90 protein-coding genes and 1 other annotated feature are annotated in these 92,927 nt (G+C 47.1%); of the genes, 11 read left to right on the forward strand and 79 right to left on the reverse strand.

Annotated features, from left to right (window positions below; translation table 11 throughout):
• Positions 1 to 732 precede the first annotated feature (732 nt).
• Entirely contained in the window at positions 733 to 2,022 is a 1,290-nt protein-coding gene (locus C7R92_RS14645) for a Glu/Leu/Phe/Val family dehydrogenase (RefSeq protein WP_017248085.1), read from the reverse strand.
• Positions 2,023 to 2,332: 310 nt separating this feature from the next.
• Between C7R92_RS14645 and C7R92_RS14650 the strand changes: the two genes are divergently transcribed.
• Positions 2,333 to 3,076 (forward strand): PIG-L deacetylase family protein, encoded by a 744-nt coding sequence (locus C7R92_RS14650; protein ID WP_106834770.1) that lies wholly within the window; start codon positions 2,333 to 2,335, stop codon positions 3,074 to 3,076.
• A gap of 73 nt (positions 3,077 to 3,149) precedes the next feature.
• Here C7R92_RS14650 and C7R92_RS14655 read toward each other — a convergent pair whose 3' ends face one another.
• The 6 genes from C7R92_RS14655 to C7R92_RS14680 all read right to left on the reverse strand — a co-directional run bounded on the left by C7R92_RS14655 (position 3,150) and on the right by C7R92_RS14680 (position 8,984).
• On the reverse strand, positions 3,150 to 3,749 hold the full coding sequence (locus C7R92_RS14655) for a genetic competence negative regulator (RefSeq protein ID WP_017248082.1): 600 nt from the start codon (positions 3,747 to 3,749) through the stop codon (positions 3,150 to 3,152).
• 377 nt (positions 3,750 to 4,126) lie between these two features.
• Positions 4,127 to 5,041, reverse strand: a complete 915-nt coding sequence (locus C7R92_RS14660) for an NAD(P)/FAD-dependent oxidoreductase (protein ID WP_106834771.1) — start codon at positions 5,039 to 5,041, stop codon at positions 4,127 to 4,129.
• A gap of 50 nt (positions 5,042 to 5,091) precedes the next feature.
• A complete protein-coding gene (locus tag C7R92_RS14665; RefSeq protein WP_106834772.1) occupies positions 5,092 to 5,769 on the reverse strand; it encodes a LysM peptidoglycan-binding domain-containing protein in 678 nt (225 codons plus the stop codon).
• Positions 5,766 to 6,344 carry a CPBP family intramembrane glutamic endopeptidase gene (locus tag C7R92_RS14670; protein ID WP_106834773.1) on the reverse strand — a complete coding sequence of 193 codons (579 nt, stop codon included), beginning with the start codon at positions 6,342 to 6,344 and terminating at the stop codon, positions 5,766 to 5,768. The genes C7R92_RS14665 and C7R92_RS14670 overlap by 4 nt, the downstream gene beginning before the upstream one ends.
• 16 nt (positions 6,345 to 6,360) lie before the next feature.
• Positions 6,361 to 7,872: a RecQ family ATP-dependent DNA helicase gene (locus tag C7R92_RS14675; RefSeq protein WP_106834774.1), complete on the reverse strand. Its 1,512-nt coding sequence runs from the start codon at positions 7,870 to 7,872 to the stop codon at positions 6,361 to 6,363.
• Positions 7,869 to 8,984: a YpbB family protein gene (locus tag C7R92_RS14680; protein WP_106834775.1), complete on the reverse strand. Its 1,116-nt coding sequence runs from the start codon at positions 8,982 to 8,984 to the stop codon at positions 7,869 to 7,871. The genes C7R92_RS14675 and C7R92_RS14680 overlap by 4 nt, the downstream gene beginning before the upstream one ends.
• 80 nt (positions 8,985 to 9,064) lie before the next feature.
• Between C7R92_RS14680 and C7R92_RS14685 the strand changes: the two genes are divergently transcribed.
• From C7R92_RS14685 to C7R92_RS14710, 6 genes are all read left to right on the forward strand, one after another.
• Complete coding sequence (locus C7R92_RS14685; RefSeq protein WP_069845442.1) at positions 9,065 to 9,976, forward strand: hypothetical protein; 912 nt, start codon at positions 9,065 to 9,067, stop codon at positions 9,974 to 9,976.
• A gap of 103 nt (positions 9,977 to 10,079) precedes the next feature.
• Positions 10,080 to 10,286, forward strand: a complete 207-nt coding sequence (locus tag C7R92_RS14690) for a ferredoxin (RefSeq protein ID WP_007724004.1) — start codon at positions 10,080 to 10,082, stop codon at positions 10,284 to 10,286.
• A 369-nt stretch (positions 10,287 to 10,655) separates the two neighbouring features.
• Positions 10,656 to 10,904, forward strand: a binding site (T-box leader).
• A 70-nt stretch (positions 10,905 to 10,974) separates the two neighbouring features.
• A complete protein-coding gene (locus C7R92_RS14695; protein ID WP_069845443.1) occupies positions 10,975 to 12,129 on the forward strand; it encodes a pyridoxal-phosphate-dependent aminotransferase family protein in 1,155 nt (384 codons plus the stop codon).
• On the forward strand, positions 12,122 to 13,705 hold the full coding sequence (gene serA, locus C7R92_RS14700; RefSeq protein WP_106834776.1) for a phosphoglycerate dehydrogenase: 1,584 nt from the start codon (positions 12,122 to 12,124) through the stop codon (positions 13,703 to 13,705). The genes C7R92_RS14695 and serA overlap by 8 nt, the downstream gene beginning before the upstream one ends.
• A 117-nt stretch (positions 13,706 to 13,822) precedes the next feature.
• Complete coding sequence (locus C7R92_RS14705) at positions 13,823 to 15,106, forward strand: ArsB/NhaD family transporter (RefSeq protein WP_106834777.1); 1,284 nt, start codon at positions 13,823 to 13,825, stop codon at positions 15,104 to 15,106.
• A gap of 12 nt (positions 15,107 to 15,118) precedes the next feature.
• Positions 15,119 to 15,394, forward strand: a complete 276-nt coding sequence (locus C7R92_RS14710) for a hypothetical protein (protein ID WP_069844673.1) — start codon at positions 15,119 to 15,121, stop codon at positions 15,392 to 15,394.
• Between the two features lie 39 nt (positions 15,395 to 15,433).
• Here the strand turns inward: C7R92_RS14710 and C7R92_RS14715 are convergent, their stop codons facing one another.
• From C7R92_RS14715 to C7R92_RS14980, 53 genes are all read right to left on the reverse strand, one after another.
• On the reverse strand, positions 15,434 to 16,564 hold the full coding sequence (locus C7R92_RS14715) for an HAD family hydrolase (protein WP_106834778.1): 1,131 nt from the start codon (positions 16,562 to 16,564) through the stop codon (positions 15,434 to 15,436).
• A gap of 14 nt (positions 16,565 to 16,578) precedes the next feature.
• On the reverse strand, positions 16,579 to 18,363 hold the full coding sequence (locus C7R92_RS14720) for an ATP-binding protein (RefSeq protein ID WP_069844671.1): 1,785 nt from the start codon (positions 18,361 to 18,363) through the stop codon (positions 16,579 to 16,581).
• A 1-nt stretch (position 18,364) separates the two neighbouring features.
• Entirely contained in the window at positions 18,365 to 19,081 is a 717-nt protein-coding gene (locus tag C7R92_RS14725; RefSeq protein ID WP_012686105.1) for a response regulator transcription factor, read from the reverse strand.
• Positions 19,082 to 19,169: 88 nt separating this feature from the next.
• Entirely contained in the window at positions 19,170 to 20,399 is a 1,230-nt protein-coding gene (gene ccsB, locus C7R92_RS14730) for a c-type cytochrome biogenesis protein CcsB (RefSeq protein ID WP_106834779.1), read from the reverse strand.
• 24 nt (positions 20,400 to 20,423) lie between these two features.
• Positions 20,424 to 22,058 (reverse strand): cytochrome c biogenesis protein ResB, encoded by a 1,635-nt coding sequence (gene resB, locus C7R92_RS14735; RefSeq protein WP_106834780.1) that lies wholly within the window; start codon positions 22,056 to 22,058, stop codon positions 20,424 to 20,426.
• A gap of 13 nt (positions 22,059 to 22,071) precedes the next feature.
• Positions 22,072 to 22,596 (reverse strand): thiol-disulfide oxidoreductase ResA, encoded by a 525-nt coding sequence (gene resA / locus C7R92_RS14740; protein WP_069844668.1) that lies wholly within the window; start codon positions 22,594 to 22,596, stop codon positions 22,072 to 22,074.
• A gap of 108 nt (positions 22,597 to 22,704) precedes the next feature.
• Complete coding sequence (locus tag C7R92_RS14745; protein ID WP_106834781.1) at positions 22,705 to 23,454, reverse strand: pseudouridine synthase; 750 nt, start codon at positions 23,452 to 23,454, stop codon at positions 22,705 to 22,707.
• 115 nt (positions 23,455 to 23,569) lie between these two features.
• The gene (locus C7R92_RS14750) at positions 23,570 to 24,103 is read right to left on the reverse strand and encodes a spore maturation protein (RefSeq protein WP_007724050.1); all 534 of its coding nucleotides are present in this window, start codon (positions 24,101 to 24,103) and stop codon (positions 23,570 to 23,572) included.
• A gap of 11 nt (positions 24,104 to 24,114) precedes the next feature.
• Positions 24,115 to 24,705, reverse strand: coding sequence for a nucleoside recognition domain-containing protein (locus tag C7R92_RS14755; protein WP_017248068.1), 591 nt, complete (start codon positions 24,703 to 24,705; stop codon positions 24,115 to 24,117).
• A complete protein-coding gene (locus C7R92_RS14760; RefSeq protein WP_106834782.1) occupies positions 24,698 to 25,864 on the reverse strand; it encodes a D-alanyl-D-alanine carboxypeptidase family protein in 1,167 nt (388 codons plus the stop codon). Before C7R92_RS14760 ends, C7R92_RS14755 begins: the two co-directional genes overlap by 8 nt.
• Positions 25,865 to 26,008: 144 nt before the next feature.
• Entirely contained in the window at positions 26,009 to 26,593 is a 585-nt protein-coding gene (scpB, locus tag C7R92_RS14765; RefSeq protein WP_017248066.1) for an SMC-Scp complex subunit ScpB, read from the reverse strand.
• Positions 26,583 to 27,347, reverse strand: coding sequence for a segregation/condensation protein A (locus C7R92_RS14770; RefSeq protein ID WP_069844664.1), 765 nt, complete (start codon positions 27,345 to 27,347; stop codon positions 26,583 to 26,585). Before C7R92_RS14770 ends, scpB begins: the two co-directional genes overlap by 11 nt.
• 19 nt (positions 27,348 to 27,366) lie before the next feature.
• On the reverse strand, positions 27,367 to 28,035 hold the full coding sequence (locus C7R92_RS14775) for a site-2 protease family protein (RefSeq protein WP_017248064.1): 669 nt from the start codon (positions 28,033 to 28,035) through the stop codon (positions 27,367 to 27,369).
• A 180-nt stretch (positions 28,036 to 28,215) separates the two neighbouring features.
• Positions 28,216 to 28,647: a peptidylprolyl isomerase gene (locus tag C7R92_RS14780; RefSeq protein WP_106834783.1), complete on the reverse strand. Its 432-nt coding sequence runs from the start codon at positions 28,645 to 28,647 to the stop codon at positions 28,216 to 28,218.
• Between the two features lie 67 nt (positions 28,648 to 28,714).
• A complete protein-coding gene (locus C7R92_RS14785) occupies positions 28,715 to 30,988 on the reverse strand; it encodes a GGDEF domain-containing protein (protein WP_106834784.1) in 2,274 nt (757 codons plus the stop codon).
• Between the two features lie 124 nt (positions 30,989 to 31,112).
• Positions 31,113 to 32,435, reverse strand: coding sequence for a diaminopimelate decarboxylase (gene lysA, locus C7R92_RS14790; protein ID WP_069844661.1), 1,323 nt, complete (start codon positions 32,433 to 32,435; stop codon positions 31,113 to 31,115).
• 179 nt (positions 32,436 to 32,614) lie between these two features.
• Positions 32,615 to 34,084, reverse strand: coding sequence for a spore germination protein (locus tag C7R92_RS14795; protein ID WP_106834785.1), 1,470 nt, complete (start codon positions 34,082 to 34,084; stop codon positions 32,615 to 32,617).
• Positions 34,038 to 34,652, reverse strand: a complete 615-nt coding sequence (gene spoVAEA / locus C7R92_RS14800) for a stage V sporulation protein SpoVABEA (RefSeq protein WP_106834786.1) — start codon at positions 34,650 to 34,652, stop codon at positions 34,038 to 34,040. The genes C7R92_RS14795 and spoVAEA overlap by 47 nt, the downstream gene beginning before the upstream one ends.
• A 29-nt stretch (positions 34,653 to 34,681) precedes the next feature.
• Positions 34,682 to 35,032, reverse strand: a complete 351-nt coding sequence (gene spoVAE, locus C7R92_RS14805) for a stage V sporulation protein AE (RefSeq protein WP_007724093.1) — start codon at positions 35,030 to 35,032, stop codon at positions 34,682 to 34,684.
• Complete coding sequence (spoVAD, locus tag C7R92_RS14810; RefSeq protein WP_106834787.1) at positions 35,032 to 36,057, reverse strand: stage V sporulation protein AD; 1,026 nt, start codon at positions 36,055 to 36,057, stop codon at positions 35,032 to 35,034. The genes spoVAE and spoVAD overlap by 1 nt, the downstream gene beginning before the upstream one ends.
• A gap of 13 nt (positions 36,058 to 36,070) precedes the next feature.
• Positions 36,071 to 36,556 (reverse strand): stage V sporulation protein AC, encoded by a 486-nt coding sequence (gene spoVAC / locus C7R92_RS14815; protein WP_106834788.1) that lies wholly within the window; start codon positions 36,554 to 36,556, stop codon positions 36,071 to 36,073.
• Between the two features lie 81 nt (positions 36,557 to 36,637).
• On the reverse strand, positions 36,638 to 37,057 hold the full coding sequence (locus C7R92_RS14820) for a stage V sporulation protein AB (RefSeq protein WP_106834789.1): 420 nt from the start codon (positions 37,055 to 37,057) through the stop codon (positions 36,638 to 36,640).
• Positions 37,054 to 37,668 (reverse strand): stage V sporulation protein AA, encoded by a 615-nt coding sequence (locus C7R92_RS14825; protein WP_106834790.1) that lies wholly within the window; start codon positions 37,666 to 37,668, stop codon positions 37,054 to 37,056. The genes C7R92_RS14820 and C7R92_RS14825 overlap by 4 nt, the downstream gene beginning before the upstream one ends.
• A 166-nt stretch (positions 37,669 to 37,834) precedes the next feature.
• The gene (gene sigF / locus C7R92_RS14830; RefSeq protein WP_007724105.1) at positions 37,835 to 38,590 is read right to left on the reverse strand and encodes an RNA polymerase sporulation sigma factor SigF; all 756 of its coding nucleotides are present in this window, start codon (positions 38,588 to 38,590) and stop codon (positions 37,835 to 37,837) included.
• Positions 38,591 to 38,601: 11 nt separating this feature from the next.
• Complete coding sequence (gene spoIIAB / locus C7R92_RS14835; RefSeq protein ID WP_007724107.1) at positions 38,602 to 39,051, reverse strand: anti-sigma F factor; 450 nt, start codon at positions 39,049 to 39,051, stop codon at positions 38,602 to 38,604.
• A complete protein-coding gene (spoIIAA, locus tag C7R92_RS14840) occupies positions 39,051 to 39,401 on the reverse strand; it encodes an anti-sigma F factor antagonist (protein ID WP_007724108.1) in 351 nt (116 codons plus the stop codon). The genes spoIIAB and spoIIAA overlap by 1 nt, the downstream gene beginning before the upstream one ends.
• Positions 39,402 to 39,548: 147 nt before the next feature.
• Complete coding sequence (locus C7R92_RS14845) at positions 39,549 to 40,733, reverse strand: D-alanyl-D-alanine carboxypeptidase family protein (RefSeq protein WP_017248053.1); 1,185 nt, start codon at positions 40,731 to 40,733, stop codon at positions 39,549 to 39,551.
• A 143-nt stretch (positions 40,734 to 40,876) separates the two neighbouring features.
• A complete protein-coding gene (locus tag C7R92_RS14850; protein WP_106834791.1) occupies positions 40,877 to 42,949 on the reverse strand; it encodes a methyl-accepting chemotaxis protein in 2,073 nt (690 codons plus the stop codon).
• A gap of 179 nt (positions 42,950 to 43,128) precedes the next feature.
• Positions 43,129 to 44,088: an ABC transporter ATP-binding protein gene (locus C7R92_RS14855; RefSeq protein WP_026043036.1), complete on the reverse strand. Its 960-nt coding sequence runs from the start codon at positions 44,086 to 44,088 to the stop codon at positions 43,129 to 43,131.
• 20 nt (positions 44,089 to 44,108) lie between these two features.
• Positions 44,109 to 45,098, reverse strand: coding sequence for an ABC transporter ATP-binding protein (locus tag C7R92_RS14860; protein WP_069844656.1), 990 nt, complete (start codon positions 45,096 to 45,098; stop codon positions 44,109 to 44,111).
• Between the two features lie 14 nt (positions 45,099 to 45,112).
• Positions 45,113 to 46,030, reverse strand: a complete 918-nt coding sequence (locus C7R92_RS14865) for an ABC transporter permease (protein WP_106834792.1) — start codon at positions 46,028 to 46,030, stop codon at positions 45,113 to 45,115.
• Positions 46,031 to 46,036: 6 nt separating this feature from the next.
• A complete protein-coding gene (locus C7R92_RS14870; protein WP_017248050.1) occupies positions 46,037 to 46,969 on the reverse strand; it encodes an ABC transporter permease in 933 nt (310 codons plus the stop codon).
• 248 nt (positions 46,970 to 47,217) lie between these two features.
• Positions 47,218 to 48,876 carry a peptide ABC transporter substrate-binding protein gene (locus C7R92_RS14875; protein ID WP_106834793.1) on the reverse strand — a complete coding sequence of 553 codons (1,659 nt, stop codon included), beginning with the start codon at positions 48,874 to 48,876 and terminating at the stop codon, positions 47,218 to 47,220.
• Positions 48,877 to 48,991: 115 nt separating this feature from the next.
• Positions 48,992 to 49,462, reverse strand: a complete 471-nt coding sequence (locus tag C7R92_RS14880; RefSeq protein WP_012686077.1) for an Lrp/AsnC family transcriptional regulator — start codon at positions 49,460 to 49,462, stop codon at positions 48,992 to 48,994.
• Between the two features lie 330 nt (positions 49,463 to 49,792).
• The gene (locus tag C7R92_RS14885; RefSeq protein WP_106834794.1) at positions 49,793 to 51,100 is read right to left on the reverse strand and encodes a pyrimidine-nucleoside phosphorylase; all 1,308 of its coding nucleotides are present in this window, start codon (positions 51,098 to 51,100) and stop codon (positions 49,793 to 49,795) included.
• Positions 51,101 to 51,124: 24 nt separating this feature from the next.
• On the reverse strand, positions 51,125 to 51,934 hold the full coding sequence (locus tag C7R92_RS14890; RefSeq protein WP_007720725.1) for a purine-nucleoside phosphorylase: 810 nt from the start codon (positions 51,932 to 51,934) through the stop codon (positions 51,125 to 51,127).
• A gap of 60 nt (positions 51,935 to 51,994) precedes the next feature.
• Positions 51,995 to 53,167, reverse strand: coding sequence for a phosphopentomutase (gene deoB / locus C7R92_RS14895; protein ID WP_069844653.1), 1,173 nt, complete (start codon positions 53,165 to 53,167; stop codon positions 51,995 to 51,997).
• Between the two features lie 119 nt (positions 53,168 to 53,286).
• Positions 53,287 to 54,174, reverse strand: coding sequence for a site-specific tyrosine recombinase XerD (gene xerD / locus C7R92_RS14900; RefSeq protein ID WP_017248046.1), 888 nt, complete (start codon positions 54,172 to 54,174; stop codon positions 53,287 to 53,289).
• A gap of 93 nt (positions 54,175 to 54,267) precedes the next feature.
• Positions 54,268 to 54,507 carry a YqzK family protein gene (locus tag C7R92_RS14905; protein ID WP_007720735.1) on the reverse strand — a complete coding sequence of 80 codons (240 nt, stop codon included), beginning with the start codon at positions 54,505 to 54,507 and terminating at the stop codon, positions 54,268 to 54,270.
• A gap of 156 nt (positions 54,508 to 54,663) precedes the next feature.
• On the reverse strand, positions 54,664 to 55,128 hold the full coding sequence (fur, locus tag C7R92_RS14910; RefSeq protein ID WP_007720739.1) for a ferric iron uptake transcriptional regulator: 465 nt from the start codon (positions 55,126 to 55,128) through the stop codon (positions 54,664 to 54,666).
• A gap of 94 nt (positions 55,129 to 55,222) precedes the next feature.
• Positions 55,223 to 55,849, reverse strand: coding sequence for a stage II sporulation protein M (gene spoIIM, locus C7R92_RS14915; RefSeq protein ID WP_106834795.1), 627 nt, complete (start codon positions 55,847 to 55,849; stop codon positions 55,223 to 55,225).
• Positions 55,850 to 55,916: 67 nt separating this feature from the next.
• Entirely contained in the window at positions 55,917 to 57,089 is a 1,173-nt protein-coding gene (locus tag C7R92_RS14920; RefSeq protein ID WP_106834796.1) for an endonuclease Q family protein, read from the reverse strand.
• Between the two features lie 4 nt (positions 57,090 to 57,093).
• On the reverse strand, positions 57,094 to 57,651 hold the full coding sequence (locus C7R92_RS14925; protein ID WP_106834813.1) for an NUDIX domain-containing protein: 558 nt from the start codon (positions 57,649 to 57,651) through the stop codon (positions 57,094 to 57,096).
• 160 nt (positions 57,652 to 57,811) lie between these two features.
• A complete protein-coding gene (locus tag C7R92_RS14935) occupies positions 57,812 to 59,011 on the reverse strand; it encodes a DUF3866 family protein (protein WP_106834797.1) in 1,200 nt (399 codons plus the stop codon).
• 143 nt (positions 59,012 to 59,154) lie between these two features.
• The gene (locus C7R92_RS14940) at positions 59,155 to 60,276 is read right to left on the reverse strand and encodes a M20/M25/M40 family metallo-hydrolase (protein WP_106834798.1); all 1,122 of its coding nucleotides are present in this window, start codon (positions 60,274 to 60,276) and stop codon (positions 59,155 to 59,157) included.
• A gap of 91 nt (positions 60,277 to 60,367) precedes the next feature.
• Positions 60,368 to 60,784, reverse strand: a complete 417-nt coding sequence (mce, locus tag C7R92_RS14945; RefSeq protein ID WP_106834799.1) for a methylmalonyl-CoA epimerase — start codon at positions 60,782 to 60,784, stop codon at positions 60,368 to 60,370.
• 330 nt (positions 60,785 to 61,114) lie between these two features.
• Entirely contained in the window at positions 61,115 to 63,253 is a 2,139-nt protein-coding gene (locus tag C7R92_RS14950; RefSeq protein ID WP_106834800.1) for a copper amine oxidase N-terminal domain-containing protein, read from the reverse strand.
• 241 nt (positions 63,254 to 63,494) lie between these two features.
• Positions 63,495 to 64,832 (reverse strand): dihydrolipoamide acetyltransferase family protein, encoded by a 1,338-nt coding sequence (locus C7R92_RS14955; protein ID WP_106834801.1) that lies wholly within the window; start codon positions 64,830 to 64,832, stop codon positions 63,495 to 63,497.
• Between the two features lie 20 nt (positions 64,833 to 64,852).
• On the reverse strand, positions 64,853 to 65,836 hold the full coding sequence (locus C7R92_RS14960; protein ID WP_017248037.1) for an alpha-ketoacid dehydrogenase subunit beta: 984 nt from the start codon (positions 65,834 to 65,836) through the stop codon (positions 64,853 to 64,855).
• Positions 65,837 to 65,849: 13 nt separating this feature from the next.
• Positions 65,850 to 66,842, reverse strand: coding sequence for a thiamine pyrophosphate-dependent dehydrogenase E1 component subunit alpha (locus C7R92_RS14965; RefSeq protein ID WP_017248036.1), 993 nt, complete (start codon positions 66,840 to 66,842; stop codon positions 65,850 to 65,852).
• A gap of 18 nt (positions 66,843 to 66,860) precedes the next feature.
• Positions 66,861 to 68,282 (reverse strand): dihydrolipoyl dehydrogenase, encoded by a 1,422-nt coding sequence (gene lpdA, locus C7R92_RS14970; RefSeq protein WP_106834802.1) that lies wholly within the window; start codon positions 68,280 to 68,282, stop codon positions 66,861 to 66,863.
• 138 nt (positions 68,283 to 68,420) lie between these two features.
• Positions 68,421 to 69,512, reverse strand: coding sequence for a Glu/Leu/Phe/Val dehydrogenase dimerization domain-containing protein (locus tag C7R92_RS14975; protein ID WP_017248034.1), 1,092 nt, complete (start codon positions 69,510 to 69,512; stop codon positions 68,421 to 68,423).
• Positions 69,513 to 69,745: 233 nt separating this feature from the next.
• Complete coding sequence (locus C7R92_RS14980) at positions 69,746 to 71,815, reverse strand: sigma 54-interacting transcriptional regulator (protein ID WP_069844644.1); 2,070 nt, start codon at positions 71,813 to 71,815, stop codon at positions 69,746 to 69,748.
• A 216-nt stretch (positions 71,816 to 72,031) separates the two neighbouring features.
• Between C7R92_RS14980 and C7R92_RS14985 the strand changes: the two genes are divergently transcribed.
• Positions 72,032 to 72,292 (forward strand): DUF2627 domain-containing protein, encoded by a 261-nt coding sequence (locus C7R92_RS14985; RefSeq protein WP_007720834.1) that lies wholly within the window; start codon positions 72,032 to 72,034, stop codon positions 72,290 to 72,292.
• Here the strand turns inward: C7R92_RS14985 and C7R92_RS14990 are convergent.
• The 8 genes from C7R92_RS14990 to C7R92_RS15025 all read right to left on the reverse strand — a co-directional run bounded on the left by C7R92_RS14990 (position 72,289) and on the right by C7R92_RS15025 (position 77,995).
• On the reverse strand, positions 72,289 to 73,212 hold the full coding sequence (locus C7R92_RS14990) for an MraY family glycosyltransferase (RefSeq protein ID WP_244195752.1): 924 nt from the start codon (positions 73,210 to 73,212) through the stop codon (positions 72,289 to 72,291). The two genes, C7R92_RS14985 and C7R92_RS14990, sit on opposite strands and share 4 nt — an antisense overlap.
• Positions 73,194 to 73,886: a glycosyltransferase family 2 protein gene (locus C7R92_RS14995; RefSeq protein WP_069844643.1), complete on the reverse strand. Its 693-nt coding sequence runs from the start codon at positions 73,884 to 73,886 to the stop codon at positions 73,194 to 73,196. The genes C7R92_RS14990 and C7R92_RS14995 overlap by 19 nt, the downstream gene beginning before the upstream one ends.
• Entirely contained in the window at positions 73,873 to 74,427 is a 555-nt protein-coding gene (locus C7R92_RS15000) for a copper transporter (protein ID WP_069844642.1), read from the reverse strand. The genes C7R92_RS14995 and C7R92_RS15000 overlap by 14 nt, the downstream gene beginning before the upstream one ends.
• A 25-nt stretch (positions 74,428 to 74,452) precedes the next feature.
• A complete protein-coding gene (steA, locus tag C7R92_RS15005; protein ID WP_106834803.1) occupies positions 74,453 to 75,619 on the reverse strand; it encodes a putative cytokinetic ring protein SteA in 1,167 nt (388 codons plus the stop codon).
• A 109-nt stretch (positions 75,620 to 75,728) separates the two neighbouring features.
• Positions 75,729 to 75,905, reverse strand: a complete 177-nt coding sequence (locus C7R92_RS15010) for a DUF2759 family protein (protein WP_017248028.1) — start codon at positions 75,903 to 75,905, stop codon at positions 75,729 to 75,731.
• 116 nt (positions 75,906 to 76,021) lie between these two features.
• Positions 76,022 to 76,825 (reverse strand): class I SAM-dependent methyltransferase, encoded by an 804-nt coding sequence (locus C7R92_RS15015; protein WP_106834804.1) that lies wholly within the window; start codon positions 76,823 to 76,825, stop codon positions 76,022 to 76,024.
• Positions 76,826 to 76,827: 2 nt separating this feature from the next.
• Complete coding sequence (locus C7R92_RS15020) at positions 76,828 to 77,202, reverse strand: VOC family protein (protein WP_069844639.1); 375 nt, start codon at positions 77,200 to 77,202, stop codon at positions 76,828 to 76,830.
• A complete protein-coding gene (locus C7R92_RS15025; protein WP_106834805.1) occupies positions 77,186 to 77,995 on the reverse strand; it encodes a class I SAM-dependent methyltransferase in 810 nt (269 codons plus the stop codon). Before C7R92_RS15025 ends, C7R92_RS15020 begins: the two co-directional genes overlap by 17 nt.
• Before the next feature lie 100 nt (positions 77,996 to 78,095).
• On the opposite strand from C7R92_RS15025, the gene C7R92_RS15030 reads away from it, so the two are divergent.
• Positions 78,096 to 78,962 (forward strand): LysR family transcriptional regulator, encoded by an 867-nt coding sequence (locus C7R92_RS15030; protein ID WP_106834806.1) that lies wholly within the window; start codon positions 78,096 to 78,098, stop codon positions 78,960 to 78,962.
• A 6-nt stretch (positions 78,963 to 78,968) separates the two neighbouring features.
• Here the strand turns inward: C7R92_RS15030 and C7R92_RS15035 are convergent, their stop codons facing one another.
• The 3 genes from C7R92_RS15035 to C7R92_RS15045 all read right to left on the reverse strand — a co-directional run bounded on the left by C7R92_RS15035 (position 78,969) and on the right by C7R92_RS15045 (position 80,983).
• A complete protein-coding gene (locus tag C7R92_RS15035; RefSeq protein ID WP_106834807.1) occupies positions 78,969 to 79,826 on the reverse strand; it encodes a metallophosphoesterase in 858 nt (285 codons plus the stop codon).
• Positions 79,823 to 80,398, reverse strand: coding sequence for a beta-class carbonic anhydrase (locus tag C7R92_RS15040; RefSeq protein ID WP_069845451.1), 576 nt, complete (start codon positions 80,396 to 80,398; stop codon positions 79,823 to 79,825). The genes C7R92_RS15035 and C7R92_RS15040 overlap by 4 nt, the downstream gene beginning before the upstream one ends.
• A gap of 114 nt (positions 80,399 to 80,512) precedes the next feature.
• On the reverse strand, positions 80,513 to 80,983 hold the full coding sequence (locus tag C7R92_RS15045) for a hypothetical protein (protein WP_106834808.1): 471 nt from the start codon (positions 80,981 to 80,983) through the stop codon (positions 80,513 to 80,515).
• A gap of 96 nt (positions 80,984 to 81,079) precedes the next feature.
• Between C7R92_RS15045 and C7R92_RS15050 the strand changes: the two genes are divergently transcribed.
• Entirely contained in the window at positions 81,080 to 81,517 is a 438-nt protein-coding gene (locus C7R92_RS15050) for a hypothetical protein (RefSeq protein ID WP_106834809.1), read from the forward strand.
• Between the two features lie 511 nt (positions 81,518 to 82,028).
• On the opposite strand, the gene C7R92_RS15060 is transcribed toward C7R92_RS15050, so the two are convergent.
• The 8 genes from C7R92_RS15060 to dxs form a co-directional block, all read right to left on the reverse strand.
• Positions 82,029 to 82,223 carry a transcription initiation factor TFIIIB gene (locus C7R92_RS15060; RefSeq protein ID WP_106834810.1) on the reverse strand — a complete coding sequence of 65 codons (195 nt, stop codon included), beginning with the start codon at positions 82,221 to 82,223 and terminating at the stop codon, positions 82,029 to 82,031.
• 223 nt (positions 82,224 to 82,446) lie between these two features.
• Positions 82,447 to 83,235 carry a sporulation transcription factor Spo0A gene (spo0A, locus tag C7R92_RS15065; protein ID WP_007720793.1) on the reverse strand — a complete coding sequence of 263 codons (789 nt, stop codon included), beginning with the start codon at positions 83,233 to 83,235 and terminating at the stop codon, positions 82,447 to 82,449.
• 259 nt (positions 83,236 to 83,494) lie between these two features.
• On the reverse strand, positions 83,495 to 84,829 hold the full coding sequence (gene spoIVB, locus C7R92_RS15070; protein ID WP_069844632.1) for a SpoIVB peptidase: 1,335 nt from the start codon (positions 84,827 to 84,829) through the stop codon (positions 83,495 to 83,497).
• A gap of 241 nt (positions 84,830 to 85,070) precedes the next feature.
• Positions 85,071 to 86,795: a DNA repair protein RecN gene (recN, locus tag C7R92_RS15075; protein WP_106834811.1), complete on the reverse strand. Its 1,725-nt coding sequence runs from the start codon at positions 86,793 to 86,795 to the stop codon at positions 85,071 to 85,073.
• Between the two features lie 16 nt (positions 86,796 to 86,811).
• A complete protein-coding gene (ahrC, locus tag C7R92_RS15080; RefSeq protein WP_017248017.1) occupies positions 86,812 to 87,261 on the reverse strand; it encodes a transcriptional regulator AhrC/ArgR in 450 nt (149 codons plus the stop codon).
• Positions 87,262 to 87,266: 5 nt separating this feature from the next.
• Positions 87,267 to 88,124 carry an NAD(+)/NADH kinase gene (locus C7R92_RS15085; RefSeq protein WP_069844630.1) on the reverse strand — a complete coding sequence of 286 codons (858 nt, stop codon included), beginning with the start codon at positions 88,122 to 88,124 and terminating at the stop codon, positions 87,267 to 87,269.
• A gap of 128 nt (positions 88,125 to 88,252) precedes the next feature.
• Positions 88,253 to 89,071 carry a TlyA family RNA methyltransferase gene (locus C7R92_RS15090; protein ID WP_017248015.1) on the reverse strand — a complete coding sequence of 273 codons (819 nt, stop codon included), beginning with the start codon at positions 89,069 to 89,071 and terminating at the stop codon, positions 88,253 to 88,255.
• Entirely contained in the window at positions 89,068 to 90,954 is a 1,887-nt protein-coding gene (dxs, locus tag C7R92_RS15095) for a 1-deoxy-D-xylulose-5-phosphate synthase (RefSeq protein WP_017248014.1), read from the reverse strand. The genes C7R92_RS15090 and dxs overlap by 4 nt, the downstream gene beginning before the upstream one ends.
• A gap of 248 nt (positions 90,955 to 91,202) precedes the next feature.
• On the opposite strand from dxs, the gene C7R92_RS15100 reads away from it, so the two are divergent.
• Entirely contained in the window at positions 91,203 to 92,897 is a 1,695-nt protein-coding gene (locus C7R92_RS15100) for a M3 family oligoendopeptidase (RefSeq protein WP_106834812.1), read from the forward strand.
• Positions 92,898 to 92,927 lie beyond the last annotated feature (30 nt).

Consider the following 92,927-nt stretch of genomic DNA (forward strand, 5'->3'; position numbering starts at 1 on the left):
CAGTTCTGGATAATGTTTAAATTTCTGTCCTTTCACTGCCATGACGAAAAGCACCCCCTAGAATTACATCGGATTTCCCTAGGGGTTTTTCCAATGTCTATTCTAAGGGGTGCACTTCAGCTCTTCAGGAGGTTTTTTTTTTGTTTAATGAACTGTACGTTGCTATTGTGGTGGGGAGGAAACAGGAGAAAACGCTCAGCTTCTAGGGCCACCCCCTGTGGGATTGACTGCCCGCCTCCATGCAAAAAGCGAAACCGCGGCCAAAGTGGTCCTCTCAGGATGTGTCTCAGAGGTGGCCGCTTAAGGGCGTGTTTCGCTTTTTGCATTCCGCCTCGGTCGGTGTCCCTAAGATCTTCGCTTATTTCTCCTGTTTCCTCTACGAGCTTTCCGTGTTAATCGAGTTTTGAAAGCCTTAAAAGAATGAAGAAAGGTAATCAGTCACGACAGAGAAGAATATTTCCAGACGTAGCGACTTGTGGAGTCCTGCCTAGCGGAGAAGGGATTTGCGGGCAAAAGAAACGCAACGTGCCCGGGCTACGAAGCGGTTACCACTTTTGCGTTTCCCCGCGAATCCCTTCGGAGCGGACAATCAAAGCCCTCAGCAGGACGGAGCCTGGAGCCTAGTCTGGAAATATGCTTCTCTTCACCGTTGCCACATTCCATCAATAAAAAAAGGCCCCGCCAAAACGGCGAAGCCATGTTTTCTCAATATATGGAGGGTTGTTTGAAAAATTATACCCAACCGCGGAAGCGAGAAGCTTCTGCCATTTTGCGGGCACCAACCATGTAAGCAGACAGACGCATATCAATACGACGTGTTTGCGACATGTTGTATACATTTTCAAACGAACGAACCATTACTTTTTCCAACTTCTCTTCTACTTCTTCTTCAGACCAGTAGTAGCCTTGGTTGTTTTGTACCCACTCGAAGTAGGAAACAGTCACACCACCGGCACTTGCCAGTACGTCTGGAACCAGAAGAATTCCACGCTCAGTCAAAATCTTGGTCGCTTCCAAAGTAGTTGGGCCATTTGCCGCTTCTACTACGATTGACGCCTTGATGTTGTGAGCATTTGCAGCTGTGATTTGGTTTTCGATCGCTGCCGGAACCAAAATGTCGCATTCCAGTTCCAAAAGCTCTTTGTTGGAAATCGTGTTGTTGAACAGTTTTGTAACTGTACCAAAGGAATCACGACGATCCAGCAAGTAGTCAATATCCAAACCGTTCGGATCATGCAGGGCACCGTAAGCATCAGAGATACCTACAACTTTAGCACCTGCGTCATGCATGAATTTTGCCAAGTAGCTACCAGCATTACCAAAGCCTTGTACAACTACGCGAGCACCTTTTACGTCGATGTTGCGACGTTTCGCTGCTTCACGGATGCAAATCGTTACACCTTTTGCAGTAGCTGTTTCGCGGCCATGGGATCCACCCAGCGCAATTGGTTTACCCGTAATGAAACCAGGCGAGTCAAATTCACGGATACGGCTATATTCGTCCATCATCCACGCCATGATCTGTGAGTTCGTAAAGACGTCCGGAGCTGGAATATCTTTAGTAGGGCCCACAAGCTGGCTGATTGCCCGAACGTAACCGCGGCTCAGTCTTTCCAGTTCGCGGAAGGACATTTCACGCGGGTCGCAAATGATACCGCCTTTACCACCGCCGTATGGCAGGTCGACGATACCTGCTTTGAGGCTCATCCAGATAGAAAGTGCTTTAACTTCATCCTCAGTAACTTCCGGGTGGAAACGAATGCCCCCCTTGGTCGGACCTACTGCATCGTTGTGCTGTGCACGATAGCCCGTAAATACCTTTACTTCGCCATTATCCATGCGAACCGGAATACGTACAGTCAAAACGCGTAGCGGTTCCTTCAAGAGTTCAAACATCGATTCTTGGTAACCTAGTTTCTCCAGTGCTTCCTTGATCACCGTTTGAGTTGAATGGAGCAAGTTCAATGATTCTTGCTTTTCTTTCCCTTCGGTGCTTTCGGTTACCACGTCTTGATTACCCATTACTTACCACCTCAAAAATGTTTTCGGTCAATGCCGCCTTTAGTATACACGCTTGTATCATTTATGAGAAGCTTAAAAATGTTTTTTTCCATTTCGAAAACGTTTTCGTGCCTTGTTTTGCATAATCATTCAATTATTTACCATCCATTTTGAAATCGCTTTTACAGACTGCATTTTTCACAAACAGCTTCAAATGCACGTCCAGTCATGCTTGTATTGTCCCCAAACTTGTTTCTTTCATTACAGGAATAGTGAATTTATGCCATAATGGAAAAAGTAATGGTGGAAGTTTATTCATGGAGGTGTTTTTATGAAAAAAAAGTCTATTTTGTTTGTTTTTGCCCATCCCGATGACGAAACGTTTGCTTGTGGGATTTCCATTTCCAAATATAGTGAATCCAAAATGGCCAGCACTCATCTTTTGTGTGCAACAAAAGGGCAAGCAGGAAAAGCTGGTGAACCACCGTTATGCACACCCGAAGAGCTCCCCCGCTTTCGCGAGCAAGAGCTTCGCGACGCTTGTGCCATACTCGGGTTCGATCAAGTAGACGTCTGGGAATATCAGGATAAGTTCCTAAACTCAGTGCCTGTAGATGAGCTCGTTACTCGTATCCATCAGGCCATTCACCAGATCCAACCGGAAATCGTTGTCACGTTTGCACCGCATGGCATCTCCGGACATCCTGACCACTTAGCGATTAGTCATGCTACCACCCAGGCTGTCCTTTCTCTAGGCCCAGATACGAGTGTGCGAAAGCTTTATTACGCAACTCGCTCGTCCGACGAAGGATTTGGTAGGATAAAGCCTCCCTTTACAGACCCAATCGAGAGCATTACGACGATCATTCACGCCCCCGAATACATGCAAAAAGTAGCAGATGCCTTGCGGGCGCACAGAACACAGCACCTATCAGTAGAGCGCGTTTTCCCAGGTGTAACAGAAGGCGAGCACCATTCTGTTCCACCAAACAATCATTACATCTTGGCTTGGCACAGCCTTCCGAACTATACCATTCAAGGTAAAGAGGCTGACTTTTTTGACGGCCTAGCATAATCTGTACAGACAGCAACAGCACCTAGTTGGTTGACTAGGTGCTGTTTTATATTCCCAGACATTTCGTTTCCGATTACGTGAAATGCCTGCATATTTCTTTTACAGCATCGTCGGCAACGATCACTTTCCCGTATTCTTCCAACACATAAATCGTTATCGGCGTCGCTTCTCCGTACTCAGAGAGGATCGCAATTAACTTGTGATAACGCTCCTGATCCAAGTCGACTTCCTCCAGCACCAGATGATATTTCCCCTGGTAGAAGTAGGCAGCTCCGCCATTGGTCAAAAGGGCGTTAATGCGATGGGCGGCTTCAACCATATGCTCAAAGTCCCGGAAGGCATACATGATCAGATCGCTTTCTTCCAACGTGACCTCTAGCTCGTATACATCCTCGTCTTCGAATTCTTCTTCTTTTCCGTCCTTTGAGCCCGTCTTGCCACGCGTTACGATTACGACCATTCCCTGAGCTGGCAAGGCGAACACTTCAACTGCAACAGGCCCTGATACCTCAAATCCTAATTCGTGATAAGCCTGTTCCATCATGTCGTTGAACAGTTCATGAACTTTAGGAATGTCACGCCACATGTCTTCTTTTTCTATCCCGCGCTCTGTGAGGTCGTCAAAAGTTAAAAAGATTCGTATTTTATCTTGACCAAGGCGTTCAACACGCATGACTGTCCCTCCTCGCCATCCAGTCGTACTACAAAATATGATGGTAAGCCTGTAAGAGTTCTCCACATTCTCCGGCGAATACCTGTTGGCATTCATCCATTTTTTGATGGACTGGAAAATAAGGGGTAGTCCTATCATATCACATTTAGTTACTGGAACAAAAGCTACCATGACACCTACGCAGCATTCGCCTATCGATGTCGAATCCACTCACAAAAAAAAGAAACTTTGTTGTTGCCTGTCATTTCCTGCGCTTTCCCAGGAAAAGTTCCCCCTCATTGTTCTTCTTCTGTATTTATATTTGGCTCTGCTAGTTCGGGTTCCTTCTCATTCATAAAGGTTTGTACATGAAAAAACGCCCAGAATCAGGCGTTTTTCTACTTCTCATATTCACGTAGCCGCTTTTGAATCCAAATGGCCGCCTGTGTTCCATCCCCCATGGCAATCGACACTTGCTGAGAATGCTGATTGATATCGCCGACAGCCCATAGGTTGGGATGATCGGTTTCTTTTGTTCGCGGATTCGTATGGATGTGGCCCTTTTCATGAATTTGCACGGAAAAACCACGCAAAAGCTCTGTTAAAGCATGAGCACCAGGAAAGGCAAGAAACGCTCTTTCTGCAGACAAGCGTTCACCTGAAGAGAGCTCGATTTCTTGCAATTGCCCCGACGTATGATGAAGGGCACATACTATTTCCTCCCGATACATAATCCCTCGCTGGCTTAGTCCAGAGAGAGCCTGCGTATCCACCTGCACTTTTGCATGGTTAATCACGGTTAACTTGTTTGTATAATAAATAAGTTCATCGGCCATCGAAACAGCGTGTGGACCCGCTCCAATGATTGCCGTGTCTTTCTCAACGGTTTCATAGCCGTCACAGTCGGGACACAAGAAAATGGATATTCCTACACAATCGGTGAAGCCAGGGATCGTTGGAAACGGATCGCGAATGCCGGATGCCAATACCAGCGTTCGCGAAGTAAGCGTATGTATGCCACTTTTCGTACCTATCGTAAATAAGCCGCTTGAGTCAGTAGCAAGCTTTGTTACCTCATCTGTTATCAAGATTGCGCCGTATTTTTGTGCTTGCTCCCTGCCCGCTTGACGCAAAAAATCGCCACTAACCCCCTCCGAATATCCGAGAATGTTTCGGTAGGCTTTGGCGACTGTTGATCGACCACCCGGCATGTCAATCACTGCAACGCGTCGAAGGCATCTTGCTAGTTGGATTGCGGTTTGAAGCCCCGCAATCCCGCCGCCGACAATGACGGTATCATACTCCACTTGCATCCACCTGCTTATCCTTTTCCCGATAGCATTGCCAGTGGAGCACGATCTCATTACTGAAGGAGGGGAATCCAGACAATTTTTCCTTCAACGAGCCCTGCTTCTGAATGAAGTCTGTTATATTTTGCGATTCGTCCTACGTTCGAATTATTTCCATAGTACTTTCGTGATAGCATAAACAACGTTTCACCCTTCTTCACCACATGCTTGACGACCTTCGATTTTGTTGTAGGCGGTGTTGAAGCTTGTTTTCCCGGTATAGCTACTTTGCTAGTAGAAGTACTCGCGATCTGGTTTGCCTTGTTTACAGGTGTACCAGTCGAAGTTTGAGCTGGGACTGGGCTTACAGCAGGTGTCTGTACGCTTGTGACCGCCTTTACTGCAGGCTCAATTGATTTTGATTCGATCGTTTTCACCTTGGCAGGTGGGGTGGTCACGCTTGCACTGGGATCAGGCGTAGCATCTAGAACGACAGATACAGGCTCCTTTTCCCCTGCCTTGCTTCCTTGCGAAGTGGTACTCGCTTTACTAACATCTTTCACTTCAACACTACCAGAAGCTGCTGACTCGTGTGGGACATTGGCCCTGTACAACTCAAGACCAATCAACCCGAAAAAGACGAGTCCAAACAAGTATAATCCCGGTTGAATCCACTTTTTAAACGAGAACGACGCTTTAGGGCGAGTATGACGGGAGCGTCGGGGTGGTAATGGATTATGCTCGAGATTCACTCTTCCTCCCCCTTTTTCTTGATCGTATTTTGTAAATAAAATGCTAACATGACGTCAATAAGGATATGAGCCACAATCGAGGGCCAAAGGGACTGAAAGTGAGAAAACAAGAGTCCCAAGATCCAGCTTGTACCAAATACACTTATGATCATGAGCGGCTTTTTCAAATAACGTACGTGGATCAGTGTAAAAATAAGACTGCTCCAAAAATTCCCGGTAAGAGATTGAATGACTCCCCGGAATAGCCATTCCTCTCCCACTCCTACTACCATACAGACGAGAATCGTAGTGGATGGTAACATGGCCCCAAAAACTTTCTCATTGATACTGCCATCATCTTGCCATCGCTTAGGCACGTAACGATCCATCGTCATACTCGCGCTGATAATACTTCCGGCTACAAACACGGCCCACAGTACGGCGTTCCAGCCTGGCAAAGTAAACAAGGACAGAGTAGCATCCCAGCCCAACACCAATAAGCTACCGGCAGCAGCCACTCCCATCACGATTCCTTGTGTCAACCATAGATTCAGCCGAAGCGTGGCTTCATCCACCTCTAGCCGATCTTCCCTCACTCGATGTTTCTCTCCTTTATTTGTTCGGCAAAAGAGTGTCTAACGCCTGCCGCAAATTCCATTTGATTTGTTCATTCTTTGCGATTGTATGGTCATTCGTTTGGAAATACGCATCCGTAGTTAGGCCACATTTTTTACAGCAATACAGATCAAATTGATGATCATTTTCTTTGAAATACGTATTGATGCTCGCACGCAAACAGTTTTCTCCTCTTACGTAAGACACCATTTCTGCCAGCTTTTTTTGCTTAAAGCTTCTTCTTTTTTCCGTTTCCTGCCAAATGATTTGAGCCTTCGGATACGATTCACCCACAGCGGCAGCTTCGTAGGAGGCCAGCACTCTTTCCGTATAAAAGGCAAGAAGTGCGCCCATTTCTTCGGATATGTCCACCATCGCCAATGCCTCGTTCGTCAAGGGTACTCCGGTATTGCACAACTGCTCGTATTTTTGAACTTGCGCTTGTGTCGGGTACTCCTTCTCCAGCATGTGTTGATGAATCTGCCAATCGTCCCACGAAAATAAAAGCAGCGCATACCCAGGCTTGCCGTCACGGCCGATCCGCCCGATTTCTTGTGCGTATGCCTCCAAACTAGCTGGCATTTGGTAATGGATGACGTAGCGAATATCTGGTTTGTCGATCCCCATACCAAACGCATTAGTTGCAATAATAACATCCAACTCGCCCGCGAGAAATTGGGATTGGATCAGCATTCTCTCCATGCTGTTCATCCCCCCGTGGTAACCGTGAACGCGTTTTTTCCCATCGAGTTGATAAGAGGCTGTCAATACATCTACCGCTTGTCGCGTGCTGCAGTAAACGATCCCAGGGCCCTGCAAACGATCCATCTGATCAATTACATACGAACGCCTGTCAATTTCCTCTGCAACTTCAACCAAATCATAGGCGATATTCGCCCGATTAAGGGATTGCAACACGACGTCTTCTTTTTCAATGGAAAACAAGCTGCAAATTTCTTCACGAACAGTCGCCGTAGCGGTAGCCGTCACAGCCAGAACAGGAGGTGCTCCCAATTGTTTCACGACTTGTGGCAATCGCAAGTAATCTGTGCGAAAGTCATGTCCCCATTGCGAGATGCAATGCGCTTCATCAATGGCGATCAAAGACACCCTCGTCCGCTTTAACACTTGTTGGACATAGGGCTGTTGAAGCTTTTCTGGAGAAATATACAACAGCTTGAACGCGCCTTCTGCGAGCCCTTTTAAAATTTCGCGGGACTCTGTCGGGTCTTGCATGCTGTTCAAATAGGTAGCTGGAATTTTTTTTCGTGCTCGAAGCTGTTGCACCTGATCAACCATCAAGGAGATTAACGGGGAAACCACGACGGTCAGACCCGGCAAAAGCATTGCTGGAAGCTGATACGTCACTGATTTCCCGCCACCTGTTGCTAATAACCCAAGAACGCTTCGTCCAGACAATACACGTTCAATAATGGACTCCTGACCGGGACGGAATGAGTCGTATCCAAAATGCAGCTTTAATCTGTCGTGCATGAGCTGTTGGTTCATTTTGCCCCCCTTGTCGCTCGTGCCAGTGCCAATCGGATTTGCAAATACGTCACTGTTGCTTCCGATTGATCCTTGATGAGCCGGAGTCTGCTTGTATCGAGTCGCTCACTCGTCTCCACGATCTCTTTTGCCAACTCATTCGGTAAATACGTTGTCATATCCCATTCCGGACAGCGTAAGGCAATCTCTACCAAATGATCTTCTATCGTACTTTCTTTCATTTGTCGTTTCTTCGCTATTTCTTTTTTGTCACTGCCAGTCTGAAGAAGGGCGTACGTTCGAGCAGCACTTTCGGTTAGACGTGGATCAAGCTTGTGCGATTCTGTAACAAGTTTTGATAAAAGAGGATAATGATTGCTCTCTGCAAGCAGCGTCTGAATCGACGCGGCAAGTCCGTATCGAAACTGAAGCATGAGATAGCTACGACTCGTTTGGCGAATCTCTGCTACCTGTCCCAAGGTCTTGCCGACTTGTCCTACTCCTGACAGTTGACAAAACAAAAGCTCCTGAACACCTTCATCCAAGGGCTCCCATAATCGATATAGCTCGTCAGACAATTGCTGCTTCCAAGCAGTTCGCATTGCCCCATCAGCCAATTGGTTTTTTACCGAACGCTGCGCCGTCTTGTCCGAAACGACCGGAATGAAACCGAGATCACCATGATGCATTTGCGAGATCGTCTGCACCATTAAATGAAGCCTACTCCAAAATGGTTCGATTCGCTCCGCCAAATCGGACTGGGTAAAAGGTGCGAACCATACATCAAACCGATATTTTTGGTACATATGCTTGGCATGCTGCAATCCTGTATCAGAAAAGGTAAATGTCGGCTTCGAATTCGTTCCACCTGCATCAACCGGTAAAATCCAGCCCGCCTGAAATAAAGTTGAAACTATTTTCTCCCAATCCTCTCTTGGAAAACGAGAAAACATCCGATAATACGGATAAAGGGTATACAAATGCACATCTTGCAGTGTCTGATTGGCTTTTCTGCCACGCAGTATGTAGTAGGCTGATTGCAGCGTTCGTTCATTGGCCAGAGGTAACATGGCATTCAAGGCGACCGCACATAAAAGGTCCTGCTCCTCTGCCGCACTGTTCCGACTGTTCATTGGTACTCCTTACATCATTCTATATTTTTCAAAGCTCAAAGTAAGCGAAGTAAACTGCATCATTGGATTTGGAGGATAGTATGACAAAACGATTGAAAAGAACTGAATTTATGATGGCGTACATGATCATCATAACACTTGCATGCACAGTTGGTGGATTTTTTTTCGGGGCCCATTATATGAAGACACAATTGGAGTCGGAACAAGCCGCCGTACTCGAAGCAGAGAAAAAGGAAGCCGAAAAAGAAAAACTGCTGCGTGAGCAAAAGCTGTACAACGAACAGGACTTTATCCGATTTTACTATGCCGTTTATGCACCGCTGCTTGATCTGAAGCAAGCACATTTTGATACGATGGATAAATGGAATCAAATGAACGAAAGTGAACGGACGGATGGCTTGAAGCAGCTCAGCAAATTAGCTGACCAGACAAGGAAAGAGCTGGAGAAAAGTGTTCCCTTGCCTACGTCACCCATGCTGAGACAAGCTCACACCACTTTTACGAACAGTGTACGGGCGTATTTGGATAGTATGGAGCAGATTCGTTCCGATCAAAATAATGCTACACCTGCTTCTATTGGAGCTAGCCTGACGCTTTTCCAAAATAATTGGCTAACCGCACAGGAAATGGTCTATCACTCCATCGCGTCTTGGGAATCGGCTTATGTGGTCAAGCAAGCCATGCCGAAGCAAGTACCTGGAGCCGTTAACACCGCGCAGTGGAAGCAGTATCCGTTTCACTACCGCACCTATCTCGCAGCTGTGGCCATGTCGAAAAGCAATCAATGGAGCAGCTATAGTCCTGAGGACCTGACTGCAAGACTTGATTTGCTCATCGCTTCTAATGAAGTTCAAGCACTAGGAATCAAGGATTTAACCGCTGCCGTGAAGATTTTGAACGCGACAGATGCAGTATCTGCGGGAGATTTTAAACGCTTGAACACACAGCTCTACTCCGTGCTGAGGGCACCTGAAATCCCTCTTTATAAGTAGTCGTACATTTTTAGACTGATTCAATCTTGAAATCTTGTCACCAAGAGCATACAATGGTCTATGATAGTGGACGTACCACTTCGGTATGGGAGGTGAAACCACGATGACTACATGGGTAGATAAAGATACTTGTATTGCTTGCGGTGCTTGTGGCGCCACGGCTCCTGACGTCTTTGATTACGACGATGAGGGCCTTGCGTTCAACAAGTTGGATGACAATGCTAACAGCGTTGAAATCCCGGATATCCTGCATGACGATGTTCGTGATGCTGCTGAAGGATGCCCGACCGACTCTATTAAAGTGGAATAGTATTCCATCTACTAATGGAAGAGACCTCTTACGTACTCCGGTATGTAAGAGGTTTTTCATTATGCCCTCCTCTCCTCCACTGAACGAATGATCGACAACTTTCCGTTCTTTCTTTTGTGATTTTTCGGTATGATAAAAGCAACAGCAAAAACCGAACATTAAACTGAGTTTTTTCCATTTTTTGTGATGTCAATATCTTAATGTTCGTGTTTTGGTCATTTTCGCGGTGTTTCTAGCATATAATTGAGCATTATTCACGAACGATAAGCGATTTAAAATAAAAAATGTTCATTTTTTCTTGTTTTTCTTCTTGACGGTGTTATTTTGACGTGATATCGTAAGTACAAATCTTACGAAACACCTTATAAAACAACGGCGTTGACGAAGAAACGCTGTGATCGAGAAATCCCCAGAGAGCCGATGGTTGCTGCGAATCGGCGATTTCTCTCACGGTTAAGCACTTCTGAGCTGCTGCGTTGAAAAGAGGGTTCACCATCCCAGTAGACGCAAACGGTAGATCCGTTATCTCTTTTAGGTCATGTACCTACCAAGGCTCTTTTTTGAGAAAAAAAGAGCGAATGAGGGTGGCACCGCGAAGCAAAGCCTCTCGTCCCTCACTGTTCTGTAATAGGAGCAGTGTGAGAACGGGAGGTTTTTTTGATATGCACATATATAGGAGGAGAAAACCATGTTTGCAGACAAAATGATCTTGAGAATCCCAGGTCCTACCCCCATTCCACCACGTGTTCAAACAGCGATGAGCCAACCGATGATTGGACACCGCAGCGGCAAATTTTCCGCTCTCTTCGCCCGTACTGCTGAAAGACTAAAGCCTTACTTTGGCACCAAGCAGGACGTATACATCTTGGCAGGTAGCGGAACGAGCGCGCTGGAGATGGGCGTCGTAAACACGCTCCAACCAGGAGATGAAGCTGCTGTCCTCATCAGCGGGGCATTTGGTGAGCGCTTTGCAAAAATTTGCGAGCGTTACGGTATAGTCGCCCATCGGTTAGAAGTGCCTTGGGGAAACGCCGTAACACCTGAGCTAGTTGAAACATTCTTGCAAAAAAAGCCTCAAGTAAAAGCTGTATTTGCCACCTACTGTGAAACATCCACTGGGGTAGAAAATCCGATTGCTGATTTGGCGAAAGCAATCCGCACACATTCGGACGCCCTCTTCATTGTGGATGCGGTAAGCAACCTCGGTGCGGTTCCATGCGAGATGGACGCTTGGGGTGTCGATATCGTGGTAACCGGCTCGCAAAAAGCTTTCATGCTGCCAACAGGCCTTGCCTTCCTCGCTGCGAGTGAACGCGCATGGCAAGTGATTGAGCAAAACAAATCGCTCGCCTTCTATTTGGACCTGAAAGCATACCGCAAGAGCTTGGCAGAGCAAACAACACCGTATACGCCTGCTGTATCCCTCATCTTCGGTCTCGCCGAGGTATTGGATATGTTGGAGGAAGAAGGCTTGCCAGCTATCGTAAAGCGCCATGAACTGATGAGAGACATGACTCGCGCAGCGATGAAAGCATTAAACATCAAACTCATGGCGGAAGATCAGTATGCATCGACGACCGTAACTTCTTGCGATCCTTCTGGTGTCTTTCATGCAGAAGCTCTCCGCAAAATGTTAACGCAGCAATTTAACATCACGATTGCTGGCGGACAGCAGCACCTGAAAGGCAAGATCTTCCGTATCGGGCACATGGGTTATTGCGAGCCATTGGATGTCCTGCAAGTCATTTCTGCCATCGAATTGTCGCTTCACCAAATCGGTGCCCCAGTAGAGCTGGGTGCTGGTGTAAAAGCTGCTCAGGAGGTGCTCATTGCACATGTATAAAGTACTCATTGCCGATCCACTAAGCGAATTTGGAATTCAACAGCTCTTGGACGCTTCTGATGTAGAAGTTGTTCGTCAAACAAACCTCTCCCCTGCCGAACTGATCGATGTGATTGGCGACTACGATGCACTTCTCGTACGCAGCCAAACCCAAGTAACACCAGAAGTACTCGCTGCCGGCAAAAAGCTGAAGGCAGTCGGTCGTGCGGGTGTTGGCGTCGATAACATCGATATCAACGCTGCCACCCAAGCGGGTATTCCAGTCATCAACGCTCCAGACGGTAACACCATCTCTACTGCAGAGCATTCGTTTGCCATGCTGATGGCTGTCGCTCGTAACATCCCTCAAGCTCACAAGAAGCTGGTAGACGGTACATGGGATCGCAAAAGCTTCCAAGGGGTTGAGTTGAACAACAAAGTACTGGGTGTTATCGGGATGGGCCGTATCGGTTCAGAGGTTGCGAAGCGTGCGAAAGCATTTGGCATGACTGTTATGGGCTTCGATCCTTTCATGACCGAGGAACGTGCACAAAAGATGGGCGTAACCAACGCGACTGTTGATGAAATTTGCCGCAAAGCTGATTTCATTACCGTCCATACTCCGCTGACAAAAGAAACCCGCCATATCATCAGCACGCGTGAATTTGCGAAAATGAAAGATGGGGTTCGCTTGATCAACTGCGCTCGCGGGGGAATCATTGACGAGAAGGCTCTCTACGAGGCGATTACCACTGGAAAAGTCGCGGGGGCAGCTCTGGACGTTTTCGAAGAAGAACCACCTGTAGACAACCCTCTCGTTGGTCTGCCACAAGTAGTAACGACTCCACATCTAGGAGCGTCGACTATTGAAGCGCAGGAAAACGTGGCCGTAGACGTATCGGAAGAAATCCTGAAGGTTCTTCGTGACGAGCCATTCAAAAACGCAGTGAATTTGCCTTCGATCCCTGCGCACGTGATGGAAAAAGTTCAACCATACTTTACGTTGGGTGAAAAGCTGGGACATTTCCTTGCCCAAGTGACGGTAGGTTCCATTTCGGAGATTTCGATTAAATATAGCGGTGAGTTGACGGATGTAGACACGTCTCCTTTGACTCGGACAGTCCTCAAAGGCGTGCTGTCTTTCCGTTTGGGCGAGGAAGTCAACTATGTGAACGCCCCGATTCTGGCAAAAGTGCGTGACATCACCGTAACGGAGCAAAAGGCAGCACAAAACAAAGGCTTTACGAACTTACTGACCGTTAGCTTAAAAACAACGCAAGAGACACGCACAGTGTCTGGAACACGACTCAATGGTTACGGTGCGCGTATTGTAAAAATTGACGACTTTGCGATTGACGTAGCGCCTGAGGGTTACCTCCTCTACATTCACCATAATGACCGTCCAGGCGTGATCGGACGTGTCGGCTCTATCTTGGGTGAAAACAGCGTGAACATTGCAACGATGCAGGTAGGACGCCGTGATATCGGTGGAGACGCGATCATGATGCTCTCTGTCGACAAACCATTGACGCCAGAGCTTCTCGATACGATGGGCGAGCTGGCGGAAGTGAAAAGCGTTACACAAATCGAGCTGTAGGTTCTCCTTTTCCTATGAAAAAGACCTGGCCATTTGCCGGGTCTTTTTCTTTACCCTTATTTTGGTTAGAGCTATAATGGGACAAGATAATTCTACACACCTAGGAAGGAGCTTCTTATGACGAACCAGGCATTATTCGCTATTGCTATCTTTTTAGTTACCTATGCATTTATTATTAGCGAAAAGTTACATCGAACCATCGTCGCCATGTCGGGCGGAATTCTCATGGTCTTGTTCGGGATCGTTTCACAGGAACAAGCAATTCACCATATCGACTTTAACACGCTCGGCCTACTTATTGGGATGATGATCTTGGTTGCCATTACGGCGCAAACCGGCGTTTTCAAGTATGTGGCCATCCGTGCGGCAAAGGTCGCAAAGGGCAAACCGATTCGCATCCTCGTCTACCTGAGCTTGATCACGGCCGTTGCCTCCGCCTTTTTGGACAACGTTACCACTGTACTTCTCATCGTACCTGTGACGTTTAGCATCGCCCGTCAGCTCGAGCTTAATCCGATACCTTTTTTAATCAGTGAAATTATCACTTCTAATGCCGGAGGAACAGCTACATTAATCGGTGACCCACCGAATATCATGATTGGCAGTTCTGTACCGGAGCTTGATTTTATGAAGTTTCTTGTGAATTTAAGCCCTATTATCATCGTGATTATGGCTGTAACCGTTGTTTGCTTGGTCTTGATTTACCGCAAGCAGTTAGTAACGTCACCTGAGTTGAGTGCAAAAATCATGCAGTTAAATGAGCGCGATGAAATTACCGACAGCCGTTTATTGAAAAAGTCTTTGACGGTGATGGGATTGACCATTATTGGTTTCATGCTCCATGGGGCCCTTCACTTGGAGTCGGCAACCATCGCTTTAACTGGAGCTTTTCTTTTGCTCCTCCTTACCGGAGAGCATTATTTAGAAGACGCGATCAGCAAAGTCGAGTGGAATACGATTTTCTTCTTCATCGGTCTGTTTGTTCTCGTCTCTGGTTTAGTGGAAACAGGCGTGATCAAAAAACTCGCAACGGAAGCAATGAATCTGACGGGTGGAGATCCATTGAACACCTCCCTGTTGATCCTCTGGTTGAGTGCAATCGCCTCTGCCTTTGTTGACAATATCCCGTTCGTCGCCACCATGATTCCGATGATCAAGGAAATGGGAGCCCTCGGGATCACCAATCTGGAGCCTCTTTGGTGGAGCCTTGCACTCGGGGCGTGTTTAGGAGGAAACGGTACCTTGATTGGAGCGAGTGCCAACGTGATTGTAGCTGGCTTGGCCTCAAAGGAAGGCTATCATATCGGCTTTTTCAGCTTTATGAAGGTCGCCTTTCCATTGATGATTATCTCTATCATGATTGCTCATCTCTACGTTTACCTGCGTTATTTTATTTGGTGAGGAGGAATCCATTTGTTCCATTACACCTATGAAGAAAAGGAAATCGAGATAAAGGAAGTTGTTTCTGAGCAGGGCGCTTCTTTCCAGATCATCGTCAAAACCGAATCAATGCGAGAGCGTGTGAAAGAAGTTCGCCGTTATTTTGAAGGGAACAAAGACTATACGGATGTCATGTTTTTTTCTCGTGAAGACGGTTCTTTTGAAGTAATCGTTAGGACAGACATGATTGAATCCTTTTTGATTGACGCCTTTCGCTTCAAATGCTTGCAATCGATTTGTTGGGAATAAAAAAACTCCGCCGTATGTAGAAACGGCGGAGTTTTTTATCTACAGAATGGACAGGATATCGCGAACATCATCCAGAATAAAATCTGCTTTTTCCTCTTCAAACTTGCTGCGCGCGTCTTGACCAGACAGTCCAGTCAATGTCGCCGCAAACTTGCAACCGATGGAGCGAGCCGCTAGAAAATCTGCGAGTGAATCGCCGACGATCAATACCTCTTCTCCATTTTCGATTGGCAATGAAAAATGGACAGCATCGCTAATCGGTGCATCGAGTCCGAGCAACCCTTTTACATAGGAATAAGGGTGTGGCTTGGACATCGGCGCAAAGTTAGGAAATGCTTCTTCCGCATCGAGAACGTGAGAGGCAGTTACGACGCGGTTCGGGTCGAACCATTCCAGTATGTTCATCTCACTGAGGGGAACATGCGTCTCGATGGTAGGACGCCCTGTTCCAATTCCCAGTGTGTATCCTTTTTCTTTTAACGCGCGGAACAACTCGACCATTTCTACAGGCGGTACAATCGGAATCTCGTCTGACAAGAAGCCCTTCTTGCCCGGCTGCATGGTTTCACGGCCAATTGATGCCGCCACACGCTCATCACCGAGATACCATTCTTGAAACGTCTTTTGAATCAACTGCCATAGATCACTATTGCGAGAGAACATATCTGTTGAAACACCGCAACGCTCTTTTGCAATTTGATTCAAGTAGAGCAGCATTTCTGCTTTTTGTGCGGAACCTTTGGCAAAATCAGCGGTGAACGCTGCGTAGTCTACTTGGAAATCAGGAGCATAAGTGGCTGCCCACTCTTTCACTTTTGCTAGTTGCGGTCGATCAATTTGTTCGCTGAGAAGGCTCGTTGCTTCTGGTACTTGCGTTTTAACCGCTTCAATTATACGAATCAACTGATAGGAAAACGCGAGGAAAACCATGTCCCAGTTGGAGTTGATTCCACGTGACTTGATGAAATTCAGCACTTCATCATGAGCGAAAACTTGCTCGCGCACTCGTCTGATTTTCGCTTCTTCTGGAGCAGGTGTGAATTCCTCCCCTGCAAGCCCTACATACTGCGGACTGTACAAAAATTCCCACACTGTCAATGCAGAAGCATCAAAGTAACGCTCTTCACTCAACATAACCCCATCAACATCAAATAAGATCGTTTTGATCATTTCTCTCTACACTCCTATTTGTTTTTATGCAGCATCATGGCGATTGTAAAAGTCGTTCCCTCACCCAGTTTACTTTGCACACTGATGGTGCCCCCGTGTGCCTCGACAAGGTTTTTCGCGATGGCTAGTCCAAGACCAGTTCCACCTAGTCGTCCACGTGTACGAGCCTTGTCTGCTTTATAGAATCGCTCAAAAACAAACGGCAAATCTTCTTGCGGAATGCCACTGCCTGTATCGCTTATCTCAACCAGCAACGTTTTATCTCCGCGAGCACGAATGGTGACGCTTCCTCCACTTGGCGTATGTCGCAGTGCGTTATCGATCAAGTTCGTTAGCACTTGCTCCATGCGATCAGGATCCATGAGCACATGCGTATGCGTCGTCGATATTTCGAGGAAGAGATGGATTTCGCGTTCTCTCGCCAAATTGGTGAATTTACGTTGAATGCGCTCCAAATACGGACGCAGTTCCATCGTCTCCTGGAACAATTCAACATGCCCCGCTTCCATCCGTGCCAAGCTGAGCAATTCATTCACCAGCTTGGTCATACGCGCTGACTCGTCATAGATGATCTGCGCCAATTCTTTATGCTCTTCCGGTGTAGCCACGATATCGTCCACAATCGCTTCACTGTACCCTTGCAACATGGATAGAGGTGTTCGCAGCTCATGGGATACGTTAGCCACAAAATCATTACGCATTTTATCTAGCTTTCGTTCCTGCGTGATGTCCCGAAGAACTGCGACAGCTCCACGGATTTGATCCCGATCATTCAAAGGTACCATGACAACGGACCATATCCGCCCTTGAACTGGGATATCCTCTGTCACTTCTTGTCCCGTTTGCAAAACCTGCTGATAAAATGAGAACAGCGGCACCGGCTCATCCAAATGCTCAAAATCCCAATCTCGCAGGAATCGTTCTGCTGGAGGATTCGTTACGGCCAGCTTGCCGTTCGCATCTATCATCACAACACCATCTACCATGCTTCTAAGGACACTCGCCAACTGCTCCTTTTCTTTGGACAGGGCATCGACTAACTGATTGAGCTTGCTTGCCATCGTGTTAAACGAAGCCGCCAGTTCACCTGTTTCGTCCTGGGTCCTAATCGGGATCTCAGCATGAAAGTCCCCTTCCGCTATGCGATGCGCCGTTTCTTTCATCTGACGTAATGGAATCGTAAGACGCGATGAGAGGAAAAAGGCGAATACAGTGGTCGAGACGAATCCGATGACGCCAACCACAAAGATTAAAAATCTGACTTCACTAACCGTATCATCAAAATCTTCAATCGCCTGATACATGACCACTGCTCCCGTTTTCCCTGCTGCCATTTCTAAAGGCACAGCGACCGCAAGCATTTCATGCTTGTTGTTCGTGTGATCAGCAGAATTCTCCACATTAATATAAATCGTTTTGGGAGCAGGATGCTTACCTGCCAGCGCATCAGGCAAACGCAAGGCAGGATTTTGGAGCAATTGCTCTACTGGAATACGAGGGAGCCCAGCCCCTTCGCTCATACCGACTTGCTTACCTTTTTCATCGAGAATGACCATGCCTGTATGATGGACCAAGCCAAACCTGGAAGCCATCTCCATAGCTGCTGTCATATCCGGACTCTGCGCCAAACCGATTGCGATGCCATCTGCCAGATCGTGCAAATTCTTGGACTGCCGATTGCTATAAAAGCTGTCAAAGGATTGAACGAGTAACAAACTGAAGATCGTCAAGACGAGAGCAAATAAGGCAATAATGGTCATCCATAGCTTTCCGACTACACTGCGAAAAATAACGTCCACTTTACTTAGGCACCTCTAGTTTGTATCCGACGCCCCAAACCGTGGCGATCATATTCGCAGCTTGCGGAGAAACACGGTTCAATTTTTCGCGGAGACGCTTGATATGCGTGTCCACCGTGCGCAAATCGCCAAAGAACTCGTAGTGCCACACATCTTTTAACAATTCTTCACGCGTAAACACTTTATCCGGCGACAATGCCAGGTAGTGCAACAGCTCATACTCTTTTGGAGTCAGGCTAACCTCTTGGCCACTTGCGATGACTTTGTGTGCATCGTGGTCAATGGTCAATTCCGGGAAAACAAGGACAGAATGACTGTTGAATGTCTCTGTCTTCAAATAAGCTGTCGCGGAAGATCGACGCAGAATCGCTTTTACCCGGTACATGACCTCACGCGGGCTGAACGGTTTCACGACATAATCGTCTACCCCTGCCTCAAACCCGTGAACGCGGTTCGTTTCTTCCCCTTTTGCTGTCAGCATAATAATTGGGGTTGCCTTGAATTCACGAACACGCTGGCATACCTCGATCCCGTCCATTCCTGGCAGCATCAGGTCGAGCAAGATGATATCATAGTCACTTCCCACAGCCATTTCGACTGCTTGCTCTCCATTATCTGCTTCATCAATCAGGAAGTTTTCTCTTTCCAAGTACATTTTCAGAAGTCTGCGAATGCGCTCTTCATCATCCACTACGAGAATACGTGCCATTTTTTCCATCTGAAACACCTCTTGCTCTCATAATATCGTAAAACCGTTAGAAGATAGTCCAAAAAGCTGGTGGTAAAACCAGCTTTTCGAGGAAATTTTACACCCCAGCGTAGGAGTGTAAACCAGCAATGACCAAGTTGACCACGACCAGTGTAATCAAAATAATGACAAACCCGATGACGGACATCCATGCTGATTTTGCACCGATCCATCCTCTGGATAGACGCAAGTGCAAGTAGGCACTGTAGAAGAGCCAGACAATTAATGCCCAAACTTCCTTCGGGTCCCAGCCCCAGAATCGTCCCCATGCCTCTTCTGCCCAAATCATGGCAAAGATAAGGGCCCCGAGGGTAAACACCGGATATCCGATACTGATTGCTCGATAACTGATCTCGTCTAGAAGTTCAGGATCGACACTCTCAACGGAAGGCTTGATAGCAGCCCCCAATCGTTTTCGGAAAATCAAACGCAATCCGCCATACAGAATTCCCCCTGTAAGGACTGACCACAGCATCGTGTTCAATTTACGTGCAGCGTCTTTTCCTTCCATCCAGGTAGGTGCCTCAAAGAGTGGTGAAATTGGACCTTCCTTGATGATGGTTGAATCAGCAGGTGCAACAATTGCAGGCAGAATGTACTCCACTTTCGGTTTTACCATCTGTCCTGCTGCATTCATTTCTTCTTTCTTCATCTCAAATACCGTCTTTTGATCCATCCGAGCAAAAGAAGAATCCATCAAAATGAAACCAACGAGCATCAAGACCACAGCTAGCACGATCTCCAACCATTTCGTACTTTTCGTCGAAATATGCTGCGGAACGGTACGGATCAAATACATCAGACCCGCTGCAAAACCAACTGCCAAAATCCCTTCACCCAGTGCAGCAGTCGTCACGTGAATATGCAGCCAGTAGCTCTGCAAAGACGGAATCAATGGAGTGATTTCCTTCGGGAACACGTACGAGTACGCGAGCATGATAACCCCAAGCGGAAGGACGAACGCTCCAATCGAGGTCAGCTTGTAGATCCGGTAAATAATTAAGTAGGCCAGGATAATACAGTAATCCAAGAATGCCATAAACTCAAACATGTTACTCGTCGGGCTATGGCCGCCGGCAATCCAGCGAGCCATCACATACCCTGTTTGCGCCACAAAACCGATAACGGCTAACCAATACGCAATCCGTCCATAGCGCTCCTCATGTTGTTTGGGATCCCGCCCTGCCCAGTTTTTACCCGTCACGGCTACAGCGAAGACGATAGACGAGATGACGTAGAGCAGAAACGCGACATCCAGTAACCAGTCACTCAGTTGAATGAGCTGCACGTTGTTTGTACCCCCTTTGAAGCTTTAGGCCTTGGCCTTCGTTTTATCTTCTATCGTGACAGGGAGCTCCGCTTGTTTAACCAGCCCATCTACTTCTCGGCGAAGACCGAACCAGTTTTTATTCGTGTGAGCTGCTACCATGATACTTCCCTCTTGCGTCTGTACCCAAACCCGACGATGTTGCCAGAACATACCGATTGCAACGCCCGCAAGGAAAATGAATGAACCGAAATAAATCAGTGGCAATGCTTTGTCCACCCGTACATTCAGCCCTGCAATATCGATTAAATCAGGCATTTTGATTTCGAGTCCGTAACGCGGATCATTTTTCTGTGTAAGAATGGTTCCTTCTAGATAAACCAGTTTTTCGTTATAATTGCCATTCTCTCCAATGAGTTCCAATGCCACCATCGGATTTTTAGGCAAATTGGTTTTCGTTGCCGGCTTCCCGTCTTTTCCCATTATAAAATCGGGGAAGTAATCCAAAATCCGTACTGTGAACCCATCCGCAATGGTTTGCTCGGGCTGTGGATTGTACAGATCAATTTTGATAAGGCCGATCTCTTTTTTGTTGTTTTTCAAATCGACCACTGTAAAATTGAGCGCTCCAAGCTGCATCTCTTGCACGCCGCTCTGATAAATGTAGAGGCTGTCCTGCTCCATCGGATGATTCACGACGATCGGCCCCTTCTGTACTTCTACCAAATCTGGCTTTTTCCCTGGAACGTCAGCGCTTTTATTTTCATACAAAATGGCCTCTGTCTTGTAGCTCTTCACGATGGCTCCGCCCTTAAGCTCCAGTTGCTCCGGCATTTCTTCTTCCGACCAATACTCTGTCGTGTAGTTCTCGTTTTTTATGTAGTAAGGGGTATTCGGAATCGCCATTGTTTGTCCCTCACGCACCCAGACGTACTCGTCCAAGTAAAAGCCAGGCAGGCTTCGCATCAGGGTACCGACCAAAAACAAGATCAGTCCAATGTGATTAATGTAAGGACCCCAACGGCTAAAACGGCCTTTTTCAGCCATAATCGCTCGTTCCGTACGGAAAATGCGGTATCCTTTTTCTTTCAAGGCCAGAGCGGAGGCGTCCAGTATCGCTTCCTGATTGTCTTCTGGAGCAAGCTCACCCTCTGCAAACAGCTTTTGCCCTTTCAAAAAGGACTTGTGCTGGTTCAATCTTGGCTTCTTTAACGCTTTATACAGTGGTACTACGCGGTCCAAACTACAGATAACCAAAGACGTACCGAGCATAACCAGAAGCGTCACAAACCACCAGGACGAATACATATTGTGAAATCCAAGGCCGTAGAAAATCGTTCCCAGTGTTCCATATGTTTCCGTATAAAAACGGGCAACATCTGCTTCAGTCGGTACGGGAACCGGTATGTACATTTGTTGCGGAAAGATGGTTCCGACTGCGGACGCCACCAAAATGACAATAATGATACCGATTGCAATTTTGACCGAAGAAAAAAAGTTCCAGATTCGATCGATTACCTTCGTCTTATTCGTTTGAGAACGTCTTGCCATTCCTTCATAACGCATGTCAGGAAACGATGTCTGCTCGTGGATTTCCACATTCAAAGGCTTCCCGCAAGACTCACAGAGCAGCGTCCCAACCGGGTTGGTATGACCGCATTCGCATTTTCTCTGATCCATCGTTGCTCCTCACTTACGGCAAGATTTTTGTTATTTTCGACTCAATCATCGCTTCATCTAACTGCCCGATAAAGATTTCTTGCACTTCTCCATCTGGGTCGATGAAAAAGGTCGTTGGAATCGGACCGATTCGATACAGCTTGGTAATTTGCGATTGGCGATCGAGCAAAATAGGGAAGTCAATCCCGAACTGCTTCACGAATGGTTCTACGGCAACTGGCGATTCTCCGATATTGACTCCGACTACAACCAATCCCTTGTCTTTAAACTTCGTGTATTGCTGTTGCAATGCCGGCATTTCTTTCTTACAGGGTTCACACCACGTGCCCCAGAAATTGAGGATAACGCCCTTTCCTTTCAAACTTTCCAGAGTCAGCTCTGGTCCATTCAGTTGCTCCAAACTAAAATTCGGAGCATCGCTTCCTACTTTCACAGCACCGGGGTCCTTCACAAAGCTGGAATAGAGTGCAAAGACCAGCGCTACAAGCAAAACACCCAATACCGCGATCCTGACATATGTACGATTGCTTTTGTTCATGACGCCATACTCCCATCTACTGCTAATAAATTGCATCCTTTTCCCATTCTATTATAGCGTTCCTAGTTTTTCCGACAGCGCACAACTTATGAACAGATTTTGAACGAATCAATGTTTCGACCGCGGGCTGCGTTTCTTTTGAACCAATCCCCGCTTCAAGCTCTCCACTTCCTCATGAGTGAGTTTGCGAAATTCACCCGGCTTTAGTCCATCTAATGTGAGAAAGCCTAAACGGATTCGCTCCAATGTCAACACCGGATGACCGATCGCCTCACACATTCTACGTACTTGACGGTTTCGTCCTTCATGGATGGTCAGTTCTACCAATGCCCTTTGGCTGCTAGACTCTGTCTTCAACAATTTGGACTGACCAGGAGAAGTCATGCCGTCTTCCAAACGAATGCCGGTTGCTAGCTTGCTCACTTTGTCCTGACTAGGGATTCCCTTCACCCATGCCCGATACACTTTATCGATTTCATAGCTTGGATGTGCTAACCTGTTGGCTAGCTCCCCGTCGTTTGTCAAGAGCAGCAAGCCAGAAGTATCGTAATCCAAGCGACCTACTGGATATACCCTTTCTTTAATTCCCTTCAACAGATCGATCACTACCCGTCTGCCGCGCGGGTCTGTGACGCTCGTAATGACACCAGTAGGCTTGTACAGCAAGAGATAGACATGTTGCTCCAGCCTAACCTGCTGTCCATTCACCACAATTTTATCTTTGAGCGGATCGACTTTTATTCCCTGCTCTCGTACGACTTGGCCATTTACCTGCACCTTGCCTTGCGCAATCAATTCTTCACAATGGCGACGAGAGGCGACTCCAGCATGCGCCAATACTTTCTGTAAACGTTCCATCGTTGGTTCACCTCTACAACATCATACCCATTCTTACTAGTGTGGACAAGAAAAAGGGAAAAACTTCCCCATATCCATGAGGAAGTTTTCACTACCTACGCTATTTGAACTCTTTTTAAGCGAATATGTAGGAGACAATGAGCAGCGAGAAGATGACACCAGCCAGGTCCGACCACAAGCCTACCTTTAGCGCATAAGCAGAATTGCGAATGCCAACTGCGCCAAAGTAAACGGTTAGGACATACAGTGTCGTATCTGTGCTCCCTTGCATGGTAGCTGCCAGTCTGCCTAAAAAAGAATCGGGACCATACTGCGCGATCAGATCTGTTGCAATCGCAAGTGAGCCTGTTCCCGTCAACGGACGGAGCAATGCCAACGGGACCAGTTCTTCCGGAAAATGCAACAGGTCAAGAAGCGGTTTGAGTGCGCGAAGCAGTAGATCCAATGCTCCTGACTCCCGAAACATACTTACCGCGACCATCATGGCAATCAGATGTGGGAGTATGCGAATCGTAGTGGTTAAGCCCCCTTTTGCTCCATCTACAAATGTCTCGTAGACGGGGACTTGTTTCCGCCACCCATACAACAAGACAAAGGCAATCGTAACGGGAATGGCCCAAAGAGAGAGCAGGGATACCCATTGGTACATAAGGACTCCCCCTATCTGTGTCTTCGTATATGCCGATAACGATACATGCGATCAATCAACAGGGCGACAATGGTGGCAGCAAAGGAAGATAACAGCGTAGTGCCTACGATTTCTACCGGATTCACGGAGCCATACTGCATGCGAATCGCGATCATCGTCGTCGGAATAATCGTAATGCTCGCCGTATTAATCGCCAGCAACGTACACATGGCAGGCGAAGCGTTTTGCTTGTCTGGATTTAGCTTTTGGAGCTCTTCCATGGCTTTCAGCCCCATTGGAGTTGCTGCATTACCCAGCCCGAGTAGGTTTGCACTCATATTTGAGAGGATATATCCCATAGCAGGATGCCCTTTTGGTACATCGGGAAAAAGGGCTTGGATGATCGGTGACAATACCCGCGCCAATAGCTCAAGGAGTCCTGACTTTTCAGCAATCCGCATCATTCCCATCCAAAAGGCGAGAACACTGAGAAGACCGAGACTAACGGTTACTCCCGTTTTGGCTCCCTCAAACGCTGCTGCGTTGATCGCTTCCATCCGCCCTGTCATGGCCGCAACGACAATGCTAATGACAATAAGCCCGAGCCAAATGACATTAAGCACTCCACAGCCCCCCTGACACTATGTCCCAAAATGGCTGCCACATTGAGCGTGCCTGCGGAGCTGCGAAAGTCGGCGCATCCACACTAACCAGCAACGGAACCTGTCCAATCATCTTCTCCTTTAAATAGAGTTGAAGAAACCCTGCCAGTTGGCCATTCATCTTCGGTGTAACCGTTGATTCGGCCATAACGACACGCTTGTGAATCCCCTCTGCCTCTGCCGTTTGCAACGGATATTGAAAAGCGTTTGTTGTGACAAGATGAGTTCCTGCTTCAAGTGTGACTGGTGTGTCAGGCTTTACCTCCTGCCCTTTCTTGACCAGCTCTTCTAGCGGATAATTCGCAAAGCCCCAGTCCATCAGCTTGGCGGAGTCGTTCCAGTCATCAGAAGCATTCAGAGTAATCGTCGCCAGCTGCCTTCCATCCCGTGTGGCAGAGGAAGCTAGGCAACGCTTCGCGAGTTTTGTGTATCCCGTTTTCACACCATCAGCACCGTTGTATAGGTGAAGCATCTTGTTTTTGTTGAGTAGACGCCGGTCCCACTGTTCGCCTTCCCATGAAATATCCTTGACTTTCGTAGAAACGATTTGACGAAACACCGGATTATGTAAGGCGTAGGCGGACAGCTTTGCCATATCTTCCGCAGTGGAGTAATGCTGGTTACTGTCATCTAACCCATGCGGATTGGTGAAATTCGTATGCTCCATTCCAATCATCGCAGCTTTTTCATTCATCAAGTAAGTGAATCCAGGCACTGACCCTCCGATGTGCGTTGCAATGGTGACGGCTGCGTCATTACCAGATCGCAGCATCAAACCGTACAGCAGTTCTTCGAGCGTGAGCTTTTCTCCATTTTTCAAGTAGATCGATGAGCCCTCCACGCCTACTGCTTGTGGGGGGACTGTTACCTGTGCATCCAATTTGCCCATCTCGATCGCTACGATTGCTGTCATTGTTTTGGTCAGACTCGCAATCCTCATTTTTTTCGTACCGTTTTTGGAATAAAGAATCCGTCCACTCTCTACATCGACTAGTGCTGCACCTTCAGCTGACAAGCTAGGTGGAGCTGCTGCAGCTTTTACCATAGCTGCCGGAGTAAGAGCCATCTGTATAAAAAGAAAAACGACGAGTACGCCGGACAGATATTTTCGTATGCTCATAAAAGTCCTCCCCATTTGAAAACTTGGGCTCAACCTTGACAATTAGGCAAGAGAAAAGCCATCGTTATACCACGATACACAGGTTTGTACCATAGTATATGGGGACGAGTCGTATGATAGTACGAAAAACTGTCCGGGCTGTAACTAGTCGTTTGTCGGTTCTTCTGATTTTCCGAATAGCGCTGATGCTTCCAGTCGCGCTTCTTCGATATCTAGATTGACAGGCGGTTCTGGCAAATCCCCCAGTTCCCTTAATCCAAAGTGCTCTAAAAATTCTTTGGTGGTCGCGTACAAAATGGGGCGTCCGATCCCCTCTGCTCTCCCCGCTTCGCGAATGAGATGTTTGGATAAGAGGGTGTTCAGTGCTTTTTCGCATTTCACGCCACGGATTTCTTCAATCTCCGAGCGGGTCAGGGGCTGCTTGTACGCAACAATGGCGAGAGTCTCCAATGCTGCTTGGGATAGCGTTGACTGACCCGGCGATGTTGCTAGCCGTTCAAAATAGGGCACATGCTCGGGTAGAGTGGTCAGCTGATACGCTTTTGCCACTTCCACGATTTGAATACCGCGTCCTGCCCGGCGGAAGTCAGCTTTCATGTCTTCGATCAAGTCGATGACCTCTTCTTCCGACACCTCAGTGATTTCACTGATTTCTTTGGCATCGATTCCTTCATCACCCGAGATGAACAGCAAGCCCTCGATTACGCCTTTCAGCTTGTCATAGTCCATCGGTATGGGCTCCTTCCGTTCCGTTTTCACATATGATGATGTCTTGGAACAATTGATTTTGTACACACGTAATGTGCTTAGCCTTCATGAGCTCAAGCAAGGCGAGAAAGGTAGTTACAATCTCTGTGCGCGTCGCACCTTGGGAAAACAACTCAGAAAAGCGAACCATCCCACCGCTACGTACCGCTTGGCGTATCTCCGTCATCCGATCCTTGATGGAGATTTCGTCGCGCGACACCCTGGTCATCGGTTCTTTTTCTTTCGATTTCTTCACCAGCTTTTCCAGCGCGTTGATCAAATCGTAGAGGGTCACATTCGTTACGGTATGATCCTCTTCACGTGCATAAGGAGACAAATTCTCTGCGGGACGCGTAAAAACTTGATTACGACCGATCTCCATTTCTCGCAAGTTCCCGGCGAGCATCTTATAACGCTTGTACTCCAACAGACGCGCAACCAGCTCTTCACGCGGGTCTATCTCGTCTACATCCATATCGAGGAACTGCTGAAAGACATGCTCCTCCTTTTTGGGTAACAGCATCTTGCTTTTAATAGAGAGGAGCGTAGCCGCCATGACTACGAACTCACTGGCCACATCCAGTTGGAGCTCTTGCATCTTGTCAATCGTCGCGAGGTATTGCTCCGTAATTTCCGCTATCGGTATGTCGTAGATGTCCACCTCTGCCTTGTCGATCAGATGGAGCAACAGATCGAGTGGTCCCTCAAAAGAATCAAGTTTGATGCTGTAAGCCAAAAGACGTCCCTCGTTTCCGTTAGATGAACACGCTTAAGATACTATTTCCAATTTGTTGAACCCATGCTAGTGCAATCCCATGGGGAATACCAAAAATGATTGTGCTAACCCCCGGAATAAAGATCAGTAATAGGAGAATCCACGGCCCGTAGACTTCATAATTGTAAAACTTTCCATCCCAACTCCGTGGAGACAAAAATCGCAGTATTTTGTAGCCGTCCAATGGCGGAATCGGCAAAAGGTTGAAGATAAAAAGGGCTGTATTGATCAATACAGAAAATCTTAGTGTCAGATCAATTGCATAAGCCACTTTTTCTTGCATTCCTACTAGTACTCCGGAATTAATTACTACGAAATACACCATGTAAAACAATACCGCGAGTATCAGGTTAATTAATGGACCTGCAAATGAAACGTAAACAATCCCTAATCGTTTGTTCCCACGGAAATGCAGAGGGTTGATCGGCACTGGTCTCGCCCAACCAAATGGACCAAACAGAATGAGAATCAAACCAAACGGATCAATATGCGGGATTGGATTTAATGTTAAGCGGCCCTCCGATTTCGCCGTATTGTCACCCAGCTTCCAAGCGACAAAGGCATGTGCCCATTCATGCAAAGTGAAAGCGATAACGAACGCAATCAAACGAAACGGTACCGTTTTCCAATCAAAATGAAAAAGATCCATTGCTTCCTCCAATCATGCGAGTTCAAAAAGTCATCTTTTTGAACAACCCCAGATAAAAATCGTCTATCTTCTAGCATACCAGCAGATAGATAGGCTTACAACCCCATTCCAGCTTGACCCAGCATACATCCTGACGAAAAAACACCGACAAGGTTTCCCTCATCGGTGTTCATGAAACTTTTATTCGCCTACTTTTACTGTACCCATTTTATCGCCTTGTTTGATTGCATCAACGTGTTCCATACCGTTAGTGACGCGACCAAATACTGTATGTACGCCATCGAGGTGAGGGAAAGCATCATACAAGATGAAGAATTGGCTTCCACCTGTGTCTTTTCCTGCGTGTGCCATGGACAGGTATCCGCGCAGATGCTTGTGTGGGTTTCCTTTTGTTTCACATTTGATTGTGTAACCTGGACCGCCTGTACCTGTTCCGTAAGGGCAACCGCCTTGTGCTACGAAGCCAGGGATAACGCGGTGGAAGGACAGACCGTTGTAGAAGCCTTCGTTAATCAATTTTTCAAAGTTTGCTACTGTTCCCGGAGCTTCTTGATCGAACAGCTCCAGCTCGATTTGGTTACCATTTTCCATGGTGATGAGCGCCTTTTTCATATGTTGACCTCCATACCTTGTAAAGTTAACGTACCCATTCTACCATGGAGATCGATTGACGTCCAATTTATCCCTCGATGCGGATCTGCTCTTCGCCAGGCAACTCACAGTCGGTAATAAAAACAGTTCCTGCCTTCGCCTTTGCCACCATTTTCACGTACGCTGCCTTCTCTGCAACTTGTTTCGCACTGGTGTACTTCCCTGCATAGAGGACGACACCTGCCATCGACATCGAGAGCTCCTGACCGTCCCCCATTCTGCGCTTTTCATAAATGTCCGAAAAATACGGCGTAAAAGCATCCATGATAAACAAGACGACATCATTCGCACATTGTGCTGTCGTAATCAGGATAAAATCATCTCCACCAATATGCCCAATGAAGTCAGACCCGCTTCCGTACCATTTCGAGGCTTCCCGCAACAAGTTCGCGGTTCGAACGATAATCTGATCCCCCACTTCAAACCCGTAGCGGTCGTTAAACCATTTGAAACGGTCGAGATCACAATAGATGACCACCTGATGATCATTCCGTTTCAGCCGTTGATTCAATTCCCTTTCAATCTGCACATTCCCCGGCAATCCAGTCAGCGGATTGGCAGAGCTCGCCATCTCGAGTTTAATGGAAGCCATTTTGTCCAACAGCTTCTGCACGGTAACGATACCGATGTACTCGCCATTCTCATCAATAATAATGACCACATCATACAAATGATAAGCATCTCTGGCCATCGCACGCTTCGCTACCTCATCCAACTTGTCGTCTTTGGTAGCTTTGAGCGGGTTCGTATTCATGATTTGAGAAACGGATCTTTCATAATACAGCGCGATTCCGTATTGACCACCGAGAATTTGATATAGGGAAAACCGCATGACAAGTCCAACCGGTATTCCGTTCTCTAGCACTACCACGCTTTCAATCCGCTGATTTTGTTCGAAAATCTCATGGATGCGTCTTACTTTCACGTGTTTTTCAACACTGATTGTCTTCGCCAAGATTTCCGTCATAGCCGGTGTCGGCAGCACTGGTTCCGCTTCTTGCTCAATCCGCTTTTCCATCGTAAACCGCAGAAAGTTCATAGCCGTTCCACATAGCTGCGCCATCCCTTTGTCCGGCTTGCCTAAATAGTAACCCTGTCCATAGATGACGCCGACGTCCATGAGCGTTTCCAGCTCACGCTCCGTCTCGATCCCTTCTGCTATGATTTTGCAGTTTACCTTGTCAGCAAAGGATACAAACGTCTCCAACAACGCCTGCTTAATCGGATCGACATCAATATTGCGGATCAATGACATATCAAGCTTAATAAAGTCTGGGTAAATTTCTGTAATCGATTCCAAGCTGGAATACCCTGCACCCGCATCATCTACAGCAATCATATAGCCCTGCTTGCGGTATTCCTCGATGATTTTTCGAAAAGCAGCGTAATTCGTAATCGCGTGGCGCTCTGTAATTTCAAAAACAATGTTTTGTGGCGTCAGCTCATACTCTGCCAAAAGCATCTGCACTTTGCCACGCAACAGAAACGGATCATCAATCGCCCGTGGGTCCAAATTGATGAACAATTTTTCATGCGGTTTCAGGTAGCGTATATGCTCCAATGCCCGCTTGCGACATATATGCTCCAAACGAAACACCGTATCCGTCTCTTGCGCATAATTAAACAAAGCAGTAGGAGTTGCAAAGAGGCTGTTGACCGGCCCTCGCGCCAATGCCTCCCATCCTAAAGCTTCGCCATTTGGCAAATGAATGATCGGCATGAAGTGCATCTGAACATTTTCTTCTGCAAGCAGCTTGTGAAATTGTCTGATGTGCGTATATTTTTCGGAGGTAATCCCATATTTGGCCATATGAACAGCATGTTTGACAGAGGTATACATCTCTTTCACAATATCTTCTCCAATGATTTCCGCATAGCCGATATGGACACGAAGCTCCTCACGATTAACGAAGCTCACTTGTCGATTTAACTGTCGTTCAGCCAACTCCTGAAAATGAATCGAGAGCATTTGACAGTCTTCCTCACTCATCATTTTCGAAAAGGAAGTGTAGATCGCAAAATCATCGCCCCACAGCTTTTGAATCGCGATGATTCTCCCTTTGATTTCAAATGCTTGACGAGCTACAGCCGGCAAAATGCTTTCAAATATATGAAGAACTCTCTTGGCACTCGTATCGCCGTAGCGATGCTCTACCTCTGTCAGCTTGACGATATCTATATAAAACAGGACGACTTTCTTCTCTCTCTCCACCTCTTGCCGAATCATCGCCTTCATCCATTGGCGTTTGTCCAATGAAATATAGGGTATTCGTCGAAACCGCTTCATAAGAGTCGACAACATGATGAATCGCTCCCCCTCACCCTTCCATTATGCCGAGCAAACATTAAGCAATCATGAATGGGAGATGAAGGAAATACAAAACCTTCCCAAACGATCGGGAAGGTTTGTGCATTTTTTATGAAGTTTAGCGCATAAGCTGCGCGCGTTTTGGCAAAACATCGTGACCAACTACTTCTGCGTACGTTTCGCGTCGTACGACCACTTCTGCTTCTCCGTCCTTTACAAATACAACAGCAGGACGAGCGATTCGGTTGTAGTTGTTCGCCATCGAATATCCATATGCACCTGTGCTTGGGACTGCGAGAATATCGCCCGCCTGCGCTTCTGGCAGCCTTACATCCCAGATAAGCATATCACCTGACTCACAGCACTTCCCTGCAATGGAAACCATCTCGGTAGCAGGTGCATTCATTTTGTTCGCAATCGCTGCTTCATATTCTGCATCGTATAAAGCTGGTCGCAGATTGTCTGTCATGCCACCATCGACCGCAATATATTTTCGGACATTTGGAATGTTCTTTTGCGATCCAATTCGGTACAAGGTTGTCCCTGCATCCCCTACAATACTCCGACCTGGCTCGATCCAGATCTCAGGTAGAGGAATCGCAAGCGCTGTGAGCTCTTGGCGAACGATATCTGTAATGGCTTTGATATACGTGTCCGCTGGCTGTGGTGTATCGCCTTCTACATACCGAATACCGAAGCCGCCTCCTACATTCAGTACTTCTGGAAGGAATCCAAGCTTTCCTTTTGCTTCGCCCAACAGTTCTGTCAATCGTTTGACAGCGACGAGGAAGCCTTCTGTTTCAAAAATTTGTGAACCAATATGGCTATGAACTCCTAATAAATGGAGATGATTGCTTTCGTGAGAGAATTGAATCGCCTCAAGAGCCTGACCGTTTTGCACGTCAAAGCCAAACTTGGAGTCGATCTGTCCTGTAGAAATGTATTCATGCGTATGAGCTTCTACACCCGGTGTGACACGCAAGAGAACGGAGACTTTTTCGTTCCGCTCTTCGGCCAATTGCGCCAAGATGTGCAACTCATAAAAGTTGTCCACAACGAAACAGCCAATTTTGGCCTCTAGTGCCATGATTAACTCATCACGAGATTTGTTGTTGCCATGAAAATGGATGCGTTCTACGGGGAATCCAGCTTGCAGAGCCGTATACAATTCGCCGCCAGATACTACATCGAGTGACAAGCCTTCCTCTTCAACCAACTTGCACATCGCCATCGTGCAAAAAGCTTTGCTCGCGTAAGCAACCTGGAAGGAAAAACCCGTATTGTGAAACGCATTGACAAAATCCCGGCATTTGGTGCGAATTTGTTGTTCGTCATACACATATAAAGGTGTTCCGTAAGTAGCAGCTAACTGTGTCGTATCACAGCCTCCGATTTCCAAGTTTCCTTGTTCATTCACTCGACTTGTCCCGTGTAAGTACATGTTTCGTTTCCTCCCCAATTCATTCGCACCGATGATGTATATAGACAACCTGTTATAGAGAAAGGCAACCAACGAGGAGCGTCAGTTGCCATACAGAAACTTTTGTTCGTAAGGCTTCCCTACAATTTACTACAAGGTTGTGCGTTTGACAATGGGTGAAGTCAACCGTTTTCAGAATATTATTGCCGAGAGGAATTTTGCGCGCGAACGATACTCGGCCTGTTGTTTTTCCTTGGCACAGCCAGCCGTACCACAATATCCTTCATCCCTTTGTAGTTGAATGGAATGAACGGCCATAAGTAAGGTGTATTGAGCGAACGGGAGGAAGCCAAGAAAATCAGAATGATCGTAAGTCCGATCATCAGTCCCGGTGTAGAGAAAAAGCCCACCATGAGAATGAGAAACAAACGAATCAGTCGATTGGCCAAGCTCAACTCATAACTGGGAGTTGCATACATCCCGATTGCCGCCACTGCCAGATACAAGATAACCTCGGGTGCGAGGAGTCCTACCTTTATCGCCACATCCCCGACCAGAATCGCGGCCAATAAACCTACGGCAATCGAGAGGGGCGCTGGCGTATGAATGGCGGCCATCCGCATCAAATCCAGTCCAACCTCAGCGATCACGAATTGTGCCAAAATAGGAATGCTCCCCATCTTTTTGATCCCCAGGAAGTGAAGTGGCTCCGGTATCATGGAAGGGTGCATGACCAAAAGCAACCAGATCGGCAAAACAAAAACAGAAGCAAAGATTCCCAAAAAGCGAACCCAGCGCAGATAAGCACCGATTACCGGTGTTTGTCGATACTCCTCCGCATGCTGTACATGATGAAAATAAGTGGCGGGTGTGATCATAACACTCGGCGAAGTATCCACATAAATCAGTACGTGACCTTCCAATAGATGTACAGCAGCCACATCGGGTCGCTCTGTATACCGTACTAACGGAAAAGGGTTCAAAGACTTTCCAATGATAAATTCTTCGACGGTTTTTTCTGCCATCGGTATCCCGTCAATCTGGATGTTTTGTAGACGCTCCTTTAACGTATGGACCAGCTCTTCATTCGCTACATCATGCAAGTAGGCGACGGCAACATCTGTCTTGGTCCGCTCCCCAATCTGCATGATTTCGAAGCGGAGCCGTTCGTCACGAATCCTTCTACGCGTAAGAGCTGTATTGGTTACGAGCACTTCTGTAAAGCCGTCATGCGCTCCGCGGACGATTCTCTCCGTATCTGGCTCCTGCGGTGTGCGATTCGGCAAGATTTTCGCATCGAGGATAATGGCGTGAGGAGATCGGTCGATAATAAGCCCTACCTGACCGACGAGCAATTTATCCATAAATTCGTCTGTCGTTTCCACTTTGCTGAGCTGGAAGAAAGGGATGAACTTATGAAACAACTGGTCGAAAGCGTTATCAGCCATATCCCGTTCACGCACATCGTTCAGCTCACGCATGACCTGCGAAATCAGTAAGCTTTCTGCGAAGCCATTTATGTAATACAACAACATTCGTGTATGACCCACATAAAAATCATGGACCCCAATATCAAAGCTCTTACCAACACCGAGTCTGTCGTTCAAATACCTCTGATTCTCTTCAAGATAAGTTGAGATGGGATGCCGTTTTTCCGTTACCTGTGCCATGAGCGCCGCTCCTTTCCATTATCCATTGCACCGCTCTCGTTGTGATGGGACAACCGTTTTGCAAACTATCCCTACCTTCCATTTTGCCTATATCTCCAATGCCGATGACATTTGGTACATGCAGGGAATTCAAGATGTCTACGGTATCTCCATAAATATGATGCTGAAGTTGCTCGTCTGCGTACCCATCCTTGTCCACCGCTTCATCTACAATTTGTCCTTGGTTGTTTACAGAATAAGCGACTGTCGCACCCTTGACCCAGTGTGTATTCGAGGCTACTGCAATTGCACCGATTACTTCGATATCAGGATGCTTCACCACGTATTCGAGTGCTCGTTCCCCTCTACCCTTGCCGTAATCTCCGTTGTCATCGAACATGACGATGACAGGATCATACGGTGTCATTTTAATGAGTTCGACCATCTGATTGCCTCGTAATGGAGTCGGATTCCCGGCAGACAGTGATATACATCGCCCCCCAAATTGCTTGGCGACATTCTCGATAACTTTTTGGGCAATATGATCTCCATCTGTCACCAATATGACTTTCCGGCGTACTGTGTCCATGCTGGGTCACCGCCTTTTACTGCCTGGACTTACCCTTTGGGTTTAAAGATGAGTGAGGCAAAAAATCCAAATGCAATCGCGGCCGATATACCCGCACTCGTGACCTCAAAAATCCCCGTTGCCACACCGATCAACCCATGTTGTTCGGCCTCGCTGATGGCTCCGTGATACAAAGAATGACCGAAGCTCGTAATCGGTACAGTCGCTCCTGCGCCTGCGAAATCAATAAACTTGTCATACACGCCGATGAAATCGAGAAAAACTCCTGCCACGACCAGCGTACTCATGACATGAGCAGGCGTTAGCTTGCCAACATCCAGAAGGAGTTGACCCACTACACAAACCAATCCCCCTACGACAAAAGCAATCAGGTACTCCATCATTTTCCTCCCTCAAGTGCAACCGCATGGGCGATGCACGGTATCGAATTGCCCTGCTGAGTGCTTACTGGGCTTAATAGTGCTCCCGTGGCGCAGACCAACACGTTTTTCAGTAACCCACGGTTGAGCTGATCCAATATGTAGCTATAAGTGACTACTGCACTGCTGGCACAACCGCTCCCGCCTGCAAATACATCCTGATCGGGGGAGTATATCATCAATCCGCAATCATTGTAGACTTGATCCATGTCGTATCCTTCTGTCAGCATGAGCTCCTTTAAAATCGGATACCCGACAGCTGCCAGGTCACCAGTCACGATCAAATCATAGGACTGTGGAGAGCGCCCCGTATCTTGAAAATGCGTCTGAATCGTCGAAGCAGCTGCTGGCGCCATGGCCGTCCCCATATCAAACGGGTCTTTAATCCCCATGTCCACTACTTTCCCCATCGTCGCATACGTAATGCGCGGACCCTTTCCCCCTATCCCGACCAATCCCGCGCCAGCTCCTGTCACTGTCCACTGAGCGCTAGGCGGCTTCTGGCCTCCGTATTCCGTAGGATAACGATACTGCCTTTCTGCTGTGGCATTGTGGCTACTGCAAGCAGCAATCGCCTTGTTTGCATAGCCTGCGTTTACCAAAGCCGCCGCATTTGCCAGTGTAAGCATTGAGGTAGAACAAGCGCCGTACATGCCCAAAAGCGGAATCGTCAACTTTTCTGCTGTAAAGTTGGTGGTGATGTTTTGATTCAACAGATCACCCGCAAGAATGATATCCACATCCTTGCCCGTGATCCCCGCCTTTTGCAACAAGGTGTTGACTGCATCCTCCATCAACTGGCGTTCGGCGTCTTCCCACGTTTGTTGACCTGCATACATATCGTCGTGGATCTTATCAAACAAGTGCGCCAGCGGCCCTTCTCCTTCTTTTGGTCCCACAGCAACTGCCGAGCTTTGCAGGCGAACATTTTGATCGAAGTGCCAGGTTTGCCGATTGACTCGTTTCACAGGTGGATTGTTTGACACTGACAGCCCTCCCTTAGAAAAACATGTTGATCAGGCTCTTTAATATTCCTGCAATGAAAGCAGCAACAACCCCAAAAACAATGACCGAACCAGCGAGTTTAAACATATTTCCCCCAACGCCAAGCACAAATCCTTCGCTCCGATGTTCAATGGCAGCAGAAGCGATCGAGTTGGCAAAGCCTGTAACAGGCACGGCTGATCCGGCTCCACCATACTGCCCGATATTGTCATACACACCCAAACCTGTCAGCAAAACGGATAAAAAGATGAGTGTCGCAACGGTCGGATTGCTTGCCGTTTTCTCCGTAAATCCGAAGAAGGTAATATACATATTTTGAATGGCCTGACCCAACAAACATATGGTTCCTCCTACCCAGAAAGCTCGAAACGAGTTAAGCAGAACATTTCGTTTGGGCTGGAACTTGGAAGCCTGCTGTTGATACAGTTGTTTGGTCATCTGCATCGATCCGGGGTTTTTGGATTTTGTTTTGGTTGCCATGCCCTTTCACTCCCTTTGTAAGCTTTCTTCCTATATCCTTCCTTTTTCTAAAGATGCCTATGAATAGTGGTATTTACCATTTCACAGATGGAGCAACCATTGCAATAAGGAACCTGTCACTTTCCCCAGCACCACTGCCATCAACAGAAAAAGAAGACTGCCGTCCATGTGGATTCGCTTTGCTAATATCGGAAAGACGTTCAGTACCTCAGTTAAGCCTGCGGCGAGTGTCCCCACAAATATCCCTGCAAAGATCCCGTAAAGCGAAGAAACGATAACAGGCAATTGAACACCCCAATGAAAAAAATCAATAAACGTAAAAAAAAGCGCTCCGGCCACCAGAGCCCATTCCAGCAAGCGGATATACCGATGAGCATTCGTTAATTGTGTCAACCTCGGAATGATGTCCAGAACGGTAATAAACGCGACCAGCCCGCTCCCTACTGCAAGCCCTCCACCCAGCCCGATCAAAATAAGCAACAAGCACTTGATGACGCTCATTTCTTCGTCCGTTGGTTTTCCTTGTTTTCATTTTGTATGTAGTATTGATCCAGGCTTTGCTGATACATAAACAATTCCACTTCAAGCGGACTAGGTTCCTCGTTGATTTTTTTCTGAAAGATATGATTGAAAAACAGAATCATCCCCAAGCCGATTCCGATAGAGTATGGGATTTGCATCCACAAAGGCTGATGGCTTTTTTCACCTGTAATCAAATAGTAGATTCGTTCGTGAACCTGCATCATGCTGACATCCGTATGGAAATTCATGATCGCCAATCCTGAGCCAATGAACAACAGAAGCCACACCAATGCCACTAAAATCGGATTCGATTTCTTACGTGGATTGAGTACTTCCACAATGATTTGGGGTGCACCCTGGACGTCCAGTTCCACGTCAGGATAGACAGAACGCAATCTTTTAATCACCTGCATAATATCGATAATGATCAAGTTGCCATCCGTTGGCTTCGTCTGGTAAATGGGCATCCGCTTTAACGCTTCCTCGCGCTCTCCATCCCAGTAAAGCTGGCAAATGTCCCCAAGCGTAATCATAGCTTGTGGCTGTGTGGCCAATCGCTTTCTCAGGCGCAGAAACAACGCGTCATTCATGGTACCTTCCCCTTCCATCACATACCTGATTATTCGCTAGTATGTGCCGCGCCACAAAACCCATGCAAATAAACGGAAATGATCGTTCTGTTTAATGAAAACTATCGAGATGTTTTTCACAAAACAAAACACCCCAGCCACGTAGTGACCGGAGTGTTTGCATCTGTTAATGCTCAATTTGCTCTTTGATCGTTTGCAAAATGCGCTTCTCGAGGCGCGATACTTGTACTTGCGAGATTCCCAGCCTCTCCGCTACTTCTGACTGCGTCTGATCCTTGTAGTAGCGCAGGTAGACAATGAGTTGTTCCCGCTCGCTCAATCGACTGATCGCATCCTTGAGCGCAATTTTTTCAAACCATTTGTTGACCCCTTCATCCGCAATCTGATCGATCAAAGTAATGGGGTCCCCGTCATTTTCAAAAACCGTTTCATGGATGGAAGAAGGTGCCCGATTCGCTTCTTGCGCAAACACGACTTCTTCTGGCGTAATCCCCACCGCGTCCGCAACCTCAGCAATCGTGGGTGCGCGACCGAATTGCTTGTACAGTTCATCCTTTGTTCGTCGTACCTTATTGGCTGTTTCTTTGAGTGATCGACTTACCTTGACTGTACCGTCATCACGTAAGAAGCGTTGAATTTCTCCGATAATCATCGGCACAGCATAGGTTGAGAATCGAACATCATAGGAGAGATCAAACTTGTCTACGGCTTTCAAAAGGCCAATACAACCGATCTGAAACAAATCATCCGCTTCGTATCCACGGTTGATAAAGCGCTGGACGACGGACCAGACCAGCCGAATATTGCTGTTGACTAAAAGCTCTCGTGCCTCAGTGTCGCCAGCTTGGCTTTTGGCGATTAGCTCTTTTACTTGGTCATTGGTCAGAAATGGTTGACTCGCGTTTTTGATATCGGCACCCATAGGCACTACCCCTAATTTTGCAAGGCTTTGGCAAACGCTAGGCGTTTGGTGAGGCGCACGGTTGTTCCCTTACCCACAACCGTTGCCACTTCCAAAGAATCCATGAAATTCTCCATAATCGTAAAGCCCATCCCAGAGCGCTCAAGCTCCGGTTTCGTCGTATAGAGTGGCTGCATAGCTTGCTCCACATCCTCTATTCCACGTCCATTGTCTTCTACAATCAGATCAATACTGTCCTCTTGAATTCGCACAGAGATCTGTACCACACCCTCTGGATTTTCGTCATAACCATGAATAATGGCATTGGTAACCGCCTCGGATATAACGGTTTTGATTTCTTCCAGCTCGTCCATCGTAATATCGAGTTGAGAAATGAAGGCTGCGACTGCTACACGTGCGAATGCTTCATTTTGGCTCAATGCTGCAAACGACACTGACATAAAGTTACGTTGTACCATCATTACGCCACCCCCAGAACATGCAAAGCATCCGCTTCGTTTTCGCGAAACTTGATCACCTTGAATAACCCGGACATCTCAAATATTCGATAGATCGTAGGATTGATCGAGCAGACATACATTTCTCCAGATCGGGCAGAAATCTGCTTGTATCTTCCCAAAATAACCCCGATACCAGAGCTGTCCATAAACGTCAAATCAGCCAGACTCAGCACAATATGGCGTATAGTAGAGGTACGCAAAAGATCATCCGCCTTCTTGCGCAACTCCTCTGCCGTATGATGATCCAGCTCACCCTGCAAACGGATCACCAGCACATCCTGCCGTGTCTCCATCGCGACTCGTAAACTCATAGCTGACACACTCCTTCTCCCTTGATAGAAACTCTCTTTCTTCCTCGGCGAAACCAATTCCTGCCAGCCGACAAAAGAACAAAAAAATCGAGCAGCCGCGCCATTCCATTCGGGGCAACTCGATTCTTTTCGCGCTCATGCTGTCTGTCAGTAGCTAATCAAAACGCTCTTGGTGGTTCGCTTGAGAATCTCCCACATGTTGGCTTTATCTACCTGATCTTCTGGGAACAGATCGATTCGGTTTACTTCCTTGCCATCTTTCGTTCGGATGAAAATGTGGCCAATTACTTGGTCTTTTGCTATAGGTGCGTGAACAGCCTCATTGATGACAATTTCCTTCTGGAAGGTATCGGCCGATTCTCCTTTTTTCATCAACAAACTAACCGCATGTGGTGTCACCGCATTGATTTGCGGTTTCTGACCTTTATCTACAACGAGTGCGCGCACAGCTTCTCCCTTTTTGTACATCGGCATCACCTGAAAGTGTGTGAATGCGTAATTGAACATGGTCGAAACCTCATTGTTACGCGTTTTTACATCAGGCTCACCCATGACGACTGCAATGACACGCATGTTGTTGCGTTTAGCAGTCGCTGTTAAACAGTATTTCGCTTCGCCTGTGTACCCTGTTTTCAATCCGTCCACCCCTTCATAAAAACGCACCAGCTTGTTCGTATTCACAAGCCAGAAGGGGCTCTCTGTATCTTTCCGCAAATAGTCTTGATACGTACCGGTGAACTTCGTGATGCCATCGTGCTTTAAGAGCTCACGTGACATGATCGCAATATCTGCTGCCGAAGAGAAGTGATTCGCGGCTGGAAGTCCATTGGAGTTGACAAAATGCGTATTTTTCATACCGAGCTGCTGTGCTCGTTCATTCATTCGCGCGACAAAACTCTCTTCTGTCCCAGCCAAGTGCTCAGCCATCGCTACAGAGGCATCATTCCCAGAAGCAATCGCAATCCCTTTCAACATGTCCTCTACCGTCATTTCTTCACCGGGCTGTAGAAAAATTTGCGATCCGCCCATTGATGCTGCTCTTTCACTTGTTCGAACCTTATCGGTAAGCTTAAGCTCTCCCCGCTCCACCGCTTCCATGATCAAAAGCATGGTCATAACTTTGGTGATACTGGCGGGTGGCATTTTTTCATTGGCGTTCTTTTCATACAAGACTGTTCCCGTATCCGCTTCAATCATCACTGCGGATGAAGCTAGTGGGGCAAAATGATTGTCACCCTTTTGCTGTCCAGCCTTTTCTTTGGCAACAGCCATCGGAGAAAAGATGGTAAAGCACATAACGAAGCATAGAGCGAGGTATCCATTCCGTTTCATAGCAGTCTCTTCCCTCCATTCATGGTTTTATTCTCACCATCATGAAAGGAAAATATTCACACAAAAACGGCAAGATTATCTTCTCGACAGTCATCCGGTTACACAAAAAAATCCCTTCCACTACTCGCAGAAGGGACACTTTCTTAAATGACGAATCGGCTCACATTTTGAGTTAACTCGTCCGCCATTTTTTTCAATTGTTCTACGTTTTCATTAATGCGTGCAATCGAATTCAATTGTTCATCCACTGTCTCTACCACACCTGAGATGGAATCACTAATTTCATCCGACATGGTGGCGAGACGCTGCATGGAGTTCGTCACAACCTGATTACCTGCGGCCATCTCTTCCGAGGTCGCCGTCATCGATTCGCTTTGCTCTGCGGCCGATTGAATCTCTGCCACGATATTTTGGAAAGCAGTACCGACAGACTCTACAGACTGCAAGCCTCCACTCACCATGGTAACGATCTCGTCCATATGCTTGCTCATATCCATTGCCTCATCATTGATCGAATGGGCAATAGCAGCAATACGCTCAGAGAAGGAGCTGCTTTCCTCTGCGAGTTTGCGAACCTCGCTGGCTACAACCGAGAAGCCTCGTCCAGCATCTCCAGCACGGGCAGCTTCAATGGCTGCATTCAGCGCCAACAAATTCGTCTGCGATGCAATACTCGTAATCATTTCGACGATACTCGTAATTTCACGAGCACGATCACGAAGATTGTGCATTTGCCCAGCAGTACGTTCTACCTCACTAGTGGCACGTCTTACCGTATTGATTACGTTCCCCACTAATTCCATTCCGCCTTGCGCTCTCTCAAACGTACGGGTCGTAGCAACCGATGTTGATTCGGCAGCCACAGCCACCTGTTCAACGCCTTCCGATATTTCCGAGACGGTATTGGCCGTCGCTTGCACTTCGTTTGTCTGCGTAGAAACGCGTTGGGCAATCGTTGAAATATTATCCGTAATGACGTTAATGGCTCCTTTGTTCTCTTGCGCAAATAGAGTCAGCTCATCTGTCGCTACGTTCAGTTGTGTAGCTTGTCCCTGTACAAGGGCAATCAGCTTGCGAAGTTCAGCCGCCATCTCATTCATTTTGCGCCCAACCATAGCCAGCTCGTCATTGCCGTTTACTTTTACGTTGATATTAAAATGTCCGGCGCCGATTTGATCCATATCTCGGGCTATCGCGAACAAGGAAAGTCGAATCCGCTTCGCAAACCACCAGATCGCCCAAACCGAGAGTCCGATGATCGGCAAGCTGAAGAGCACGAAGTATAGCCACATTCCGTCCACCTCACCATACACCTCGTCGGTTCCCGTGGACAAAACTACATTCCATTTCAACATCGGTATTGGTGCAAAAGCTGCAAATGAATCAATACCATGATCCGAGTACAATAAGCTATTGCTTGTCTCATACTGCATCAGGGCAAGCATCTCTTCATAATCTTTGTCACCAGCTAGCACGAGCTTGTTGTTGTTATTCGGATTTTGATGAGCTACAACCAAACCATCTTGTCGAACGACAAATGCGTAGCCATTCTCCATGAAAGAGATCTCAGGAATTTTTTGAATCATTTGGTCAATCGTAAACCCAACAACGAACAATCGGCTCGTATCATCTGTCTTTTCCCCTATGGGTGTCGCAATATAAAGAAAACTCTTGTTGCTGCCTTCAACGATTTCTTCATCAGAAATGACCAAGGATTTCGTAGTTAGTGCTCTTTGGAAGTATTGCTTTTGCTTGAAGTCAATCTCATTTGTCCCGGTCAAGGAATACAGGGATTTCCCGGTAGCCGTGTCGATCAAATAGATTCGGGATACTTCTTTATGTGCCTGGCGCAATAGAGTAAACTGCTCCATGATAAGCGGCTGTAGCTCTGTCATCATCACACGTTTGGTTGCCGCCGATTTCGTGGAGTTCACAATTGCTTTTATGTCATCTTCTATGCTATTTGCATGCTGGTCAGCCAGCATTTTCGCCTGGTTAGAGGTAATGCTGAACAGCGTTGATTTCGAGAAGGAAAGGGCTATGTATTGCAAAGAACCGATAATAATAAGTACAAGAATTAGGCCAAACACAATCATCTTTGTAGCAAGAGAGCCTTTTAGCTTTTCCGTTGCTACTTGGCTAGTCAAATTTACTTTTTTTAAGAGATTCGAAATTCCCTCCTTCTTTTTCCATCGTGGCGACAAAAATTTACTCATGCTACTTGCCCCCTTTATCGCTACTACAATTTTCCAGTGCAAGAACTCCGAAAAAATACCCCTGAAAAAACTGCCTCTGGGAACAATACCCATTTTTTTCAGAGGTAAAACCTCCCTTATGAAGGGAAACGAGTTCCGGGCTGCACGAGTAGCCTCGGAACTCGTTATTTGTAGTTGATTTAGTTATACAAATGACAAGCTGCGAAATGTCCTGGCTCTACTTCTTTCCATACAGGTGCGGATGCAGCGCATTCCGGCATTGCTTTCGGGCAACGGGTACGGAAATGGCAACCGCTTGGTGGATTCATTGGGCTAGGTACATCGCCTTGCAATACAATGCGCTCGCGGTTACGCTCAACTTCTGGGTCTGGAATCGGAATCGCAGACAACAGCGCTTGCGTATACGGGTGGAGCGGCTTTTCATACAAAGCATCGCTTTCTGCCAGCTCAACCATTTTACCCAGGTACATAACCGCTACACGGTCGGAAATGTATTTTACCATGGACAAGTCATGGGCAATGAACATGTAGGTCAAGCCCATTTTTTCTTGAAGCTGTTCGAGCAAGTTTACAACCTGTGCTTGTACGGATACGTCCAAAGCAGAGATTGGCTCGTCACAAACGATGAATTTTGGCTCTACTGCCAATGCACGGGCAATTCCGATACGTTGGCGCTGTCCGCCTGAAAACTCATGTGGAAAGCGGTTCATGTGCTCAGGATTCAAGCTCACCAAGGAAAGGAGCTCCTGGATGCGTTCTTTGCGCTTTTGACCAGTCGCCAGGCCATGAATATCCAGCGCCTCGCCAATGATATCCCCAACTGTCATACGCGGATTCAAGGATGCGTAAGGGTCTTGGAAAATCATTTGCATGTTGCGGCGCATCGCCTTCATTTCCTGCTGGTTCAAATTCATGATGCTCTTACCTTCAAACAGGACGTCCCCTTCAGTCGCATCATACAGTCTCAAGATGGTACGACCGGCAGTGGACTTTCCACAGCCTGACTCTCCTACTACGCCCAATGTTTCTCCACGTTTGATCTCAAACGAGATATCATTCACAGCTTTCAGAGTATTATCGCCAATAGAAAAGAACTTTTTTAGATTACGTACTTCAATTAAATTTTCACGTTTATCCACTGATATCCCTCCTTCTACGTTCATGCACGGTTCTGAGCAAGCGGATGCTGAAGCCAACAAGCTGCTCGCTGAGTCGTGCTGACGTCGTTCAGCTCAGGATCGATCTCTTGGCACACACGCATCGCTGATTCGCAACGCGCAGTGAATCCACAGCCAACTGGCGGACGCAGAAGGTCTGGCGGCGTACCAAAAATCGGTGTCAGTGGCTCGTCACGGTTCAAGTCAAGACGTGGTACCGAGCGAAGCAAGCCTTTGGTGTAAGGATGTTGCGGATTGTAGAAAATATCGTCAACTGTTCCTGTCTCGATCACTTTTCCTGCGTACATAACGATGACGCGTTCACACATCTCAGCAACAACACCAAGGTCATGCGTGATCAAGATAATGGAAGTGCCTGTTTTCTTTTGCAATTCTTTCATCAGGTCCAAAATTTGCGCCTGAATCGTTACGTCCAAAGCTGTCGTCGGTTCATCCGCGATCAACAGCTTCGGCGAACAGGCGAGAGCGATCGCGATCATCGCACGTTGACGCATACCGCCAGAGAACTCGTGTGGATATTGCTCCACACGTTTCTCAGGTTGCGGAATACCAACCATGGTCAACAGCTCAATGGCACGATCACGTGCTGCAGCTTTCGACATGTTTTGGTGCTTGATCAAGCCCTCGGTAATTTGGCTACCGATGGTCATGGTTGGGTTCAAGGAAGTCATTGGATCTTGGAAGATCATCCCGATATCTTTACCGCGGATCGATTCCATTTCTTTTTTCGACTTCTTGACGATATCCTCACCATTGAAGAGAATTTGCCCTTTTTTAATTTCACCTGGAGGCATCGGAATCAGCTTCATGAGGGTTTGAGCGGTTACGGATTTACCGCAACCGGACTCCCCTACAATCGCTACAGCCTCTCCGCGGTTGACGTGAAAATTCACACCGCGGACTGCTTTTACTTCACCTGCATACGTATGGAAGGATACATGCAGGTCTTTTACATCAAGAATGCGTTCCATTACGACGATCCCTCCTATTTACGCAGGCGTGGGTCTACTGCATCGCGCAGACCGTCACCGAACAAGTTAAATGCCAAGATGGTCATGGAAATAAAGATTGCCGGGAATGTCAAACGCCATGGATAGTACTTCATGGCCGGCAAGCCCTCATTGGACATCGTTCCCCACGATGCAATTGGTGCCGAAACCCCTAACCCGATAAAGGACAAGAAAGATTCTGCGAAAATCGCGGAAGGTACAGTCAAGCTCAATGTAACGATGATTGGACCCAAAGCATTAGGAATCAAGTGTTTGAAGATCAGACGGTTGGCGTCAGCACCAAGGGAGCGTGCTGCCAGTACAAACTCTTGGTTCTTCAATTGAAGGATCTGACCACGCACAATCCGGGCCATACCGATCCATCCCGTTATCGTCAAGGCAAGAATAATCGTTCCAACACCAGGCTCTAAAACAACCATCAACAAAATAACAACCAGCAGGTAAGGAATCGCAAACAAGATATCTGCGAAACGCATCATCATTTCATCTACTCTTCCACCATAGAAACCTGCGAGACCACCCCAGATCACACCAATGATCAAGTCAATGAACGCTGCGGCAAGACCTACTTGCAGAGAGATACGTGCACCGTACCAAATACGCTCAAATACGTCACGACCTAGGTCATCTGTGCCAAACCAGTGTTCAGCAGACGGCTTTTTGTTCTTGCCAGCCAGATCCGTCGTAAAATAATCTTGTGGAGTTAGCCATGGGACCACAATGGCACATACGATCAACGCAGCAATGAAGATCATAGAAATCATTGCGACTTTATTCATTCTCAAACGACGCCAAACGTCAGACCAGAAAGAGAGACTTGGGCGCTTGATTGCTTCCGCTTGACGAAGGTCAACGGAAATTGGCTCAAAATGTTCTTTAGTCAAGTTTTGCACGTGTCATTACTCCTTTCCTGCGTCCGAAAGTTTGATCCGTGGGTCTACCAAGGTGTATGCGATGTCAACAATCAGAATCATCACAACAAGGATCATGGAGTAGAACACGGTCGTACCCATGATTACCGTATAGTCGCGGTTTGTAATGGACAAAACGAATTCGCGACCAAGACCAGGAACACCGAAAATACGTTCAATAACGAATGCACCTGTCAAAATACCGGCAATCAGTGGACCCAGGTAAGTAACAACTGGCAAGAGCGCATTACGGATTGCGTGTTTTACTGTAATGGTAAAAGTGTGCAGCCCTTTTGCTTTTGCTGTTTTGATGTAATCTTGACCCATAACTTCAATCATATTGGAACGCGTCAAACGCGCGATAAATGCCATCGGTGATGCGGCGAGTGCCAATGATGGAAGGATGGTGTATTCAAATCCTTCCCATTTCGCGATTGGAAACCAGCCCAAATTAATAGCGAAAATGTATTGGTAAAAGGACGCCAAAATAAAGCTTGGTACCGATAATCCCAAAACGGCGATGACCATCGCGGAATAGTCTTGCCATTTATTATGGTTTAGCGCTGCGATAACCCCTAGCGTAATCCCACCAAAGATAGCGAGCAATAAAGCTTGTGCACCCAAGTGAGCAGAAACTGGGAAACCACGATTAATCATGTCATTAACAGTTGAAGATTTCTCCGTAAACGATGGACCGAGCTCCCACGTTACTACACCCTTCAAATATTCAAAGTATTGTTCGTGCAACGGCAGGTTCAGCTTGTATTTTGCCTCTAGTGCTGCCTTAATTTCCGGCGGGACCTGCTTCTCGGATGTAAATGGACCACCTGGTACTGCTTTCATGATGAAGAAGGTGGCCGTTACAATTAAGAAGAGCGAGATGAGCATAAAAATGATGCGCTTACCGAGATAACGGATCAACTAACTTACCCCCTTGTAGATTTTTGATTGCTTTCACGTCCCATGTTTACACTGCGGAACGCTGCCGACACAGTGTAAAAATCGGCTGTGTAAATAACCCTTAGATCTCTTGCAGTAAAGCTTCTCTCTCTATTTTCTCTTTGCTGGCAATCATGCCAGCTGGTATTTATGGGAAGGGCTTGCATAGCAGAGGGTATATGAGCAACCATATAACCTCTGCTGCAAATCCCGTTTCCTTCGTTATGAAATTACTCGATGTATGCGCCTTTCCAATCCACGTCACCCAGGCCAGTTTGGTGAACGCCTTTCACTTCTGGCTTCTGTACCCAAGATTGCGTGTAGAAGTAAATTGGCATGATTGGCATTTCATCCATCAGGATTTGTTCTGCATCTGCCAAAATTTTCTTACGTTTCTCGAGGTCTGATTCCTGAGCGGATTGGTTCAACAACTCTTTATATTTTGCATTTTCCCAACGCGTATCGTTGTTTCCACCCATTTTATCCTTGTAAAGCTCCAGGAAGTTGATTGGGTCATTGAAGTCACCCAGCCAGCCCATCCGTCCAATCTGGAAATTACCCTCATGCATATCTTCCAGGTAAACTTTCCATTCTTTATTCTCGAGTTTCACATCTACACCGAGATTTTTCTTCCATTGGTCTTGGATGGCCTCAGCAATCTTCTTGTGAGCCTCAGATGTGTTGTAGGACAACGTAATCGCTGGCAACTTGCTCATGCCAGCCTCTTTCAGTCCCTCTTCCAAAAGCTTTTTCGCGTTTTCTAAATCTTTGTCTTTGAAGTAGCCGTTTGGATTCAGCACCATGGATGGAGGTACAGCGCCTGTTGCCGGGATTTGACCCGTTTGGAGAATGTTGTCGATCAAGGCTCGGCGATCGATCGAGTAGGCAAATGCTTTTCTCACTTTAATGTTATTAAATGGCGGCTTTTCGGTATTGAACTTGTACCAGTACGTACCAGCGATTGGATTTGTTTGAATCTTGCCTTGATCTTTCAATGCTGGAATCGCATCTGTTGGCAAAGCACTCATTGGTGCGCCAGCCCAGTCGATTTCGCCATTTTCGAACATGGAGAGCTCTGTATTTTCGTCTTCTACCATGGAGAATTCGATTTTTTCGAGCTTTACATTGTCTTTATCCCAGTAATTTTCGTTCTTCACGAGCACCATCTTGCTCTTGTGCTCCCAAGATTCGATTTTGAAAGGTCCGTTACCGACGTGCGAACTTGCTTCGCCTGCCCACTTCGGATTAGCATCAATTACTTTTTTGTTAACTGGGAAGTAGGTACGGAATGCGAGCAATTCCAGGAAGTATGGAGTTGGATTCTCCAGCTTAACTTCCAGCGTCTTATCGTCAAGTGCCTTCACACCTACTTCATCAAGCTTTGCTTCGCCCTTATTTGCTTTTTCACCATTTTTCACGTAGTACAGCTGATATGCGTAGTTGGAAGCTGTTTTTGGATCGAGAGCGCGCTTCCAAGCATATTCAAAGTCATGTGCTGTTACAGGATCACCATTGCTCCATTTCGCTTCTCTGATTTTAAATGTGTAAGTGAGCTTATCATCAGAGACTTTGTAGCTCTCAGCGGCAGCTTCATGTGGCTTATCGTCGGTACCAATGCGGGTCAAGCCGTCAAAGGTTGCCAAGATAATCGCGCCTGAAGTCGTGTCCTCTGCGAGTCCTGGATCAGTTGTAGGTGGCTCGGAGTGCAGGTTCATCTTTAGAACTTGTGGCTTCTTCTCAGCAGCTGGTGTTGCAGGCTGTGAAGGTGCTGGCGTTGCGGGTGTTCCTCCTGCCGGTGGAGCGGCAGCTGGTTGACCTCCTCCGCACCCTGCCAGGGCGGTTCCTAATACAGCAATCGAGCTCACAAGTGCAAACATATTCTTTTTCAACGCAATAACCCCCAGTACGTTTTTCTTTTTTGTCTTTTTTCTGAAAATAAAGGACGAAAAAAAAACGAAAACTACGCGAAGCTGCTTGACTTCGGCTGGAAGGCATCAACCCCTTTCATTGCAGGGTCACCTCGTCGTCTTGAACGAAAGAGAAGGTGTCTTTGTACTGCTTCAGTTCCAGTGAAACGTCCGCAGCTGCAATTCCTTCAATTTGAGAGAGTCGTTCATTGACAAAGGTGATCAGCTCATCATTACTATGGAAACACGCTTGGATAATCAAGTCGTGCTTACCGCTATAAGCGCCTACAAAGCGTACTGCAGAAAATTTGCTCAATTTTTCTGCCACTTCTTTCTGCAAACCTAGCTTTGTGGTTAACCCGATGATAGCCTGCACATGTAATCCTAATTTCTCTGGATCGGGTTGTATTACGAATTGGAAGACTCCGTCTTGCAAAAGACGAGTGATGCGCGATCGAATCGTTCCTTCGCTCACGCCTAATTGATGGGCGATTTCTGTATATGGGATACGCCCATCTTCATGGAGGATTTGCAGAATCTGTCTATCGACATGGTCCAGCTTTTTCATAAATACGATTTTCTGGGAACCTCCATCATTTTTTTACGAATTTCGCAATAATCTTTTACAAACAGTCTAATACAATAAAAGTAATCGGAAATGATAGCGGTGTCAACGAAATTTGACAAGTAGAATTATAAAACTTTATAAAGTCAATCCGAACAGTAAAATATATTTTATATAATAAAAAACGACTTATATCTTACTATTGAATATGAAAAACTAGATTTAATCAACAATATTTTTTCGAGAAACTGTATTTTTACTCATAAAACAAGGCGTGCTCATGTGCTGTGCACGCCTTGTTTTATTTGATTGATCAACTAATATTCAGACTTTCTATGCTTCGATAATTTTATAAATCAACGGTTGTTCTCCGTCGATTGCCGTCGAAATTCGGAAGGCACCTTCCATTTCTTTCAACGCATTTTGCAGAAGATGGTCTTCGTTGGCATGGATGGTGACCAAAACTTCGCCTGCCTTCACCTGATCCCCGCGTTTTTTGTGCAGAACAAGACCTACTGCCAAGTCAATCGGCATTTCTTTTGTCAATCTGCCAGCACCCAAGACAACAGAAGCATGACCGATCGCTTCTGCATCAATCGCGCTCACAAAGCCGTCCTGTTCGGCTGTAACGGTATGAATGATCTTTGCTTGCGACAGACGAGACAAATCATAGACGTCCTGTTTATTGCCGCCTTGAGCCTCTACCATTTCCGCCAGTTTATCTACAGCTTTTCCGGAAGCCATCAGGTCTTCGAGCTTTTTACGTCCTTCTTCCACATCAGTAACAAGCCCACCCATAACAAGCATGCGGGAACCAATAGCCAATACCAGCTCGGTCAAATCGCGCGGACCTTTACCTGCTAGTGTCTCCACCGCTTCTTTCACTTCCAGTGCATTGCCCACAGCAAAGCCAAGCGGCTGGTTCATATCGCTGATGACCGCCACCGTTTTACGTCCTACTTGGCTGCCGATTGCAACCATCGCATTTGCTAATGTTTCTGCCTCTTCAATGCTTTTCATGAAAGCGCCCTTCCCTACTTTTACGTCAAGCAGGATGGCATCTGCCCCAGCGGCAATCTTCTTGGACATAATGGAGCTTGCAATCAACGGCACAGCTTCTACAGTAGCTGTCACGTCACGCAGAGCATACAGCTTCTTATCTGCAGGTGTCAGGTTGCCAGACTGCCCGATTACGGACACGCCAATATCACGCACCTGCTGCAAAAATTGCTCGCGTGTGCGTTCTACTTCGAAACCTGCGAAGGACTCCAGCTTGTCAATGGTGCCTCCTGAGTATCCAAGGCCTCTTCCAGACATTTTTGCCACAGGAATACCTGCTGCCGCAACCAATGGTGCAACAACAAGAGTAGTCTTGTCGCCTACCCCACCTGTACTGTGCTTGTCTACCTTAATTCCTTGCAGAGAAGACAGGTCAAGCTGTTCGCCTGACCCTGCCATTGCCAAGGTTAAATCTCCTGTCTCTCTCGCTGTCATGCCACGGAAAAAGACTGCCATTGCCCATGCGGACATTTGGTAGTCAGGAATACTTCCATCTGTATAGCCTGTCACCAGAAATTGAATCTCTTCTGTTGTCAGTTCTCCGCCATCACGTTTTTTGGCGATCATATCGACCATACGCATTGTTAATCCCTCCGAATCCGTTACTTACATTTTGGCTACGATACCGTTGACCAGAGCCAGGAATTGCGATTTTACCTTTTCTGTTGTTTCCATTACTTCATCATGGGACAGAGGTTGTTCCAAAATACCTGCTGCCATGTTGCTAATGCACGAAATACCGAGCACCTTCACACCCATGTGTCGTGCCACGATTACTTCTGGTACAGTTGACATCCCTACAGCATCTCCACCCAACAGGCGAAGCATACGGATTTCTGCAGGAGTTTCATAGGTAGGACCTAGCAGACCTGCGTATACACCTTCACGGAGCTGGATTCCTTGCTCGGAAGCAACTTCATGAGCCAGCTTGCGGAGCTGTTTGGAATAAGCTTCAGACATATCTGGGAAACGTGCTCCCAATTGTTCATCGTTTGCGCCGATCAATGGATTGCGGAACGTCATGTTGATGTGATCGGAAATCAGCATGAGGTCGCCTGCATTGTAGCCTTCGTTAATTCCGCCAGCAGCATTGGTTACAATAATGGTTTCTACGCCGAGCAGCTTCATGACGCGGATTGGGAAAACAACGGCATCCAGACCATGTCCCTCATAAAAGTGGAAACGACCTTGCATCGCAACGACTTGCTTGCCTTGCAGCTTGCCAATCACGAGTTGTCCTTTGTGGCCGACAACGGTGGACACAGTGAAGCCTGGAATTTCATGATAAGGAATGATCACCGGATTTTCGATTTCATCTGCCAAAACACCCAGCCCTGATCCGAGTACGAGACCAATGGTTGGTTTTTCTGTTAGTTTCGGTTCGATATATGCTACTGCATCATGGAAATTTGCCAATTCAACTCTCTCCTTTTTTGTGTTTCTTCTATTATATAAATGTTTATTTTTGCTTAACCTTTATAAATGATTGAGGAAGCTTTTCCCAATCACTGGAGCAGTTACTCCAAAATTGTCTGCGATGGTCGCACCCAAGTCCGCAAATGTCTCACGGATGCCCAAATGTGCCCCAGCTTGAATACCCTTATGATAGACAAGCAACGGAACGTATTCTCTCGTATGGTCGCTGCCATGATGTACAGGATCGTTTCCATGGTCTGCCGTGATTACCAGTAAATCATTTTCTTGTAGCGCTTCCAAAAGTTCTGGAATACGAGCATCGAACTCCATCAACGCTTGACCATACCCTTCTGGATCGCGGCGATGACCAAACTTCGCATCGAAGTCCACAAGGTTTACAAAAGAAAGACCTGTAAACGATTGTTTCATCGTGCCCAGAATTTGATCTACACCGTCCATGTTATCTTTGGTACGGATAGATTGGGTAACACCCTCTTCTGCGTAGATGTCGCCGATTTTGCCAATTGCAATAGAAGCAAGGCCAGCATCCTGCAAACGATTCATGACTGTCGGAGCAAATGGCTTCACGGAATAATCGTGGCGATTTGACGTGCGGCTAAAATTGCCTGGCTGTCCAACAAATGGACGCGCAATAACACGAGTAACGGCGAATTCATCACGCAGCGTCAACTCACGAGCTACCTCGCAAATATGGTACAGCTCTTCAAGCGGAACAACCTCTTCGTGCGCTGCTACCTGGAATACACTGTCCGCAGACGTATAGACAATCACTGCACCCGTTTTCATATGCTCTTCGCCAAGCTCGTCGAGAATGTCTGTCCCCGAAGCAACTTTGTTCCCGAGCACTTTGCGACCAATGCGTTGTTCAAATTCCGAGATCAGTTCTTGTGGAAATCCATCTGGATACGTGTTAAACGGAGTAGACACATGCAGACCCATGATCTCCCAATGACCAGTCGTCGTATCTTTCCCCATGGAGATTTCTTGCATTTTTCCATAATGGGCCATAGGGGTTGCTACTGGTGCAACGTTCTGGAGTGGTGCAATATTTCCCAAACCTAATTTTTGCAAGTTGGGCAATGAAAATCCTGCAACTCGTTCCGCAATATGACCTAAGGTGTTCGCTCCTGCATCATTGAACTTAGGCGCATCAGGTTGTTCGCCAATCCCTACGCTGTCCATGACGATCAAAAAAACTCGTGAATACTGCATCTTAACGCCTCCTGTTTACCAGTCATTCGAATTCTAAAATCAAGTCGTCAGACGTCTGACCTGATTCAGAAAATTTTTCTCCGCCCGACAATCAGGCGGAGTCGATCGGTTTTTCATACTCATGCTCGCGGATGCGTCTTGGCATAGATGTCCTTAATCCGCGTTCTGGTCACATGTGTGTAAATCTGGGTGGTTGAAATATCAGCATGCCCAAGCATCTCTTGAACAGAGCGCAAATCCGCTCCATTTTCCAGTAAGTGAGTGGCAAAAGAGTGGCGAAGTGTATGGGGTGTAATCTCTGCACGGATGTTAGATTTTTGGGCATATCGTTTAATAATTTTCCAAAAACCTTGCCGTGTAATTTGTTTGCCCAAGTGATTCAGAAATAATGCAGTATCGCCAGTTCCTTTTACCAGCTTGGGGCGCCCTGCCTGTAAATAGTGGCGAACCACTTGAATGGCAACCGAGCCTAACGGAATGATTCGCTCTTTTGATCCTTTTCCCATGCACTTGACAAAGCCCATATCCAGATTCACATCAGCACTATCCAGATTGACTAACTCCGAGACACGAATGCCTGTCGCATATAAAAGCTCAAGCATCGCCTTGTCCCGCAGCCCGGCAGGATGATTGACAGGAGGACTTTCCAAAAGACGTTCCACTTCCTCAACAGAGAGCACTTTCGGCAAGCGTTTCTCGATCTTCGGTGTTTCCAGATGAATGGATGGATCTTTATCTATGTACTTATCCCGAATGAGAAACTGATAAAACGCTCGTATCGATGCCATATTGCGAGAAAGCGTTGCTGTAGCACGTCCTTTTTCCCGTAAAACAAGCAAGTAACCAATGATGTGCGTCCGAGTAGAATCCTCTATTCGAGCAACACCTTGCTCCTGTAAGTACGAGGTAAAGGCCACCATATCCCGTTGATAGGATTCCAGGGTATTTCTCGATAACCCTTTCTCCACAGTCAGGAAATGAATAAACTGATCAATCAGACTGTCCATGAAGCTGTCCCCTTCAGCTGATAAGTATCTTGTATTGCTTTCCACAAAGAAGAAGAAACTCCTGCTTCTCCAGATAAAAAACGCAAACTTGCATTACTCTCCCGTTAAAAAAAAGAGCTGTAGTCGTGCGACATAACCGTCAAAATCCTGTGCCTGAGAGGTATTGATGACTTTTACTACCTTCACTGCATTCCCATGTGGTTCATGATAAGGGTTTGCCGGGAGAAATTTGTCCGCCAGCAAGGTAATGATGCCGTAGGAGAGCAAGGTGCAGGTAATGAAAAGAAGCAAGAAACGAAGACCCTCCATCAAGCGGCGATAAGAGACCTTCATCCGTGAGCCTCCTTACAGACTTTCTTTCATTTATATGCACTTGTCCCCTGCTCCATTCGAATCGATCCTCTCTTAGGATTCCACAGGAATAGGTCTGCCATTACAAAAGCTCCCAATGAAAAAAGAAAAACTTCTCCGTTCCCAGAGAAGTCGACTTTATTTGAAGTCCTCCACGTTCACTTTATCTACGCAACGATTGCAGATCCCGTAGAAGGTCAATCGGTGGTCGGTAATATAAAAGTTGTAAACATTCTTGACTTTCTCTTCTGCTGTGACAAGAAGATCTTCAAAAATTTCATCCACCGTACCACAATTGAGGCAAATGAGGTGATGATGGTGATAGGCAGCATTATCATCACGAAGATCGTAACGAGCTACGCCATCGCCAAAATTCATTTTATGGAGGATCTTCAGTTCGCTCAACAGCTCTAATGTCCTGTATACGGTAGCAAGCCCGATTTCCGGCGCTTTATCCTTCACCAACAAGTAAACATCTTCCGCGCTCAAGTGATCTTCTTCATTCTCCAACAACACGCGAACAGTGGCTTCACGCTGTGGTGTCAGCTTGTAGTTTTGTGAATGCAACTGCTGCTTAATTTTCTCTAATTTTTCTTCCAACATTAATGCCCCTCCCCGCTCGCATGAAACCTGTTCCTATTATAGTAGAGGGGCATCGAATAAGTCAAATGCATAAGTTCTTACCTGAGAATTATTCTTAATTAAGTACGAGCTGCATCAACCGAGGGGAAATGAAGGTTTCAAACAAGGCTGCAATCGTCAATATAGCCAGCATGCTAAGAACAAGAACCGTATAGCCCATAAAATGCGGCATGATGACATCTCTTTTGCTTAGCACTCTCGTTCGTATGAGTCGAAGAGAAAACGAAATTCCGCTGACGCCTACAATAAAAAGGGCAGGAACGACTAATAAATTTTGTGGGAGAACACCCACCATAGCAAATGTTACGCCTTGCCATTGGAGTTGACTCACCAAAAAACCGACGGTGAAACCAACCACGACTCCTTTTAAGAAGAGCATCAACAAAATCATAGGCAACCCAATAATGGATAATCCTAGCACCCACATGATCGCTATGGTTTTGGCATAATGACCAAACGCCTGCTGAAAATGGGCACTGGTCTCAGGGATTCCATCACTGTCAAGACTGTTGAAAAAATATTGTAGAAAACCGTACAGCTCCTGCTTCTGTGACAATGGCAGTGAATTGACGAGGACGGCTCCGAAAATAATGCCCATCGTAAACAGGACGATCGTGAACCAGTAGAGTGACTGATGTTCTCTCGCATAGGATTGGATAGTTTGTCCGACTCGTGAACGCACGCTTCGTCGCCTCCCGCTTGGCTGATTACTGTACAGCTTATGCGGACGAGTTCTCCCCTATGACAACCTACATCGGGACGATCTTTCCGTAGGTACCGGCGCCGCCTTTTTGAACAGAGAGCTTTCCCTCTCGTGCGTGTACGATAAGCGATGCGATTTTCTCTCCGACAACAGGGGTGAGCTCTTCTTCGTTTACGCGATGCAATACGTTCATCTGTGTACCAAACGACCGATACAGCTTGTCCAACAATTTCGGACCGATTCCCGGAATGAATTCCAACGGGATTTGCTCGATATAAGGAGGACGGAACGCCGGATGCTGGCCGGCCTCTACATCCGCCAGCTGATCAATGCGCGCTGCAACCCCTCGCACAATTCGTTGGAAGCCGCATTCCGGACATTTGCCTGAGGCATCCGCCGCTAGTAAAGACTGGCACCCTTGGCACGCCGTCTGATGATACTTCCCAAGCTCGGGATGCAGACCGTAGTTCATATGAACCCTTCTGCCATCGATGCGCTTAATTGCTTTTACCCACTCTGCGAAGGAACGCTCTTGCATATATATCGCTTGATATTCCCGGCCTATCTTCGCCAAAGAATGGGCATCTGAGTTTGTGAGAAAGGTTTTGTCATGGAGCTCGGATATGCGGTCTGCCATGATGGTATTCGCACTCAATCCCAACTCAACTGCATAGATAAGCGATGGATCAAGCACTTCGGCCATCGAATCCGTACAGCTCCCATACAACCCTTTATGCGGCGTAAAAACATGTGCCGGGATCAAGAGGCCCTGCAATTGATCGACACAGGCTTGTAGTTCCCTCAGTGATGTGTAGATACGCTGAGAACTTAAATGCACATTTTTGCAGCGTTCAGACAGCCACGCAGTAATTTGCTTCATTTCTTGCAGTTTCGGCAGATAAACGAGAAAATGAGCTGCACCACGCCCTGGCTCCTTGATTTCTACTTCGCACCCCAAGAGTAGCAATGTATCTTTGTAGGAAATTCCTCCATCCACCTGTTCAGTGGCTAATCCCTTTTCCAACAGATCTACCAGCTCATCCTGAACCTCCGGCGAATGTGCATCGATAATCCCGATGACATCCATCCCTTTTTTATCTGAGGCTTCCTCCAAAATTTTCGTGAGTGTCATTTGGCGAGAAGCCGTTATTTTCACAGGATTACCGGTCCACGTACCACCGATGTGAATATGCATGTCGCAAAAATACGAAGAAAGCATAGTACTAGCCACGTTCACGTAGCATTTTGTTTTCCCACGCAAACAATGCCACGACTGTCTTGGCATCGCGAATTTCTCCACTTTGATGCAGAGCATGCGCTTCTTCCAATGTTACTTCCAGCACATCGACGAACTCATCCTCGTCCGGCTTGCTTTCTCCTTTTTTCAAGCCAGTGGCCACAAAAACATGTAAAATTTCATCCGCGAAGCCTGGAGATGTGTAAAAAGAGCTGAGCGGTGTGTACTGACTCGCAACGTAGCCGGTCTCTTCCTCCAGCTCGCGCATTGCACACGCAAGCGGCTCTTCCCCTGGCTCCAGCTTTCCTGCTGGGATTTCCACGATCGTACCCTCCAATGGCTTGCGGAACTGTCGAACTACAACCATTTTGTTATCATCTGTTATCGGCATTACAGCAACCGCACCTTGATGATTCACGATTTCTCGCTTGGCTGTGTTGCCATTGGGCAGAAGGACCTCATCTACCTTGACCTTAATAATTCTTCCGTCATAAATCGGTTGACTGGAAATGGTTTTTTCATATAAGTGATCATATTTACTCACTGTCGTCATCATCCTTTTTTCATGAAGTCGTTCTAAATCGTCGATTCCCTCCATAAGTTGGGAGCATAGAGCTTGTCCATCTTATTGTATCGGAGGAGATTATGAATGAAAACATATGTTAGCGAAAACCAATTGCGTATGGTCGGGAAAGCTTGGGAGATCAAGGCTGCACTTCGTTCCTGGTCAAATAAAGACCTAACGCTTCAAGCGTACTTAATGAAGCGGGCAAATGCGGGGCGTCGTTAACGGTTTGGACGATGTAGCCCAAACTGTTGTCTACATAATCGGCAGCCATCCATGCCGTCTGAAAAGGTGCAGGGTCCTCTTGCCAATTTCGTCCCATCGTAGAAAAGGACAAGCCATACCCCTTTTCCAGCGCTGCTAGTTCTGATTGGTCTGGGACTTTTCCTTTTATGAAAATATGCTTCCCCGCAACTTCTAGCGTTTTCAATTGCCGTGAAAGGACTTCATCTCTTTCATCTCCGAAAATCGGAATGGTAACCAGGGCAGGACAAAGAGCAAATCGGTTTAATATCGATACAGTATGATGACTGACACCGTAATGCCTGGTACGTGGGTCACCAAAGCTGATTCGTGGAATAAAAAAGGGCGTTCCACCGAGAGTAGATATGGCATGAATGACCTCAGCTAACTGAATTCCCGAGAAGCCGTAAGGTGTACCTGTACCTGCTACCCCAGGTCCCAACATACAAACAATAATATCGGCATGCTCTACATGGCGCGCCGCCAACAAGCCACTATGAATCGTCAGCGACTCGCGATCTCCACCCCACGCATGACCTGTCGTTACTGTCGCAGCCAAGCTCCCGACTGCTTTTAATTGCTGGACATGCTGACTCAAGGCAATCGGCAAGGATGCACCGTCTGGCATGACATATACGATACGGACATTTGGATTTTTTTTATGCAAAGCAAGGACAGCAACAGGTAGAAGACTGTGCAGCTCTCCGACCAAAACAGGGGTACCTTCCAAGGATAGGTCATCTTGCACAAACAAAGGGTGGTACGGGCTAGTCTGTTCTTCTACCGAATCAACCGCGAGCTGCCATGGCGAATAGCGCATTTTCATGACATGCCCCCACTCATTCGGAAGAACATCGGTTTCCTCCTGTTGGGTAACCTTCCCTACAACAAAGTGATACCCGCCTGTCCCCAATTCAAGGCGAACAGCAGTTGTATTGATCAAGAGTAAATCGCCACTGCTATAATCCTCCTGCAAAAAAGACAGCACTCTCTCCATTTTGTATCCAGCAACCGATTCTATCCGGACTTCGAGTATCTGCATCCCTGTTTGCTTTTCCAGAACTTTTTGGACCGTCCCCACTGCCAAACGGAGCACTCAGCTTCCCCCTTTCATTCCTGCCTCGTCCCCACTTTCTATTCAGTCTATGATGAACAGTGCTTGTCTCAATCATGCAAACGAGTAAGAGAACGTACAAAAAGGCCGGAACCCCTCGCGAGGAGATTCCGACCTTCTTTTGATTACTCTTGTACTTCTGCAATAACAGCAAGCACCAGCTCAGCCGCTTTGTTCAGTTCAGCGATTGGCATGCGCTCGCTTTTGGTATGGATTTCTTCATAGCCGATGGCAAAGTTTACGCTTGGCACGTTGTAGCCGTTAAATACGTTACCGTCGCTTCCGCCGCCGCTTGCAACGAGCTCAGGATTGCGGTCTACACGCTTAACCGCTGCAATCGCTTTTTGTACAACAGGCGTTTCTTCGTTGAATTTGTAGCCGTGGTACATAAAAATAACGTCATTTTCGCAAGTCGCACCCATTTCGGCTGCCACTTCTTCAAATGCTGTCGTCATTTTCTTCACTTGCGCTTCCAGCTTGTCCATGACCAAGCTGCGAGCCTCTGACCAAATTTCCACATAATCCGTTACGATATTGTACGCTTTACCGCCTTCAAAACGACCGATGTTTGCAGTTGTGTCCGCATCGATACGGCCTAGTGGCATACGGGAAATGGCTTTACTTGCAACCGATATAGCACTGATGCCATCCTCTGGATTCACACCTGCATGCGCTGCTTTGCCGTAAATTTTGGTTACGATGCGATATTGTCCAGCACCAGCTACTGTAATTTTTCCAACCGGACCTTCCGAATCGAGGATGAAGCCCATTTCTGCTTTCAGCAGGCTGGAATCCATTGCGCGGGAGCCTACAAGTCCTGACTCTTCTCCCACAGTCAATACTACTTGGATCGTTGGATGTGGCAAGTTTTGCTCTTTCATGCTGCGAATACCTTCAAAGATCGCCGCGATTCCTGCTTTGTCATCCGCACCGAGGATCGTCGTTCCATCGGAATAAATATAGCCATCGCGAATTTGTGGCTTGATTCCGTTTCCTGGCACAACCGTATCCATATGACTGCTAAACAGGATAGTCGGACCGTTTCCAGTTCCTTCTAAGGTTGCAATCAGATTGTTGGCACCATGTCCGGTTTTCGCTGCTGCGTCATCCTCTTCGACGGTAAAGCCCATCTCAATCAGTTTTTCTTTGAGCACCTTATTGATCTCTGCTTCGTTCTTCGTTTCACTGTCAATTTGGACGAGCTCTAAAAATTCATTTAACAAACGCTCTTGGTTGATCGTACTCACACTCGTTACCTCCTGATCGTACTGCCCGATTTTGGTACATATTCACAAGTTCCAGTATACCGCAAAAAAATTTTTTCTACTACGTAAACGCCTATGATTCTTTCGGATATTGGCATAGCTCATACAAAACGCCATTCGCTGCCTTTGGATGCAAAAATCCAATCAAAGCATCGTGCGCACCCGCTTTGGGGATCTCGTGAATGAGAGGTACACCTTGCTCTTTTAATGTGGCTAGACGACCCGCAACATCATCCACATCAAAAGCAATGTGGTGAATGCCTTCTCCGCGTTTTTCCATAAATTTTGCTATTGGACTCTCATCACTTAACGGTTCTAGTAATTCAATATGACTTTCCCCGATCTTTAAAAAAGCCACTTGTACTTGTTCGCTCTCTACGATTTCGGTTCCAACCAACTCCAATCCCAATTGCTCGGTATAAAAGGGAAGCGTCTTTTCCAAGCTTTTTACCGCAATGCCGATATGGGCAATTTTATTCGGTGCGCTCACGAATCATCATCCTTTTGTAAGTGGTTGTCTCATTGGCTACATTTCGGTACAATTTCAGCATGGGCGAAAAAAAGAAAGCCAATGATATCCTTTTCTTCATTCTAGCACAGCCACTTACAGAATCACCTGATAATTTCCTCTACCTTGAAAGGAGGTTTGATTAGAATGAGACACCAGTCGCTCTTTGCAAAAATCCTGATCGGCATTCTAATACTCTCACTCATCGTTCCCACGTTTTTTTACTTTCAATAAACGAGTGATGATAAACAAGTAAAAACCCCTTTCCGACCGAAAAGCGGAAAGGGGTTTTTCGTTTGTCCCAGCTTGTTTTTATTTGTATACGTATACGCTTGGAGCAGCCCAGCCGACTTTGTAACCAAGATTATCCGTAACGGTACGGATTGGGATCATTGGCATGCCGTTTTTGAGAACAACAGGTGTTGGCAATTGGATATCCGTTTTGCCTACTTTTGCTGTTTTCGACCCAACTGTAAACTTCACGACTTTGGTTCCACTGATAACAGCAACACTTGTATTGTTCCATTGCGTAGTCAGTGCCAATCCTTCTTTAAAGAATTGGGCTGGAACCATGGTCGTATTACCATCTGCAAGGTAAGGAGCTACAGAGAGAGGATACGTTTTGCCATTCAGGCTGAAGTTTGCTGTATTTACTTTAAAGGAAGCCGCGTTCGCTGGAATAGCTGTCGATGGCTGTTGTGGTGTTGGCGTTCCAGGCTTTGGTTGAGCCGGAGAAGGCATCCCTACACCAACAGCACGCGCAAACAGCAAGCCTCTTTCTTCGGAAGTAAATACGCTAATGCTATATGTGTTTTTCACAGCAGGGTTTACGATGTTCGCCGCTGGATTGATCACGATAGTAGCATTTGTTGCCGCAGGAATATCCTGAGACGGATAAATCAGAACGTTTTGTCCACGAACCGCAACAAAATTCGCACCTGCACCATTCACAGAGATGTTAGCTGGCGCGATGTAAGCCGGTACCTTGTAGCCTACCGGGAATACGATCTCGATGAAATCGCGCTGTTTTTGCAGACCAACACCCAATCCTTTGATTGCCACGTTCACACCCGTCTGCTTGCCAAGTGCATTTTGTGTCAATGCGATAGTTGCGGTGCTGTTGTTAGTAGTTGTATTTGGTACAGGTATTGGAGTTGTCGGGTTGGTTGGCGTCGGGTTCACCGAAGAGCCACCGATGCTGAAGGATTTGGATTCCAAAGTTCTTCCGGAAACAGTAGCCTTCAACGTATAGCTACCCGCTGCTTTTGGATTCGAAATCCACGCTCCGTAAGTAACTTCAACCTTCACTTTGCTATTGGTACCGAAGTTGGTTGGCGCTACCAACGCGATTCTATTTCCAACTGCAGTTGCTTTTTTCGCTGGTTTCCCATTGAGCAAAAAGTCTGATGCAGTCAAAATACCCGGTACCATGTCAGATGATGGGAATTCAAGAACTAGTTCCCCATCTGCTTTCAATTCTTTGCTACCGAAATCAGCATCAAAGGTGTAGCTGGTGCGAGCGCCTGCGCCCGGATCGGACAGGTTCACAGTAAAGCTGTCGGAAGCGCTGCTAGGAGTAGAGGAACCGTTCTTAGTAATTTCAACATCCTCTGATTCGTATGTAGTTCCATCATATTTCACTTTGAAAACGTGCTTGCCTCCGGAATTAGGGTTCTCGATTCCAGCATCCTTGTCAAATTCCACGGTGATGTAATCATCTGCGTCTGCACCACTCGGAATTTTGACATCAACGGTACTGCCACTAACACTGACAGATTTCGCTGTATAGCCGTTTACTTTTACATCCTCTTCATCAATGCTTGATGGCAGCATGTTTTTATCTGGGAAAGTGACAGTAATCGTGGAGTTTGACTCCAGCTCATCACTTCCTTTGAGAGAAATTTTGCCAAGCTTGAGGCTGACTTTTTCTCCTGCTGCTTTGCTGCTCAACGATACTGCGTAATCTTTGCTGGACTTGCTACTGCTGTCCGAGCTGCTTTTTTTGATATCTACATCTTCCGATTCCGAATCCTCGTCACCCGCTTCTACACTTACGCTGTATGAACCTTTGTCATCGGGATTCGTGATACCGCTCGTAATTTTAATCTTTATTTTATCGCCTTCATCTAAATCTTCATCAGTCTTGATTGTAATTTCGCCTTTAGAAACACTTACTTTCTTCACATCGAAGCTAGCATCAATATCGTCCGTATCAATGTCATCGTCGATATCAAAATCAGAATCGAAATCAATAGTAATGGATTCTCCACTTTCCAGATCTTCTTCTAGCTTGAATTCAATTGTGTAGTCACTTTCTTTACCTGCACCATCGTTGTCAGCCGTTACCGACAATTTTTCAATAGCATGTGCTTGCTGCGGTACTGCCACAAATGGTGTAGCGGCCAGCGCTGATGCTAGCACTATTGGTAGTGCTTTTTTACTTTTCTCCATGTTTTTCCTCCCATAATTACCCTTAATCTGGAAATTCTCTCTAGCGGGACGCTACCAGTCTACCACAAATGCTATCTGGTGGGAATCTCTTCTAGATCATTTATGAGACTTACTGGCTCCAATTGGTAAGACGAAAATGTCTCGGAAAAAGTTACATACGTAATGATCGATTTGGAAAAATTTTTTTGTCATTCTTTTATCAAAAAAACCAGGTCTTTACTTGACCTGGTTTTTCGACACCCTAGTACAGCTTGGTATTCGGACCTACATTTTCAAGCTTTTGTTTCACACTCTGAAGGAATCGTCCGCAAATCAGACCATCCAGCACGCGATGATCCAAGGACATGCACAGATTGACCATCGAACGCACTGCAATCATGTCGTTAATGACGACAGGGCGTTTCACAATGGATTCGACACTAAGTATCGCAGCTTGCGGAGCATTGATAATCGGTTGGGACAAGACAGAGCCAAAAGAGCCTGTGTTGTTAACCGTAAAGGTCCCGCCTGTCATGTCATCCATTGTCAATTTCCCTGCACGGGTGCGTGCTGCTAGATCATCGACTGCCTTAGCAATACCAAGAATTGATTTTTGATCAGCATGCTTGATGACAGGAACATAGAGAGCATCTTCCGTGGCTACTGCGATGGAGATGTTGATGTCCTTTTTCACGATGATTTTGTCGTGTGCCCATGTGGAATTGATCATCGGGTACTCTTTCAACGCTTCTACAACCGCTTTGATAAAGAACGGAAGGAATGTGAGGTTGAGCCCTTCTTTTTTCGCAAATTCACCTTTTGCCTGATTGCGGAAGTTAACGAGATTAGTCACGTCTACTTCGACCATCGTCCAAGCGTGTGGAGCTTCGTGCTTGCTCTGTACCATCCGGTTTGCAATCGTACGACGAATCGACGTTACGGGTACAACTTGATCACCGCTTGCAACCGGTATTTCTACGGAAACAGCAGGAGTCGAAGCTGGTGCTGACGGCACAGGTGTTGAAACGATAGTAGATTGTTCGACTGCTGCCACGGGCTCCTGCACGACTGTTTCTTTCACTGTCTCAGCTGGCTTTTGGCCGCCCGCGTCGATAATCGCTTGGACATCTTTGCGCGTAATACGACCGCCTGCTCCAGTCCCTACAACGCGGGACAAATCAATGCCATGTTGCTGTGAAAGCATGACTACAGCAGGTGAATAACGTTGTTTTGGTCCATCAATGACTGGTGCTTGCTGAATCGATACCGCCGGCGTAGCTGCCTTTGGCTGCTCGGTTGCAGGCGCTTGTGGAGCCGTAGTTTCCGGTGTGCTAGCAGGCGCTGCAGTTCCACCTTCCGCTCCACTTTCTTCTATATATAGGATCAATGTGCCGACAGCGACTGTCTCACCTTCTGGTACGACGATCTCAGTAACTCGACCTGAAACGGTAGAAGGAACCTCTGCGTTTACTTTATCCGTCGTCACTTCAGCCAGCGAATCGTATTTCTTCACCGTGTCGCCTACATTGACCAACCATTTACTGATGGTGCCCTCGGTCACGCTCTCTCCGAGCTGGGGCATAAGTACTTTCGTTGCCATGATCCTTGGTCCTCCTCGCCTTAAAAGTTGGCCAGCTCGCGCATTGCTTCCAATACTTTTTCCGGGTTCAGCATAAAGTATTTTTCCATCGGCGGGCTGTATGGCATAGCTGGCACATCTGGACCACAAAGACGTTTGATCGGTGCATCCAAATCGAACAGGCAATGCTCCGCTACAATGGCAGCTACCTCACCGCCAACGCCGCCTTCTTTGTTGTCCTCGTGTACGATCAATACTTTGCCTGTCTTCGAAGCCGCTTCTACAATCGCTTCTTTGTCCAACGGATACAGTGTGCGCAAATCGAGCACATGCGCGCTGATTCCTTCTTGTGCAAGCTTTTCCGCAGCTTGCAGACAGAAGTGCAGAGTCAAGCCGTAGGAGATGACTGTGATATCCGTCCCCTCTCGCTTCACGTCCGCTTTGCCAATCGGCAACACATAGTCGTCCTCAGGCACTTCGCCCTTGATCAAACGATAGCAGCGCTTGTGCTCGAAAAAGAGCACCGGATCTTCATCGCGAATGGCTGCTTTTAGGAGACCTTTTGCATCATATGGTGTCGAAGGTGCCACTACTTTCAAACCAGGGGTGTTCGTGAACATCGCTTCCACAGATTGCGAGTGGTACAGTGCACCATGAACCCCGCCGCCGAATGGGGCACGAATCGTGATTGGGCAATGCCAGTCGTTGTTCGAACGATAGCGCATTTTCGCCGCCTCACTGACAATTTGGTTCACAGCTGGCATGATGAAGTCCGCAAACTGGATCTCCGCGATTGGACGCATACCGTAAGCTGCCGCACCAATCCCTACACCGACAATAGCGGATTCAGCCAGTGGCGTATCAATCACACGCTCCTCACCAAACTCATCAATCAACCCGTTTGTCGCACGGAAAACCCCACCGCGTACGCCAACGTCTTCTCCGAGGATAAACACATTGGAATCGCGACGCATTTCTTCACGCATCGCCATTGTAATTGCATCAATAAAAGAAATGACTGCCATAAAAGATCCCCCCTTATTCCCCGTATACGTATGTCATTGTCGATTCTGGTGTTGGATATGGCGCGGTTTCCGCATATTCAGTGGCTTCATCCACTTCCAGCTGGACGCGGGCAAGCATATCTGCTTCCTTATGTTCGTCCAAGAGTCCGATCTCTCTCAAATAGGCAGCGAAAACAATCAACGGATCCTTTTTCTTCGCTTCTTCTACTTCTTCTCTCGTACGATACACACGATCGTCATCGTCACTAGAGTGCGGAACAAGGCGATACATAACGGCTTCAATCAGCGTTGGCCCTTGACCACTACGAGCACGTTCAACCGCTTCTTTCATGACTCGATATACTTCAATCGGATCGTTTCCGTCCACACTGATTCCAGGGAAGCCGTAACCAATCGCACGGTCTGCTACACTTTCACAAGCCAACTGCTTATTCAGTGGTACAGAGATCGCGTATTTGTTGTTTTCACAGAAAAAGATAACCGGGAGCTTGTGAACACCCGCAAAGTTCGCACCTTCGTGGAAGTCCCCTTGGTTACTGGAGCCTTCTCCGAACGATGCATACACAACAAAATCTTTTTGCTTCATTCTACCTGCCAAAGCCATACCAACTGCGTGTGGCACTTGAGTAGTCACAGGGCTTGAGCCCGTCAAAATATTGTACTTCTTGCCACCGAAGTGACCTGGCATCTGTCTTCCACCGCTATTCGGATCTTCTGCCTTCGCAAAAGCGGACAGCATGCAATCACGGGCTGTTTGGCCAAAAACCAGAACCAAACCAAGATCACGATAGTACGGGCACAAGAAGTCTCTGTCTTTTTCCATCGCAAAAGCTGCTCCCACCTGAGCTGCTTCCTGACCCTGGCAGGAAATCACGAACGGTACTTTGCCCGCACGATTCAACAGCCATTGGCGCTCGTCAATTTTTCTGGCCAATAGCATGTAATAATACATGTCAAGGACTTGCGCATCGGTCAATCCCACTTGCTCATGTCGCTTGGTTGTCATCGTTACATACCCTCCTTGCTAATTGTGTATCGCTTTTCCGTCGACAGCCTGCGCTGCCTCCATGATTGCTTCTGATAAAGATGGATGCGGGTGAATCGTCTGTCCGATCTCCCACGGAGTCGCATCCAGTACACGGGCCAAGCCCGCTTCGGAAATCATATCTGTCACATGTGTACCGATCATGTGAACCCCTAACAAATCATTGGTCTTGGCATCAACGACCAACTTCACAAAGCCGTCATTCTCACCGTGGATCAGTGCTTTGCCCAACGGCTTAAAGCTGAACTTGCCGATCTTCACATCGTAGCCTTGTTCTTTTGCTTCTTTTTCAGTGAGTCCGACATTTGCGACTTCAGGTCTGCTATACGTACATTTCGGAACCTTGGTGTAATCCATCGGGTGCGGGTTTTGTCCAGCCAAGTGCTCTACCGCGAGTATTCCTTCATGCGAAGCAACATGCGCCAATTGCAGACCGCCAATCATGTCACCAATCGCATAAATATGAGGCTCTGCGGTCTGGAAAAATTCATTAACCACGACTACGCCACGCTCGACTTTGATTTCTGTTGCTTCCAAACCGATGTTTTCTACATTCGCTTGGCGTCCTACAGATACGAGTACCTTTTCGGCTTCAAAGTTTTGGACTCCATCCTTGACTTCCGCCTGAATAGAGACTTTGCCTTCCCCTTTTTCCAACGATTCAGGCAGCACCTTTGCTCCCGTCACGATGTTGACTTTCCGCTTTTTCAACAGACGAGCCAATTCCTTGCTCACTTCTTCATCCTCAAACGGCAAAATACGGTCGGCGTACTCCACAACAGTTACTTCCACACCGAAATCATTGAGCATGGAAGCCCACTCAATCCCGATGACACCGCCACCAACGATGACGACAGAAGCAGGCAATTGCTCCCACTGCAACGCTTCATCGCTTGTTACCACATATGAACCGTCAATGACCAAACCGGGAAGTGTGCGTGGACGAGAACCTGTTGCCAGCAAAAGGAATCGTGGAACGATCATTTCTTGGTCCCCGTTCTCCTTTTCAATGCGCACAGCACCTGCCTGCGGAGAAAAAATGGAAGGCCCCATTACTCTTCCAAAGCCTTCGAAGACAGTAATACTGCCTTTTTTCATCAAGTACTGAATCCCTTTGTGAAGTTGGTCGATAATGCCTTGCTTTCGCTCTTGTATTTTTGTGAAGTCATAGCCTACAGTACCTGCCGAGACTCCGTATTTGTCAGCTTCCTTCAGGGTGGAGAATACTTCTGCACTGCGCAATAGCGCTTTTGATGGGATGCAACCACGGTGCAAGCAAGTACCACCGAGCTTTTCTTTTTCCACGATTGCTACCTTCATTCCCAATTGGGAAGCGCGGATTGCCGCTACATAACCGCCGGTACCTCCCCCGAGGACGACTAAATCAAACTCTTGAGACACCACGATCTCTCCTTTCATTCGGAAAGCTAACCTGCGTATTTACGAGAATATGAATATTCAAAGAAAACGGTTTATGTATTCCTGACCGCCCTCCATAGAAGAGCGGACAGGAGTTTGAAATTTATAGAAGAAACGAGATTAGCGCTTGTAAACAGTCTTGCCGTTTTGCAGGAAAGTATTACGTGATCTCGCAACACTTGCAATGCGCTCTTCCGCCATGCGGTCAGCAGCTTTGTAGGAAGCCATGCCATCACGTTCAGCGATTTCGTAAATTTTCAGGATGCTGTCATAAATCGTTTCTACTTTTTTCAGTGCACGCTCGCGGTTGTAGCCTTGCAGCTCATCTGCCACATTGATTACTCCACCAGCATTGATCACGTAGTCAGGTGCGTAGATCAGACCCATTTCGTGAATTTGGTCGCCGTGTCTCTCTTCTTTCAACTGGTTGTTAGCTGCCCCTGCGATCACTTTTGCTTTGAAAAGTGGAATGGTGTCATCGTTGATGATTGCACCCAATGCGCAAGGAGAGAAGATATCGCACTCTACACCAAAGATCTCGTTTACGCCTACCGCTTTGGCACCGAAATCGTTCACTGCGCGATCTACGTTTTCTTGATTGATGTCCGTTACGATCAAATGCGCGCCTTCTTCATGCAGGTGGCGGCACAGATTGTACGCTACGTTTCCTACACCTTGTACGGCGATCACACGTCCGGAGAGAGAGTCAGAACCGTAAGCCAATTTAGCAGCAGCTTTCATTCCACGGTAAACACCATAAGCTGTTACTGGGGATGGGTTGCCACTGGAACCGAATGCTGGAGAAACGCCTGTGACGAAATCTGTTTCCAAGTGGATCATATCCATGTCTGCTACCGTTGTTCCTACATCCTCAGCTGTGATGTAACGACCATTCAGCCCTTGAATATAGCGACCGAAAGCACGGAACAGCTCTTCGCTCTTGTGCTCACGCGGATCACCGATGATGACTGCTTTACCACCACCGATGTTCAGTCCTGCTGCTGCGTTTTTGTAAGTCATCCCACGACCGAGACGCAGTACGTCCACAATCGCCTCTTCTTCTGTTTTATACGGCCACATGCGCGTACCGCCGAGTGCTGGTCCTAATGTCGTATCATGAATGCAAATGATTGCTTTCAAACCGGAATTTTCGTCTTGGCAAAATACCAATTGCTCGTAATCGTACTTTTGCATGTAGTCAAAGATGTTCACTGAAGAAACCTCCCTAGTATCTTTCGTTTTCCGCTTAGGTAAGCTAGCGTAACAGTGGGCTCCATTTGGAGAATTTCCCGTCAAGAGGTATATGCAAAAGTCATGCCAATAAAATCAAACTTATGAAAGCGCTTTATTTGCAAGAACGTGGAATGAGTATCCCGACGTCAAGTCTGCATTTTTTTGCATATACGCGCAAATATTTGCGTGCAATATTTTGCATAGCTACTTCGTTACTCTTCCTGCACATCCATGATGCCCAATTTTTCCATCTTGTAGTACAAACTGCGAATCGCGATTCCGAGGCGTTTGGCTGCAAGGGTGCGATTGCCTTTGGCTGCTGCTAGTTCCCGCAATATGTGCTGACGTTCTGCCTTTTCCACAGCTTCTTTTAACGAGGTAGCCGTGGAACCCTCATGCTGGGTCTCTTCCTTTTTGGTCGAAACAATTCTTCTTTCCAGTGGGGGTAAATGCTCCGGCAAAATGATTCGCTCGTTGATCCGCATATGAATCATCGCCCTGCCCAGTACATTCTCTAGCTCGCGTACATTGCCTGGCCAGTGATAGGACAGAAGCATCTGCCATGTTTCTTCATGCAGTTCTTCTACATTTCTGCCGTACTCCAGATTGGCTTTTCGTAGCAGGTGCATAGCAATCGGTTTAATATCTTCCAAGCGCTGTCTGAGTGAAGGGATATGAATCGGCACGACCTGGAGACGATAATACAGATCTTCACGGAAACGTCCCGCTCCAATCGCCGCCTCCAGATTCACATGGGTAGCCGCAATGACGCGAACATCGATGTTGATCGGTTTCGTTCCACCCACTCGTACAACCTCTCGCTCCTGCAGGACGCGCAAAAGCATGACCTGCATGCTCATGGACAGTTCGCCGATCTCGTCCAAAAAGATCGTTCCACCGCTCGCTTCCTCAAACAGCCCCCGCTTTCCTCCTCGACGCGCGCCTGTAAACGCGCCTTCTTCATAACCGAAAAGCTCGCTCTCCAGCAGGCTCTCTGAGATCGCTGCACAATTGACACGGATGAATTGGTTGTATTTTCGTTCACTTGCATTATGTATCGCGTGGGCAAACAGTTCTTTCCCCGTTCCTGATTCCCCACGAAGGAGGACAGTTGCTGGTGTTGACGCCGCTTTTTTGGCTTGCTCGATCGCTTGCTGCATAGGCTCGCTATAGCCAATGATGTCTGCAAAGCTATATTTTGCCTCCAAATTGCGGATGATACGACGAGCTCTCTCCAGCTCTTCTGTCAGGCGCTTGAATTCGGAGACATCGTGAATGACGCCAACGCTGCCTTTCAGCTCCCCATCGACCACAACCGGTGCAACATTGACCACGACGTCCTTGCGCTTTGGTCCTAATTTCATAGGGACGCCTCTCACTGCCTTCTTCGTTTTCAGGACTTGCATGTGCATGCTATCGCCTTCGGAAATGTCTACCGTCGCTGGTTTCCCGATGATGTCGTCTTGCGAAAAGCCCGTAAGTCTTGTGTAGGCCTTGTTGATCAAAAGTCCATTCCCGAATTGATCAACGACTGATATCGCCTCGTCCGATGATTGAATAATCGCTTGCAGCATGCTCTGCAAATCTTTCAAGTTCGTCACTTCTTCTGCCAACGCCATGATTTCTGTAATATCACGGAAAATGGCAACGGCTCCGACAACTTCTCCTCGATCATTGCGAACGGGCACGCGGTTTGTAATAATCCGCGTCTGATTCGGCAAGACCTGCTCCTGATTCAATTCGGGAGAGCCTGTCTTTAATACAATATGTAACCGAGTGTTCGGTATACGCTCCGAGACTTTTGTATCCAGCACTTCACTCGCCTCGATGCCCATCAATCGCTCTGCAGCTTTGTTGAACAACGTAATAATTCCTTGGCGATTGACCCCGATAATCGCGTCATGAGTGGAGTTCAGCATCGTTTCTCGCTCCCGCTGATTTTGCATCAAGACTGCAATCAGCTTATCGCGTTCCCGAATCAATTTCATGACGATTCTCGTAAACGTTCCAGGGATGAGCACCGTCTTATCTTTCTTTAATTGCCTGAGATGCTCATACTCCCCCAGGTCCCCTGTAGCTTCTAAAATGACATCCAGATCCTCATCCAAATAAGGCCGATAATCTTGATCGGCGGGAATCCCCAATGATTGGGCCAACAGTATGCCTGGAGCGTCCGGCCGTTGATCGACCACAGCCACGACTTGTAATCGGTCCATCTGGTTTAGCATCCGCAGGAGTGCTGTACCACCACGTCCCGCACCAACGATGAGCAGCTTGTGCATGCGAGAGACCCCTCACTTTTTGAACAACCTCTTTACGATCTTACTCGTTACCATTGTACTCCAACAAATCGTTGATGGACAGGCGTTCTTCCCTAACGTGCGCTCGTTCGTGTGCAACAGGTACGGTGGACAAGGCTGTTCGCATCCGATATGATGAAAAGACCTTATTGTAGTTGTTGAAGTCGTTTACGCATTTGAGAAAGGGGTGAAAAACCCTTGGTTTTTCAGAAAATCATTGCACTCTTAATTATGGTAATCCCGGCGGCAATCGCCATGTACGGAATCAAGTTAATTCGTGACGCATTCTTCTATTCTGCCTCTCCGGATGTTGGATTTTTATGGGGAAAACTCATTCTAGGGATACTGGCTTTCGCCATCCCTGTATGGTTTATTGCCGGATTTATTCTCCATCACGAGCGCAAAAAAAATCGCGTACAGCCCCGTTTCATGGTTCCTGAACCTGATGACGAGGACTAGACCAAACCGGACGAGCCAGTCTGGTTTTTTTTATTTTCAGCTTCTGTAGCCCTCCCCCATTGATCGAGTCGTCGGAGCCAACCAACCTGTTCAATGACATGGGAAAACGAGCAAAATTCTGCCGTAACCTGAAGACACAAGAAAAGCACGAGCATACTCGCCTGTACATAAATCGGTGTCCCGATGACCAAGGAAAAGCCTACTGCAAAGCCCAAGGCATTCGCCCCTGTATCTCCGAGCATGATTTTGCCGCCAGCGTCATGGGGAAACATGAGCATACTCGCCACGAAGATAGGCATCAAAAAAATCCAGTTTGCCATCGCCGTACCGGCTCCTATTGTCCAAATGCCAAAGGCCCCTGCAATTGCTGTCAGGCCCCAAAACACTTTGATCGCCCTTGCAGGCCGTAAATCAAACAAGTTAATGATGTTGGGGGAGAGAGCAAGTAAACCAAAGGAAACAATACCTGCCCACAACGAATTCGAAAGAGAGAAGGAAAGACAAAAAGCCATGCTTGTCCCACCTATCAGCTTCCACATGCCACTGGTCATTCGCCTCTCTCTCCATAAAACGCCGAAATGTCCACGAAAGCCTTTTGCATCCCGATCTGATGCGCGATCGTCACGCCACCCCCAAAAGGCCATTGTGATCATACCTGTTAGAAATAAAAAGCCGTGCAGGAGAAGCTCGCTTTTGGCCCCTCTGAGCAAAAGGAATCCGATCAGCACGATCCCGGTTATAGCGCTCGAACATACGAGGATAAGACCCCCTGCTGTCAATACTGGCTCTCTATCGTAATTGAATCGATTCATCCCCATGGCTTTGAGCTTTTGTGTACCGATTTTATGCAGCGGGCGGTCAAGCACCAGCGGAAAAACGACCGCGACAAGCATCATAAACATCATGTTTTTCGTTTCCACTCATGCCCCTCCCACCATTTCCAGCATAGCGTTCGACTAATCGCGACAAACTCTTTTCCTCGATGACAGAAGCCTGCCCAATCGTTTTTCGTTTCACGGTGCGAAAAAAAGACAGGGACCTCTGCTACACGATACCCTGCCCGCAAAGCATCGACAGTGAGCCCCACCTCTATGCCGAATCCTTTATCTTGGCACCCCAATCGGTTAAGAAGCTCGCGACGTATTGCCCGTTGTCCCGATAATGGAGCTTTTGCTTCAAAGCCTGTCAACATCCGAATGCCATGATGGGCCAAGCCTTTTGCTAATCCGAGCCCTGCTTTCACTTGCGGAGGTGGAAGAACAGCTACCGCCATATCACAGACATCTTGTAGCACCGGCGTAACTAAATGTGCAGCTTCTGCTGCGCTGTCTCGCAAATCACCGTCGAGAAGCATGACCACATCCCCACTGGCGCACTTCCAGCCCAGTTGAACAGCTGCACCTTTCCCTTGATTGCGCGGTGCTCGAATCACCATATCCGCCCACTTGCTTGCGATGTGTGCCGTCTCATCTTTACTACCATCATCAACGACGATCAGTTCATCACAAAAAAAGCGTTCACGGATGGCACGGAGTGTATCACCGATAGAAGCCTGTTCGTTGAACGCTGGGATGACGACGCTAACTTTTTTCACGCGAGCCCTTCCTCTCAGCCAATCTATTTTGCACTTGCTCCAAAAGTGCCCATTGTTTTGCAGGAGAGTCAGGCACTTCTACGACCTGAATCCAGGAATTCGCCTGTTTTTCCCGTAGCCAAAGCGGGGCTTGCCTTGCTACCACCAAAAGCACCCCATCTTCCCACCTGTTTCCCTCGCGATACGAAACCACTTCCATGCCTACTGAATGCATCAGTTGCTTAATCTGTTCAGCTACGTTGCCATCCTCCTGCCAAACATATACCTTGCTTCCTGCAAGTTCATCCACATAGCGTATGCTCATGAGTTGGACGACTTCTTGGTTGCTACGTGCAACTTCCTTGAGCAATCGATTCATTTGCTGCCTTAATTCATGGTTGCTTTTGAGAGCCCGATCGTACTTTGCTTCCATATTGGAAAGAATGCCTTTTGTTCCTTGCGTTATCCATGAATGGCCTGCCGTCCCTCCTAACAAGATACCTACTCCAAGCGCAACAAAGATGGCAGCCAGTGAAATCAAATGATAGCGGAAGGGTATCATGTATACCTCCATGAAAATGCGTTGTTCATAAAGTCCAAGTCCGCCACTGGGTCCAAATCATCTGGACAGCATGACGGGCGATCGGATTAATGACGAGCGCGGCTGAAACAGGGAGAAGCATAGCGACTATACACCACCCCCACAGCTTCCATGACTCGCTCGGCCGATAGAGATGACTGACTCCTTTGGCATCAATTAGCTTTGTCCCGATCTTCGTGCGTACCAATAACGTGCTCGCCATACCTTTGCGGCCTTTTTCCAGAAAATCAATCATATTGGTATGGGCACCGATCGTAACGATCAGTTTAGCCTCGTTTTCGTACGCTAACAGCATCGCCACATCTTCGCTCGTACCAGGCGCTGGCAACACATGAAAAGGCAAACCGAGTGCTTTTACGCGAATCGTTCCAGGTGCTGTCCCATCCACAAAAGCATGTACGACGATCTCCGCTCCGCTTTGGAGCGCTCTGTCCGAGACGCTGTCCATATCTCCCACAATCAGGTCTGGACGATACCCTGCTTCCATGAGGGCATCTGCACCGCCATCGACACCAATCAAAACAGGTCGATATTCCCGAATGTAGGAAGACAGCGTCAGTAAATCCTCTCTGTAATGTTTCCCGCGAACAACGGCAACGACGTGTCGCTGTTCCATTTTTGTATGTAATCGCACATGGCAAAGTGGTTTCAAAAATAGGTCTTTTTCCTTGCTAGCGTACAAAAGTGTATTGTCAATAAACGATGAGAGCGTGTCATCCAACTTATCGTGCGCTTCATGCCATCGGTTCAAAATAGCTGGAACCGTCACCTGCTGCAGCCTACATACATGGACCCACTTCTCTTCCAATAGGATGTACAGATTTTCTTCACGTATCGTTGCATACTTGCCCTCGACCCATTCCACGAACGAATCCGACACATCTCCATCCAGTACCTCATAGAGTGTGACACCGTTTGTTAAAAGTTGGCGAGCTCCTTCAGCCGGGTATTGCCCCGTCATGAATGGTGAAAGGTTGAGGACAACTTTTACCCCTCTTTCCAGCAAGGACTGTGCTGCTATCTCATCAACATCCGGATGATCAATGATGGCGATATGATGGGAATGGAGACGTTTGCACAACTGCTTCGTCTTCAGATCAGCTGCTACGACAGCCGTGTATGAATGTGCTACAGAATTTTTTCGTTTGCCCACGTTTCCACCTCCGCCTTTAGTATGCTAAATATTTCCTTCTTACATGCAAAAAAAGAAGCCGTGCATCAAATGCACAACCTCTTTTTAAGCGAAGCGTTTTCAGTTTCATCTACGCACCCTTGACCAGGTAGTAAATGATCAAACCATCTGCGAACAGGAAAACCATCAAAGATACAAAGCCAAATAAGATTGCAAATGTGTTTTTCGCTTTGATGGAACTCAAACAGCCCCAAGCAATAAAGAATGTGAAGATAAACATCAGGATGTCAAATAAAACTAGTTTCATAAACGACAACTCCTTCACCATGATGACGCAAACCGGAATACAATGGCAATTCCATTATATAGCTTCACGTATTATGAGACAAGCATATCCAAATTTGTGAACAAAAAGTTTCACAATTATTCCCCTTTTATTGTGCCACATGTTGCGTTGCCTATCCATATACTCCAGCAATCTTGCTCATTCCATTTTTCTTGCCCGGCTACGTGATCATGGATGGTGTGAATGAGGTCCTTCAGTTCCGCATCGGTCAATTCATGCAGAATGGAGCGGCCTTTTCTTGAAAGCAAGTCAGCTTCCAATTCAGACCAGCTATCGTATTCACGTCTTGTCTCCCATAGGGTTGTCTTGTTCACCTGTTCAAGCCCCGCGAGTTTCATGGTGGTCTGCACCGCTGTATCATCCGGTCTTCGTGTCTGTTCGATCGTAAGTAAGCGCGGGTACCGGGTAAAAAAGTAACCGCGAAAATGAGTTGGCGATGCTGGCATTTTGACATCGTCTATCGTCCTGTCTTGTATGAAGCAAATTCCCCCCGGTGCCAAGAGCCTGATGACTTCCTTAAAAAACTTCTGCAAGTCTTGCTCCGGGAAATGATGGATCAAGGCGCGAGCGAATACAATATCCGCACACTGACTCGGCAAGCCTGTTGCGCGGGCATCGCCCTGTGCAAACGAAATCTTCGGATCGTCAGCGCATTGCTCTCTCGCCGCTTCTACCATCACCTGGGAAAAGTCAATCCCTGTGACAGAAGCAGCTCCTAACCTAGACCAAGCCTTGCTGTAAATTCCACCACCACAACCGATGTCTACGACGTTTTTTCCCACAGGATTGACGAGTGACAGGATCGTCTGACTCCACGAATCGTCAGCGGTTCTCCCCGTATAGCTCAACTGGTTTTTCTCCGAATGAAAATCAATGGTCATTCCTATTTCGCCTCCATAAACTCCAGTCGGTTTCCAAACGGGTCCTCTGTGAAAAAGCGGATAAGGTGAGGAATTTCTTCGTCAATCCGAAACGATACCTCATTTGCTTGCAGATGCTCCATCAGCGAACCAATGTTTTGCACAAGGAACGCCGGATGTGCTTTTTTCGCGGGAATGAATCCTTCCTCTACGCCAATATGAATCATTTGAGCGCCACATTGAAACCATACACCACCTCGTACGAGAAGCTTCTCTGGCTTTGGAACCTCCGGCATTCCCAAAAGCTCACCGAAAAACTTGCGGGCTACGTCCTCCGTTCCTCCTGGTGCTGCTAATTGTACATGATCGAGCCCAATCCATTCATGCTTTGTTGTCATCGTCTTCATTTCCTCCTCTTTTTTTACACATAACCATCCATTCGTCAATCTGATGGGTCATTACTTTGCCTTCCTTTGTGGTAAGCCCGAGATATTCCTTTTGTTCGTCTGTAGCGTTTAGCAGCAGTTTTTCGACGTCCGCCTCCTGCTCAACTGATTCGGAAGTACGCTGAACCCATGGTAAAAACTCAAACCTTTTTTTGCGTTCCTGCTGCTTTTGTGGATTCAAGCCGTTTGCTTCAAACAAAGCGCGCCATTCACTTACAGAAAGACAGCGAACATGACTGGGATCGCGTGTTTTCTCTACTTCATTTATGAATGCCGAGAGTGACGACTCCTCAGGCGAAACATTGTCGATGAAGAGAAACAACCCACCAGGGGACAGCACGCGACTCACCTCACGAACAAAAGCCGCCGGATCCGGAAAATGATGAGCCGCGATTCGGCATGTGACGATCTCAAATGATTCATCGAGAAACGGAAGAGATTCTGCATCAGCCTGAACATACATCACATTATGAACAAGTGCTGTATCATTGGCCGCAGCCGCCGCCATGAGCATCGGGCGAGTCAAATCCGTGGCGACGACCAAGCTCACATGTGGAGCCAATGTCCTCGCTACGTGCCCACCTCCTGTGGCTATATCCAGTGCCCGCCACTTCTCTGCTGGCTGCATCCACTCCACCATCAGTTCCAGGTCGCTGCCCTTTGCATGCGTCTTGCTTTGCACGTATTGCTCGGCATTTTTTCCAAATTGCGCTTGTACAGCTTGTTTGATCTCCTCATTCTTCATCGGGAACACCTCCTGCCTACATCATATTCCAATGTTTGTCATCTTTGTTATAGAATACAGATAACTAGTTATCAAGAATTTGAATAGGAGGCAACTCACAATGGATCGAGAAAGTCTTGAGGTATTTTTGACGATTGCTCGTCATGGATCGATTAATCGCGCTGCACAGGCATTATTTTTGGCGCAATCAACATTGACGCACCGATTGAAGCAGTTAGAGCGCCAGGTTGGGAGTGCGCTTTTTGTTCGTACTGCCTCAGGAGTGAGTCTTACAGGCGAAGGACGTCGGTTACTACCAGTGGCTACAAATATCGTGGAGCAAATGCGGTCCTTTATCCAAGAGAAAGAACAGCGCCAATCCATGAATATCGTCGCTGGAAAAGCTTTTGTCGCCTATGAACTGCCGAGGCTGATCGGGGAGTACCGGATTGCTCATCCAGGCTTTACCTGCTACGTCCGCTCTACGTTGTACGAGGAGTCCCTCAGCGCTCTGTTAACCGGAACGGCCGATATTGCCTTTCTCGGGAGTGAAATGTATCACCCACATATCCATCAAGAATTCCTTCCCAGCGATCGCCTCCTGCTCGTCATGGCACCAAGTCATCCTTGGGCAAACGGGTTTCCTGGTTTTCAGGCATGGGGAACCGAGGAGATGATTGTGTTCGGGAATCACACTGCTCCTTATCGCCAACGGATTGACCGCTATCTGGCGCAGCAGGGAGTTTTTCCGAATATTATTATGGAATTGGACAGCTTCAATGCTGTTAAAAAAATGGTCGAACGTCAGCTAGGGATCACGATCCTTCCGGAAAGAACCATACAACAAGAGCTAGCGACCGGAAGATTGGTCGCCTACGATATCGCAAACAGCGAATTAGTACGCCCCACACTCATCGCCTACCTGCATCCAAAAAAAGAGGACGATGCTTTCCAGCAATTCGTCCAATGGATCAAAGAACATTATTAACAAAGTTTACTGTAGTGTTAGTACCGTAAGCTCCGGGCGGCAAAATAAACGAACAGGCAAGATCGTCGTACCCAACCCTCTGTTAGTGTACACAGCCATGCCACCTACCTGATACAGTCCTTGTACATATTTACGCCCGTATTGCGGCGCCAAGAGATGACCAATGAAGGGCAAGCGCACTTGTCCGCCATGGCTGTGGCCGGACAGTTGGAGATGCACGGGATGCTCTGACGCAATATCAGCAAAATCAGGCTCGTGCACCAACAAGATCACGCTGCCCTCCGGCGGGATATTTTCCAACGCCCGCGGAAGATCAGGTACTCCATAGAAAACATCATCGACCCCCGCCATGTATAACTGTTGGCCATCTTTGTGCACGACAACGTGCCGATTATCCAACACTTCGAATCCAGACGCGACTAAGCCATCTCGAACTTTTTGTTGTTCACCAGCTCGATAATCGTGATTGCCCAAAACGGCGAATTTGCCTAATGGGGCTAGGAGCTGATTGAAAAGGGGAACAGCGGCGAATAGAGGTCGCGTCACTTCATCTACGATATCCCCTGTGAAGCAAATCAAATCCGGTTTTTCGCTCTGGATCAAATCTATGACGGGTTGTAAGTCTTTTGGTTCAAAATAATGACCGAGATGGACATCACTGAAGTGAATAAGCTTTGTTCCCTTAAAGGTTTCGGGTAATCCCGGTATCGTGATGGACAATCGCACAATCTCAAGAGCTTTTCGCTCCCAGACATGACCGTACACGCCAGTCGCTACACCGAGACCAACTACTCCACCTACCCATTTCGTGACTTTATGGAGAAATGTTTTCCGCGAAATGGGGGCAAGGTTAGGATCATTCACTGTTTTCCGTTCGCCTCATACCCATTCACGACAACGTCCAATCTTCCGGTAACCGGGTCAATGAGTAAACCATGTACCTCCACATTCGGTGGGAGGAGCGGGTGATTTTTAATCGTTTCTACGCTATTTTTCACACTTTCTTCTACACGATCGAATCCGTGCAGCCATTTATGTAAGTTAATCCCTGCATGTTGAAGCGTGGAAAACGTTTGAGCCGAGACTCCTCGCTCCAGCATCTTCTCCATCGTGCGTTTGCTGTCTATCGCACTCATCCCGCAGTCATAATGCCCGACGACCATCACTTCTTCGGCATTCAATTCGTAGATCGCAATCAGAATGCTACGCATGATACTCCCAAAAGGATGGGACACGATTGCCCCGGCGCTTTTTACGTGCTTAATATCCCCATTTCGCATATTCATGGCTTTCGGCAGCAGTTCAACCAAACGGGTATCCATACAAGAGAGCACGACCAGACGTTTATCAGGAAACTTGGTTGTTTGGTATTTTTCATATTCATGGCTCGCCACAAATTCACGGTTAAATGCGAGAATTTCATCTAAATTGCGCACTTTCACAGCACCTGCCTCGCTCTTTGTAGTATGTGTTTGTATCGTATGCTTTTCTATTTTACATAGGAGAATCAAAATCTCGCAAGTGACTGTGGCAGTTTCTTATCAAGTAGCTCATTTTGTCAGGATGTAATGTTGCTCGTCTAAACGAAATTTTTTTGGTGAAAAGAGGTTCTCAATCGTCGAGTAAATTGGTTCTCTTTTCATGAATTTCTCACCTATCCATAGACCATACAGTTCAACTTGCGTCTTGTCGTGATCAAGTAGCTCCTCGCACCAAGCACGTAGATGCATCATTCTGGCCATGCTTTTTTGATAGTCCTCTACGTATCTTTGATAATGACGAGGTCTCTCCTCTTCTGGGTACATCCCGAGTTTTACTTTATCAGGATGCTTGGAAATGCTAAATCTGCAAGCGCAGCCCTCTTCGGTTGTCAGCCACCATGCCTGTTTTTTCGGAAAATACTTGAATAAATCAGAGCTTCTTTCCCGTGACAGTTTGCCTGTCAAAACATAAGGGGAAAGTAGCGGCTTAGGTGCAAATCCTGGTGTTTCTTTTATCATGACGAATAGTTCTAGGCACATTGATTCAGTTCCTCCGGAAAGAGTCCTTTTTTAGTTATAGTATAAATTTACTAACTTTGGTAAAATCACTAAAAACACAATTAGGAGAGTTGCAGATTGAAATTTAGACTAGCCTTAATACTTACACTAGCATTAATCCTCCCAGCATGTAGTGAAACGGCAAACACACCTGAAGTACCGTTACCTGCCTATGTATTAGCCATCGATCGATTTGACGAAGGTACTGGAATGTGGTTCGTTGCTTTGTCAACCGAGTCAAATGATGAAAAGGAATTACGTGCTCTCGTGGAAAATACTCGGACCTTAGCCAAAGACAAGAAAGAGGAAGTTAACTCCATTTCAGTGTCAATTATCAAACCAGATGGAATGATTCCTCCTACTGTTACGGCATTTGGCAGAATTGCCTTGACGAGTAAAGGTTTGGAACAAGCTGGATTGAGTAGTACCACCGAAATGGTCTTTGAATATAAAAATGCTTCCGCAGCAAGCTCTAAGCAACTACCTACTACACCAGCGACAGAAACATCGAAGTGATCCCTTGGCTTACTTCTTGCGCCGAGACTCGTCTAAGTTCATTAGTCAATTCATCATGTTAATACTTGGAAAAGTTTATCTATTTGTTTCTTACTGGCGAATGACTCATCCATCGATAAAAAGGATAATAGGGTCATCGCTTTTTTTGCTTTATTTGCCGCAAACATTTTGTGATGACCATCCAATAAAAAATGACTATAAACCCATACCTCGTCAAAATGATTTAACAGATATTTTATATCTAGGAAAGAAATACTCAACGCTGTTGGTGTTTCTTTTACATCCACTCTAATGACCATTGGGAATGAGACAGTATAAATCAGACATGAAATCTTGGTCTAGTTGATTTATCCCTTGATTTAATTGGTTGGAAATCGTCGGCATAAAAAAGACAGGTTTCACAAGCTATACCTGTATTGGCGATCTCTTTTCCCTCAATGGCGTAGTTTGCTCATTTATTTTTATCTCCGACAGAAATAGTTCTAAATCAATAAAACCTACGTAATCAGTATTAACCTTTAAATTTAGATGGGTTTTCAACATAACTTTCAATCACATAGCCACAATGTGTACAGATTCTATGAATGATTTCAGAACTAATAGGAATAAACTTACCTAAGGGAAATACTCCCGCCTGCGGAGCTTGCTTCCCTTTTCCAATCTCACTACAACCACATTTTGGGCATTGCTCTATTTGATTTTCCATTTTGCACCTCGGGATCTCGTATTTTATTTTAAAATACCTTTTCCTATTATACCTAATTTTCCCACAAACTGCGATAAAGCCTTGAAGCTGTCTGCGGAATGAGAAGCCTACATTTGCACAAGCATTGTGAGCGATTGTTATCCATACAAAAAGACACTAACAATAGCTAGTGTCCTTTGTATTGGTTATTTTCTTATCCATTACTTTTGGCTACGACTACACCCTAGCTAATCTTCGCCTCAATCCGCAGCTTGTCCGCCACCATGGCAATGAACTCACTGTTGGTCGGCTTCGCCTTGGTGTTGGAAATCGTATAACCAAACAAGCTGGAGATGGAGTCCAAATTACCACGGGACCACGCTACTTCTATCGCATGGCGGATCGCACGTTCTACGCGACTAGCGGTTGTATTGAATTTCTTGGCAATGTCCGGATACAGAACTTTGGTAATCGAACCGAGCAGCTCGACATCGTTGTATACCATTGTAATCGCTTCCCGCAAATACAAATAACCTTTGATATGAGCAGGAACTCCAATCTCATGAATGATGCTGGTGATACTCGCGTCCAAATTTCGTCCGCGGATTTGCAAGGTAGCTTGTGGTTTCACAGAAGAAACAAAAGAAGAGGCAGGTTTTGTTGTAATGATTTGACGGATGCGCTGTGCCAGCACCTCCATATCAAACGGTTTCAAAATGTAGTATGCTGCTCCCAGCTCTACTGCTTTCTTCGTAATTTCTTCCTGCCCGAAAGCAGTCAACATGATAATTTTAGGTTGAGGACTTAAGCGCATGGCCTGAATTTGCTCCAAAACAGCCAAGCCATCCAGATGTGGCATGATGATATCCAAAATCAATACATCGGGTACACGTTCCTGCAGCAGTCGAACTACCTCATTGCCGTTGTAAGCAACACCTACAACATTCATGTCATACTGGCTACTGATGTACTCTTCCAACAGATTTACAAATTCACGGTTATCATCTGCCAACAACACTTCAATCTTGCTCAAGGTCGTTCCTCCTAACAATGGACGGTCTTTTGGAAAGAAGGTGGCGTTCTAGGGGTTAACAAATCTAAAAGGATTAGTCCATACCATCTTTTCTCTACAAAAATTATTCGACAAAGCAAATTCCATTCCTGCCAATGACGAAAGATTGAATGATTTAACTGATATTTCGACAAAGAATCCATTCATTTCCAAGCGATTCGTCAAAGGACTGCAAAAATCGAAAAAGCCGCCTCGCTTCGTTCGCGTGACGGCACTTCATTCAGGCAGCTTTGGTTGTATTGGTTCGAGATTCGGCAGTACCTCGCACATTCACACCAGCATCCTGAAGCATCCACTCAATGTAGCAGCCGTATCCCGAAGTAGGATCATTGACAAACACGTGCGTGACGGCACCGACGATCTTGCCTTTTTGAATGATGGGACTGCCGCTCATCCCCTGTACGATGCCACCTGTCTTTTCCAAAAGGCGTTTGTCCGTGACTTTAATAATCATCCCTTTGGTTGCAGGAAAATGCTGCTTGACCACGTTTGCGATCTCAATATCGAACTCTTCTACCTTCTGGCCTTCCACGACAGTAAGAATTTTGGCTGGCCCTTCCTCTACCTGCTCAGCAAGAGCGATTGGTAACGGCTCCTGGTAATAACTGCGTTTAGGCTCGTCCTTCATTTTGCCGAAAATGCCAAAAGGGGTGTTTTTGGTTATATTTCCGAGAACTTCACTTTCATTGTAGAAACGCGCAAATTTCTCCCCTGGGTTGCCACTTTGTCCTTTTTCAATCGATGTGACACTTGCTTGCACGATCTGGCCATCTCCTACGACAATGGCTTGACCAGTATCAACGTCGGAAATGACGTGCCCTAATGCCCCGTACGCTTTGGAATTCGGATCATAAAAGGTCAGTGTCCCTACTCCTGCCGCTGAATCCCGAATATAGAGACCCATACGGTATTCACTGTCTTTTTTGTCTTTTGCCGGGTGCAAAGTGAGCGAAAGCTTTTCCTTGCCACGAACGACAAGCAATTGAACGGAATGATTCTTTTTCCCCGTTTCGTTAATCAATTTCTTTACGTCGTTCATGTCATTGATGTACATGTCGTTCATTTTGATAATCATGTCACCGACGTGTATACCTGCCTGTTCACCTGGAGAAAACTTGTTTTTACCATTGTCAACTAAATGATGACCGACAACCAAAACACCCGCTGTTTGCAGCTTCACCCCGATTGACTGTCCACCAGGGTACAACCGCAGATCTGGCAATACATTTACTTTTACAGCAGTCAGCGGAATGTTATGCCACTTCACCTGCAATTGGGCTTCCCCAGCCCTACGCGGTTCAACGGACATAGGCCTGCTCAAATCAACGGATACCTCACGCGCCTCTGTCCCGTTAACGTGCAAAATATCAGGATTGCTATTGATTAGCGTGCCCATTACCGGCACAGAGACCCGCAGTTGCTCGAGGGACCCTTCCATCAAACGCAATTCACGGGGAAAGGAGGACAGATCGCGGAACGGGGTGGAACTCACGACAAGCGCCGTGATGAGGAGAAGGAGACTTCCCATCCATTTTCTTTTGTTTTGTCGGATCACCAGTAATCACTCCTACCGTTCCCTACCTACACCTACAAAACAAAACGGTCAGGTCCGTTTTGATTGACCGCAAGCGGTCATGAGGGACACCTCCACCTTGTGTACCTTTAATGTTGCCACCAGCCAAGCGGATTATGTCAGGAAAATAACCCACTCTGAACATTAGAAAACCAAGCTTCACCAAGACCTTGGGAGGGCATTGCTGCACTCTTATCAACGAAAAAAAGACTGCCAACTAAAATTAGCTGACAGTCTTTCGTTCACGGCCGAGAAGGATCATCTCGCGTGCATGTTCTTCTGTTTTCGCTGTTACCTCTGCCCCGCTTAGCATGCGAGCCAGCTCCGTTACCCGTTCATCATCAGACAAACGATGCACCCGCGTCTCCGTTTCATTCTCGCTCATTTCCTTTTTGATCAGAAAATGCGCGTCTGCCATGGATGCGACCTGGGGCAGGTGCGTAATGCACAGGACTTGGCGCTGCCGTGCGACTCGGGCGAGTTTTTCTGCTATCGCTTGAGCGGCTCTTCCGCTTACACCCGTGTCGACTTCATCAAAAATAAGGGTCTCCACTTGATCCGTGCCCGCCAAAATCGTTTTGATGGCCAGCATGACGCGTGACAGCTCCCCGCCGGAAGCAATCTTCGCCAATGGACGTAATGGCTCACCCGGGTTAGGTGAGATTAAAAACTCGATCTGATCCATTCCGTTCGCATCTACGAAGCGCTTGATTCCGTCGATTTCTACCCCGTCATCATCCGGCGTCTGTCTGACGTCGATGGCAAAACGAGCCCTCTCCATGTGCAGTTCTTTTAGCTGCTGCTCGATTTCTTGTGCGAGTTTTCCTGCACATTCGGAACGAATAACCGACAACTCCAATGCCTCCACTGCCAAATCGGCTGCAAACTCCTGCAATTGCTTATCCACCTGCTGGAGGCGGTCTTCGTAGTGATGCATGTCATCCAATTCATCCTGAATCGTGGCAGCGTACTCCAAAATATCGTCTACACTTTTGCCATACTTGCGTTTTAACGACTGTATTTGATCAAGACGGCGTTCTACTTCTGCCAGCTGCTCCGGTTCAAAATCCATTTGGTAAGACAATTGACGAAGGTTATGTACCACATCTTCTATCTGGTAGTATGCCGATTGGACCATCTCCAAAATCGGAACGAGCTGTTCTTCGTAGTTCACACCACGTTCAAGCTCTCCCATCGCATGCCCTAACCAATCCATGCCTTTTTGGTCACCATGCAATGCGCGGTATGCATCTTGAATCGTTGAATAAACTTTTTCAATGTTCATCCATTTTTTCCGCTGCTGCATGAGCTTCTCGTCTTCGCCAGGCGTGAGTGTTGCCGCCTCAATTTCATCCAGCTGATATTGCAATAGATCGATGCGCTGTACCAGCTCCCGATCATTACGCGCCATACGCTCCAGATCTTGCTTTGTTTTACGGTAGGCAGCATACAGCGTACCGTACTCTTGCTTCGCAGATCCCAAAGCGCCCTCCCCATATGCATCGAGCCAATTGATATGCTTGTCTGACTGCATTAGCATATGCGTATCGTGTTGTCCATGCACCGTAACCAGCCATGGCCCTAACTCACGCAGCATAGCGAGAGTTACGAGCTGGCCATTCATTCGGATGATACTCTTCCCTTGATTCGATATATCTCGGCGTACTACGAGCATGCCGTCTTGCTCAATCTGGACACCGACATTCTTACAAACGTCAAGTCCAGGGTGACCAGGCGGCAATTCAAACAGCCCTTCCACTTCTGCACGCGGCTCACCGTATCGGACAAAATCAGCCGAAGCCCGGCCTCCTAACAACAGTCCTAGCGCATCGATAATGATGGATTTACCGGCACCAGTCTCACCTGTGAGGATGTTTAAGCCTTTTTGGAAAGAGACTGTCACTGATTTGATGATGGCAAAATTTCGGATCGAGAGTTCCACTAGCATCGCAAGCGACCACCTTCTACAACATTTCCATTAAGCGTTTCGTCACTTCATTGGTATTTTCTTTGGAACGGCAAATAATCAGGATGGTGTTGTCGCCACTGATTGTCCCCATGATTTCTTCCCACGGAAGGTTGTCAATCAGTTCAGCTACCGCATTCGCATGTCCCGAAAGTGTCTTCAGTACAATAAAATGATCAGCTTGGTCAATGCTAATAAAGGAATCCACAAGCATGCGTTTCAGCTTTTGCAGTGGATTGAATTTTTGTTCAGCAGGCATTGAATACTTATATCGTCCATCGGGGAGCGGCACTTTTACCAAGTGTAGTTCCTTGATGTCTCGGGATACAGTCGCTTGCGTTACGTTAAAGCCAGCAATCCGCAAGCGGTCCACCAGATCATCCTGTGTTTCCACCTCTTGATTGCTGATGATATCCCGAATTCGAATATGTCGTTGCCCTTTGTTCATATGGATTACTCCCATTCCCCTTGTAATTTCGTTCGTATTGCTTCGAAAAAGCCACCTTTTTTCCACTTAATCAGCGGGGTAACACACGGTGACTTTTTAATGTAAATCTGATCGCCGCCCTCGAGTCGATAACCAAACTGCCCGTCTATGGACAGTCCCATCTCTTGATGAATGGCATCTACTTCGACCCGGATCGTTTGATTGCCTGACAGTACCATTGGCCGGGCCGTCAAGGAATGAGGAGCCACTGGCGTCAGTAATAGCATGTCCACATTGGGCGCCACTATAGGGCCGCCTGCAGAGAGTGAGTATGCCGTTGATCCTGTTGGCGTAGAGACAATGACACCATCTCCGCTGAACGTCGCGACGTACTCATCATCCAGAAAGACCGCACATTGAATGATTCGGCAAAATGACCCTTTTGCAATCCCTATGTCATTCATGGCCGTGTATGTCCCCAGCGTGGTTCCTTTTCGCACCAAACAAGCTTCCAGCATCGCTCTCTTTTCAATGTCGTACTTTCCAGAAAGGAGATTGTCTACAGCCTGAGGCAGATGCTCCGGTTCCGCTTCCGACAAAAAGCCTAACGTGCCTAAATTAATTCCAAATATTGGGATCGAGTGACCGGCAAGCTGGCGAGCAATTCTGAGTAGCGTGCCATCGCCCCCTAATACACAAACCAAATCCGCCTGCTTCCCCATCTCTTCTACAGATGCGCCCAGTTCTGGATGCCCTACATCTGATGCGACATGTTCATCCAGGAATACGTGCGCCCCTCTGTCCTCAAGTAAATACAACAGTTCCCGTGCAACGATACGTGCTTCAGGTTTTCCTTTGTTCGCTATGATTCCAATTTTCTTCACGTGGTCCACCCCAAAACTGGTTGGTTGGAAATCCTTCTTGAACAACCTCATATTCAAGTATACAACTTCACATGCATAAATAAAAAGCCTCGATTGTGACAAAACTCCCGAGGCTTTGGTTTTTTATCCTATTTCAAATTCGCATGTGCAGAGGCAACTACCTCTGTTACGCATTGCAACCATGCTTCCGAATCCATGCCGCCCTCACTTTTTTGGACATGCATAACAAATTCAATGTTTCCTTCTCCCCCTGTAATTGGAGAGTAGTCCAAGCCCTTTAGCGCGAAACCCAATCCACTGGCAAACTGACCGATGTCAGTCAGTACGCTCTCGTGTACTTCTGGATCACGGACGATTCCATTCTTTCCGACTCTATCCTTGCCGGCTTCAAATTGAGGCTTAACTAGCGCAACGACGTCACCGCCATCGAGCAGAAAACGGTACAACACCGGCAAAATCAATCGCAATGAAATAAACGATACGTCAATCGATGCCGCGTTTGGACGTTCATGTTCAAAAGCTTCCGGGTCCATATGACGGAAATTTGTCCGTTCCATGACGACCACTCGTTCATCCTGTCGCAAGGTCCACGCGAGCTGTCCGTACCCGACATCAATAGCGTATACAAGTCGCGCACCGTTTTGCAGCGCACAGTCCGTAAATCCGCCCGTAGAGGCCCCGATGTCCATCATGACACGATCCTTCATGTCGATCTCAAAGACACGCAATGCCTTTTCCAACTTGAGGCCACCCCGACTCACATACGGGTGTACCTCGCCCTTCACCGTAATCGCAACATCCTCGGCAAATTTGGTTCCCGGCTTGTCACAGCGCTCGCCAGCTACTTGCACAAGGCCTGCCATTACGGCTGCTTTTGCTTTTTCTCTGGTCTCATAATGGCCTCTCTCGACCAAGAGAACATCAACCCGTTCTTTTCTTACACTCATGCTTCCACTACGCCCTTCGAAATTGGCATCAAGGATCGGACACGAGCAGCGATATTATCAGCTGTGAGCCCTACCTCTTGCCGCTGTTCTTTCACACTTCCATGCTCAACAAAATAATCAGGTACCGCGACAACCTGTACATTCATGCCGTGATAGCCTGCACGATTGTAGCATTCTATGACAGCGCTGCCGAATCCGCCCATTTCACAACCCTCTTCGACCGTAATGATATCGTAGCCTTCCTTCGCCAGACGGTACAAAAGCTCTTCGTCCAGAGGCTTGCAAAAACGTGCATTGACCAGCATCGGTTTGATTCCTTCTTCTTGAAGCTGATTGACAGCCGCCTCAGCAATTTCAAATACGTGACCGAACGAGAGGATCGCCACGTGTTTGCCTTCTCGTACAATCTCCGCTTTTCCGATTGGCAGCACTTGCAGATCATCATCCATTTTGACGCCACGAATCGGCAATCGCGGATAACGATAAGAGATCGGACCGTCTTTATATTCCACTGCTGTCTTCATCATGTGACGCAGCTCATTTTCATCCTTCGGTGCCATAATGACCATATTTGGAATGATGCGCATGAATGCCACATCGTACATCCCTTGGTGTGTCTCCCCGTCTGCTCCGACGAGCCCAGCACGGTCAACAGCGAAAATCACATTGAGTTTTTGACGCGCGACATCGTGGACCAGCTGATCATAGGCTCTTTGCAAAAAGGTCGAATAAATCGCAAAGACCGGCTTCAAGCCTTGTGTCGCTAATCCTGCCGCAAATGTACATGCGTGCTGCTCTGCAATCCCAACGTCAAACAGTCTGTCAGGGTACTTCTGTCCAAATGGGATCAAGCCTGAACCCGCTGGCATCGCAGGGGTAACAGCCACGATCGAATTGTCTTCATCTGCGAGCTTCATCATCGTTTCCGCAAAAACAGACGTATACGTTGGTGCAGATTTCGGTGTATCACCTGACTCGATTTTATACGTACCGATACCATGCCACTTGACTGAGTCGGCTTCAGCTGGCGCATAGCCTAGTCCTTTTTTCGTGATGGCATGAATCAAAACAGGGCCTTTTGTATGCTTGGCTGTCTTTAATGTATCGAGCAACAGCTCCATGTTATGTCCGTCGATTGGGCCAATATACGTAAAGCCGAGCTCTTCGAAGAGAACGCCAGATACGAGCAAGTACTTCATGCTGTCCTTGAAGCGTTCAGCCATGTGAGCCAATTTGCCCCCTACAGCAGGAATGGATTTCAACAATCCTTCGACTTCATCCTTCGCCCATTGATAGTTTTCCGTCGAGCGAATTTTCCCCAAGTAGTTATGCAAGGCCCCAACGTTTGGCGCGATGGACATTTCGTTATCATTTAACACAACGATGACATTCTTACGCTCATGACCGATGTGGTTCAAGGCCTCCAGAGCCATACCACCTGTCAGCGCACCGTCACCGATGACTGCAATGACATGATTCTTTTCCTTTTTCAAGTCCCGTGCAGTCGCCATCCCCATTGCGGCAGACAAAGACGTACTGCTATGTCCGGTTTCCCAGACGTCATGCGGGCTTTCCACCATTTTGGGGAACCCACACAGACCTTTATACTGACGCAAGGTCGGAAACATCTCCCGGCGTCCTGTCAGCATTTTATGTACGTATGCTTGATGTCCGACATCCCAGATCAGCTTGTCCTTGGGACTGTCAAAAACATAGTGCAGCGCTAGCGTCAGCTCGACGACTCCCAGATTCGGCGCGAGATGACCACCTGTTTTCGATAGCGTCTCGATTAGAAACTGACGGATCTCGGATGCCAATGTATGTAGCTGCGGTTGCGTGCACTTTTTCAAGTCTTGAGGATCATTTATAGTAGTAAGCAGCATTGGTATTCCTCACTTTCCACTGTTCGTTCTCCGGCGATTGTGCATGCTGCATATCAATCAAGCCACTAGAAAACCCGGCTTTCCTTATTGCTATAGCCGATTTCGCTTATTTTCAGCTTGATTCATTATAACGGTTTCTTAATAAAAACACCACTTTTCATCAACATATACGAATATGAAGGCGATATCTTGCATTTTCTGGTAAGATGATTTTGAATACATACTCCGAACAAAAGAGGTGGACGTCCGTGAAGTTCTCACAAATTCAGTATGAGCGCATGGATATGGACAAAGTTGAAGGACAATTCACTCAATTATTGGAAGCGTTTCAACATGCTGCAAGCTTCCCTGAGCAAGATACGATCATGGCTCAATTGAACAAACTGCGACAAGAAGTGGAATCTGCGCGGAATGTCGCACAAATCCGCCACACGATCAATACAGAAGATCCTTACTACAAAGCAGAGCAGGACTATTGGGATGAAGCAACTCCTTTGTATACCGGAATCGTTTCCCGCTACTATCAGGCAATCGTCGATTCTCCCTTCCGCGCTGACTTGGAAGAAAAATGGGGAGCACAGCTGTTTCGCATCGCTGAGAGCACACTCCGTACATTTTCGCCAGAAGTTATCACTGATTTGCAGGAAGAAAATCGTTTGGCTAGTCAATATGTAGCTCTGAAAGCTTCTGCCAAAATCATGTTTGAAGGAGAAGAGCGAAACCTTTCAGAGATGATTCCTTTTACAATCGCGAAGGATAGAGACATGCGCAAACGCGCTAATGAAGCGAAGTATGATTATATGCGGCAAAATACGGACGAATTTGATCGCATTTACGATACTCTCGTCAAGGTACGCACACGCATTGCCAAAAAACTCGGCTTCAATAGCTTTGTGGAGCTAGGCTATGCACGTATGAACCGTTCTGATTACAACGCCGAAATGGTAGCCAGTTTCCGCCAACAAGTGCTTGCGCACATCGTTCCAGTAGCATCAAAGCTCGTTGAACGTCAGCGCCAGCGCATTGGTGTCGATACACTTGAGTATTACGATCTTTCCTTTGATTTCGCTACAGGGAATCCGAGCCCGAAAGGCCCGCCGGAATGGATTGTGGAAAACGGGAAAAAGATGTATGCCGAGTTGTCACCTGAAACAGACGAATTTTACAACTTCATGCTGGACAATGACTGTTTAGATCTATTGAGCAAAAAAGGAAAGGCTACTGGCGGCTACTGTGAATACATCAGCCAATACAGGCTCCCCTTTATTTTCGCCAATTTTAATGGTACATCCGGTGATATTGACGTACTTACGCACGAGGCAGGACATGCGTTTCAGGTGTATGTAAGCCGAGATTTTGAGGTCCCTGAATATCATTTCCCTACTTACGAGGCGTGTGAAATACATTCAATGAGCATGGAGTTTTTGACCTGGCCATGGATGGAGCATTTTTTCAAAGAAGATACCGATAAATACAAATTCTCTCATCTGAGTAGTGGACTCCAGTTCATTCCGTACGGCGTGTCTGTTGATGAGTTCCAGCATGTTGTCTACGAGCACCCAGATATGACCCCAGGAGAGCGCAAACAGGCTTGGCGTGAAATTGAGCGCAAGTACCTCCCGCATCGCAATTACGCACAGAATGAGTATCTGGAGGATGGCGGGTTCTGGCAGCAACAAACGCATATTTTTCAAAGTCCCTTCTATTACATCGACTACACACTGGCCCAGATTTGCGCGTTCCAATTTTGGAAACGATCTCAATCTGAGCCAAAGCAAGCTTGGGAGGATTATTTGACGCTTTGCCGCGAAGGAGGCAGTAAGTCATTCCTCGAACTGGTACAAGTGGCGAAGCTGTATTCTCCATTTGAGGGCGACAGTATCCCATCAGTGATTGGCGAGATTGAACAATTTTTAAATAGCATTGACGATAAGAGGTTGTAATTAGGTAGGTAATCGAGTAGGAGGGAGTGA

This window comes from Brevibacillus porteri (assembly GCF_003013475.1).
GTDB lineage: Bacteria > Bacillota > Bacilli > Brevibacillales > Brevibacillaceae > Brevibacillus > Brevibacillus porteri.

What these genes read in the sequence shown, in the direction of transcription:
- C7R92_RS15020 (WP_069844639.1), bottom strand. Translation starts at nt 77,202, where the DNA reads ATGACAACAAAGCATGAATGGATTGGGCTCGATCATGTACAATTAGCA.
- C7R92_RS15000 (WP_069844642.1), bottom strand. Translation starts at nt 74,427, where the DNA reads ATGATACCCTTCCGCTATCATTTGATTTCACTGGCTGCCATCTTTGTT.
- C7R92_RS14685 (WP_069845442.1), top strand. Translation starts at nt 9,065, where the DNA reads ATGACAAAACGATTGAAAAGAACTGAATTTATGATGGCGTACATGATC.
- xerD (WP_017248046.1), bottom strand. Translation starts at nt 54,174, where the DNA reads ATGGACAGTCTGATTGATCAGTTTATTCATTTCCTGACTGTGGAGAAA.
- C7R92_RS15010 (WP_017248028.1), bottom strand. Translation starts at nt 75,905, where the DNA reads ATGAAACTAGTTTTATTTGACATCCTGATGTTTATCTTCACATTCTTT.
- C7R92_RS14845 (WP_017248053.1), bottom strand. Translation starts at nt 40,733, where the DNA reads ATGAAACGGAATGGATACCTCGCTCTATGCTTCGTTATGTGCTTTACC.
- C7R92_RS15030 (WP_106834806.1), top strand. Translation starts at nt 78,096, where the DNA reads ATGGATCGAGAAAGTCTTGAGGTATTTTTGACGATTGCTCGTCATGGA.
- C7R92_RS14920 (WP_106834796.1), bottom strand. Translation starts at nt 57,089, where the DNA reads ATGCTTTCTTCGTATTTTTGCGACATGCATATTCACATCGGTGGTACG.
- C7R92_RS14860 (WP_069844656.1), bottom strand. Translation starts at nt 45,098, where the DNA reads ATGGAACGCATTCTTGATGTAAAAGACCTGCATGTATCCTTCCATACG.
- C7R92_RS14880 (WP_012686077.1), bottom strand. Translation starts at nt 49,462, where the DNA reads ATGAAAAAGCTGGACCATGTCGATAGACAGATTCTGCAAATCCTCCAT.
- scpB (WP_017248066.1), bottom strand. Translation starts at nt 26,593, where the DNA reads ATGGACTATGACAAGCTGAAAGGCGTAATCGAGGGCTTGCTGTTCATC.
- C7R92_RS14825 (WP_106834790.1), bottom strand. Translation starts at nt 37,668, where the DNA reads ATGAATGACGCGTTGTTTCTGCGCCTGAGAAAGCGATTGGCCACACAG.
- lysA (WP_069844661.1), bottom strand. Translation starts at nt 32,435, where the DNA reads ATGTACTTACACGGGACAAGTCGAGTGAATGAACAAGGAAACTTGGAA.
- C7R92_RS15090 (WP_017248015.1), bottom strand. Translation starts at nt 89,071, where the DNA reads ATGAGTGTAAGAAAAGAACGGGTTGATGTTCTCTTGGTCGAGAGAGGC.
- C7R92_RS14885 (WP_106834794.1), bottom strand. Translation starts at nt 51,100, where the DNA reads ATGCGTATGGTCGATATGATCGCCAAAAAACGTGATGGCGGAGAACTG.
- C7R92_RS14675 (WP_106834774.1), bottom strand. Translation starts at nt 7,872, where the DNA reads ATGAACCAACAGCTCATGCACGACAGATTAAAGCTGCATTTTGGATAC.
- C7R92_RS14655 (WP_017248082.1), bottom strand. Translation starts at nt 3,749, where the DNA reads ATGCGTGTTGAACGCCTTGGTCAAGATAAAATACGAATCTTTTTAACT.
- serA (WP_106834776.1), top strand. Translation starts at nt 12,122, where the DNA reads ATGTATAAAGTACTCATTGCCGATCCACTAAGCGAATTTGGAATTCAA.
- C7R92_RS14905 (WP_007720735.1), bottom strand. Translation starts at nt 54,507, where the DNA reads ATGAAGGTCTCTTATCGCCGCTTGATGGAGGGTCTTCGTTTCTTGCTT.
- C7R92_RS14695 (WP_069845443.1), top strand. Translation starts at nt 10,975, where the DNA reads ATGTTTGCAGACAAAATGATCTTGAGAATCCCAGGTCCTACCCCCATT.
- spoIIAB (WP_007724107.1), bottom strand. Translation starts at nt 39,051, where the DNA reads ATGATGGTACAACGTAACTTTATGTCAGTGTCGTTTGCAGCATTGAGC.
- resB (WP_106834780.1), bottom strand. Translation starts at nt 22,058, where the DNA reads ATGGATCAGAGAAAATGCGAATGCGGTCATACCAACCCGGTTGGGACG.
- spoVAC (WP_106834788.1), bottom strand. Translation starts at nt 36,556, where the DNA reads ATGGCAACCAAAACAAAATCCAAAAACCCCGGATCGATGCAGATGACC.
- C7R92_RS14660 (WP_106834771.1), bottom strand. Translation starts at nt 5,041, where the DNA reads ATGCAAGTGGAGTATGATACCGTCATTGTCGGCGGCGGGATTGCGGGG.
- spoVAEA (WP_106834786.1), bottom strand. Translation starts at nt 34,652, where the DNA reads ATGGACACAGTACGCCGGAAAGTCATATTGGTGACAGATGGAGATCAT.
- sigF (WP_007724105.1), bottom strand. Translation starts at nt 38,590, where the DNA reads ATGGGTGCCGATATCAAAAACGCGAGTCAACCATTTCTGACCAATGAC.
- dxs (WP_017248014.1), bottom strand. Translation starts at nt 90,954, where the DNA reads ATGCTGCTTACTACTATAAATGATCCTCAAGACTTGAAAAAGTGCACG.
- recN (WP_106834811.1), bottom strand. Translation starts at nt 86,795, where the DNA reads ATGCTAGTGGAACTCTCGATCCGAAATTTTGCCATCATCAAATCAGTG.
- C7R92_RS14955 (WP_106834801.1), bottom strand. Translation starts at nt 64,832, where the DNA reads ATGGCAACGAAAGTACTTATGCCCCAGCTCGGAGAGAGCGTGACCGAG.
- C7R92_RS14650 (WP_106834770.1), top strand. Translation starts at nt 2,333, where the DNA reads ATGAAAAAAAAGTCTATTTTGTTTGTTTTTGCCCATCCCGATGACGAA.
- C7R92_RS14725 (WP_012686105.1), bottom strand. Translation starts at nt 19,081, where the DNA reads ATGGAAAAAATGGCACGTATTCTCGTAGTGGATGATGAAGAGCGCATT.
- C7R92_RS14715 (WP_106834778.1), bottom strand. Translation starts at nt 16,564, where the DNA reads ATGATCAAAACGATCTTATTTGATGTTGATGGGGTTATGTTGAGTGAA.
- C7R92_RS15015 (WP_106834804.1), bottom strand. Translation starts at nt 76,825, where the DNA reads ATGACCATTGATTTTCATTCGGAGAAAAACCAGTTGAGCTATACGGGG.
- C7R92_RS14775 (WP_017248064.1), bottom strand. Translation starts at nt 28,035, where the DNA reads ATGGATCTTTTTCATTTTGATTGGAAAACGGTACCGTTTCGTTTGATT.
- C7R92_RS15025 (WP_106834805.1), bottom strand. Translation starts at nt 77,995, where the DNA reads ATGAAGAATGAGGAGATCAAACAAGCTGTACAAGCGCAATTTGGAAAA.
- ahrC (WP_017248017.1), bottom strand. Translation starts at nt 87,261, where the DNA reads ATGAACAAAGGGCAACGACATATTCGAATTCGGGATATCATCAGCAAT.
- C7R92_RS15060 (WP_106834810.1), bottom strand. Translation starts at nt 82,223, where the DNA reads ATGGAAAATCAAATAGAGCAATGCCCAAAATGTGGTTGTAGTGAGATT.
- C7R92_RS14680 (WP_106834775.1), bottom strand. Translation starts at nt 8,984, where the DNA reads ATGAACAGTCGGAACAGTGCGGCAGAGGAGCAGGACCTTTTATGTGCG.
- C7R92_RS14820 (WP_106834789.1), bottom strand. Translation starts at nt 37,057, where the DNA reads ATGAGCGTCATCAAGTGCTTGTTGCTTATTTTGATCGGGCTGGGTGGA.
- C7R92_RS14705 (WP_106834777.1), top strand. Translation starts at nt 13,823, where the DNA reads ATGACGAACCAGGCATTATTCGCTATTGCTATCTTTTTAGTTACCTAT.
- C7R92_RS14950 (WP_106834800.1), bottom strand. Translation starts at nt 63,253, where the DNA reads ATGGAGAAAAGTAAAAAAGCACTACCAATAGTGCTAGCATCAGCGCTG.
- C7R92_RS14795 (WP_106834785.1), bottom strand. Translation starts at nt 34,084, where the DNA reads ATGGCACAGGTAACGGAAAAACGGCATCCCATCTCAACTTATCTTGAA.
- C7R92_RS14690 (WP_007724004.1), top strand. Translation starts at nt 10,080, where the DNA reads ATGACTACATGGGTAGATAAAGATACTTGTATTGCTTGCGGTGCTTGT.
- spoIIAA (WP_007724108.1), bottom strand. Translation starts at nt 39,401, where the DNA reads ATGAGTTTACGAGTCGCGATGGAGACACGGCAGGATGTGCTGGTGATC.
- fur (WP_007720739.1), bottom strand. Translation starts at nt 55,128, where the DNA reads ATGTTGGAAGAAAAATTAGAGAAAATTAAGCAGCAGTTGCATTCACAA.
- C7R92_RS14780 (WP_106834783.1), bottom strand. Translation starts at nt 28,647, where the DNA reads ATGAAAAAGGCGCTCATCACCATGGAAAATGGTAACCAAATCGAGCTG.
- C7R92_RS14965 (WP_017248036.1), bottom strand. Translation starts at nt 66,842, where the DNA reads ATGACAACCAAGCGACATGAGCAAGTGGGATTGACCGATGCGCAAGTC.
- spoVAE (WP_007724093.1), bottom strand. Translation starts at nt 35,032, where the DNA reads ATGGAGTACCTGATTGCTTTTGTCGTAGGGGGATTGGTTTGTGTAGTG.
- C7R92_RS14785 (WP_106834784.1), bottom strand. Translation starts at nt 30,988, where the DNA reads ATGTTGTCGACTCTTATGAAGCGGTTTCGACGAATACCCTATATTTCA.
- C7R92_RS14980 (WP_069844644.1), bottom strand. Translation starts at nt 71,815, where the DNA reads ATGCACAAGCTGCTCATCGTTGGTGCGGGACGTGGTGGTACAGCACTC.
- deoB (WP_069844653.1), bottom strand. Translation starts at nt 53,167, where the DNA reads ATGCAGTATTCACGAGTTTTTTTGATCGTCATGGACAGCGTAGGGATT.
- C7R92_RS14760 (WP_106834782.1), bottom strand. Translation starts at nt 25,864, where the DNA reads ATGAGCATACGAAAATATCTGTCCGGCGTACTCGTCGTTTTTCTTTTT.
- C7R92_RS14850 (WP_106834791.1), bottom strand. Translation starts at nt 42,949, where the DNA reads ATGAGTAAATTTTTGTCGCCACGATGGAAAAAGAAGGAGGGAATTTCG.
- C7R92_RS15045 (WP_106834808.1), bottom strand. Translation starts at nt 80,983, where the DNA reads ATGTGCCTAGAACTATTCGTCATGATAAAAGAAACACCAGGATTTGCA.
- resA (WP_069844668.1), bottom strand. Translation starts at nt 22,596, where the DNA reads ATGAACAAAAGCAATCGTACATATGTCAGGATCGCGGTATTGGGTGTT.
- C7R92_RS14745 (WP_106834781.1), bottom strand. Translation starts at nt 23,454, where the DNA reads ATGGAACGTTTACAGAAAGTATTGGCGCATGCTGGAGTCGCCTCTCGT.
- C7R92_RS14645 (WP_017248085.1), bottom strand. Translation starts at nt 2,022, where the DNA reads ATGGGTAATCAAGACGTGGTAACCGAAAGCACCGAAGGGAAAGAAAAG.
- C7R92_RS14750 (WP_007724050.1), bottom strand. Translation starts at nt 24,103, where the DNA reads ATGTACCAATGGGTATCCCTGCTCTCTCTTTGGGCCATTCCCGTTACG.
- C7R92_RS14960 (WP_017248037.1), bottom strand. Translation starts at nt 65,836, where the DNA reads ATGGCAGTCATTTCTTTTATTGATGCAATTACAATGGCGATGCGTGAA.